The sequence below is a fragment of the Nitrospirillum viridazoti CBAmc genome, from assembly GCF_000730165.1.
Classification (GTDB): Bacteria; Pseudomonadota; Alphaproteobacteria; order Azospirillales; family Azospirillaceae; genus Nitrospirillum; species Nitrospirillum viridazoti.
This window is the reverse complement of sequence record NZ_CP022110.1, coordinates 1052259-1166801: the sequence shown is the minus strand read 5'-3', so window position 1 is coordinate 1166801 and position 114543 is coordinate 1052259. Positions and strand designations below refer to the sequence as shown.

110 protein-coding genes (2 of these 110 running past the window's edge) are annotated in these 114543 nt (G+C 65.4%); 50 read left to right on the top strand and 60 right to left on the bottom strand.

Annotation, left to right across the window (positions count from 1 at the left end; translation table 11 throughout):
• From Y958_RS05430 to Y958_RS05395, 8 genes are all read right to left on the bottom strand, one after another.
• Positions 1-1060: the 5' portion of an electron transfer flavoprotein subunit alpha/FixB family protein gene (locus tag Y958_RS05430; RefSeq protein ID WP_088871202.1), read on the bottom strand. Its footprint begins 44 nt before the window's first position; only the first 1060 of its 1104 coding nucleotides appear in the window; it begins with the start codon at positions 1058-1060; its stop codon lies off the left edge, out of view.
• 25 nt (positions 1061-1085) lie between these two features.
• Entirely contained in the window at positions 1086-1940 is an 855-nt protein-coding gene (locus Y958_RS05425) for an electron transfer flavoprotein subunit beta/FixA family protein (protein ID WP_088871201.1), read from the bottom strand.
• Positions 1941-2101: 161 nt separating this feature from the next.
• Positions 2102-2452: a nitrogenase stabilizing/protective protein NifW gene (gene nifW, locus Y958_RS05420; RefSeq protein ID WP_088871200.1), complete on the bottom strand. Its 351-nt coding sequence runs from the start codon at positions 2450-2452 to the stop codon at positions 2102-2104.
• A complete protein-coding gene (gene cysE / locus Y958_RS05415; RefSeq protein WP_088871199.1) occupies positions 2436-3161 on the bottom strand; it encodes a serine O-acetyltransferase in 726 nt (241 codons plus the stop codon). Before cysE ends, nifW begins: the two co-directional genes overlap by 17 nt.
• A gap of 33 nt (positions 3162-3194) precedes the next feature.
• Positions 3195-4322 (bottom strand): homocitrate synthase, encoded by a 1128-nt coding sequence (gene nifV / locus Y958_RS05410; protein ID WP_088871198.1) that lies wholly within the window; start codon positions 4320-4322, stop codon positions 3195-3197.
• 23 nt (positions 4323-4345) lie between these two features.
• Positions 4346-5527: a cysteine desulfurase NifS gene (gene nifS, locus Y958_RS05405; RefSeq protein WP_088871197.1), complete on the bottom strand. Its 1182-nt coding sequence runs from the start codon at positions 5525-5527 to the stop codon at positions 4346-4348.
• A 21-nt stretch (positions 5528-5548) separates the two neighbouring features.
• Positions 5549-5854: a NifU family protein gene (locus tag Y958_RS05400; protein ID WP_004274332.1), complete on the bottom strand. Its 306-nt coding sequence runs from the start codon at positions 5852-5854 to the stop codon at positions 5549-5551.
• Between the two features lie 11 nt (positions 5855-5865).
• A complete protein-coding gene (locus tag Y958_RS05395; RefSeq protein WP_004274331.1) occupies positions 5866-6186 on the bottom strand; it encodes a HesB/IscA family protein in 321 nt (106 codons plus the stop codon).
• Positions 6187-6466: 280 nt separating this feature from the next.
• Here Y958_RS05395 and Y958_RS05390 point away from each other — a divergent pair, with 280 nt between their 5' ends.
• Complete coding sequence (locus Y958_RS05390) at positions 6467-7069, top strand: hypothetical protein (RefSeq protein WP_088871196.1); 603 nt, start codon at positions 6467-6469, stop codon at positions 7067-7069.
• 255 nt (positions 7070-7324) lie between these two features.
• Entirely contained in the window at positions 7325-7960 is a 636-nt protein-coding gene (locus Y958_RS05385; protein WP_145727799.1) for a hypothetical protein, read from the top strand.
• 33 nt (positions 7961-7993) lie between these two features.
• On the opposite strand, the gene Y958_RS05380 is transcribed toward Y958_RS05385, so the two are convergent.
• The 11 genes from Y958_RS05380 to nifH form a co-directional block, all read right to left on the bottom strand.
• On the bottom strand, positions 7994-8410 hold the full coding sequence (locus Y958_RS05380) for a Rieske (2Fe-2S) protein (RefSeq protein ID WP_088872492.1): 417 nt from the start codon (positions 8408-8410) through the stop codon (positions 7994-7996).
• Between the two features lie 22 nt (positions 8411-8432).
• Positions 8433-9053: a nitrogen fixation protein NifQ gene (locus Y958_RS05375; RefSeq protein ID WP_088871194.1), complete on the bottom strand. Its 621-nt coding sequence runs from the start codon at positions 9051-9053 to the stop codon at positions 8433-8435.
• Between the two features lie 14 nt (positions 9054-9067).
• On the bottom strand, positions 9068-9370 hold the full coding sequence (gene fdxB, locus Y958_RS05370) for a ferredoxin III, nif-specific (RefSeq protein ID WP_004274327.1): 303 nt from the start codon (positions 9368-9370) through the stop codon (positions 9068-9070).
• A gap of 15 nt (positions 9371-9385) precedes the next feature.
• On the bottom strand, positions 9386-9619 hold the full coding sequence (locus tag Y958_RS05365) for a CCE_0567 family metalloprotein (RefSeq protein ID WP_088871193.1): 234 nt from the start codon (positions 9617-9619) through the stop codon (positions 9386-9388).
• Positions 9620-9638: 19 nt separating this feature from the next.
• Complete coding sequence (locus Y958_RS05360; protein ID WP_088871192.1) at positions 9639-10109, bottom strand: NifX-associated nitrogen fixation protein; 471 nt, start codon at positions 10107-10109, stop codon at positions 9639-9641.
• Between the two features lie 5 nt (positions 10110-10114).
• Positions 10115-10510 carry a nitrogen fixation protein NifX gene (nifX, locus tag Y958_RS05355; RefSeq protein WP_088871191.1) on the bottom strand — a complete coding sequence of 132 codons (396 nt, stop codon included), beginning with the start codon at positions 10508-10510 and terminating at the stop codon, positions 10115-10117.
• A complete protein-coding gene (gene nifN / locus Y958_RS05350; RefSeq protein WP_088871190.1) occupies positions 10507-11889 on the bottom strand; it encodes a nitrogenase iron-molybdenum cofactor biosynthesis protein NifN in 1383 nt (460 codons plus the stop codon). Before nifN ends, nifX begins: the two co-directional genes overlap by 4 nt.
• Before the next feature lie 4 nt (positions 11890-11893).
• On the bottom strand, positions 11894-13540 hold the full coding sequence (gene nifE, locus Y958_RS05345) for a nitrogenase iron-molybdenum cofactor biosynthesis protein NifE (protein WP_088871189.1): 1647 nt from the start codon (positions 13538-13540) through the stop codon (positions 11894-11896).
• A gap of 134 nt (positions 13541-13674) precedes the next feature.
• Positions 13675-15234, bottom strand: coding sequence for a nitrogenase molybdenum-iron protein subunit beta (gene nifK, locus Y958_RS05340; protein WP_088871188.1), 1560 nt, complete (start codon positions 15232-15234; stop codon positions 13675-13677).
• Between the two features lie 38 nt (positions 15235-15272).
• Positions 15273-16772 (bottom strand): nitrogenase molybdenum-iron protein alpha chain, encoded by a 1500-nt coding sequence (nifD, locus tag Y958_RS05335; RefSeq protein ID WP_088871187.1) that lies wholly within the window; start codon positions 16770-16772, stop codon positions 15273-15275.
• A 94-nt stretch (positions 16773-16866) separates the two neighbouring features.
• Complete coding sequence (gene nifH, locus Y958_RS05330) at positions 16867-17751, bottom strand: nitrogenase iron protein (RefSeq protein WP_088871186.1); 885 nt, start codon at positions 17749-17751, stop codon at positions 16867-16869.
• Positions 17752-18176: 425 nt separating this feature from the next.
• Between nifH and Y958_RS05325 the strand changes: the two genes are divergently transcribed.
• From Y958_RS05325 to Y958_RS05295, 7 genes are all read left to right on the top strand, one after another.
• Entirely contained in the window at positions 18177-18602 is a 426-nt protein-coding gene (locus Y958_RS05325) for a response regulator (RefSeq protein WP_088871185.1), read from the top strand.
• Positions 18599-19024 (top strand): ArsC/Spx/MgsR family protein, encoded by a 426-nt coding sequence (locus Y958_RS05320; protein WP_088871184.1) that lies wholly within the window; start codon positions 18599-18601, stop codon positions 19022-19024. Before Y958_RS05325 ends, Y958_RS05320 begins: the two co-directional genes overlap by 4 nt.
• Positions 19024-19854 carry a xanthine dehydrogenase gene (locus Y958_RS05315; protein ID WP_088871183.1) on the top strand — a complete coding sequence of 277 codons (831 nt, stop codon included), beginning with the start codon at positions 19024-19026 and terminating at the stop codon, positions 19852-19854. Before Y958_RS05320 ends, Y958_RS05315 begins: the two co-directional genes overlap by 1 nt.
• 434 nt (positions 19855-20288) lie before the next feature.
• Complete coding sequence (locus tag Y958_RS05310) at positions 20289-20498, top strand: cold-shock protein (RefSeq protein ID WP_088871182.1); 210 nt, start codon at positions 20289-20291, stop codon at positions 20496-20498.
• A 214-nt stretch (positions 20499-20712) separates the two neighbouring features.
• Positions 20713-21399 (top strand): PAQR family membrane homeostasis protein TrhA, encoded by a 687-nt coding sequence (gene trhA / locus Y958_RS05305; protein ID WP_088871181.1) that lies wholly within the window; start codon positions 20713-20715, stop codon positions 21397-21399.
• A 154-nt stretch (positions 21400-21553) separates the two neighbouring features.
• Complete coding sequence (locus tag Y958_RS05300) at positions 21554-21841, top strand: hypothetical protein (RefSeq protein WP_088871180.1); 288 nt, start codon at positions 21554-21556, stop codon at positions 21839-21841.
• Between the two features lie 363 nt (positions 21842-22204).
• A complete protein-coding gene (locus Y958_RS05295) occupies positions 22205-22456 on the top strand; it encodes a hypothetical protein (protein WP_088871179.1) in 252 nt (83 codons plus the stop codon).
• Positions 22457-22580: 124 nt separating this feature from the next.
• Here the strand turns inward: Y958_RS05295 and Y958_RS05290 are convergent, their stop codons facing one another.
• Genes Y958_RS05290 through tnpA (Y958_RS05275) form a run of 4 tightly spaced genes read right to left on the bottom strand, consistent with a single transcriptional unit; the run spans position 22581 to position 25653 of the window.
• Positions 22581-23186 (bottom strand): plasmid pRiA4b ORF-3 family protein, encoded by a 606-nt coding sequence (locus Y958_RS05290; RefSeq protein ID WP_088870540.1) that lies wholly within the window; start codon positions 23184-23186, stop codon positions 22581-22583.
• Positions 23183-24829 carry an IS66 family transposase gene (gene tnpC / locus Y958_RS05285; RefSeq protein ID WP_088870541.1) on the bottom strand — a complete coding sequence of 549 codons (1647 nt, stop codon included), beginning with the start codon at positions 24827-24829 and terminating at the stop codon, positions 23183-23185. Before tnpC (Y958_RS05285) ends, Y958_RS05290 begins: the two co-directional genes overlap by 4 nt.
• A 45-nt stretch (positions 24830-24874) precedes the next feature.
• Complete coding sequence (gene tnpB, locus Y958_RS05280) at positions 24875-25222, bottom strand: IS66 family insertion sequence element accessory protein TnpB (RefSeq protein ID WP_088870542.1); 348 nt, start codon at positions 25220-25222, stop codon at positions 24875-24877.
• Positions 25219-25653: an IS66-like element accessory protein TnpA gene (gene tnpA, locus Y958_RS05275; RefSeq protein ID WP_088870543.1), complete on the bottom strand. Its 435-nt coding sequence runs from the start codon at positions 25651-25653 to the stop codon at positions 25219-25221. The genes tnpB (Y958_RS05280) and tnpA (Y958_RS05275) overlap by 4 nt, the downstream gene beginning before the upstream one ends.
• 86 nt (positions 25654-25739) lie before the next feature.
• On the opposite strand from tnpA (Y958_RS05275), the gene Y958_RS31850 reads away from it, so the two are divergent.
• The 3 genes from Y958_RS31850 to Y958_RS05260 are packed head-to-tail and all read left to right on the top strand — an operon-like array spanning position 25740 to position 27009.
• Positions 25740-26147 (top strand): hypothetical protein, encoded by a 408-nt coding sequence (locus Y958_RS31850; protein ID WP_186291274.1) that lies wholly within the window; start codon positions 25740-25742, stop codon positions 26145-26147.
• Positions 26148-26176: 29 nt separating this feature from the next.
• Positions 26177-26419, top strand: coding sequence for a hypothetical protein (locus Y958_RS05265; protein ID WP_088871178.1), 243 nt, complete (start codon positions 26177-26179; stop codon positions 26417-26419).
• On the top strand, positions 26416-27009 hold the full coding sequence (locus Y958_RS05260; protein ID WP_088871177.1) for a lipid-binding SYLF domain-containing protein: 594 nt from the start codon (positions 26416-26418) through the stop codon (positions 27007-27009). Before Y958_RS05265 ends, Y958_RS05260 begins: the two co-directional genes overlap by 4 nt.
• Positions 27010-27051: 42 nt before the next feature.
• Here Y958_RS05260 and Y958_RS05255 read toward each other — a convergent pair whose 3' ends face one another.
• The gene (locus tag Y958_RS05255; protein ID WP_088871176.1) at positions 27052-27894 is read right to left on the bottom strand and encodes a transglutaminase-like domain-containing protein; all 843 of its coding nucleotides are present in this window, start codon (positions 27892-27894) and stop codon (positions 27052-27054) included.
• A 210-nt stretch (positions 27895-28104) separates the two neighbouring features.
• Between Y958_RS05255 and Y958_RS31845 the strand changes: the two genes are divergently transcribed.
• Positions 28105-28242 carry a hypothetical protein gene (locus Y958_RS31845; protein ID WP_186291273.1) on the top strand — a complete coding sequence of 46 codons (138 nt, stop codon included), beginning with the start codon at positions 28105-28107 and terminating at the stop codon, positions 28240-28242.
• A gap of 126 nt (positions 28243-28368) precedes the next feature.
• On the opposite strand, the gene Y958_RS05250 is transcribed toward Y958_RS31845, so the two are convergent.
• Positions 28369-29229: a LysR family transcriptional regulator gene (locus tag Y958_RS05250; RefSeq protein ID WP_088872491.1), complete on the bottom strand. Its 861-nt coding sequence runs from the start codon at positions 29227-29229 to the stop codon at positions 28369-28371.
• A gap of 252 nt (positions 29230-29481) precedes the next feature.
• Between Y958_RS05250 and Y958_RS05245 the strand changes: the two genes are divergently transcribed.
• From Y958_RS05245 to Y958_RS05225, 5 genes are all read left to right on the top strand, one after another.
• Positions 29482-29784 (top strand): EthD family reductase, encoded by a 303-nt coding sequence (locus tag Y958_RS05245; RefSeq protein WP_244909384.1) that lies wholly within the window; start codon positions 29482-29484, stop codon positions 29782-29784.
• A 93-nt stretch (positions 29785-29877) separates the two neighbouring features.
• On the top strand, positions 29878-30075 hold the full coding sequence (locus Y958_RS05240; RefSeq protein WP_244909383.1) for an NAD(P)-binding domain-containing protein: 198 nt from the start codon (positions 29878-29880) through the stop codon (positions 30073-30075).
• A gap of 45 nt (positions 30076-30120) precedes the next feature.
• On the top strand, positions 30121-30945 hold the full coding sequence (locus tag Y958_RS05235; protein ID WP_088871175.1) for an oxidoreductase: 825 nt from the start codon (positions 30121-30123) through the stop codon (positions 30943-30945).
• A gap of 20 nt (positions 30946-30965) precedes the next feature.
• Positions 30966-31844, top strand: a complete 879-nt coding sequence (locus Y958_RS05230) for an alpha/beta fold hydrolase (RefSeq protein WP_244909382.1) — start codon at positions 30966-30968, stop codon at positions 31842-31844.
• Positions 31845-31907: 63 nt separating this feature from the next.
• Complete coding sequence (locus Y958_RS05225; RefSeq protein ID WP_088871173.1) at positions 31908-32438, top strand: VOC family protein; 531 nt, start codon at positions 31908-31910, stop codon at positions 32436-32438.
• Between the two features lie 316 nt (positions 32439-32754).
• Here Y958_RS05225 and Y958_RS05220 read toward each other — a convergent pair whose 3' ends face one another.
• The 3 genes from Y958_RS05220 to Y958_RS05210 are packed head-to-tail and all read right to left on the bottom strand — an operon-like array spanning position 32755 to position 37396.
• Positions 32755-34437: an FAD-dependent oxidoreductase gene (locus Y958_RS05220; RefSeq protein WP_088871172.1), complete on the bottom strand. Its 1683-nt coding sequence runs from the start codon at positions 34435-34437 to the stop codon at positions 32755-32757.
• Complete coding sequence (locus Y958_RS05215) at positions 34434-35081, bottom strand: gluconate 2-dehydrogenase subunit 3 family protein (protein ID WP_088871171.1); 648 nt, start codon at positions 35079-35081, stop codon at positions 34434-34436. The genes Y958_RS05220 and Y958_RS05215 overlap by 4 nt, the downstream gene beginning before the upstream one ends.
• A gap of 26 nt (positions 35082-35107) precedes the next feature.
• On the bottom strand, positions 35108-37396 hold the full coding sequence (locus tag Y958_RS05210; protein WP_088871170.1) for a TonB-dependent receptor: 2289 nt from the start codon (positions 37394-37396) through the stop codon (positions 35108-35110).
• 568 nt (positions 37397-37964) lie between these two features.
• On the opposite strand from Y958_RS05210, the gene Y958_RS05205 reads away from it, so the two are divergent.
• Complete coding sequence (locus tag Y958_RS05205) at positions 37965-38771, top strand: TetR/AcrR family transcriptional regulator (RefSeq protein WP_186291272.1); 807 nt, start codon at positions 37965-37967, stop codon at positions 38769-38771.
• Here Y958_RS05205 and Y958_RS05200 read toward each other — a convergent pair.
• Genes Y958_RS05200 through Y958_RS05190 form a run of 3 tightly spaced genes read right to left on the bottom strand, consistent with a single transcriptional unit; the run spans position 38768 to position 42868 of the window.
• Complete coding sequence (locus tag Y958_RS05200; RefSeq protein WP_088871168.1) at positions 38768-41173, bottom strand: beta-glucosidase family protein; 2406 nt, start codon at positions 41171-41173, stop codon at positions 38768-38770. The genes Y958_RS05205 and Y958_RS05200 overlap by 4 nt on opposite strands.
• Positions 41174-41201: 28 nt before the next feature.
• The gene (locus Y958_RS05195; protein ID WP_088871167.1) at positions 41202-41762 is read right to left on the bottom strand and encodes an NADPH-dependent FMN reductase; all 561 of its coding nucleotides are present in this window, start codon (positions 41760-41762) and stop codon (positions 41202-41204) included.
• A complete protein-coding gene (locus tag Y958_RS05190) occupies positions 41759-42868 on the bottom strand; it encodes an LLM class flavin-dependent oxidoreductase (RefSeq protein WP_004273835.1) in 1110 nt (369 codons plus the stop codon). The genes Y958_RS05195 and Y958_RS05190 overlap by 4 nt, the downstream gene beginning before the upstream one ends.
• A 298-nt stretch (positions 42869-43166) precedes the next feature.
• On the opposite strand from Y958_RS05190, the gene Y958_RS05185 reads away from it, so the two are divergent.
• Genes Y958_RS05185 through Y958_RS05175 form a run of 3 tightly spaced genes read left to right on the top strand, consistent with a single transcriptional unit; the run spans position 43167 to position 46620 of the window.
• On the top strand, positions 43167-44393 hold the full coding sequence (locus Y958_RS05185; protein ID WP_244909381.1) for an MFS transporter: 1227 nt from the start codon (positions 43167-43169) through the stop codon (positions 44391-44393).
• 45 nt (positions 44394-44438) lie between these two features.
• Positions 44439-45206: a hydroxypyruvate isomerase family protein gene (locus Y958_RS05180; RefSeq protein ID WP_088871166.1), complete on the top strand. Its 768-nt coding sequence runs from the start codon at positions 44439-44441 to the stop codon at positions 45204-45206.
• A gap of 22 nt (positions 45207-45228) precedes the next feature.
• Complete coding sequence (locus tag Y958_RS05175; RefSeq protein ID WP_088871165.1) at positions 45229-46620, top strand: MFS transporter; 1392 nt, start codon at positions 45229-45231, stop codon at positions 46618-46620.
• A 68-nt stretch (positions 46621-46688) separates the two neighbouring features.
• Here the strand turns inward: Y958_RS05175 and Y958_RS05170 are convergent, their stop codons facing one another.
• The 6 genes from Y958_RS05170 to Y958_RS05145 form a co-directional block, all read right to left on the bottom strand.
• Entirely contained in the window at positions 46689-47081 is a 393-nt protein-coding gene (locus Y958_RS05170) for a C-glycoside deglycosidase beta subunit domain-containing protein (protein WP_088871164.1), read from the bottom strand.
• A gap of 14 nt (positions 47082-47095) precedes the next feature.
• Positions 47096-48106, bottom strand: a complete 1011-nt coding sequence (locus Y958_RS05165) for a sugar phosphate isomerase/epimerase family protein (RefSeq protein WP_088871163.1) — start codon at positions 48104-48106, stop codon at positions 47096-47098.
• 236 nt (positions 48107-48342) lie between these two features.
• Complete coding sequence (locus Y958_RS05160; RefSeq protein ID WP_088871162.1) at positions 48343-49395, bottom strand: sugar phosphate isomerase/epimerase family protein; 1053 nt, start codon at positions 49393-49395, stop codon at positions 48343-48345.
• 29 nt (positions 49396-49424) lie between these two features.
• Positions 49425-50576 (bottom strand): Gfo/Idh/MocA family protein, encoded by a 1152-nt coding sequence (locus tag Y958_RS05155; protein ID WP_088871161.1) that lies wholly within the window; start codon positions 50574-50576, stop codon positions 49425-49427.
• Positions 50577-50593: 17 nt separating this feature from the next.
• Entirely contained in the window at positions 50594-52027 is a 1434-nt protein-coding gene (locus Y958_RS05150) for an MFS transporter (RefSeq protein WP_186291271.1), read from the bottom strand.
• A 29-nt stretch (positions 52028-52056) separates the two neighbouring features.
• On the bottom strand, positions 52057-52509 hold the full coding sequence (locus Y958_RS05145) for a nuclear transport factor 2 family protein (RefSeq protein WP_186291270.1): 453 nt from the start codon (positions 52507-52509) through the stop codon (positions 52057-52059).
• 319 nt (positions 52510-52828) lie between these two features.
• Here Y958_RS05145 and Y958_RS05140 point away from each other — a divergent pair, with 319 nt between their 5' ends.
• Entirely contained in the window at positions 52829-54415 is a 1587-nt protein-coding gene (locus tag Y958_RS05140) for a carboxylesterase/lipase family protein (RefSeq protein WP_244909380.1), read from the top strand.
• A 118-nt stretch (positions 54416-54533) separates the two neighbouring features.
• On the opposite strand, the gene Y958_RS05135 is transcribed toward Y958_RS05140, so the two are convergent.
• Together Y958_RS05135 and Y958_RS05130 are read right to left on the bottom strand one after the other, a co-directional pair.
• On the bottom strand, positions 54534-55565 hold the full coding sequence (locus Y958_RS05135; protein ID WP_088871157.1) for an adenosine deaminase: 1032 nt from the start codon (positions 55563-55565) through the stop codon (positions 54534-54536).
• A 46-nt stretch (positions 55566-55611) separates the two neighbouring features.
• The gene (locus tag Y958_RS05130) at positions 55612-57852 is read right to left on the bottom strand and encodes a TonB-dependent receptor (RefSeq protein WP_186291269.1); all 2241 of its coding nucleotides are present in this window, start codon (positions 57850-57852) and stop codon (positions 55612-55614) included.
• A 349-nt stretch (positions 57853-58201) separates the two neighbouring features.
• Between Y958_RS05130 and Y958_RS05125 the strand changes: the two genes are divergently transcribed.
• The 11 genes from Y958_RS05125 (at position 58202) to Y958_RS05075 (ending at position 71824) form a co-directional block, all read left to right on the top strand.
• Positions 58202-59209: a LacI family DNA-binding transcriptional regulator gene (locus Y958_RS05125; RefSeq protein WP_088871155.1), complete on the top strand. Its 1008-nt coding sequence runs from the start codon at positions 58202-58204 to the stop codon at positions 59207-59209.
• Between the two features lie 297 nt (positions 59210-59506).
• Positions 59507-61921 carry a TonB-dependent receptor domain-containing protein gene (locus Y958_RS05120; RefSeq protein ID WP_244909417.1) on the top strand — a complete coding sequence of 805 codons (2415 nt, stop codon included), beginning with the start codon at positions 59507-59509 and terminating at the stop codon, positions 61919-61921.
• Between the two features lie 67 nt (positions 61922-61988).
• Positions 61989-63074: an alkaline phosphatase D family protein gene (locus Y958_RS05115; protein WP_088871153.1), complete on the top strand. Its 1086-nt coding sequence runs from the start codon at positions 61989-61991 to the stop codon at positions 63072-63074.
• A 34-nt stretch (positions 63075-63108) separates the two neighbouring features.
• The gene (locus Y958_RS05110) at positions 63109-64044 is read left to right on the top strand and encodes a nucleoside hydrolase (RefSeq protein ID WP_186291268.1); all 936 of its coding nucleotides are present in this window, start codon (positions 63109-63111) and stop codon (positions 64042-64044) included.
• Complete coding sequence (locus Y958_RS05105; protein WP_088871151.1) at positions 64041-65096, top strand: BMP family lipoprotein; 1056 nt, start codon at positions 64041-64043, stop codon at positions 65094-65096. Before Y958_RS05110 ends, Y958_RS05105 begins: the two co-directional genes overlap by 4 nt.
• Entirely contained in the window at positions 65093-66664 is a 1572-nt protein-coding gene (locus Y958_RS05100) for an ABC transporter ATP-binding protein (protein WP_088871150.1), read from the top strand. Before Y958_RS05105 ends, Y958_RS05100 begins: the two co-directional genes overlap by 4 nt.
• Positions 66648-67736, top strand: a complete 1089-nt coding sequence (locus tag Y958_RS05095; RefSeq protein WP_088871149.1) for an ABC transporter permease — start codon at positions 66648-66650, stop codon at positions 67734-67736. Before Y958_RS05100 ends, Y958_RS05095 begins: the two co-directional genes overlap by 17 nt.
• Positions 67733-68734, top strand: a complete 1002-nt coding sequence (locus Y958_RS05090; protein WP_145727976.1) for an ABC transporter permease — start codon at positions 67733-67735, stop codon at positions 68732-68734. The genes Y958_RS05095 and Y958_RS05090 overlap by 4 nt, the downstream gene beginning before the upstream one ends.
• A 14-nt stretch (positions 68735-68748) precedes the next feature.
• The gene (locus Y958_RS05085; protein WP_088872488.1) at positions 68749-69810 is read left to right on the top strand and encodes an ADP-ribosylglycohydrolase family protein; all 1062 of its coding nucleotides are present in this window, start codon (positions 68749-68751) and stop codon (positions 69808-69810) included.
• The gene (locus Y958_RS05080; protein WP_088871148.1) at positions 69807-70853 is read left to right on the top strand and encodes an SIS domain-containing protein; all 1047 of its coding nucleotides are present in this window, start codon (positions 69807-69809) and stop codon (positions 70851-70853) included. The genes Y958_RS05085 and Y958_RS05080 overlap by 4 nt, the downstream gene beginning before the upstream one ends.
• Complete coding sequence (locus Y958_RS05075) at positions 70850-71824, top strand: carbohydrate kinase family protein (RefSeq protein ID WP_088871147.1); 975 nt, start codon at positions 70850-70852, stop codon at positions 71822-71824. Before Y958_RS05080 ends, Y958_RS05075 begins: the two co-directional genes overlap by 4 nt.
• 180 nt (positions 71825-72004) lie before the next feature.
• On the opposite strand, the gene Y958_RS05070 is transcribed toward Y958_RS05075, so the two are convergent.
• From Y958_RS05070 to Y958_RS32725, 3 genes are read right to left on the bottom strand one after another with little or no spacing between them, the layout of a single operon-like run.
• Positions 72005-72523 carry a nuclear transport factor 2 family protein gene (locus Y958_RS05070; RefSeq protein WP_211098535.1) on the bottom strand — a complete coding sequence of 173 codons (519 nt, stop codon included), beginning with the start codon at positions 72521-72523 and terminating at the stop codon, positions 72005-72007.
• 20 nt (positions 72524-72543) lie between these two features.
• Positions 72544-73305, bottom strand: a complete 762-nt coding sequence (gene lra1, locus Y958_RS05065; RefSeq protein ID WP_088871145.1) for an L-rhamnose 1-dehydrogenase Lra1 — start codon at positions 73303-73305, stop codon at positions 72544-72546.
• Positions 73306-73335: 30 nt separating this feature from the next.
• Complete coding sequence (locus Y958_RS32725) at positions 73336-74130, bottom strand: IclR family transcriptional regulator (protein WP_211098534.1); 795 nt, start codon at positions 74128-74130, stop codon at positions 73336-73338.
• A gap of 628 nt (positions 74131-74758) precedes the next feature.
• On the opposite strand from Y958_RS32725, the gene Y958_RS05055 reads away from it, so the two are divergent.
• From Y958_RS05055 to rhaT, 7 genes are all read left to right on the top strand, one after another.
• Positions 74759-77440: a TonB-dependent receptor plug domain-containing protein gene (locus tag Y958_RS05055; RefSeq protein WP_186291267.1), complete on the top strand. Its 2682-nt coding sequence runs from the start codon at positions 74759-74761 to the stop codon at positions 77438-77440.
• Between the two features lie 217 nt (positions 77441-77657).
• Positions 77658-79316, top strand: coding sequence for an alpha-L-rhamnosidase-related protein (locus Y958_RS05050; RefSeq protein WP_244909379.1), 1659 nt, complete (start codon positions 77658-77660; stop codon positions 79314-79316).
• Between the two features lie 45 nt (positions 79317-79361).
• Positions 79362-80546, top strand: a complete 1185-nt coding sequence (gene rhmD / locus Y958_RS05045; protein ID WP_088871142.1) for an L-rhamnonate dehydratase — start codon at positions 79362-79364, stop codon at positions 80544-80546.
• Positions 80547-80568: 22 nt separating this feature from the next.
• A complete protein-coding gene (locus tag Y958_RS05040; RefSeq protein WP_088871141.1) occupies positions 80569-81435 on the top strand; it encodes a 2,4-didehydro-3-deoxy-L-rhamnonate hydrolase in 867 nt (288 codons plus the stop codon).
• Positions 81432-82187, top strand: coding sequence for an SDR family NAD(P)-dependent oxidoreductase (locus tag Y958_RS05035; RefSeq protein WP_244909378.1), 756 nt, complete (start codon positions 81432-81434; stop codon positions 82185-82187). Before Y958_RS05040 ends, Y958_RS05035 begins: the two co-directional genes overlap by 4 nt.
• Before the next feature lie 76 nt (positions 82188-82263).
• On the top strand, positions 82264-83178 hold the full coding sequence (locus Y958_RS05030) for an amidohydrolase family protein (RefSeq protein ID WP_244909377.1): 915 nt from the start codon (positions 82264-82266) through the stop codon (positions 83176-83178).
• Between the two features lie 31 nt (positions 83179-83209).
• Positions 83210-84268, top strand: a complete 1059-nt coding sequence (gene rhaT / locus Y958_RS05025) for an L-rhamnose/proton symporter RhaT (protein WP_040843665.1) — start codon at positions 83210-83212, stop codon at positions 84266-84268.
• A gap of 399 nt (positions 84269-84667) precedes the next feature.
• On the opposite strand, the gene Y958_RS05020 is transcribed toward rhaT, so the two are convergent.
• Positions 84668-85579, bottom strand: a complete 912-nt coding sequence (locus Y958_RS05020; protein ID WP_088871138.1) for a LysR family transcriptional regulator — start codon at positions 85577-85579, stop codon at positions 84668-84670.
• 66 nt (positions 85580-85645) lie between these two features.
• On the opposite strand from Y958_RS05020, the gene Y958_RS05015 reads away from it, so the two are divergent.
• Both Y958_RS05015 and Y958_RS05010 read left to right on the top strand, forming a co-directional pair.
• A complete protein-coding gene (locus tag Y958_RS05015; protein WP_211098533.1) occupies positions 85646-86005 on the top strand; it encodes a YybH family protein in 360 nt (119 codons plus the stop codon).
• The gene (locus tag Y958_RS05010) at positions 86002-86790 is read left to right on the top strand and encodes an SDR family oxidoreductase (protein ID WP_088871137.1); all 789 of its coding nucleotides are present in this window, start codon (positions 86002-86004) and stop codon (positions 86788-86790) included. The genes Y958_RS05015 and Y958_RS05010 overlap by 4 nt, the downstream gene beginning before the upstream one ends.
• 623 nt (positions 86791-87413) lie before the next feature.
• Here Y958_RS05010 and Y958_RS05005 read toward each other — a convergent pair.
• Positions 87414-87737 carry a winged helix-turn-helix transcriptional regulator gene (locus Y958_RS05005; RefSeq protein WP_244909376.1) on the bottom strand — a complete coding sequence of 108 codons (324 nt, stop codon included), beginning with the start codon at positions 87735-87737 and terminating at the stop codon, positions 87414-87416.
• A gap of 140 nt (positions 87738-87877) precedes the next feature.
• Between Y958_RS05005 and Y958_RS05000 the strand changes: the two genes are divergently transcribed.
• From Y958_RS05000 to tnpC (Y958_RS04970), 7 genes are all read left to right on the top strand, one after another.
• Positions 87878-88498 carry an FMN-dependent NADH-azoreductase gene (locus Y958_RS05000; RefSeq protein ID WP_088871135.1) on the top strand — a complete coding sequence of 207 codons (621 nt, stop codon included), beginning with the start codon at positions 87878-87880 and terminating at the stop codon, positions 88496-88498.
• Between the two features lie 85 nt (positions 88499-88583).
• Complete coding sequence (locus Y958_RS04995; protein ID WP_088871134.1) at positions 88584-89228, top strand: NAD(P)-dependent oxidoreductase; 645 nt, start codon at positions 88584-88586, stop codon at positions 89226-89228.
• 64 nt (positions 89229-89292) lie between these two features.
• Positions 89293-90219: an oxidoreductase gene (locus Y958_RS04990; protein ID WP_088871133.1), complete on the top strand. Its 927-nt coding sequence runs from the start codon at positions 89293-89295 to the stop codon at positions 90217-90219.
• An 84-nt stretch (positions 90220-90303) separates the two neighbouring features.
• Positions 90304-90945, top strand: a complete 642-nt coding sequence (locus tag Y958_RS04985; protein WP_088872485.1) for a DsbA family oxidoreductase — start codon at positions 90304-90306, stop codon at positions 90943-90945.
• Positions 90946-91250: 305 nt separating this feature from the next.
• On the top strand, positions 91251-91664 hold the full coding sequence (gene tnpA / locus Y958_RS04980; protein ID WP_186291266.1) for an IS66-like element accessory protein TnpA: 414 nt from the start codon (positions 91251-91253) through the stop codon (positions 91662-91664).
• Positions 91661-92008 (top strand): IS66 family insertion sequence element accessory protein TnpB, encoded by a 348-nt coding sequence (gene tnpB / locus Y958_RS04975; RefSeq protein ID WP_088871131.1) that lies wholly within the window; start codon positions 91661-91663, stop codon positions 92006-92008. Before tnpA (Y958_RS04980) ends, tnpB (Y958_RS04975) begins: the two co-directional genes overlap by 4 nt.
• 86 nt (positions 92009-92094) lie before the next feature.
• Positions 92095-93711: an IS66 family transposase gene (gene tnpC / locus Y958_RS04970; protein WP_425600669.1), complete on the top strand. Its 1617-nt coding sequence runs from the start codon at positions 92095-92097 to the stop codon at positions 93709-93711.
• 439 nt (positions 93712-94150) lie between these two features.
• Here the strand turns inward: tnpC (Y958_RS04970) and Y958_RS04965 are convergent, their stop codons facing one another.
• The 16 genes from Y958_RS04965 to trbJ all read right to left on the bottom strand — a co-directional run.
• Positions 94151-95062, bottom strand: a complete 912-nt coding sequence (locus tag Y958_RS04965) for a nucleotidyl transferase AbiEii/AbiGii toxin family protein (protein WP_088871130.1) — start codon at positions 95060-95062, stop codon at positions 94151-94153.
• On the bottom strand, positions 95052-95612 hold the full coding sequence (locus tag Y958_RS04960; protein WP_211098532.1) for a type IV toxin-antitoxin system AbiEi family antitoxin domain-containing protein: 561 nt from the start codon (positions 95610-95612) through the stop codon (positions 95052-95054). The genes Y958_RS04965 and Y958_RS04960 overlap by 11 nt, the downstream gene beginning before the upstream one ends.
• A gap of 161 nt (positions 95613-95773) precedes the next feature.
• Positions 95774-96709 carry a DUF4365 domain-containing protein gene (locus Y958_RS04955; protein WP_186291265.1) on the bottom strand — a complete coding sequence of 312 codons (936 nt, stop codon included), beginning with the start codon at positions 96707-96709 and terminating at the stop codon, positions 95774-95776.
• Between the two features lie 106 nt (positions 96710-96815).
• Positions 96816-97442, bottom strand: coding sequence for a hypothetical protein (locus tag Y958_RS31225; RefSeq protein ID WP_145727996.1), 627 nt, complete (start codon positions 97440-97442; stop codon positions 96816-96818).
• Positions 97439-99121, bottom strand: coding sequence for an Eco57I restriction-modification methylase domain-containing protein (locus Y958_RS31220; protein WP_211098531.1), 1683 nt, complete (start codon positions 99119-99121; stop codon positions 97439-97441). The genes Y958_RS31225 and Y958_RS31220 overlap by 4 nt, the downstream gene beginning before the upstream one ends.
• Before the next feature lie 18 nt (positions 99122-99139).
• Positions 99140-99991, bottom strand: coding sequence for a phospholipase D-like domain-containing protein (locus Y958_RS04950; protein WP_088871127.1), 852 nt, complete (start codon positions 99989-99991; stop codon positions 99140-99142).
• Positions 99988-102228, bottom strand: coding sequence for a hypothetical protein (locus Y958_RS04945; protein ID WP_186291264.1), 2241 nt, complete (start codon positions 102226-102228; stop codon positions 99988-99990). Before Y958_RS04945 ends, Y958_RS04950 begins: the two co-directional genes overlap by 4 nt.
• A 2-nt stretch (positions 102229-102230) precedes the next feature.
• Entirely contained in the window at positions 102231-106448 is a 4218-nt protein-coding gene (locus tag Y958_RS04940; protein WP_088871126.1) for a DEAD/DEAH box helicase family protein, read from the bottom strand.
• Positions 106441-108696 carry a hypothetical protein gene (locus Y958_RS04935; RefSeq protein ID WP_211098530.1) on the bottom strand — a complete coding sequence of 752 codons (2256 nt, stop codon included), beginning with the start codon at positions 108694-108696 and terminating at the stop codon, positions 106441-106443. Before Y958_RS04935 ends, Y958_RS04940 begins: the two co-directional genes overlap by 8 nt.
• Positions 108697-109428: 732 nt before the next feature.
• Positions 109429-109668: a DUF2274 domain-containing protein gene (locus Y958_RS04930; protein WP_088871124.1), complete on the bottom strand. Its 240-nt coding sequence runs from the start codon at positions 109666-109668 to the stop codon at positions 109429-109431.
• A 1-nt stretch (position 109669) separates the two neighbouring features.
• Positions 109670-110893: a TraB/TrbI/VirB10 family type IV secretion system protein gene (locus Y958_RS04925; protein WP_088871123.1), complete on the bottom strand. Its 1224-nt coding sequence runs from the start codon at positions 110891-110893 to the stop codon at positions 109670-109672.
• Positions 110890-111957 (bottom strand): P-type conjugative transfer protein TrbG, encoded by a 1068-nt coding sequence (gene trbG, locus Y958_RS04920; protein ID WP_088871122.1) that lies wholly within the window; start codon positions 111955-111957, stop codon positions 110890-110892. Before trbG ends, Y958_RS04925 begins: the two co-directional genes overlap by 4 nt.
• Positions 111954-112637, bottom strand: a complete 684-nt coding sequence (gene trbF / locus Y958_RS04915) for a conjugal transfer protein TrbF (protein WP_088871121.1) — start codon at positions 112635-112637, stop codon at positions 111954-111956. The genes trbG and trbF overlap by 4 nt, the downstream gene beginning before the upstream one ends.
• Positions 112637-113962: a P-type conjugative transfer protein TrbL gene (trbL, locus tag Y958_RS04910; RefSeq protein ID WP_088871120.1), complete on the bottom strand. Its 1326-nt coding sequence runs from the start codon at positions 113960-113962 to the stop codon at positions 112637-112639. The genes trbF and trbL overlap by 1 nt, the downstream gene beginning before the upstream one ends.
• 2 nt (positions 113963-113964) lie before the next feature.
• Positions 113965-114234 (bottom strand): putative entry exclusion protein TrbK-alt, encoded by a 270-nt coding sequence (gene trbK-alt, locus Y958_RS04905; protein WP_088871119.1) that lies wholly within the window; start codon positions 114232-114234, stop codon positions 113965-113967.
• A gap of 10 nt (positions 114235-114244) precedes the next feature.
• A protein-coding gene (gene trbJ / locus Y958_RS04900) for a P-type conjugative transfer protein TrbJ (protein WP_088871118.1) crosses the window boundary here: on the bottom strand, positions 114245-114543 show its 3' portion. It continues 460 nt past the right edge of the window; only the last 299 of its 759 coding nucleotides appear in the window; the start codon falls outside the window, past its right edge; the stop codon is at positions 114245-114247.

Genomic DNA, 114543 nt, shown 5'->3' with positions numbered 1-114543 from the left:
GGGTCAGGGCCGGCAGCAGCTCTATCGCGTCGGCGACCACGCCCAGGTGGGCGAAGTCGAAGATGGGCGCGTTGGGGTCGGTGTTGATGGCGACGATGGTGTCCGCCCCCTCCACCCCCACGCGGTGCTGGATGGCGCCGGAGATGCCGGCGGCAATGTACAGCTTGGGCCGGATGGTCTTGCCCGTCTGGCCGATCTGGCGGTCGGCGGTGATCCAGCCCTTTTGCACAAGGGGACGCGACCCGCCGTAATCGCCGCCCAGCACCTCCGCCAGCGCGCGGACCAGCTGGAAATTCTCCGCCGAGCGCAGGCCCAGGCCGCCGGCCACCACGATGTCGGCATAGGCCAGCTGCGCCTTGTCGCTTTCCCGGTCGGCGATGAAGCGCAGCACCTTGGTGACCACGTCCTCTTCCGCGAAGTCCAGCGGGTGCTCGATGATGCGACCCCAGCGCCCCGGCTCCCGCGCCGGCATGGCCATGACGCGCGGGCGCACGGTGGCCATCTGCGGCCGGTAGTTCAGGGTCAGGATGGTGCACAGCAGGGAGCCGCCGAAGGTCGGCCGCGTCGCCGCCAATGAACCCTCGTCATCGATGGCCAGTTCGGTGCAGTCGGCCGTCAGGCCGGTTTGCAGCGTGGTCGCCACCGATCCCGCCAGGTCGCGTCCCAGGTTGGTGGCGCCCAGCAGCAGGATTTCCGGCTGGTGGGCGTTGACCAGGTCGGTCATGGCCCGGGTGTAGGTCTCGTTGCGGTAGTGCGCCAGGATGGGCGCCGTCACGGTGTAGACCAGGTCGGCGCCATGCTCGAACGCGGCCGCAGCCGTCTGGGCCGCCGTCAGGCTGTCGCCCGCCAGCACCACGCCCGCCAGGTCGACGCCGCGCTTGTCCGCCAGCTTGCGCCCCTCCCCTAGGAGCTCCAGCGACACCGGGTGGACGACGCCGTGCTCGCACTCGACCACCACCCAGACGTGGCGGTAAGCCTTGAACCGCTCCGGCAGTTCGCGCTTGGTGCCGGCACGGCCGGCGGCGGGAGGCTTGGGGGCGTTGGAGGGGGCATCGCTCATCGTCTTCTACTCCCTAGGGGGGGTGTCACTGGCCGGCGGCGAACCGCAGCAGATCGTCTTCCAGCGGTGGCTGGGTCCGGAAAATCGCGGCGATGACGTCGACCGCCAGCTCGTCGGCGGACCGGTCGGCGGTCGGCACCTGGCGAACCTTTTCCGCCCGACCCTGGGGCGCGAACACCTTCTTCACGATGGTGGGCGACCCCTTCAGGCCGCAGCGCGCCAGTTCCGTGATGCCGGCGTCGGCGGCACTCCACCGCACAACCTGGGCCCGGGCCGCGCGGTAGGCGTCATCCAGGCTGCCCCGGCGGATCTCGTTCACGCCTTCCAGCATGGTGATCAGCACGGGCAGGCGGGTTTGCAGCACCTGCAGGCCCCCCTCCGCCCGCCGCTCCACCGTGATGGTGCCGGCGGCGGGATCCAGGTCGGCGATGCGGGCGACATAGGTCAGCTGGTTCAGGCCCAGGCGCTTCGCGATGCCGGGCCCCACCTGGGCCGTGTCGCCGTCGATGGTCTGCTTGCCGGTGAAGACGATGGGCGGCTCCCCGAACTCCTGACCGATCTTGTTCAGGGCAGCGGCCAGAGCGAAGCTGGTGGCCAGGGTGTCCGAGCCCGCGAAGGCCCGGTCGGTCAGCAGCACGGCACGGTCGGCACCGAAGGTCAGCGCCTTGCGCAGCGACTCCTCCGCCATGGGCGGTCCCATGGTCAGCACCGTCACCTCGCCCCCCAGCCGGTCGCGCAGGTGCAAGGCCTCCTCCAACGCGAACAAATCATAGGGGTTGATGATGGTGGGCACGCCCTGGCGCATGATGGTGTTGGTCACGGGATGGACCCGGATCTGCGCGCTGTCAGGGACCTGCTTCATGCAGACGACGATGTGCATTTCCCTATTCCTTTCCCTCACCCGATCCGGTCACAGTCCTTAATTGGCAAGGGCCATGCCAACTAAGGCGCCCCGCTAAGCCATTGAATTACCTTCACCTAGCCTTCCGCCCGTAAGCGACGCTTTGTCGGATAGGCGACAGGCCCTGTCGGCTCTCGGCCTCACGGCCCCTTGGCGCCGTCCAATGCCGCCAGCGGCACGAAGGGCTTGGGCGCCGGCTGCTTGGGCGCCACCGCGTCGCGGTGCACCTTGAACAGCCGTTCCGCGATGGGGGTGGAAGCGACGAAATCCTGATAGGCCTGTTCCAGGTGGCTACGACAGAGCGTCCGGATTTCGCCCTCATCCAGGCCGGCGAACACGCCCTCCACCTCACTGCCGCGCAGGTACTGGCCCATGCGGCGCAGGATGTGCAAGCGCGCGACGCGGACCACCGCCGCATCGAACGGCACCTCCAGGAACACGAAGAAGTCCTCGGCCGACGACAGCCGCGACAGTTCATCCAACACGCCCATGATCCCTGCCCTTTGCTTCGGGTTCGTACAAAAGCGCCGCCAGCCGGCCCTGCGTGTGGGCCAGGCGCGCCTCAAGAAAGGCGATGCGGTCCAACATCAGGGTCAGCGCATCCCCCACCGGATCGGGGATCAGGTGGTGGTCCAGATCGATACGGCCGGCCGTGCCCCGCCGGGCGCGGGGGTCGCGCACCACCCGGCCGGGAATGCCCACCACCGTCATCCCCGGCGGCACGTCCTCCACCACCACGGAATTGGCGCCGATACGGGCGCCGGTCCCCACGCTGATGGGCCCCAGCACCTTGGCCCCGGCGCCGATCAGCACGCCGGACCCCACGGTGGGATGGCGCTTGCCGGGCGACCAGCTGGTCCCGCCCAGGGTGACGCCGTGATACAGGGTCACGTCGTCCCCGATCTCCGCCGTTTCCCCGATGACCACGCCGGCGCCATGGTCAATGAAGAAGCGCCGGCCGATGCGGGCACCGGGGTGAATGTCGACATTGGTCACCAGCCGCGCGAACCAGGACAGCAACCGGGCAGGAAAGCGCAGGCCGCGCCGCCACAGCCGGTGGGCGATACGGTGGTGGATGACGGCGTGCAGCCCCGGATAGGTCAGCGCGATCTCCATCGTGTGCCGGGCCGCCGGGTCGCGCGCCTTCACGCAGGCGATGTCCTCACCCACCAGCCCCCACAGTCCGCGTTCCCGTGCCATGGCCGCCCCCATCCCGCCGGTCCGTCACCCTGGTCAGTCGCCAGCGGCCTCGTAGAACTTCAGCAGCTCGCCCTCATTGATGGGGCGCTTCCAGGCGACGGCGCAGTTGCGCACCTCATCCAGCACGCGGCGCGCGCGGCCCTCATCCGGGGACAGGCCCAACGATTTCAGGGCGTTGTTGATGGCGGCCATGCCGGAATGCTTGCCCAGCACGATGGAGCGCACGCGGCCGAACCAGGCGGGGTGGATGGCTTCATAGGTTTCCGGGTCACGCAGCAGGCCGGACACGTGGATGCCGGACTCGTGGGCGAAGACGGCCGAGCCGACGATGGACTTGGCCACCGGGATGGGCCGGCCGGCGGCTGCGGCCACCAGTTCGGCCAGGCCCGTCAGCTGGGTAAGGTCCACGCCCGTCCGCCGTTGGGCGATGGGGCCCAAGGCCGCCACCACCTCCTCCAGCGCCGCGTTGCCCGCCCGCTCACCCAGGCCCAGGACGCAGACGCTGGCATGGGTGGCGCCACCGCGCACCGCCGCCAGGGTGTTGGCGGTGGCCAGGCCCAGATCGTCGTGGCCGTGGAATTCCAGTTCCAAATCCGTCTCCGCGCACAGCTGGCGGAAGATCTCATGGGTGCGGAAGGGATCCAGGATGCCCACGGTGTCGGCGAAGCGGAAACGATGGGCGCCCGCCTCCTCCACCGCGGCGACGACGCGCAGCAGGAAGTCCATCTCCGCCCGGCTGGAGTCCTCGCCGCCGACCGCCACGGCCAGGCCCCGGTCCCGCGCGTAGGACACCACGCGGCGGATGCGGGGGATGATGTCCTGCCGGCTGGTCTGCAGCTTCACCCGGATCTGCCGGTCGGACACCGGCACGGACAGGTTCACCCGTGTCAGGCCGGTGCGCAGGGCGGCGTCCACATCGGCCTCAGTCAGGCGGCACCAGGCGATGGCCTCGGCCCGTTCCAGGGACGCCCCCACGGCGGCCATGGCCTCGATCTCCTCGGCGCCCATGGCGGGGATGCCGGCCTCGATCTCATCCACGCCGGCAGCCTCCAGCTTGCGGGCGATGGCCACCTTTTCCGCCGTGGTGAAGGCGACGCCGGGCGCCTGTTCACCATCGCGCAACGTGCTGTCATTGATGACGATGGGCGGTGCCTTGAGCATGCTGCGTCTCCTTGAGCGAAGGGTCAGGCGAAGGTGGGGGCACGGTCCCGCCACAGGGGCGAACTGGACCGCAGGCGGCCGACGATGTCGGGCAGGACATCGAGGACCCGGTCGATGTCGGGAACGGCCGTGTCACGGGAAAGTGAGAAGCGCAAGGCGCCCCGAATGGCGCCGGCCGGCACGCGCATGGCGCGCAGCACATGCGACGGCTCCGTCCCGCCGGACGCGCACGCCGAGCCGGAGGACACGGCAATGCCCGCCCGGTCCAGCATCAGCAGCAGGGCGTCGGCATCGACATAATCAAAGGCGATGCAGGCGGTGTTGGCCAGGCGGTTGCCCCGATCGCCCAGAACGTAGGCCTGGCCGATCCGCGCCTGCACGCCTTGCTCCAGCCGGTCGCGCAGACGGCCGATCCAGCCGCGTTCCGTTTCCAGATAGCGCGCCGCCAGGTCGGCCGCGGCGCCTAAGCCAACGATGCCGGGTACGTTTTCCGTTCCGCCGCGCCGGCCCCGTTCCTGCCGGCCGCCGCGCAGCAGCGGACGGAAGGCGGTGCCCTTGCGCAGGTACAGCGCGCCGATACCCTTGGGACCGTGCAGCTTGTGTCCCGACAGCGACAGCATGTCGATGTCCGTGTCCCGCAGGCTCAGGGGCACCCGGCCTACGGCCTGGACGGCGTCGGTGTGGAACAGAGCGCCGGCAGCGTGGGCCTGACGCGCCAAATCCGTCACCGGAAACAGGGTCCCCGTCTCGTTATTCGCCCACATGACGGAGACCAGGGCCGTGCGGGGCCCCAGCGCCCGTTCGAAATCCTCCATGTCCAGGCGGCCGTCGCCGTCCACCCCGACCGTATGCACCTTGATGCCGCGCGTCTTTTCCAGGTGCGCCGCCAGCGCCAGGACGGCGGGGTGTTCCACCGCCGTGGTCACGATCTCATCCCGGCCGGGCTGGCTGTCCAGGGCCGACAGGATGGCGGTGTTGTTGGCCTCCGTCCCGCCGGAGGTGAAGACGATCTCATGGTCGTGGGCGGCGCCCAGCAGGGCCTGCACCTGGCGCCGCGCCAGCCGGACGCCGTCCGCCGCCGCCGCGCCCACGGCGTGGGCGGAGGACGGGTTGCCGAACCGCTCCGTGAACCAGGGCAACATGGCGGCCACCACGCTGGCGTCGGTGGCGGTCGTCGCATTGTTGTCGAGGTAGACGGGGCGCATGAGATGGTTCCCCCTGCCGGATCAGTGCGGGCCCGGCGCCCGGCCGAGGACGGGTACCAGGCGGACGAAGGTCCCCAGGCGCTCCACCACCCGGGCCTGGATGCCCTCCAGCGTGGCGCTGCTGAGGCGGCACATGACGCAGGCCCCGGTCAGCCGGACGCGCACGATGTCGCCATCCACGTCCAGCAACTCACAATCCCCGCCGTCCCGTTGCAGGCCGGGGCGGATTTCGGCAATGGCGGCGCGGATGACCTGGACGCGGCGGTCCTCCGTCCCATCCGGCACCGCCCGGTCAACCGTCTGTTCTTCAAGCGTGGGGATCAGCATGGCCGGCCTCCTCAACCGAAGGACTTGCCGCAGCCGCAGGCGGACTTGGCGTTGGGGTTGTCGAAGGTGAAGCCCGAGCCTTCCAGCGCCACGACGAAGTCGATGGTGGTGCCGTCCAGCAGCTCATGACTCTTGGTGTCGACGAAGACCTTGACGCCGTCCTGGTCGATGACGGTGTCCTCCGGCCCCGCCTCGCCGGCCAGGCCCATCATGTATTTGTAGCCGGCGCATCCGCCGGCATCGACGCTGATGCGTAGCCCGCCCGTGGGGTTGGCGGCACCGGCGATGGCGCTGCGGACGGCGTTCAGGGCGCTGGGGGTCAAGTTGATCATGGGGCACCTGCAAGGGTTGGTGACCTGTGATCCTCCGCAAGGGGCATGCCACAGCCGAGTTCATTGGAAAATATGGGTTTTCCCGCCGAACCCTGTTGCCTTCGCACCTCAATGTCGGGTTTGCGACAGGGGTGTTTGCTGCAATCGACGGGGCGGAACGCGCCAAAATCCCGCAAATCCAAGGCCGGCGGCCCGGTTGCCCCAACCGGCAAAGCCTTTGCAAAGGGGGGCGCTTGAGGCTCCGCACCCGCGGGCCTCCCACGAACAGGAGCCGCACCCGATGACGACCATCGCGACGACGATCGAGAAAACCGCCCTGGCCCGCCTGGCCCAGGAAGACCGCCTGATGAACGCCGTGCTGAAGGCGCCCACGACCAAGCCCGGCCGCTTCGGCTTTCGCGGCGACATCGCCTTGAAGTTCCAGCCGCACATCGCGGATGAAAAGCGCCCGCCGGAGTACAAGCTGGAACAGGTGCTGACCTACGCGCAGGAGGGAGAGGCGACGATCCCCGTGCTGGCGGGCTACATCCATTCCTTCGCCTACCTCAAGGACGTGTCGGAGGTGCTGTCCGGCCTGCTGCGATCCGGCGGCAAGTACTTCATCTTCTGCAACAACATCGACCTGCTGGCCGGTTACCAGGTCACCCTGAACGGCATCACCTTCATCGTCCTGCCCTGCGATGAATCCACCGTGTGGAAGGAGATGATGGACCTGATGGGCGTCGACAAGAACGACATCAAGAAGCTGGACACCGCCGGCAAGCTGGACGTGCTGCTGGATGTCGCCCGGCGCTTCGACCGAAGCTATCCGGCCATAAGCTATGAGGATGGCGTGGCGCAGATGCTGCCGGTGAAGAACCGCAACGAGAACCGGCCGGTCTGATAACGCCCTTTGGCCCTTCACCCGGGGCCGGCCATCGGGGCCGCGTCGTCCAAAGCGAGTTGCCCCGAGAACCCCATTGGTAGAGTTTTTCAATTATTGATTGTTGATCCGGGTCCTTTCATTTCCTCGCTGCCATGCTAATGATTTACAACTTATAAGCTGCATAACCCACACGGAAGCGGCCAGTGGCGACCAGGCGGTGCATTGGGGGCCTTGGTACTCAGCGGCTGGCATCAAATTCTGGGGAATATTGCCATGGCCGCATTCAAAATTACGCTTTTGCTCGCCGCTGTAATGACCGCGTCTGTTGGACACGCGGCTGTCGGGCAGGCCGCAGGTGAACCTGCCAAACCCGCCCAGTGCACAGTCGATACCGAACAGATGATGCAACTGGAACCCAGGGCGTTCGATCAGGACATGAATGGGGGCTGGCGAACGCTGGCATCCCAAGATGGCTGTAAGAAAGCGGCCGCCGACCTGATCAAGACCTATATCGACCGTAACTGGCAAAAGCTGGACCCGAGCAGCCTACACGCCCTGTATTGGCATGAAGGCCAGATGGAGGCCCTGGTGGGTGATTACCGCGCCGCCAAGCCTTTGATGATGGCTGGAGTCAATCCCGACAAGAGGGGGATGGAGTTGGGTTTCCATGAATACGCCTTGGGAACCATCGCCTTCCTGAACAGGGATTTGGCGGGGCTGAAGGCAGCACGGCGACGTCTCGCCGCCTTGCCCGAACCGGCCTGGTTCGAGGAAGAATTCAAGGACATGGGGCTAAAATGGCCCGCCAACCTGAAGGTGCTGGATGGGCTGATCAGATGTTTCAATTCACCCTATGCCATCGCTTATGGGGACACGTGCCCCAGGGGGAACAAGGCCCCGCAACGCTAAACCACGCATGCTAAGCCGGTTTCACCGCCGATTCTAAACCCCTTCCGCCTCACAGGGTGGCAGGTCACCGTCCAATTCCTCATCCTCCACCAGCGTGACGCCGGTGATGCAGATGTCCCCCTCCTCGAGGGACAGCGCCACCGGTTCAAGTCCGGCGCCCCGGCAGGGGCCGTCCACGCACAGGCCGGTGCCCAGGTCGAACAGGGCGCCGTGCTTGCCGCACATCAGCCGTGTGCCGTCCGGGTCCAGGAACTGGTTGCGTTCCCAGTCCAGGTGCACGCCGTTGTGCGGGCAGCGGTTGACGTAGCCCACCACCTGCCGGCCCCAGCGGATGACGATGATGCCCCAGGGCCGATGCTCCCCCTCGTCATCAACGCGCAACAGCTGAAAGCCCCGGGCCTTGCGGCTGGGGATGTCGTCCAGGCGGCACAGGACATAGGTGGCGGACATGGGCATGCGCCTCGCGCGGCGGTCAGGGAATAGGCGGCGGCCGGCCGGAGCGGAGGTGGGCCATCATGGCCTCGCCATCCTCCGCCCCAAAGCAATGGTCGAAGTCATCGCACTCGGTACAGACGGGGGCGGTGCACAGGGTGAAGCCCTCCGCCCGGCAGATCATGCGGAACAGGAACTTCTTCCATTTCATGTCCTGGCTGTTGCGGCGGGCGAGGCCGCCGAAGTGGCGCTGCATCAACGATGACAGCTCGCCCCGGTTGCGCAGACCCAGATCCTGCCAAAGGTGGTTGGGTCGGCTGCACCGTCGGGCGATCATGGTCGCCAGGTCGCGCTGCAGCGGGGTGCCGCCATCGGCATACATCCACAGCAGGTCACGCACCGCCTGCTCATCCTCCTCCAACGCGGCGGGGCCGTCCGCCAGCGCAGCCATGCCGGCCCAGGCGTCCGGGAACAGGCGCAGGGCCAGATCCTCAAGGGCGATGCCATCCAGGCCGGCGCAGAGCGGCAAAGACCCCCGCCCGGTCGCCGCCTCGGCCCAGGCCAGCGACAGGATGGCGGCGGCGACGTGCAGATCGAAGGGATCGGCCTTCCCCCCGGCCCGGTCCATCAGCCAGCGATAACAGGCGTCGGCGCTGCGCATCGTTTCCCCCCTCCTCACGCCGCGTCCGCCGCCAGGGGCGCATGGGTCTGGCAGTTGGCGGGGCAGACCCGGGCGCAAGCGCGGCAGCCGACGCAGGCACCCGCATCGTCCATGACCATCACCTTCTTCTCGATCTCATCATCGTCATCATCATTGCCGAGATCGACCAGGTCGCCCTCCTCGGTCAGGCCCTTCAGGACCATGACCCCACGGCCGCAGACCTTGAAGCAGCGGCCGCAACCGATGCAGCGCTTGGCATCGATGGCGATCAGGAAATCCGGCTGCCAGGACCGGCCGTCGCGGGTGAGCGAGGACATAGGGGCGAACTCCTTCTAGGGCGCGACGGACAGCTGCGCGGCGGTGGCCCCGGCGGTTTCCAGCGTCTTCAGGTCGGCGCGCTTGCGCTCCAGCGCCGCGAAGGCGTCGTGGGCGCGCTGGGCCACCTCCAGGATGGAGGTCCAGTTGACGGGCAGTTCCTCCGACAGGTCATGCAGGTCCATCTTGGCCTGCATCGCCCGGGCCGACTGCTTCTTGATCTCGTTCTTCAGTGCCTCGACATCGCTCATGGCAATACCTTCCATCCGCTCAATAACGGGCGACGTCGGGAAAGCGCCCGATCATGTCCACGCCCGCCTGGACGTACTTGCCCCCCTCCTCCGCCAGCTTGGCCAGGGTGTCGAAACCGAAGCGATGGACATCGCGCAGTTGCTTGTTCACCACCACCAGACGGCCGCCGATCAGCACCATGCGGCCGAAACCCTCGTGGCTCATCTTCAGCATGGGCGACACCATCACGCCCGTCGCCTGCTCGATGCTGAGCGCCACGGCGTTGAAGAACAGCTCCAGCCGCCAGATGGTCTCCGGATCCGGATCGCCCAGGATGGGCAGCTGCCGCCGCTTCTCCTTGTCGACGATGTAGGGTTCCAGCAAATCCAGGTCGGCCTTGCCCTCCCAGGTGCCGTGGGTGTCCTGGGCGCGCCAGATCACGATCAGCTGGCGGATGAAGGGGCTTTGCGCCGCCACCGTTTCGGGCGGCAGGTCCAGAACGTCGGACATGGGTTTCAATCCTCGAAATCCAGGGTGCGGGGGGCCCCCTTGGCCATGGCCTTGCGCAGCCAGGGCGGCGGCGTGCCGTTCAGCACGGCGCGCAGGCGCTCCAGCAGATCCTCGATGGGTTCCGGCTGGGTGACCTTCATGGGGTGGATGTTGCTGGCGACGACGCGGGCGGCGCCCGAGCCGCCGATGGCGGCGACATAGAGGATGGCGCAGTCCTTGATCGCCTCGATCTTGGGCGCAAGCTTGTCCTCGTTGCCGTCCTCCTGCAAATCACCGGCGAACTCCACCGCTTGCAGCAGGCGATAGCCGTCGGGATCCAGTTCGTAGATGGCGATGTTGCGGGCCCAGCCGAAATGGGCGTCGACCCGCTTCATGTCCTGCGTGGCGAAAGCGACCTTCATGCGGCTTCCCCTTTCGATTGAGCGCCGTCCCCATCCACCACCCGCCAGGTGTCGGGGGTGGCCTCGTGATGCTGTTCGGTGTCGGCCATCACCAGGTTGCTGAGGGCGAAGATCAAATCCCGCGCCCCGCAGTAGCCGACGGAAACCAGGTGCCCGGCCCCCAGCCGGTCGAACAGGGGCAGGCCCATGCGGAAGAACGGGATGCCCAGGCGGGCCGCCGCCTGGCGCCCATGGGAATGGGTGATCAGCAGGTCGCACCCCCGCTCCCGCGCCCGCCGTTCCAGATCCTCCAGGTCGCCGATCAGCACCTCGTCCGTCTCCACCCCGGCCAGCACGGGCGAATGGGTGGTGGTGACGGCGGCGGTGATGTGGGCGCCCATGGCATGCAGCATGCCGCCGACATGGGCCAGCAGGTCGGGCTCCGCCCCGATGGCCACCTTGCGGCCGCCAATGTGGAAGTGTCCGTCCAGCATGGCGTCCACCAGCTGTCCGCGCTGCCGCCGGTATTTGACGGGCACCGGCCGGCCGCTGATCTCCGACAGGAACATGATGAAGGCGTCGGTCGCCTCCAGCCCGCACAGGCGGGGGAACAGGCGGAAGGGCACGCCCGTCCTGTCCCGCAAGGCTTCCGCCGCCGGGCGCATCTGCTCACCAATGGCGATGGCCCAGGACGAGGCGCCCAGGCCCGCCACGTCATCCACGCCGATGCCGCCGATGGTGGTGGGGGTGAAGTCTTCTGGAATGTGGCCATCCAGCGACCCCGCCAGGTCGGGCAGGAAGCTCGGCTTCAGCCCGAAATCCTCCAGGATGGTGCGCAACTCATCCAAATCACCCGGCGTCATGTGGCAGCCGGGCAGTATGGTGACCCTGGCCGGGTCGCGCACAGCATCGGCCGGAGGGGCTGCCACCAGTTCCTGCACCATGCGGGTCACGGCCTTGCCCCACCCATCCTGGAACGCGTCCTTGAAATCGGGGGTGGAGACGTAGACCAGCGGCAGGTCCGCCACCTCCGCATGGCGTTCCCGCACCAGGCGGATATAGCCCTCCACATCGTCGCCCTTGGTCTCGGTGACGCCGGTGGAACAGATGCCGATGATCTCCGGCTTGGTGCGCTTGTGAATGTTCAGGATGGCCTGTTCGACATTGTCGTAACCGCCCAGCACGGTGGCGACCTCGCTCATCGCCGTCGTCTGCAAGGGGATGGCCTCCTTGAAGTGGCGGACGAACAGCACCAGCCCGAAGGAGGTGCAGCCCTGCGACCCGTGCAGTAGGGGCATGGCGCCGCGCAGGCCCATAAAGGCCAGGGCGGCGCCGATGGGCTGGCTCATCTTCAGCGGGTTGACCGTGCAGGCCTTCTTGACGTGGGTGACCGTCGCCATGGCCCTACTCCGCCGCCAGGGCCGGCAGGGCGGCCAGCACATCTTCCACCCGGCTGGCGCAGGCGCCACAGCCGGTGCCCGCCGCGGTGTGCCGGCGCACATCGTCAAGCGATGTCAGCCCATGGGCGCGGACCGCGTCCTCGATGGTGCCGAGGTCCACACCCTTGCAGGTGCAGATGGCACCAGCCCGCCGCGCCTGTTCAACCTTCTCCGGATCGGCGGCCTCCGCCGCCAGCTGGGCGTCGGCGCGGGCCTGCCAGGTATTGGCCGGGTCGTCCCAGGGGGCCGGGCGCCGCACCTGCTCCCACACCGGGTTGAACAGGGTGCGCGCGATCTGTTCCATCAGCGTCACCATGCCGACATAGCCCATGTAGGCGTGGTGGCGTTCCTGGTTGATGTCCAGCCAGGGCATGGCGGCCTTCAGCGCCACGAACTGCGACCGGCCGCCCGACAGCATGATGTCCGCCTTGGCGTCCTTCAGCAGGCGGTACATCTCGCGCGGGGTCATGTCCTCGATCATGTGGGCGTCCTGGCCCAGCAGTTCCTTGATGCGCTCCTTGTCCTCCTTGGTGGATTTCTTGACGCTGGTGCCCACCAGCTCCAGCCCCGCCTCCTGCAGGGCCGCGACCACTGACCAGGATTTCACCCCGCCGGTGATCAGCAGCACCTTCTTGCCGGCAAAGCGCGGCTTGAGCGGCGCGATGGCGGCCCAGGCCCGCGCCTCCTCCCGCGCGATCAACGCCTCCGTCCGGTCCAGCAGGTCGGACGGCGCCCCCCGGTCGACCAGCAGCCGGGCGATCTGGCGCAGGCTGTCGCTGGTGTCGCCGATGCCGTAGAACGACCCTTCGAAGAAGGGGATGCCGTAGCGTTCCTCCATCTTGCGGGCCACGTTGATCATGGCCTTGGAGCACACCATCATCGCCGCGCGGGCGCGGTGGGAATAGGCCACCTCGCGATAGCGCCCATCGCCGGAGATGCAGGACAGGATGCGGATGCCCAGCTCATCCAGCAGGGGCTTCACTTGCCACAGCTCGCCCGACAGATTGTATTCACCGATGATGTTGATGTCGTAGGGCGTCGTCTCGTCCGGTTCCTCGGTGCCGATGACGTGGTCCAGCAGGGCCTCGCCCGCCAGCTTGTTGCCCAGGTTCTTGGGTCCGACGAAGCCCGGGGAATTGACGGGGATGACCGGCTTGCCGAACTTCTCCCGCGCCGCCTTGCACACGGCGTTGATGTCGTCGCCGGTCATGGCCGGGATACAGGTCTGGTAGACGAAGACCGCCGGCGGGTCATACTTCTCGATGATCTCGCGGATGGCCTTGAACAGGCGCTTCTCCCCGCCGAAAACGATGTCCGTCTCATTGATGTCGGTGGTGAAGCCGGTGCGCCACAGGGTCGGGCCGGAGGATTTGGCACCCCGGTTGTCCCAGGAATTGCCCTCGCAGGCGATGGGGCCGTGGACTAGGTGGGCCACGTCGGTCAGCGGCTGCAGGGCGATCTTGGCGCCGTCGAAGGCGCACCCACCGGCCGCCCCGCCCGGCTGCAGCTGCTTGGTGCAGCCCTTCTTGCGGTCAGCCGCCGACTTGGTGGCGTTCTTGGCGCAACCGGGCTCGTTGAAGACGTCCTGGATGGTGGCCGACAGCGAACTCATTTCCGTGTTCCTCACCTGAACGGGTCAAGAAGCGCCGCGCCGCCAGCCCCGATGGGAAACCCCAGGGGGGCAAGCGGCGCGGCCAGGATGCGAGCGCCGTTGGGGAAGGCGCCACGGAGAGGCCAAGCCCGCCGTCAGCGGATGATGTCGAAGCTGTAGTCCGTCTTGGACGGGACGTTGGTGTTGAGGTCGATCGTGTCGAAAATCTTGTCCAGGATGGTCACCAGCACGTTCAGCCCGCCCTGATACCCCCACAGCGGGAAGCGGTGATGGTGGTGCCGGTCGAAGATGGGGAAACCGATGCGGATCAGCGGCGTGCCCGTGTCACGCTCCAGGTACTTGCCGTAGGTGTTGCCGATCAGGAAATCCACCGGCTCCGTGAACAGCAGGGACCGCAGGTGCCACAGGTCGCGGCCGGGATGGACGTGGCAGTTCTTCCCGAAGGGGGAGCTGTCGAACAGTTCCTGCACCTTCGCCGCCCAGGCCTTGCTGCCGTTGGTGGCCAGCACGTGCGTCGGTTCCGCCCCCAGTTCCAGCAGGAAGCCAGCCAGGCCCAGGCACAGGTCGGGATCGCCGTAGATGGCGAACTTCTTGCCGTGGATGTGGGCGCTGGAGTCCGCGATGGCGTCGACCAGCCGGCCACGTTCCCGCTCCAGCTCCACCGGGATCTCCGCGCCCGTCAGGCGGGCCAACGCCATCAGGAAGCGGTCGGTGCCGGCGACACCCACCGGGTGGTTGAAGGCGGCGACCTCCTGCCCATGCGCCGCGATGAACGGCAGGGTCTTTTCCGTGCAGTATTCCTGCATGGAAACGGTGGCCTTGGCATGGATGGCGTTGGCCGCCTCCTCCAGGGTGGTGCCGCCGTCGTACATGCGGAATTCGCCGTCCGTGGGGGTGTCCCAGATGTCGCTGGTGTCGCCCAGGATGGTATAGTCGATGCCCATCAGCCCGAAGATGCGCTTGATCTCCCGCAGGTTGCCAACGGTGTAGCCGTCGAAGCCGCCGATGAAGTTGATCTTGCCGTTGGGCACGCGCTCCAGCTTGGGCGCGGTGCCGGCCTTGCCGTCCCAGAAATGGTCCAGGATGCCCTTCATGACGTTGTCGTAGCCGGTGACGTGGCTGCCGACGAAGGCGGGGGTGTGGGCGAAGGGCACGTCATATTCGGCGGGGACGGAGCCCTTCTCCTTCGCCGTCTTGATGAAGGCGTTCAGGTCGTCGCCGATCACCTCCGCCATGCAGGTGGTGGAAACGGCGATCATCTTGGGCTTGTACATGGAATAGGCATTGGCCAAGCCGTCGATCATGTTGTTCAGCCCGCCGAACACCGCCGCGTCCTCGGTCATCGACGACGACACGCAGGAGGACGGCTCCTTGAAATGGCGGGAGAAATGGCTGCGGTAATAGGCGACGCAGCCCTGGGAGCCGTGCACGAAGGGCAGCGTGCTTTCAAAGCCGACGGCGGCGAAGACGGCGCCCAGGGGCTGGCAGGCCTTGGCCGGATTGATGGTCAGCGCCTCGCGGGCGAAGTTCTTTTCCTGGTACTCGGGCGTCTTGGCCCATTCCCGCACCCGCTCCACCTCCGCCGGATCGCGGCGGTTCTCGAACTGCTGGCGCTTGTTGACCAGCATTTCCTGGTATTCCGGGCCACGGAACAGCTCGAAATGGTCGAGCACGTTTTCGGCACTCTGCGTCATGATGGAAACCTTTCCGAAGAACGTCGTACGGGGGCGCCTTATTCGGCGGCCAGCAGGCGGGGTTGCGCCGCGCCCTTCCAGGGGGCCTTGGCCATCTTCCAGACGGGGGCGTTGATGGCCATGTCCATGTCCCGTGCGAAGATGGCGAAGCCGTCATAGCCGTGGTACGGGCCGGAATAGTCCCAGGAATGCATCTGGCGGAAGGGCACGCCCATCTTCTGGAAGACGTACTTTTCCTTGATGCCCGACCCGACCAGGTCGGGCTGGATGCGTTCCACGAACTTCTCGAACTCATAGCCGGTCACGTCGTCGTAGATCAGCGTGCCGTCCTTGACGTAGTGCTGGGCCGTGCGCTGGTAGTCGTCGTTGTGGCCGAACTCATAGCCGGTACCCACCACCTCCATGCCCAGGTCCTCATAGGCGCCGATGACGTGGCGGGGGCGCAGGCCGCCCACGAACAGCATCACCGTCTTGCCTTCCAGGCGCGGGCGGTACTTGGTGATGACGGCGTCCGTCAGCGCCTGGTACTTGGCGATGACGCGCTCGGCTCCCTCCTTGATCTTGTCATCGAAGTAACTGGCGATCTTGCGCAGGGATTCGGCGATCTTGCTGGGGCCGAAGAAATTGTACTCGCACCAGGGAATGCCGTACTTCTCTTCCATGTGCCGCGAGATGTAGTTCATCGAACGGTAGCAGTGCAGGACGTTCAGCTTGGCCTTGGGCGTGTTCTCCAGCTCCGCCAGGGTACCGTCACCCGACCATTGGGCGATGACGCGCAGGCCCATCTCCTCCAGCAGGATGCGGGATGACCAGGCGTCGCCGCCGATGTTGTAATCGCCGATGATGGCCACGTCGTAGGGGCTGGCCTCGAACGCCGCGGGCTTGGCCGCACTCTTGTCGAAAACCCAGTCGCGGATGGCGTCGTTGGCAACGTGGTGGCCCAGGGACTGCGACACGCCACGAAAGCCCTCGCAGCGCACGGGCACGATGGTCTTGCCCTCGTATTCCTTGGACTTGGCCTTCGACACCGCCTCGATGTCGTCACCGATCAGGCCGATGGGGCATTCCGACTGGATGCTGATGCCATTGTTCAGCGGGAACAGTTCCTGGATTTCATCGATGATCTTGGCCAGCTTCTTGTCGCCGCCGAAAACGATGTCCTTTTCCTGGAAGTCGGAGGTGAACTGCATGGTCACGAAGGTGTCGATGCCCGTCGTGCCGATGTAGTAGTTGCGCCGCGCCGCCCAGGAATACTGGCCGCAGCCCACAGGGCCGTGGCTGATGTGGATCATGTCCTTGATCGGGCCCCACACCACGCCCTTGGATCCGGCGTAGGCGCAGCCGCGGATGGTCATGACGCCCGGAATGGACTTCAGGTTGGACTTCACGCCGCAATCGGACTTGCCGGCCTCATGCACGTTCAGGTGCTTGGCGCGCCGTTTCGCGGTCTTCTCCGGGTAAACCTGCAAGACCTCGGCAATCAGTTCCTTGTTGCGTTCCTTGATCTCCGCAACGCTCTGCGTCTCCGACATACTCATTTCGCTGCCCTCATGTTCCCCGGTGAAGAAAGCCCGCTGGCGCGCGCCCGGCCCCCATGCGGAGGGACCGGGCGGCACCGGCGGCCGTCGCCGATCAGGCCAGTTCCAGCTCGGCGGCTGTCCGGCCGACCATGCTTTCGTCCACGGCCTTCATGATCCCGTGCTCCATCAGCATGTCCTCAAGCTCATCCATGGTGATGGGGGTGGGGATGATGCCCTTGCCGGCGTTGTTGTGAATGCGGTTAGCCAGGTTGCGGTAGTGGTTGGCCTGGACGCTGTCCGGCGCGTATTCCAGCACCGTCATGCGGCGCAGTTCCGCGTGCTGCACGATGTTGTCGCGCGGCACAAAGTAGATCAGCTGGGTGCCCAGCTTCTTGGCCAGGTTTTCCGCCAGTTCCAGTTCCTTGTCGGTCTGGCGCTCGTTGCAGATCAGGCCGCCCAGGCGCACGCCGCCGGACACGGCGTACTTCAGGATGCCCTTGGAGATGTTGTTGGCCGCATACATGGCCATCATCTCGCCGGACATGACGATGTAGATTTCCTGCGCCTTGTTCTCGCGAATGGGCATGGCGAAGCCGCCGCACACCACGTCGCCCAGCACGTCGTAGGAAACGTAGTCGATGTCCTCATAGGCGCCGTTCTCCTCCAGGAAATTGATGGAGGTGATGACACCGCGGCCAGCGCAACCCACGCCCGGTTCCGGGCCGCCGGATTCCACGCAGCGGATGTCCTGGTAGCCGACCTTCATGACATCCTCGATCTCCAGATCCTCCACGCTGCCGGCGGCGGCGGCCAGGCTGAGGATGGTGTCCTGGGCCTTGGCGTGCAGGATCAGGCGGGTGGAATCCGCCTTGGGATCGCAGCCGACGATCAGGATGCGGTGGCCCATTTCAGCCAGGGCCGCCAGGGTGTTCTGGGAGGTGGTGGACTTGCCGATGCCACCCTTGCCGTAAAACGCGATCTGTCGCAGTGCCGACATTCAAGGTCTCCTTGAACCGATTGTTGAGCCGATTGCCAATGCCCCGGTTGAGGTCGGGGCGATCCTCGTTCGCAGAAGCTGGCCCGCGGATTTCGGGAAGGAGCACATCGCTCGACAACGCGTAGGCGTGCACTCAGCCCTCACTAGCCGACCGGTATTTCAGCAACCGGTGTGCCAAGTGGAGGATTTATGATAAGATATTGATATTGTTATATTTACATCGGCCGCCTCGCTCCCGACAAAGATGTGCCGAACCCGACAGGCGGTGTGCGGCTGTCGCAAACGGAACAAGGCCGGCGCCGCCCGTCCACCCGGGAAAAGCCCGGCCCCGCTGCTTCCCGGGGCATGAGCGCCAGCGGAACGGAAATTGCTGTGGACACCCCGATGCCCGGGACGGGGCAGCCCATTATTGGAAAGGGCGCGCCATGCAGATTGGTGTCGAGACCGCCAAGGCCGTGGACCAAAGGCGGGTTTTCGTCGTGGACCAGGATGAGATCACCCGCGCCGCCTTGCAGTTCATGCTGCATGACGAGATCGAGGCGCATGAACTGGCGACGCCGGAGGAGGCCTACGCCAAGGGCGTGGACTGGCTGAAACCCGACGTGGTGCTGCTGGGCGCCGCCTTCCTAGCGGAACGGGGCGTGGGCCTGGTGGGCGACCTGCTCCGCACCTTCCCCGGCGTGCGGGTGCTGATCGTCTGCGCCAAGGCGGAGGAGGCGCTGGCGCTGCAGGCTCTGGCGGCCGGCGCCCACGGCGCACTGGTCAAGCCGCTGTCCCTGGCCGACGTGCGCCGCAAGGTGGACACCGTGCTGGGCCGCGCCGGCGGTGCCGCCCTGGTGCAACTGGCATGAGTGCCATTCTCTTCTATGAAAAGCCCGGCTGCCGCACCAACGCCCGCCAGCGCCGCGCGCTTGAGGCGGCGGGGCATACGGTGCTGGTCCGCAACCTGCTGGCCGAGCCCTGGACGGCGGAACGGCTGCGCGGCTTTTTCGGCCACGCGCCCGTCGCCACCTGGTTCAACCCGGCGGCACCCGCCGTGAAGGCGGGAACCGTCGATCCGTCCGCCCTGGACGCGGCAACCGCCCTGAGCCTCATGCTGGCCGATCCGCTGCTGATCCGCCGGCCGCTGGCGGAGGTGGACGGCCAGCGCCATGCCGGGTTCGAAAGCTTGCGCGACCGGTTGGGCCTGACGGTCGACTTGGAGGCCGTCGCCACCGGCTGCTCCCACCCGCACCACCCCTGCCCCACCCCCAAGAGCACTGGAACGCCGTGATGACCCATCGTGCGCCCTACGCCATCATCCTGGGCACCAATGAGATCGCCTCCGCCGTGGCGATCCGGCTTCACCAGCAGGGTTACGGCGTGGTCATGTCCCATGACCCGTCGCCCCCCGTCATCCGCCGCAAGATGGCCTTCCACGACGCGCTGTTCGACGATCCGGTGACCCTGGCGGGCATCGCCGCGGAACGGGTGGACGATGGCATGGCCGCGGCGGCGGCCCTGGCCCGCCGCCAGGGCGTGGTCATCACCGAACTGGGCTTGCTGGACTTGATCGTCATCCGAACGCTGGATCTGCTGGTCGATGCCCGGCTGCAGAAATACAGCACCACCCCCGACCTGCGCCGCCTGGCCAAGGTCACCGTCGGCCTCGGCCCCGGCTTCACCGCCGGCGAGAATTGCGACTTCGCCATCGAGACCAAGCCCGGCAAGCAGGGCGCCCTGGTGCGCGAGGGTGCAACGGAACCCGCGGACGGCATCGTCCGTCCCCTGGGTAACCGGGGGGCGGAACGCTTCGCCTATTCCGCCTTCCCCGGCCGTTGGCACACGGCGATGGAGATCGGCTCCCGCGTCTTCAAGGACTATGTCATCGGCTATCTGGGCGCCGCCGCCGTCCAGGCCCCTTTTGACGGCATCCTGCGCGGCGTGGTGCGGGACGGAACGGAGGTGCCGGCCCGCGTCAAGCTGCTGGAGATCGATCCCCGTGTCCGGGGCGCCGTCTGGGCCGGCGTCGACGACCGCGCCCACGCCATAGCCCAGGCCGTGGGAACGGCGCTGACCATGCACAAGGCCAGGCAGCCGTTCCGCCCAGTACCGGTCCGCTGAGCGTCGTCCCAAGGCGCGCTGCTATGCGGCCGCCGACAACCAAACCTTGGCGGCATGACTCACGACATGGCGATGACCGCCACGCAATTTCCCGTGAACGTCCTTACGCAGCGAATCTGAAAGGTGGCGGCGCAGTAAATCTGAAATATTCCCGCCGGGACGCGCCCTTACCATTCGGGTATCCACCTATGAAGCTCCTGTGGCTGGGCAAAGATCTGCTGTGGAAAATCAGCCGATCTGCTAAAACTCGACAGCGGTTGCGAGAAATCAGGACTTGCAATGCCATCGATTGGCGCCCATGTTAATCAGGTCGATTTTGCTTCTGGGCTATTGACCGGCTGATGCCGGCCGTTTTCCCCGTCGTGATTTTTGATGCCCGTGCCGCACCATCGCGCCAGGCAATTGCGATTGGGACAACCCCGGGAGATCCGCCCATGGCCACTGGCACCGTCAAGTGGTTTAACAGCACCAAGGGCTTCGGCTTTATCCAGCCGGACGACGGTTCCGCCGATGTTTTCGTTCATATTTCTGCCGTGGAGCGCTCCGGCATCGGCAACTTGGCCGAAGGCCAGAAAGTGATCTTCGACGCCGTCAACGACCCCCGTAAGGGCAAGCCCTCCGCTGAAAACCTGCGCGTCGCGTAAGCTTTCCATAAAGGCGTTCAAGAGTGGCGGCAGGTCCCCTTGCCGCCGCTGACAGCACGCCGGCGATGGGCGCTACGAAGTGGTTCCCTGATGCCATTGCAGGGGCTGGGGCTTCTGAACCGGATCCGCAGCACCGCCAGCGGACAGGAACAGAGGGCGTGAAACACAGCTTCAGGAGCCGTGACACGGCCTTGACCGGACAGGAGCGAACGTGATGACCACCGCCGTCTTACGGAAGGGCAGCAACTCCGTCCCGCGCTACACCGGTTGGGAATACAAGGCCGATGCCACCGTGCATGCCGCCGGCGTCACCGCCGCTCTGGTCGGTGGCGTCTGGCTTCTCGCGTCGCGAGCACCATCCGGTCCCATGGCGGACGCCTTGGGTCTGGCCGCCTACGCGGTCGCCATGGCGGCCATGCTGGCCTCTTCCGCCGCTTACAATTTGAACCGGCACCGCCGCCATAGGGAATGGCTGCGGCGGTTGGACCACGCCGGCATCTTCCTCGCCATCGCCGGCACCTATACACCCCTGCTATTGCGTCTTCCGGCCGCGCATGCCATCGCGCGCCCTACGGTCGCCCTGGCCGTGGTCTGGATGATCGCCGCGGCCGGCATCACCTTGAAACTTTCAGCACCCCGCCGGTACGAACGGCTGGGCCTGGCTCTGTATCTGTGCCTCGGCTGGATCGGCCTGCCGCTCATTCCCATCCTATCGGGGCGGCTTCAGCCCGACACGGGCGCGCTGATCGGCCTCGGCGCGTTGATTTACACGGTGGGCGTCGGGGCGTACCTGCTGGAGCGACTGCGGTATCACAACGTGGTCTGGCACCTCATGGTGCTGGTGGCCGCAGGCTGCCATTACCTGGCGATGTTGGTCGAATTCCGCCCCGGCCCCTCGTAGAGCGGATCGCGCAAAAGCCAATTGCCTTGGAGCGCGCATCCGCTCGTTAAACAAATGCCTGGAGCGGAGCGCGTCGCCGGTTAAACGCGTTCCCCTCTCATTTCGCCGCGCGACACAACGGCCAACGGGCGTGCCGCCCCCTTCGGAGATCTGAATGCTTTCGCACAAGTTTAAAGTCGGCCAGAACGCGTTCATGCGGCCAGCCGTGGCCGAAAAACGCCCTGCCAGCACCCCCGTCAGCATCACGCGCCTACTGCCGGTCGAAGGCGGGGAACCGCTGTATCGCATCAGGGTCGACCTGGGTGGCCAGGAAAGGGTGGTCCGCGAAAGTCAGTTGAACGCGGCGGGGACCGTCGGCGCGTCGGAACGGCCACCGGCCGCCATGACGCCAATGCCGATCATTAAGGAAGCACACTCCAAAGCCGGTCGGAAAAAATCCTGAACCTCCCGCGCCATTCCCGATCACTCCGTTCCCCTGAGCCATTGGGTGACACCATGAGCGAGACTGATCCGTCCAAGAATAGCAACGACGCCGTAGCACCCTTATCCGAAGCACCCCAGCCTCCGGCGGTTCGGCACCTGAAGGAGTCCGATTTATCGGAAGAAGCGCGGCGGCGGATTTTCGATTGCCTGGCGGCTCCGCCCTCCCCTTACCGGTCCAACGGCGGCAGACCGCAGCTGCCAGCATGGAAGAAGGCCAAACCTGGCTGACCACCGACGTCTACGAAAATATTCGACGCGCCTAACCGCCGGCCTTTTTCAAGGCCGCCCGCTGTCGGCCGGGCAGCCGACGTAGGAGACGCGCATGGCGGACACCAAGGAAGCTCACGCCCTGGCTGAGAAACTTTATGAAGCCAGCAATACGACGGGCATTCCCTGGAACCGCCGCGGGAGACTGATCCACGACGCCTGGCTGGTCGCCGCGACACGCCAGCTCGCCTTTCCGGGTGGATCCCATGAGCTCCCAATCTCCGCAAAAACGGACACCCCGGCGCAGCCATCGCACGACCTTGTGGCAAGTGTCGCGTTTCCCACCGGGGCCGGAACCAAGCCGTAAGGATGAGCGGGCGCCTTGCAGGGCGCCATCCTCAGCGGCCCGCCCTTTCAACCGACAAACAACGGCGGCTTTTGATACCGCCCCACAAGGATCAACCGTAAGCGTCAGCGGATCGGCGAGCAGTTCAAGGGTTGACGGCCTTCTTCATTCTTGAAGCGCTGGCGATCCGCTTAAGAGTAATGCGGATCTGCTCTTCATCGATATCGTCGGGGTCGTAGGGGCCGCCGTACCAGTCGAGGGCTTCCTTCTTCTTTTTGCTGCCTCTGCCCTTGTCGGGCCCGGCGATGTCATCGAGGAAGTCGTAGTAGCCGGGAACTCCGCCGCAATCCTCGGGCGGGCAGCGCCGCTCGCCACCAAGGAACTGGGGATAGGGCTGGTCCGGCTGAGCGGCCTCGACGCGCTCGATGATGATCTGGTGTTCCCAGTTGTCGCCCATGTCGTAGACGTAGCCGAACGTCTCGACACCGGCATCGAGCAACTTTTGTAGCTTGATCGTGCTGGCGCGCTTGATAGTGCGCCCCCAGTCCATGCCATCGGGATCGGGAAGGCCGTAGGTGGCCCCCTCGACCTCGAACTCCCACAGATGGTAGTCGAGCCAGCCCATGGCGGCCTGGATGATCTTGTGGAGCGCCGCGAGGCTGGTGGTGCCGCGCACGGCAACGCGGCGCCAGACCAGGGGTTCGGTATGGAGCAGTTCGATGCGCAGGATGGCAAGGGTGTCGGCGGTCATGCCGCGAGTTTGTCAGCCCGGCGCATCCAGTTCCAGGGCAGAAGTTCGGCCAGCCGGTTGATCGGATGCCCCTTGGCCATGCGGTCCAGGACATCCGCCAGATAGGCCTCGGGGTCGAGCCCGTTCAGCTTCGCCGTCTCCAGGACGGAGTAGAGGAGTGCCGCCCGGTCGCCGCCCGCCTCGGAGCCCAGGAACAGGAAGTTCTTCCTGGTGATTGCGATGCCGCGCAGGGAGCGTTCGGCGGGGTTGTTGTCGATGGCGATACGGCCATCGGCGACATAGAGGGTGAGCGCCTCCCAGCGGTTCAGCGCATACCCGATCGCCTTGCCCAGCGTGTTCTTGGCCGACAGGCGCCGTTGCTGCGCCTCCAGCCATGGCTTGAGGTCGTCGAGGATGGGAACGGCGAGTTGCCGCCGGGCGTCCCGGCGCTGTTCAGCCGACAGGCCGGTGATCGCGGCCTCGACCTCGTAGAGCCGCCCGATCCGGCGCAAGGCCTCCTCGGCGATGGGTGACCTGGTCTTCTCGTACTGGTCGTAGAGATGCCGCCGCGCATGCGCCCAGCAGGCAGCATGAACGATGCCCGATGGGATGATGCCGGGCTGGACCAGGCTCGATGGCCGGGTCAGTGCCTCATAACCCGTATAGGCGTCCGCCTGGATCACCCCGCTGAACCCGGAGAGATGCTCACGGGGCCGTTCGCCCTTGCGATCCGGGCTGAAACGATAGAACGCCGCTGGCGCACGCTCCCCGCACCAGGGCCGCTCATCGACCAGGTAGGTCCAAAGCCGACCGAGCCGGGTCTGGCCGTTGCCGGGGGCCAGCACCTTGATCGGCGTGTCGTCGGTGTGGATGACTGGCGCCGCCATTACATGGGCACCGATCAGACCGGCCAGGGGGGCCACCCACCAGGCGGCATGGCCGACCCAATCGGCCAAGGTCGCGCGCTCGATCGCGATGCCCTCGCGCGCCAGGATCGCCGACTGCCGGTAGAGCGGCAGCCCGTCCAGGTACTTCGACACCACGACATTGGCCAGCAGGCCGGGCCCGGGGCGGCCCTTCTCCACCGGCAGGTCTGGGGCAGGCGCCTGGAGGATGACCTCGCACGCCCGGCAGGAGAGCTTCGGCCGGATGTGGCGGATCACCTTGAGGCGGGCCGGGATCTTCTCCAGCACCTCGGTCACGTCCTCGCCCAGCTTGGAGAAATGCGTGCCGCCGCAGCCGGGGCAGACGTCACCGGGGGAATGGACGACCTCCTCCCGCGGCAGATGCTCCGGCAAGGGATGGCGCACCGGATGGCGCTGGTCCCGCTGGCGCCGTTCCGGGGCCGCGTTCCCGGCATCCAGCGACGGCGCCGTCCGGGCGGCTTCGCCTTCCTCCAGGTCTTCCAGCATCAGTTCCAGTTGCGCGATCTGCCGGTCGAGCTTCTCCGATGAGCGGCCGAACTGCATCCGGCGGAGCTTGGCCAGTTGGGCCTTGTACTGCTCGATCAGGAGGCGCGCGCCAGTCAGTTCCGCCCGCGCCGTGGCCAGTTCGGCCTCGCGTTCGGCGAGCCGGGCACGGAGCTCGGCGATCTCTGCGGCGGCGGCGGTCATGGGGCGGATTCTACCCGAAAACGCCGCCGTCGGCAGCGTGGTGGACAGCATCCGAGTCACTATGACGCGCCGGGGGCCGCACGGGACCGAGCGCGCTCAGCAGGCCGCGTCCGGCTGCCAGGTTCGCACCGGCGTCCGCCAATCGATCCCTTCCAGCAGCATGGAAACCTGGGCGGCGGTAAGCGCGACCGAGCCCTCCCGGGCCTGTGGCCAGACGAACCGGCCACGCTCCAGCCGCTTGGAGAACAGGCAGAGGCCCTGGCCGTCCCACCATAAAATCTTGATCAGGTCACCCCGCCGCCCCCGGAAGGCGTAAAGCGCGCCGTCGTGGGGATCAAGCCTCAGCATCGTCTGCACCTGAGCGGCCAGGCTGTCGAACCCACGGCGCATGTCGGTCGCGCCGCACGCCAGGTAGAGGCGGACATTGCCCGGAAGGCCGATCACGACAATGCCGCCAAAACCCGGCGCAAGGCCGCCTCACCGACATCGCCGGTGATCCGCAGGCGCACGCCGGTCGGCAGCTCGACCTCGACCACGCCGACGGCAACGGGCGTCTGCTCCGCCACTTCAGGTACGACAGCCGGTGCGGGCAACGCCGCATCGGCAACAACCGAGACCGGCACGAACCCCGTCAGCTCACCCGACCGGAACTGCTTGCGCCACGTCGATAGCTGACCGGTGCTGATACCGTGCATGCGGCACGTCAGGCTCGGCGACGACCCCGGCGCCACGCTCTGCGCCAGAACCCGCAGCTTCTCTTCGGTACTCCAGCGCCGCCGACGCTCCGGCCCGCTCAAAACTTCGCCGTGCAACTCCGAAGCGCTCGTATGAGCACTTCGAAGCGCCTCCTTGCCGATCACCGTCACGTCATCCATGCGTCCACCACTCAAGCCGAGCGGCAAGCATGCCCATCAATAACGCCATGGGAAGGCGGGGCTGCGCTGACGCTTACGATCAACCCATGACCACCACAAATTCTCACCAACCAGGTGGCAGCTCCCGCTTTCGTGGCCCAGCGGCACATCTCTTTGCGGTAGGACAACTCGTCCATCTGAAGTTCAGGTTCGGGCAACCGCTGCGGTTCGCGGATGTCTATCGCGTCACGGAAAAACTTCCGGCACGGGACGATTCACCGCAATACCGTATCCGAAACGACAGCGAGCCCCATGAGCGCATGGTCGCGCAAAGCAGCCTCCTGCTGGCTGGCCTCGCCTTGTCCAAGGAAAAGAGGCGCGGCAATCGCGAAATCCGCAAACCCAAGCAACAGGAGACGCCTCCGCCCGCGCCGGAGAGGGCCGCGGGTAAACCGAATGCGGCACCCAAAGTCCCCGACGCCCCGTCCCGTAAGGGCACATATCGTCCGGCATGACGGGTTCGCAGCGACCGCAGGAAACCGCCATGAAAGCCATCATCGAATTTTACCGCACCCGGCCCCAGGACGACGCCCATGCGGTGGTCGGCCGGGAAGTGGTCGACGTGGTCGACCTTAATGACGCGGTCAAATTGGCTTGGTCCATGGCGCACACCCTCGATATGCCCCAGCACCCCGACTTTCTGGCGATCAGCGACGCGGACGGGAGGACCCTTTATTCCCGCCCCATTCCCCTTCCTCCGACAGCGGAGAATGGATATCCGCAATGAGTGATCGCGACAGCATGGGACGCGCGTCAACCGATCCGTCCCGGCGGCACCTTCTCACCATTTTTCCGATCGTTGCCGCCGCGATGGCATCAACGTGGGCGCCTGCGGCCATCGCGCTCACGAAAGCCGACCTCGACAGGGACGCGGACCTGGCCCTGCGCCGCCTGTGCAAAGCGAGCCCGGCGGCAGACACCCTGTCCCGGAAGGCCCGGTCCGTGCTGATTTTCCCCAGTATGCTGAAGACCGCCAAGCCGGGCGGCCAGATGAGGGGCGAAGGCATCCTGAAACGGGGAACCCTGGTGGAGGGCTACTACGAGTCCGAGGCTTCTTCCCGACAATCGCCGGTCCCCGCCTACGGCTACGTGGTTTTCCTGATGACGGCAAAGGCGGAGACATATGCCTATGACGGCAAGGGCTGGGAATTCGGCATAGGACCGACCCCCGTGGTGGTGAACGAGGATACGGCCCCGAGCCCTTCCGTAGACCCGGCGGACGACGCCTACGCCTTCGTCTTCGACCGGCACGGCGCCACGGTCCGCGTCGGTATCGAGGGGACAAGGATATATAAGACCGGCTGGCAGCCCAACTGAGCGTATCCTGAACCGACCAGGTCGCGTGAAACCTTCCGGAACTCAGGTCGCGTGTGGATCGTGGGACGCCACGACCTCTTCGACCGTCACCTGGAAGCCCGCGAGGGTATGCTGGCCGAAGGTAAGCGACAGCGGCACATCCGCCGCGTCGCGGCCCCGGGCCATCAATATGCGGCCGATGCGGGGATCGTTGTTGCGCGGATCGAAGACATGCCAACGTCCGCCGGACGGGCCCTCCAGAAAGACTTCAATCCAGGCCGCGAAATCCTGGGGAGCATGGGGCTGCGGCAAGCCGATATCGCTGATGTAGCCCGTGCAGTACCGTGCGGGGATGTTGAGGCAGCGGCAGAAGGTCAGTGCCAGGTGCGCATAATCGCGACAGACTCCGTGCTTTTCCTTGAAAACCTCGGCCGCCGTGCGTGTGGCCCGCGAATGCTCATAGCCGAAGGTAATGTGGTCATGCACGTAATCGCAAATGGCCTGTACCCGCGCCCAGCCGGGTGGCGACTGCCCGAACAACGACCAGGCAGTCTCCGATAGAAGATCGGTTTCGCAGTAGCGGCTGCCCAGCAGGAAAACCAGCGTATCCGGAGTGAGATCCGGGATCGCGACTTGGCGGGCATCGATATGGGGGGTTTCCCATTGGCCGCTATCACGGATCACGCCATCAGTCCGGATGACGAAACGGCCGGCCGGCGCCACCAGCCGCGTGCACCAGTTGCCGAAGCCGTCGTGGTATCCAGCCATGGGCACCGGCGGAATCGTCACCACCGTGTCCGGTTGCGCCAAGTCTGCCACCCGCGACGCATGGACATTCAGCATAAGGATTATGGGCGTGGCCTGCGCCAGTTCATAGGTCATCAGACAACCGACGCGAATTTCCATCAATACCTCCGGCCGGACTGCTGATCACCGTTGAAGGGAACGAATTCCCGCTGGTGTCGCCATGAGCATGGGGTGTCCCCCCCTCCCATGCAACGCCTATTCCGGCCCTTTGTTGCAGCGCACCCATCATTGGTGGCGCTATGGCGCGATTTCCCAGCCGGCGTGCCTGCTTCGTCATCTAAAGGGCGGCCGCTCGGGGCCCTGGGCGCGATGAGGACCGGGAACGGATGGTACCAGACCGTCGACCAGGACATCCACGACCTGGAAGCTTATCCCAAGCTGCCCGTGCCGGTGGTCGGCGCCAGCGGGATCAGCATACCGTTCCTCAAGGCCTTCCTTGATCGCTAAGCGCAGCATGCGACCCTGATCGAATTCCAGGCAACCGGCACTGCATGACCGAAGAGCAACCGGCTGAGACCACTACAGCGATCTTGGTGTTTCTCCGGGGACCTTGGGTCATTTCCCGGCCGCACATCATGCGGTCGCGTTCACGAGGTGGTCCAATACCATCGAGATGAACGCGCGGAGACGCTGAAGACGCCGTAGGTCCCGATGGTATCCCATCCAAATGTCTCGCGCTGGCGGCGGCGTCGGCAGTTCCAGTCTGCGGATACCCGGGATCTGATTGCCGACCACGCGCGGCAGGACAGCGATGCCGACGCCTTGCCTGCACATGCGCCCCTGGACGTTGCGGTTGTTCGATCGCAGGACCGGTCTCGCATTGGGGAAACTCTCGATGAGCCACGCGATATCAGGAAAGTGGCCCGTGGATGTGTCATGGGTGATCAGCCGAAAACCAGTCCCATCGCCATATTTGGGATCCGGCGCCTCCTCAGCGATGTAAACGCCGTATTCGAGCCTGAAGAGCCGCCGCTGAACGACATCGGCAGTGTCGAACGGAACGATACGAAAAGCGACGTCGGCCTCCCGCTGGGCGAGGTTGAACAAGCGTGTGCCGGTCAGGATTTCGACGTCCACGTTGGGATAGGCTTTCGAGAAATCCGCCAGGATCGGAGGCAGCACATAGGCCCCGAACCAGTCCGCTGATGAAATGCGCAGACTGCCTTTGAGATTCTGTTCCTGCCCCGCAAGCCGGCGCTCCATGGCCAGCGCGCCTTCTTCCATCTGCTCCGCCAGCGCGATGATCCCATGGCCTTCTTCAGTCAGAACAAGGCCGTCCGCAGTCCGCTGAAAAAGCGTGTGACCGATCGCCTGCTCAAGGGCGCGGAGGCGCCGGCCGACGGTCGGATGGCTTGTCTGAAGAGAACGCGCGGCGCCGCCGAGCGTGCCGGATCGTGCAATGGCGAGGAAGATTCTGACGTCACTCCATTCCATCGCCACCACCCGCACAAAACTGAACGACGAGAGTACATTTATGTCAGTCCAAAGAACAAATCTAAACACCTAGATACTTGTTGTCGTCTGGAGGTGCGTCCCTCCGTGGATTCCCCGCCCCATGAGGGCGGCCGCTTGGGTCGCCCCGGCTGTGGAACCCAAGGGAAGTTCGTCCGGACTGAGCAGAGAGATTTTCCGAAGCGGTAGCAGAACGCGGCGCCCCCGCTGCGATGCTCGCAAATGAGGACTTCGATGATGATCACGATGCTGGTGACCTATGCGGGCGACGAGCAAACGCCGTTCGACCGCGATCATTGGATCAACGCGCACTTCCCGCTCGTGCGGGAAAGCTGGGGGCCTTATGGGCTTGTCAGTGCCGGCGGGTTCTTTCCGCAAGGTGATGGCGCCGGGCTAATCGCGGTTGGCGTCGTCAACTTCCGCGACGAGGCCGCCATGGAAACGGCGCTTAATTCGTCGGAAACCGCCCAGGTCATGGCGGATGTCGACACCGTCACCGCCGTCAAACCGCAGCGCAGCATCGTGAAGCCGCTCTGAGCAGCGCATCGGCCCGGGTCTCGGCCTGACGGCCGCCCGGCAGCCCGCGTCCGACTCTGTGCCGGCTCTCATCTGAGCAACAGGAGACAGACCATGCAGATCGGATTTATCGGACTCGGCGGTATGGGCTCGGCAATGGCCCTGAACCTGGCGAAGGCCGGCCAGGACGTGCGGGCCTGGAACCGGAGCAAGGTCGCCCAGGAAAGCGTTCCCGGAGTAACGCTGGTCAGGCTCGCGGCGGATGCATTCGAGGCTGACGCAGTCTTCACGATGCTGTCCGGCGGTTCATAACGGCGACAGCTTGGCGTCGTCTGAAAACACTTCGGAGAAAATATAATGAAAACCTGGCTCATCACCGGCTGCTCAAGCGGCTTTGGCCAGCGGCTCGCGCTCGCTGCGGCACAGCGGGGCGATCGCGTCATCGCCACGGCCCGCGATGTCAAAACGATCGAAGAAATGGCTGAGCCTTTCGGCGGCCGTATGATCACTTTACCGCTCGACGTGACGGATGCGGCGGCAGCCAAAGCCGCGGTCGCAAAGGCAGTCGAGACATTCGGCGGCTTTGACGTGCTCGTGAACAATGCCGGCTACGGACTGTTCGGCGCCATCGAGGAAGGTTCGCCCGAAGAATATCGGCCGATGTTCGAGGTGAACGTCTTCGGTCTGATCGAAACCACCAGAGCAGCCCTGCCCGTCCTGCGAGGTTCGGGCGGGACGATCGTCAACATGTCGTCCGGCGCAGGTATCGCGGGCGGCGGCGGTGGCGGATATTACAATGCCGCCAAGTTCGCCGTGGAAGGGATTTCCGAAGCGCTCGCCGGCGAACTAAAGCCGTTTGGCATCCGCGTGCTGATCGTCGAGCCTGGGCCTTTTCGCACAGATTTCCTTGGCCGTTCGATCACGATGGCGGCCAACAAGATGCCAGAATACGCCGCGAGCTCGCGCGAGCACTATCGCGAAACCAACAACGGCAATCAAGCGGGCGATCCCGACAAGGCGATCGCGGTGATCCTGCAAGCAGTGGATGCCGATGACGCCCCGCTTCATCTGCCGCTCGGCCCGATCGCACATTCGATCGCTGAGCGAAAGCTCGCTTCCTTCCGCAGCGATATCGACGCCTGGCGCGACATCACGATCGCCACCGATTTCGGCCAGCCCTGAGCACCGGCCGCGGGCCCTGGTTGAACGTCAACATCGACTGGAAAGCGATCATGATCGCAACCTTGAAAGGGTTTTCCCAGCAGCTGGTGCCGGTCAATGGCATCAAGATCAACGCCGTCACGGGGGGCTCAGGCCCGCCTATCCTTCTGCTTCATGGTTGGCCGGAAACATGGTGGGAATGGCACCATGTGATGCCGCTGCTGGCCGAGCATTTCAGCGTGGTGGCCATGGATCTGCGCGGCGCGGGCTTTTCCGACTGCCCGCTCGACGGCTATGACAAGGCGACGATGGCGCGCGACGCGCACGAGGTCATGGTTGCCCTTGGGCATGAACGCTATGCCGTGTGCGGCCATGACATTGGCGGAATGGTGGCGTTGCCGCAGGCCGCCATTTATCGGGAGGCTGTCACCCACCTGGCCGTCCTCGACGTTCCGCTTCCCGGCTGGACCGGATGGGAGGCGACGACCGCAAGGCTCTGGCACTTCAGCTTCCATATGAACCGGGACCTACCCGAACGCCTGATTCATGGCCGTGAATATGACTATGTTTCAACCTTCATGGCAGAGCGGTTCTACGATCACAGCACCTTCAATCCGGTGGACATCGAGATCTACGCCAAGGCGATGGCGCTTCCTGGCCGCACCCGCGGCGGCATGGAGTGGTACCGCACCCTCGCCGCCGATCATGCAACCGCGCTCGAATACAAGAAGCAACCGCTCGAGATCCCGGTGCTTGGCCTGGGTGGGGACCAGCGGTTCGGTGCGCAGATGGTGCCGATGCTCAAGGAGTTCGCCACCCATGTGACGGGCGGGTCGATCGCGCGGTGCAGCCACTATGTCGCGGACGAGCGGCCGGATGACGTCGCCGCCGCCCTGATCGAGTTCCTCAAGGCCAATTGAAACTCGGCGCCCGCGTCGTCGTGGGCCTGGCGATGAATCGAATAAATAGCCAAGGAGACCGTCATGACCGCACCCGTCATTCGCGGCGTCAACCATATCGGCATCACGGTGCCCGACATCGAAGCCGCAAAATCGTTCCTGGTCGAAGCTTTCGGCGGCCAGGTGATCTACCAGTCCTTCGGGCCGCGGGATCCGCCGCGCCAGGGACCGGAATTCGAGCGGGCCGTCGGCGCTTTCCCCGGAACGGTCGTGCGTGCGCAGGCGATGGTCAAGATCGGGACCGGACCCGATATCGAGCTCTTCGAAATGCACGGTCCCGAGCAAGCCCAGCCGATCCGGGCGAGCGATTTCGGCATCACGCACTTCGCTCTCTACACCGATGACATCGACGCATCAGTCGAGCGCTTCGAGAGGGCGGGAGGCACCCCCCTCACCGCGCCGCGCGCCATTCCCTATGCAACCGAAAAAGGTCCTGGAAACAAGGTTTGCTACTGCCGCATGCCGTGGGGCACGACGATGGAATTCATCACCACGCCCGACCGCATGGCCTATCATGAGCAGACGGATCTGCGCAGGTGGCAGGACGAGGACTGAGCAGGGCGCGAAAAGGGATTCGCATCAGTCAAGTCGCGGCGATGCTGATGCAGTCGTTACGGACCGACCGCGCTGCGGTCGGTCCATCAGGGAGAACCTGACCTTCGCCCCTCATTCCTCCCAATGATTAACAGAACCGGCAACAAATTGATTTCATTGATATAAATATTCTCCAACCATTAAAATGCCGCCAGCTATGGCACTCACGGTCCCGGCTCTTGAAAGAAGGCAGCTTTTCCGGCCAGGGCAAAAACTTGCGCCCACCATCTATCGCCGGGCAACGCGGGAACACTGCTCCGCGCGATGCCTACACGCCCTAGATTTTGGCCTCCCGTAACAAGCGCACAGCGGCATCACAGGCCCGGGCTGTCAACGCCATATAGGTGAGCGACGGGTTCTGGCAGGCTGACGAGGCCATGGCGGCGCCGTCGCTGACGAAGACGTTGGGCACATCGTGCAGTTGGTTCCAGCGGTTGGTGACGGAGGTGCGCGGGTTGTCACCCATCATGGCGCCACCCATTTCGTGAATGGCGCTGCCGCCCGCACCGGGCCGGTCCAGCGACAGGACGACCTTGCCCCCCGCCGCCGTCAGCATGGCGCTGGCCTCCCGCCCCGCGTCCGCCAGCGCCTTCCGCTCGTTCTCGCCGTGGCTGAAATCGATCTTCAGCAGCGGCGCGCCCACGGCGTCGGTCTTGCTCAGGTCCAGGGTCAGGCGGTTGGTGGGTCGCGGCAGGCTTTCCGCGAAGGAAACCAGGACCATGCGCCAGCCGCCGGGGCCGCGCATCGCGGCCTTGAAGTCCGCGCCCACACCCGCCTCACGCTTGGCCCGCGTCCAGGTGCTGCGCAAGGCGCCGCCTTGGAAGCTGTAGCCCCGCAGGAAATCACCCTCCTGACGATCCAGGTTGCGGAAGCGCGGGATGACCACCCCCGTGGGCCGGTTGCCATAGGTCGTGCGGTCCTGGAAGCGGTCGAACAGCGCGACGGCACCCACCGTGGTCGCGTGGTCCATGATGTGGGTGCCCAGCAGGCCGCTGGAATTGCCCAACCCGGTGGGGAAGGCGTCGGACCCTGAACGCAACAGCAGGTGGTTGGTGTTGAAGGCGCCGGCGTTAAGGAAAACGATGCGGGCGGTATGCCGCCGCCGTTCCCCCGTCTTCACATTCAGGACCGAGACGCCGGTCGCCCGCCGCGTCCGGGCGTCGTAGTCCACCCGCTCCACCACCGTGTCGGTGATCAGGGTCAGGTTGCCGGTCCTCTGCGCCGCCGGCAGGGTGGAACTCTGGGTGCTGAAATAAGCGCCGTAGGAGCAGCCGCGCGCGCAGATGGAGCGATATTGGCAAGCGGACCGCCCCTCCTTCTCTTGCGTCAGGTTGGCGGTGCGCCCGATGGTCAGGCGCCGGTCGGGCCAGCGCTGCTCGATGATCCCCTTGGCGTAGCGTTCCAGCACGTTCAGGGCCATGGGCGGCTGGTAGACACCATCGGGCAGGGAGGCCACGCCCTCCGCCTGGCCGGACACGCCGATGAAGCGTTCCACATGATCATACCAGGGCGCCAGGTCGGCATAGCGGATGGGCCAATCACTGCCGTGGCCATCCTTCTTATTGGCGCCGAAGTCATAATCGCTCATGCGGTAGGATTGCCGCCCCCAGGTCAGGGAGCGCCCGCCCAGCTGGTAGCCACGCCACCAATTGAACTCCGTGCCCTCGGCCACTGAATAGGGGTTGTCCCTGTCGTTCACGAAATGGTTCTGCGTGAACTCGGTGAAATGCCGGTTCTTGGACTGAACGGCGAAATCGCGGGCGTAGAGCGCCGCGTCGCCCTCCCCCCGGAAGGGCATTTCCCAGGGCGCCAGCGTTTCGGTCACATAGCCGCTGCCGTGCTCAATCATGCGGCCGCGTTCGACCATCAGGACCTTCAGGCCCTTCTCCGTCAGTTCCTTGGCGGCCCAGCCCCCGGTGATGCCGGAACCGACCACGATCGCGTCAAACTCAGTGCTCATCCGAAGTCCACCGCCGTCCAATCGTTAGACCAAGCCCGCGCGTGGGGCCCCACCGGTACATCCGGGTCCCAATGTCCCGGTACCAGTTCGTATTGCAGCTCCTGCGAGGCGCCAGCCTCGGAGGTGTAGTAGCCGGTGACGATCAGCCCTTTCAGCACACGCCAGGGCGACGCGTCGCCACCAGGTGGGCCGCCGGGCGCATAGGCCGCACCGTCCAGGGCCGCCAGCGCCTGCGCCTGGGCAGCGGGTGCCGCCGCCAGAAAGGCGCCCCCCGTCTTCAGGTCCAGCTCGAACGTCAGCCAATCCAGCACGGTGGCGCCCTCCGGAGCCGCGCCGCCGGTGAAACGGGCCGCAGGAACGGGCGCGCCGGCGCCCTCCAGGCCATGAGCAAGCGCCAGGGCGACGAAGGCCGGCACGCCAACCGCCAGCGCGCCGGGCGTGTCGCTGTCCGGTATCGTCAAATCGGCCACCCGATCCAGCAGCGCCTGCTGCGAGGGCGCCAGGGCCTTGGCGGCGGGCGCGTCCGCACCGGTCCTCACCTGGGCCCAGAGGGCGACGGGCGTCAGCGCAGCGCCGGCGGCCGCCATGGCCATCAGGAACTGGCGCCGCCCGGCGCCCCCTGCATCCCGAGTACGATTATCCATGGGCTATCCTCTCAACAGGTCCAGCTTCAGAACTTGGCTTCCGCCTGTATGCCCACCAGCCGGCGCGCGTTGGGATCGATCGCCTGCCACAGCCCGCCCTGGGCGAACGCCGTGGTGGGGTACAGCTGGGTCGGATAAACCTTGTCGCCCAGATTGCGGCCAAACAAGCCCACAGACCAGCCGTCCTCGGACTTCAGGGTCAGCCGGGCGTTGAAGATGGTCTGACCCGGCACGACGTAGACCGGGTCGGCCGACAGATACATGGATTGCTTGGTCCGGATGGTGGCATCCGCCCCCAGGACCAGGCTGTAGGTGTCGGACAGGGTGAACTGCCGCTCGGCCGAGATGGTCATCTTGAACTTGGGCGCGTAGTTCAGCTGCTTGTTGGACATGTCCGACCCGTCGGCGCCGATGAAGCCCTGCGGGTATTCGGCGATATTGACGATACCGGAAACGTTGACGGTCGTATCCGCGAAGGGATGGCCGAAGATTTCCCACTCGAAACCCTTGGTGACGACCTTCGACACGTTGATGTTGGAGCAGTTCAGCCCGCTGATGCCTGAAACGCACGACTGCGTCTGGAAGTCCTTCACGTCGGTATAGAACAGGTCAGCGTCGACGTAGAGCCGGCCGTCGAACATGGTCTTCTTCACCCCCACCTCGAACCCGATGGGGCGTTCCGCCTTGATGGGGTCCAGGGCATGGTCGGTGGTGGTCAGCTGGTCGTTGATCTGCGGCGCCTTGTAACCGGTGGAGACCGTCGCGTAGACCATCATGTCCCGGTCGAAATCGTGCTGTACGCCAGCGCGCCAGGTGGCGGCGTTGGCGTAGCCGGTCGCGGCGAAGGTGTCCGGCACGCCAGCGTTGATGAGGTCCGACTCTTCCTCATGGACGCGGGAATGCGTGAAGCGCAGGCCGCCGATCAGCCGGGTTTCCGGTTCCAGGTACCAGGTCGCGTTGCCAAAGGCGGCATAGTCCTCGCTATCCGCGTGGATACGCTGCGTGCCCTCCGCGGCTGTCAGATCCATGCCCACGGCCGCCGGGTGGATGATCAGCAACCCCGGCTTGGAATTGGCGAAGGCGGTGCGCTGGTAATACAAGCCGCCGACCCATTCCAGGTCGCGGTTGTCCGACGAAGTCAGGCGCAGTTCCTGCGAGAAGAGGGAATGATTGGTCACCTGCGGGGTGGTCGTGGTGCCGGCATAGAGCGCCACCACCGGGAAGCAGTCCGCGAAATTGCAGTTCTGCATGTACTGGCGCGCCACCGACGGCGTGATGCCGATGAGGTCCACAGCGGTGGTGTCGTGCAAACGGCGCCCGGCGGTGATGGAGGTCAGCGTCATGCCGTCGAGGTCGAGGTCGAATTGGCCCGACACGCCGCCGACCTGCGCCCGGTCGTACAGCCCCTGCTCGTTGCACTGGCTGGTGTTGGAGGCGGAGGCCACGATGCCGCACGCGCCCAGCGCCTGGGCCAGCGGCGAGCCGGCGGTGGCCGCCCGATAGATCAGGCCGCCCGGGTCCCTGTCGTCGGTCTTGTTGTAATCGCCGATCAGGTTGAACGTCAGCTTGTCGGACAGCTGGGCCAGATAGCGGGCGCGGAGGCCGTAGTTGCTCTGGTCCTCATCCTTGCCTGTGATCGTGTCGTTGGTCAGGCCGGAGTTGTCATAGAAGTGCGCGGCCAGTCGCAGGGCCGAATTGCTGGTGACCGGCACGTTCAGCGCGGCGCGCACGACATCGCGTGAATAGCCCGAGCCCAGGCCGGTAAGGCCGAATTCCGTGGTCACATAGCCCGACGTTTCGCCCAGGACGGGCGCCTTGGTGGTGATGTTGACCAAGCCGGCCGACACCGAACTGCCGAACAGCGTGCCTTGCGGCCCCTTCAGCACCTCCACCCGTTCGGTGTCGAAAATGTCGGAAACCGGCACATTGCCCAGCACGACGCCGTCCAGCACGATGCTGACGGAGCTGGCGGCCGTGGCGTTACCCACTTGGTTGGTGCCGATGCCGCGGACGAAACCGCCGCCGCCAGGCGCGGCCGCGGGCGCCGTGAATTCCAAGGAGGCGCTGGCCTGTGAGAGATCCTGCACCGACTGCACGCCCCGCCGGGCCAGCTGGTCGGCGCCGATCACCGTCACGGAAATCGGCACCTGCTGCACGCTTTCGCTGCGCTTCTGGGCCGTAACCACGATTTCCATAAGGGAGGTGTCGGCGGCGTTGGCGCTGGTGGATGCCGGTGCGGTCTGCGCCGTGGCGGCCCCAGTCGCCAGGAACAGCGCCGTCGACGCGCGGAGCAGCAATTTGATCGATGGTTTCATGGACACCCTCCCCTGTGATTTCAGGAAGGTGACCGACGGTTTACCGGCCCATCCATTCCTCCCCGCATTTGTTGGAGATAATTAGAACCTGTATTATTGTTCTTGTCTAGGGCCAATACGCCCATGCCCTACGCTAGGCTGCCCACTGGCGCACACGGCGGCGCCGGGCGGGCAAAAGGACGAAAACCCAGGGAAAGTTTTGCAATTAGCGCCATGCCCCCAACCCACTGGTTCAAAGAGCCGCAGGCTTTCCGCCATGCGACGGCCCGCCCCATCGCATGATAAAGGGCTGGAAATCATGCGCCCATGCCGAACTATCGGAATCGCCGTTATATTATGAAACGACTGTTGCGGGCCTTGGCCAGCCCCGTTCGGTGCGCCACGCGACGAAGGCGGGCACGCCAAAGTCGGGCGTGTACCCCACCCACGCGATTGCAGTTCTCCAGCCGATAGCCCAAAATGGTATCAGTGCTATAATTTCGAGCCGCCACGAGCTGTCGATATATTTGGGAAAGCGGAGCTTATGAGTGAACGAAGAGCGGTGAAGCCAGGCCCACAACGAGAGCCCGTGCAAAGTCGCAGCAAGGCCTCGTACGAACGAATGCTAGCGGCGGCGCAAGATCTGCTGAAAATTCACGGCAACGATGAGTTCACCCTCACTGATGTCAGCCGTGTCGGCAAGGTCTCGGTCGGCTCCATCTATTGTCGTTTCGACAGTAAAGACGACTTGATCCGCGCCGTGCAGGATCGTGTTCAAGCGAACATCCAGCAGGAGCAGCAGCAGTTGATCGCCCGGGTGGCCTTGGAGACGGGCAACCTGCATGACCTGGTCGCGGCGCTGACCGCGGGCATGGCGGAGCACCTGCGCCATCACGCGGACATACTCAGGGCCATGATGCTGCGCGCCAACCATGACCCCGTAGTGGCCCAGTTGGGCAAGACGTCCCATCAGGCGGCCATCGCCGACATCAAACTCGCGATTTTAAGATACCGCGAGGATATCGCGCACCCTGATCCCGAACGCGCCGTGCAGGCGGGATTCAATATCATGTACGCAGCCTTGGCCCGCGTCTTGGGGCTGGGCTCGGTGCGGGAAGAGGGGGATATGTGGGAATGGGAGCAACTGAAACGCGACCTCACGCATTCCTTCGCGGCCTATCTCATGACCAAGCCTTATGTCGCCCAGGCGGCGTCCCACGATGGCGGTCGGCCTCACTCCGCGTCCCCCTCCGAACCGCGGGCCGGCATCCCGCGCGGCACCGACGCCGCCGGGCTTGAGGAGGACGCCGACCAGGACAGGCAACCCGACACGACCGCCGCCGCGCCCCAACGCCGGCCGAGGGGCAGGCCCAGCACCAAGGCGAAGGCGGGCTAACGGCCCGCCGCCCGCTCGACGATCAGCCGTAACGGCAGATCCAGGCTGCTCCACCCCAGCAGCACTTCGTGCCGGGCCGGTGCCGTCCGCCAGCCGCCGGCCGATGTGTCCCAGTGGGCGAAGGCGCGCGACGGCAGCGTGAGGCGAACGGGCACCTCCTCCCCCGCCGGCACGGCGATGCTGACGAAGCCGCGCAAGTGGCGGATACCGTCCGGCCCGGCGACATAGGCCTGGAGCACCGCCTTACCCGGACGCGGCCCGATATTGCGCACCCGCGCCGACACCACGGCGGCACCGTCCGCCGCCTCGGTCAGGCAGGGATCGGACACCGCGAAGCGGGTATAGCCGAAACCGGCGCCGAAGGCATGCAAGGGCGCTGTGCCGGCGGCCTGCATCCCCTTGTAGCCAATGAGGTGCCCCTCCCGGTAGGGCACGTCGCCCGACATGTCCGGCTTCAGGCTGAAGGCGGGATAATCCCCGTCCTGACGGGCGATGCTCAAGGGCAAGCGACCGCCAGGCTCGCGGTCCCCAGCCAAGACCTGGGCCAAGGCGGGTCCATACTGTTCGCCGGGATACCAGGTGATCATCAAGCCCTTCACCTTGTCCTGCCATGACAGGTCGAAGGCGTGGGCCACATTGCAGATGGCCACGATGTTGGGATTCACCCCCTGCAGGCGATGGAGCAGATCAACCTGCGCGGCCGGCAGAGACGTACCGGGGCGGTCCTTGCTTTCCACGCCGGCGTCCGCCGTCTCCCCCACCATCAGCAAAACAACATCGGCGGCGGCCGCGGCGGCCAGGGCGCGTTCCAGCATCTCAGCCGGCAGGTCCGGGCCTGCCATGCCATACCACAGGCCTTGAGCCCGGGCCGGGGTGTAGGCCAGTTCGAAGGACAGCAGCACGGGTGTGGCGGCGGCCAGGTCCACCTCCACCGACTGGCTGTCGCCGCCCTTGAGCGTGCCCATGAGATCGGACGGCGCCACCGGACCACCGCCGCTGAACACCTCGCGGCCATCCACCATCAGGCGCAGCGTGCCCGTGCCGCCGATGTGGACGCGGTGCGCGCCCCCCCGCTCCGGCACATACCATCCGCTGGCCCGGATGCGCCCGGCTTGTTTCAGGTGGTCCGTCCCCGGCAGGCCAACGAACCATGTCAGCGAGTTGGTGTCGCGGGTCTCCGCGAACACGGGTTCGCCGTCACCATCGCCGACAAAGAACTCCACGGTCATGCCGCGCGACGCCCCATCGCCCAGGTCCCGGGCGGGCGTAACGCTCAGGGGCGGCAGGCGATATTCCGGCGCCACGCCCTGCTCATAGACCACCTGCATGGCGTCACCGAAGCGCTCACGGATGGCCTGCAGCGGCGTGACGAAATCGGGACGCACCGCGATCTTGGCGAATGTGCCGCCCTGCAGGCAGGGGCTGGCCGCATTGGGACCGATGATGGCCAACCGCCGCACGGCCGCCGGCGCCAGCGGCAACAGCCCGCCCTCGTTCTTCAGCAGCACGAAGCCGGCGGCGGCGGCCTCGGTCAGCACAGCATCCGGGTCGGCCACGGCCGTGCCGACCGGCAACCCGTCGATGGCCCGCACGCCCCCGGCCACGCGCCCCGCCGCATCGGCTAGGCGGTCCGCCGACACCGTGCCCGCCGTCACCGCGGCGGCGAACTTCGTCCCCAGCACCCGGTCGGGACCCGGCATGTCCAGGTCCAATCCCGCCAAGGCGGAGCGCACGGTGTCGCGGCCCCCGAACCAGTCGGAGACGATGAAACCGGGGTAACGCCAATCACCCTTGACGATCTCCGTCAGCAGCTGGCGATGTTCCACGCAATAATGGCCATTCAGGCGGTTGTAGGCCGCCAGGATGCCGACGCAGCCCGCGGTCGCCGCCATCTCGAACGGCAGCAGGTAAACCTCCCGTAGGGCGCGGTCATCGACCACGGCGTTCATGCTGTCCCGATCGGTCTCGCTGTCATTGCACACCAGGTGCTTGGCGACGGATCCCACCCCTTGGCTTTGCAGGCCGCCGATCCAGGCGGCCCCCAGGGCACCGGCGAGATAGGGATCCTCACCGAACAGCTCGAACGCGCGACCGCAGAGGGGACTGCGTTGCAGGTTCAGGTTTGGTGCCAGGACGGCGTCGACGCCCAGGCGCCGCGCCTCGCCACCGACAATGGCGCCCACGCGGGCCACCAGGTCGGGATCGAAACTGGCACCCAGGGCGGTGCCGCATGGGGTGAGAACGGCGACGTCCCGCTCGTCCACCCGGCCCGAGGCGATACCCATGGGGCCATCCGCCATCTTGATGGAACGGATGCCGGGCAGTTCGGCCGTCGACCACATGTCACGACCACTCGTCAACGGGGCGATGGCAAAGGGATCGTCGGGCAAATCGACAGACATTCGGGAATTCCCCCTAAGACGCTGGCGATCAGAGGTCGGCCAGCAGCATGATTTGTTGGGCTTGAACCTGGACCTGTTCCAGGATACCGGCGTCGATCAGACGCCCCTCGGCATCAAAGGGCTTCTGCGCCACGGTGTTCACGGCGATACCCAGCGGGGTGGGCCAGCCCCGCATCGCATGGACGATCCCGCGCAGCGCCGTCAGGGTCACGCCGCCCGCCTGCCAGCCCGCCGCCGTGACCGCCAGCCCGACCGGCAGCCCGTCAAAATAGACGCGGTCGTCGTCGCGCAAATCCTCCAGCAGATCGATGGCGTTCTTCACCAGGCCGGAGACGCCGCCATGATAACCGGGCGACCCGATGACCAAGCCGTTCGCGGCGCGTACCGCGTCCACGAACTCGCGCTGCTCCGCCGTACGCTGGCGGTTTTCGGGTGCGAAATGCGGCAGGACCGCCAGGTCGGCGCCGCCGAACAGCCGGGTTTCGGCCCCCAGGGCGGCGGCGGCCGACAGTACGGCCGCCACCATGCGCTCTCCCGATGACCCCGGACGGGTGGTGCCGCCGAAGCCGACGATCAGCGGCCGGCTCATCTCCCCCCCTCCCTGAGGGCCGGGATGACCTTCCGGGCCATGAGGTCCAGCGTCTGGTTGGCGTAGGCCATGCGCTGTTCCGTCAAGGGGCCGGTCAACATGCCGCAAAGGATGTTGCCGATGCCCAGTTCCTGGTAGGGCCGCAGATGCTCGATCACCGTCTCGGGGCTGCCGTAAAGGCACCAGGTGCCGATCCAGTCTTCCGTCAGGGCGTTGGGGGTCCGGTCCGTCTTCTTGTTGGCTTCCGTCGCCTCGGCCTTGGCGTTGAAAGCCGCCTCGCGGTCAACGGCCTCCTGGTAGACGGTCAGGATGTCCTCCAGTTCCCGGCGGGCCTGCGCGTCGGTTTCCGCCACATGCACACACTGATAGGTGTGCGTCGACCAGGACAGGGCGTCGGCGACCACGTCGGACGGATGGCCGGCCGCCATCAGCATGTCCCGATACGCGGTGAAATATTTGCGGACGTGGACCATGGGCTCCGTCCCGCCGATCCGGGGCGGGGTGAAGGCCGGAATGAAGGCGGGCCAGCCATGGTCCGCCGCGCGCCGCGCGCTGCTTTCCTTCATTGCCACCGGCATCAATTTGGCATGGCCCGCGCTGTAGGCCACCGGCGCGATACGCTGCACCACCTCGCCCTTGTAATGGCCGTTGTCAAAAGTGACCGGCGCGTCATGCGGGGCCTTGGCCCATAAGGTTTCGGCGATGGCCAGGTTCTCCTCCGCCAGGCGGGAGGCTTCCTTGTAGTTCACGCCGAAGCCGATCATCTCTTCCGGCGTCGTGCCACTGCCCACGCCGACCAGTATCCGACCCTGGGTCAGTTGATCCAGGATGTTGATGCGCTCGACGAACCGCACGGGATGGTGCAGCGGCACCGTGGTGACCGAGAAGCCGAAATGCACCCGCTTCAGACGCGACGCTAGGTACGCCGCGAACATGAAGGGATCGGACGCCATGGGCATATAGCCGGTGAAATGGTGGTCCGGCAGGAAGACGGCGTCGAAACCGGCCGCTTCCGCCCGTTCCGCATGATCGATCATGCCCAGCATCACAGCACGGTCTTGCTCCGGCCCCATGGAGCGAGCGTTCAGAAAGGTCGAGAAGCGCACTGTTTCCTCCGTTAGGTCGCCCTGTTCCGGCCCCGGCCCGTTCTATGGCGGTCCAGCCGGCCGCATCACGCCGGACTCGGCAAGCAAATTAGAATTGATATTCTTAATTTGTAACCAGCCAAACCGATTGGCGTCAACCGAAACCCACCAGCGGCGTCAGAAATCGCTTTTCTTCGGGAAAATCTACGGCTCCGCCCCTGGGCCACCGACTCCCGCGTTGACAAAACAGTTCCCCCATCCTCATTATTTTCAAAATAATTATTCTGTTACGGCGCACGACGCCGGAGGGAGGATATTCATGGTGGATCGGGCGATCGACGCTCCGACTCAGGGCGCCCAACGCAAGGCCGGTTTGGGACAGGGGATCATCCTGGTGATCAGCGGATTCCTGCCCATTCTGGCGATCATCTCGCTGGCCCCGGCCGTACCGACCATCCTGGACCATTTCCACGATGTCGCGAACGCATCGCTGCTGGTGCCGGTGCTGGTCTCAGCGCCTGGCTTGGCCATCGCCGTGCTGGCGCCCTTCGCCGGGCTGGCTGTTGACCGGTTCGGCCGGCGGCCACTGCTGGTCTGGTCGACGCTGCTCTATGGCATCGCGGGCGCCCTGCCCTATTTCCTGGACAGCCTGTATTCCGTCATCGCGTCCCGGCTGTTGCTCGGGGTGACGGAGGCAGCGATCCTGACCATCGTCAACACCCTCATCGCCGACTATTACGACCCGGCGGGCCGCCGCAAATGGCTGGTCATCCAAGGCGTGACCGGCTCAGCGCTGGCCCCCGCCGTGATCGCGGCCTCCGGCCTGCTGACCGAACTGCGCTGGAACGGCGTTTTCCTCATCTACCTCATCGCCCTGCCCATTTTCGCGGGCATGTACGCCCTGATCTTCGAGCCTGGGAAATCCACCACGGCAGATTCAAGCGCCGGCGGCCGCACTCCCGCCTTCCCGCTGCAGGCCGTGGCCTTGTATGGCGCGGTCACCCTTCTGGCCTCCACGATTTATTACGTCTTCATCATCCAAGGCGGTTTGGTGTTCCGCGAAGTCGGGATCGACAGCCCCAGCCGGGTGGGCACCTTGATCTCCGTGGCCAGCATCGGCGTTCCCATCGGCACGCTGCTGTTCGGCTATCTCGGCAAACGGACCACGGCACTGCAGTTGGCGGGCGTCTTCGCCTTGCTGGGCGTGGGCCTCACGGGCGTGGGGCTGTCCAGCGACTACAAGATCATGGTGGCCCTTCTGCTGCTGCAGCAAATGGGCGCCGGCCTGACGGTGCCATCCCTGATCGCCTGGGCGCAGGGCGTGCTGCCCTTCGCCCATCGCGGGCGCGGCATGGGCATCTGGGCGTCCTGCTTCTTTCTCGGCCAATTCACCAGCCCCTTCTTCGTCGCCGGCGCCAGGGCGCTGACGAACGGAACGGTACAGGCGGCCTTCGTCACCATGGGCCTCGTAGCCCTGGCCGCCGGCATCGTGGCGCTGACGGCCCTGCTCAAGGCCAAGCCGTCCCCCGCCGACGTCCTTCCCTGAGCCGGCGACGGCCCCAACACCCCTTTTCCATCCAGGAGTTTCCCCATGTACCTCGCAGCGTGCATCGAGTGGCTGTTCGCCGCCGAGCATCCGTCCTTCCCTGATCGCATCCACGCCGCCAAGGCCGCCGGACTGAAGGCGGTGGAATTCCACCTGTGGCGGGACAAGCCGCTGGACGACGTCCGCCGCGCCCTGGATGAGACCGGGGTGCAGTTGGCCAGCATGGTGGTCGAACCACGGCGTAGCCTGGTCGATCCCGCCCAGCATGAGGAATTCCTGGCGGCAGTGCGCGACAGCCTGCAGGCCGCGCAGCGGACCGGGGCGCGGGCCCTGGTGGTGGCGTCCGGCTTCACCCGGCCGGAGGTGTCACGCCAGGAACAGCACGAAGCCGCCGTCGGTGTCCTTAAGCGGGCGGCGGCGTTGGCCGAGCAGGCCGGCATCCCGCTGGTGCTGGAACCGCTCAACACCCGCGTCGAACATCCGGGCATGTTCCTCGACAGCACGGCCGAAGGGCTGGACATGGTGGAGGAGGTTGGCAGCCCCAACCTGCGCCTGCTCTATGACATGTACCACTCCACCGTCATGGAGGAAGACCCGGCCCAGGTTCTGGCCGGACGGTTCCACCTGGTGGGGCATGTCCAGGTGGCCGACGTGCCGGGCCGGCATCAGCCGGGCAGCGGCTCGGTGGATTGGGCGCGCTACATCGGCATCCTGCGGGAGCTGGGATACACCGGCGCCGTGGGCCTGGAATACAAGCCCCAGGGCCCGACCTTGGAAACGCTGGCGACGGCCCGTGCCGCGCTGGGCCTGTAACCTCACAGCGGAGTCTGCGGCGATGTCCACGCGAAATGGGGGTGGCATCGCCCTCCCCACCTCTCCCCACCCATCCACCACCGCCATCGGGGGGGACGCCAGCGCGTCTCCACCCGGCGGCCGTCTTCCCTGGAAGGCCAAGATCAGCTACGGCGCCGGCGACTTCGCCTTCGGCCTCTGCTGGAACATGGTCGGGGCCTTCCTGCTCTATTTCTATACCGATGTGGCGCTGCTGCCGGTGGGCGTGGTCGGCACCCTGTTCCTGCTGTCGCGGCTGCTGGATGCCGGCATCGACCCCGTGGTCGGGGTGCTGGTGGACCGCACACGCAGCCGCTGGGGACGGACCCGCCCCTATTTCCTCTACGGCGCGGTGCCCTTCGGCCTGTTTTCGGTGGCCGTCTTCTACGTGCCGCCCCTTGGGGACACGGGCAAGCTGGTCTGGGCCGGCGCCACCTTCATCATCCTGGGCCTGCTGTTTTCCATCGTGAACATTCCTTACAGCGCCCTGCTGCCCATGATGACGGGCCGCCAGGAGGAACGGGTGCAGGTCAGCAGCCTGCGTTCCGCCGGCACGGCCCTGTCCGTCATCTTCGCCACCGCCGGCACCATGCCCCTGGTGACGGCGCTGGGCGGCGGGGACAAGGCCCAGGGCTTCCTGCTGACGGCCCTGCTGGCGGCCGGCGTCTCGGTGGCGCTGATCCTGAACCTCTTCGCCAACTGCCGCGAAGTCATCCACGACGGGGGCGAGGAGCCGCCGGCCACCTTGTCGGCCATCTCGAATATGGTCCGCAACCGGGCCTGGCTGGTGGTGTTCGTGTTCACCACCCTGAACTTCATCCGCTTCGGCGCCGTGCTGGCGGTGACGGCTTATTTCGCCCTGAATGTCCTGCATCAGCCGTGGATGATCTCCATCCTGCTGCCGGCGATCTCCGGCACGCTGCTGATCGGATCGGCGATCGCGCCGCCCTATCTGCGCCGCTTCGGCATGCGCCAGGGCAACCGCCTGGTGCTGATCCTTGCCACCGGGCTGTACCTGGTCCTCCCCCTGGCGGAGGGCCAGCCCTGGCTGTTCCTGACGATCTATGTCCTGGCCTCGGTCCTCATCAGCGTGACCATGACGGCGATCTTCGCCATGGCGGCCGAAACCGTGGACTATCACGAGGCCCGTTTCGGCGTCCGGCATGAGGGCTTGCTGTCGGCGGGCATCAGCCTGTCGACCAAGATCGGCATGGCCCTGGGCGGCGCCGTCATCGCCTATGGCCTGGCATGGGTCGATTATAATCCGGCCGCCGTCAGCGATGGCGCCGTCCACATGGTGCACGCGCTTTATTACGTGCCCGCGGTCGTGGTGCTGCTCCTGCAAACCCTCTGCATCAGCTTCTATCCCGCGATACCCAAGCGCCCCCAGGCCTGAAAGCGGCATAAGAAAAGGGCGCGGCGATCAGGCCGCCGCGCCCCCAGTACCGGCATGGAAAGGAAGAGTCACGCCGGGATGTCGAGTTCCTTCGCGTCCCGCGTGGTCGGCACGAAGGGCAGGTAGGAGACACGGATACGCTCCGACAGCTGCAGACGGTGCCGGCCGGGCGCCAGGCCGTTGGGGCGCCGCACCGTCACCGCCGCCTTCTCGCCGAAGTTCCAGCGTTCGGTGTATTCCGTCTCCATCTCGTCCAGCGTCCAGGTGCGCCCGCGCACGGTGAAGCGGACATCCTGGCGGGAAACCGGTTCACCATCGATGACGACGCCGATGTCCTCCACCATGGAAAGGCCGATGCCGCGGTAGTAGGGAAGCCGCGCCAGGAAGGTGAACCCCACCACCTGGCCGTCCTCGACCACATTGCCGAAGCCTTCTTCGCAGATCATATACTTGTCGAACATTGCGGCCTCTCCCCTCAGGCGGCGCTGACGGCGGCCTGCGGCTCGCCGATCAGCTTCTTGAACATTTCCTGCTGGCGGCGGACCTGCTCGATGGAATCAACCGGGAAGGCGTCCTGGATCCAGCGGTTGCCTTCGTATTCCGAGCAGATGTAACCCTTGTAACCGCCCTGCTTCAGCACGCGGATGATCTCGTCATACGGGATGGACGGTTCCACCAAATCTTCCGTCATCTCGTAGAACTTGGCGTGGATGTTCCAGATGCGGTCCATGTGGTCCAGCATGCGCTTGGGCTCGAACGCCGCGTTGTGGCGCAGGGTGGTGGCCATGCCGATGGCGGGCCCGACGCCGCCCATCTTCTCCACCTCCAGGATCACATACTCGCTCAGGACGCGATCCTCGTAGGCCTTGCAGATGTAGTCGGCGATGTGCGGGGGCACGCCGTCGCGCATGAACTTCTCCTTCCACACGGGCGGGAAGGCGAACAGGAACATGCCCATGTCCGGCAGGAAGCCGAGATAGTCGGAGCCCGACTTCTCGAACGCCTCGGCATGGCGGATGATCCAGGGATGATCGAAATGCAGCGGCGCATGCACCTCGATCAGGATGCGCACGTTGCGGCTTTCCGCATAGTCGGCGCACGCCACCAGCACCTTGGGGTCGATGGAGACCAGGGCACGGGTGTAGGGACAGCCGAGCCGGGCCGCATGGTCGATATCGACCTTGCAGGAGGCCACCTGCTCCTCGAACGGCATCGGCCGGTCCTTGTATTTCTTATAGTCCAGCATGAAGTCGTGGCAGACCGGCGTCGTGCCGTACTTGGCCATCAGGGCGTGCCAGTTGTCGTAGACCGACGGGTCCAGCGGATTGGGATAGTCGGGAAACGTCTGCTCGCTGATGAGTTCGATGCCCTTGGCGCCCATCTCGGCGGAGACCTTGATCAGGTCCTCCAGCGACTTCTGCCGCAGGAAATATTCTTCCTGGTAACTGTAGAGGCTGACGCCCCGCTTGATGTCGTACGTCGACATGGAAGCTGTCCTTGTCAGATGCGGCCCCGCCGGGAGCCGGTTTGGACGGCGGTCTCAGGCTTGAGCCCGATCTCTTGGATTCCGGAGAGCGAACCCGCGCCTCCCTGCGCGCGTCGCCCGGTAATGGCGGCCGTGTGCGCCGGGAAACCGGCAGGGGCCGCCATGACATTATATCGATATCAATATTATTATTCTTGTTCTTGAAAATCAATCGTCCTGCAAATGATGCGCTCCAGTCACAGCCCAAGCAGCCTGCGGTTCAGCGCCGTGTCGCCCCCGGCATCGGCGAAATCGTCGAACGCCCGCTCCGTCACACGGATGATGTGGTCCTGGATGAACCGGGCCCCTTCGCGGGCGCCATCCTCAGGATGCTTCAAGGCGCATTCCCACTCCAGCACGGCCCAGTTGGGATAGTCGTAGGCCGCCATCTTGGAGAAGACGGCTTTGAAATCCACCTGGCCATCCCCCAGCGACCGGAACCGTCCAGGCCGGTCGATCCAGTTTTGGTAACCGCCATAGACACCTGACCGGCCATTGGGCCGGAACTCCGCATCCTTCACATGGAAGGCGCGAATCCGCTCATGATAGATGTCGATGAAGGCCAGATAGTCCAACTGCTGCAACACGAAGTGGCTGGGATCGAACAGGATGTTGGCGCGGCGGTGCTGACCAACGGCATCCAGGAAGCGTTCGAAGGTGGCGCCATCGTGCAGATCCTCCCCCGGATGCAGCTCGAAGCAGACATCGACGCCAGCGTCGTCGAACGCGTCCAGAATGGGCCGCCAGCGCCGGGCCAGCTCGGCGAACGCCTCCTCCACCAGGCCCGACGGCCGCTGCGGCCAGGGATAGAGGTAGGGCCAGGCCAGCGCACCGGAGAAGGTGGCGTGCCCCGCGAGCCCCAGGTTGGCGCTGGCCCGGGCGGCCAGCCGCATCTGCTCCACCGCCCAGACCTGCCGCGCCGCCGGATCGCCCCGCACGGACGGGTCGGCGAACCCGTCGAACTGCGCGTCATAGGCGGGATGGACGGCGACCAGTTGTCCCTGCAAGTGCGTGGACAGTTCGGTGACCGCCAAGCCGTGGGTGGCAAGCGTGCCCGTGACCTCCTGCGCGTAGTCGCGGCTTTCCGCCGCCAGGCGCAGGTTGAAAAGGCGGGCGTCCCAGCTGGGGATCTGCACCCCCTTAAAGCCCAGGTCCGCAGCCCAGGCGGCGATGTTGGCCAGGCTGTTGAAGGGGGCGGCATCGCCGGCGAATTGCGCCAGGAAGATGCCCGGCCCTTTGATCGTGCGCATGGGTTTTCCTTTCCTGTCAGATCGGGCCTTCAGACGGCCAACTGAACCCAGCCGCCACCGGTGGCGCTGTTGGCGACGGCGGTTTCGATGAAGGCCATGCCCCGCAAGCCGGCGTCCACGCCCGGCAACGCGCCATCCGGGGGCATGCGGCCGGCATGGATGGCGGCGGCGAAATCGCGATACAGGTTGGCGAAGGCCTCGATATAGCCCTCGGGATGGCCGATGGGCAGGCGCGTGGCGGCCCGCGCCGCCGCCCCCAGGGCCCCGCCGCCGGCATGCAGCACCTCGGTCCGGCCGTCCAATCCATTGATGGTCAGGGTATTAGGGGTCTCCTGCGACCAGTCGATCCCGGCTTCGGTGCCGAAGACCCGCAGGCGCAAACCGTTCCGGTCACCCGCGGCGATCTGGGAGGCATGCAGCACCCCGGGCACACCCGCGGGCGTGCCGTCATCGAACCGCAGCAGGATGTTGCAGTCGTCATCCAGGCGCCGGCCCGGCACCAGGGTGGAAAGGTCGGCGCACAGGCGGGCGACCGGCTTGCCGGTGACGAACTCCGCCAGGTTGAACGCATGGACACCGATGTCGCCGATACAGCCGCCGGCGCCGGAGCGGCTGGGGTCGGTACGCCAGCCCGCCTGCTTCAGGCCCGTGGTTTCCAGCGGGGTGGACAGCCAGCCCTGGCTGTATTCCACCACCACCTTGCGCAGGCGGCCGATACGGCCCGCCGCCACCAGCGCCCGGGCCTCGCGAACCAGGGGATAGCCGGTATAGGTATGGGTCAGGGCATAAAGGCCGCGCGCGCCAGCGGCAACATCCGCCAGGTCGCGCATCTCCGCCAGGGAGAGGGCGGCGGGCTTATCGCACATGACATGCAGGCCCGCCCGCAGGGCGTGGGTGCTGGCCGGCCCGTGGACATGGTTGGGGGTGACGATGGCCACCGCGTCGATGCCATCGGCCCGTTCCCGCTCGGCGGCGATCATGGCCGCGTAGCTGGGATAGGCCCGGTCGGGATCGACACCATAGCTGGCGCCCCCCTGGCGCGACCGCTCAGGGTCGCTGCTGAACGCGCCGGCGACCAGGCGGAACCGGCCATCCAACTCCGCCGCCATGCGATGAACGGGCCCGATGAAACTGCCAGGGCCCCCACCGATGAGGCCAAGGCGCAGAACGGGACTTGGCATCCCTTCCTCCCTAAAGGTCATATTTTGCGGAAAATCCGCAGGTCCTTGGGCAGGCGCGTGACCAGCCCCCCCACAACCAGCAGCAAGCCCGCCACCACGGGCAGGGTCGTCAGGAAACTTTGGCGCGCGTGAACGGAATCAAGGTCGGGGGCCAGGGCGAAGTAGAGGCTGCCGATCAGCGCGGCGCCGGTCGCGGCCCCCAACTGCTGAAGGGCCTTCATGGTACCCGATGCCGCCCCGGCATGCGCCACGTCGACATCCGACAAGGTCACAGGCCCCAGCGGGCCACCGGTCAACCCCATGCCCGTACCTGTCACCAGCAACGCGCCGCCAATCACCATCAGGGGCGCTTGCGCCAGGATCAAGGCGAACAGCGCCACCAGGCCGGCCAACATGATCCCCACGCCGATGCCGATGAGACGCAGACCGATGCGCGGCAGCGCCCGCCGGGCGACGACGCCGATCGCCACCGAGGCGCCCACGGCATAGGGCACATGCACCAGGGCCGTCTCCAAGGCTGAACAACCCAAACCGTATTGCAGCGTCAAGGTCAGGATGAACAACAGCCCCGCCGTCACCGCCTGGAAACAGAGGGAGATGCAAACCCCAACGGTGAAACCCCGGTTGGCGAACAGCTCGGGATCCACCAGGGCGGTGCCCGTGACCGACCGCCGCCGAACATGGCGCAGGAACAGCAAGCCCAGAACAGGGGCCGCGGCCAAGGACGCCAGACACCACCAGGGCCAGCCGGCCTCCCTCCCCTGCATCAGCGGCAGGATGACGGCCAGCAAGGTCGCGGCGATCAGCAGCGTGCCCGGCACATCCACGCCGCTGGCCCGAGACGAGCGGCCGGACGGCAGGACGCGCCATGCGCCAATAAGGCCGGCCACGCCCAGCGGGCCATTAATCAGGAAGATCGGGCGCCAGCCGAGCCCGAACAGGTCCGCCTCGATCAACAGGCCCCCCAGGATGGGCCCGAGAACGGCCGCGAGCCCACCCAGCACGCCGAAAATGGCCAGCGCGCCAATGCGCTCCGCCGGTGGGTACATCACCTGGATCAGCGACATCACCTGGGGCAGCATCAAGGCGGCCGCAGCACCCTGCGCCAGCCGCGACAGCACCAGCATAACCGGGCTGGCCGCAGCACCGCATAGCAGTGAGGTGGCGGTGAAACCGGCCACCCCCACCATGAACAGGCGGCGGTAGCCATGGGTATCCCCCAGCCGGCCGCCCGTTATCAGCAGCACGGCGAAGGCGACGGCGTAACCGGCCACCATCCATTGCATGGCCGCCGGCCCGGCCCCGAGATCCCGCTGGATGGAGGGCAAGGCGACGTTGACGATGGTGAGGTCGATCAAGTCCATCATGAACGCGCCGGCAACGATGACCAGGGCCGACTTCCGCCGACCGGGGGACATCGCGGCAGCCTGGTCGATGGCGGATATCGCCACGGGCCGTGGGCCCGCCGAAGCCTCGCCGATCATTTGGCCCCCGCGCTGAACTCCGCCCATTCCTCCACGATCTTGCCGCAGCGCAGCCGATCGTGCTGGGTGATGACGGCGCCCGCCTCCCCGGCCTTGAGCTGGCCATGGAAATGGACCACCCCGACGTCGCCCTCCATGGTCACCGTCTCGATGACGAAGCGCGCGCCCGGCAGGCCTGTCATCTTTTCCCACTGGGCGATGGTGCTGTCGCGGGTAGCGCCGAAGGGTGGGTTGCGCTGGACCATGTCGGCGGCGGCGAAGGTCTCATAGGCGCCGCGGGCATCCTTGCGCACCAGCAGCTGGGTCGCGAAGTCCTGGAACAGTTTCGGGGACTCACCCTGCCTCGCGGCCTGCCCCGGGGGACAACCACCCCCATCCGCCGCCTGTGCCGTCGCCGTGGCGCCCAAGATCCCCATCCCGCAGAGCACGGCGGCCCGGTACCAACGCATGTCGCTCCTCCCCTTTATTGTCCTGGCGGCGCTCAGCAGCGCTTCGCAAGCCATAACATGAATTCAGATTATAATTCTATATGACATGCGCTACAATGGTCCGGCTGGCGACATTCACTCCCATCCCAGCATTCCCCCGCCGCCCCTCCCCAATGGGAGGTGGCGGCTTTTTTCAACCGCTCCTGCTCGCGCTTTCCAAGGGGCCTGAGTCCATGCAAGGGTCGAACTTTTAATAATAAGTATTTTTATTCTCATTGATTGCCGCGAAGGCCGCTTTGTTGTAAGCCATCACCATTATAAAAATCGGGAGGCGCTACTCGTGAGGGCGTTCAAGATGTTGGCGGGCGCGGCCGTCGCCCTGTTCCTGTTGCCGGCCGCCGCGTCGGCGCAGCCGACCGTCCAGCTCAGCTCCGGTGAAATCCGCGGCGCCGAAAAAGGCGCGGTCGACGAATTCCTGGGCATTCCCTACGCCCAGGCCCCGGTGGGCCCGCTGCGTTGGCATGATCCCTTGCCGGTCAAGGCGTGGCAGGGAGTGCGCGACGCCACCCAGGCGTCGCCGGCCTGCTACCAGGGCCCGCCTGGCAAATTCGGCCCCTTCACGTCGGAGTTCCTGATCCAAGGCCCGGTTTCGGAGGACTGCCTCTACCTGAATGTCTGGAAGCCGCGCCAGGCCCACGGCAAACTGCCGGTGTTCGTCTACATCCACGGGGGCGGCTTTGGCAGCGGGTCCGGCACCATCCCGGTTTACGAAGGCGGCGGCCTGGCAGCCAAGGGAGCGGTCGTCGTCACCATAAACTACCGGCTTGGCGTGTTCGGCTTCCTGGCCCACCCCGAACTCACCCAGGAATCGGCCCTGCATAGTTCAGGCAACTACAGCCTGCTCGACATGATCGAAGCGCTGAAATGGGTCCGCGCCAACATTGCCAAGTTCGGCGGCGACCCCGACACACTGACCATCGCCGGCCAGTCCGCCGGCGCCGCCGCGGTCAATGACCTGATCATGTCGCCGCTTGCCAAAGGCCTGTTTCAGCGCGCGGTGGCACAGAGTGGCTCGGCCATGGGCATCCACATGCCGTCGCTGGCCGAAGCGGAGGCGACGGGCGTCACGTTCGCGGAGAAGGTGGGCGCCAAGTCGTTGGCCGAATTGCGCGCCATACCAGCCGACGCGCTGCAGCAGGCCGCCAACGTCCCGCCACCAACCCCTGGCGCCAAGCCCGTAAGGCCGACCATTGTGTTCGCCCCGAACCTGGACGCCGTCATCGTCACCGGGGACCCTGAAGATCCAGCGGCCCCGGTGGCGAGCAGGGTGCCGCTCATGACCGGCTTCAATGCCGATGAGGGCACCCTGTTCGGCAATAGCGAGCTGACCGCCACCGACTTCACCGCCCTGGTTCGGGAGCGCTATGGTCAATCCGCCGACCGCTTGCTGGCGGTGTACCCCCACGCCACCGATGCCGAGGCCCGCGCCTCATACAAGCTGTTGGCGCAAGACCGTTACATGGCCGGCCTGGTCTTGTGGGCCCAGACACGGACGGCCGCCAGCGGGCAGGCCGTCTACATCTACCTTTACGATCATCCGTATCCAGCCACCGGCGATGGCCAGGATTTCGGCGCTTTCCATACCGCCGAGGTGCCTTACGTGATGGGCGCCCTGGACAAGGGCGGCCGTGTCTTCACCGACCGGGACCGCGCCGTTTCGCGCGCGCTCCAAACCCACTGGCTGGCCTTCATGAAGAAGGGCGATCCCACCCTCCCCGGTGACGCATGGCCTAGGGTGGCCACCGGCGCCCCCATGGTTATGGGCTTGGGCGATACCACCGGCCCGCGCCAGGGCGTTTCCAGCGAAGCGCGCTTCGAGGCGTTCAGGGACTACGTCGCCTCCGGTGGCAAGCTTTCGCTTTTTTAGAGGGTTGGTGCCGCAAAAATAGCGGCGGGAAATTCCAAATGGCCCGGCCCATTAAAATTCACCTTGGGGGCCGCATGGGGACATCGGGAGCCGCCGAGCTCAAACCCGGTTACCTCCGTCAATCCCGATAGGGATCAATCTGCCGCAACCTCGCCAGGTGAGGCGCCTGGGCCGCCTCATCCAGGAAAGACCCGGTGATGCTGTTGCGGGCCAGCCGCGCCAGCTGCGCCCGGTCCAGGCCCAGGGCCGCCGCCACGCGCACATAGTTGTCCAGCAGATAGCCGCCGAAATAAGCCGGGTCGTCGGCGTTGACCGTGGCCTTCAGCCCCAGGTCCAGCATGCGCCGCAGGGGATGCGCCTCCAGGCTGGGCACGACGCAGAGCTTGAGGTTGGACAGCGGGCACACCGTCAGCGTCGTGCCCTGGTCAACTAGGCGGCGGGTCAGTGCCTCGTCCTCCAGCGCGCGGTTGCCATGGTCCAGGCGATCCACGCCCAGGATGTCCAGCGCCTGCCAGACATAGTCGGGCGGCCCCTCCTCCCCCGCGTGGGCCACCAACCTCAGCCCCCGCTCCCGCGAGGCCTGGAACACCCTGGCGAACTTCGACGGGGGGTTGCCGACCTCGGATGAATCAAGGCCAACGCCCTTGATGCGGTCCAGATAGGGCTCCGCCGCCTTCAGCGTGGCGAAGGCCGACTCCTCATCCAGGTGGCGCAGATAGCAGAGGATGAGATGGGAGGTGACGCCCAGTTCATCCTTCGCTGCCACCATGCCGGCCAGCAGACCATCGGCCACGACCCGGAAGGGGATGCCCCGGTCGGTATGGGTCTGGGGGTCGAAGAAGATCTCGGCATGTACGCCGCCGTCCGCCGCCAGCCGGCGGAAATAGGCCAGCGCCAGGTCGTGGAAATCCTCCTCCGTGCGCAGCACCTGGGCGCCCTGGTAATAGATATCCAGGAAGTCCTGGAGGTTGGTGAAGGCGTAGGCGGCCCGCACCTCCTCCACCGTGCGGAAGGGCAGCGCCACGCGGTTGCGGCGGGCGAACGCGAACATCTGCTCCGGTTCCAGGCTGCCTTCTATGTGCAGGTGCAGCTCCGCCTTGGGCAGGCCGCGGATGAAATCGGCCAAGGGTGGGGCAAGGGTATCGGTCATGGTCGCTCCTGATCCCCGGGGAACCGCCCCCAGGGATCGCTGGTCTTCAGAAATGGGTGGACAGTTCCAAGCCGTAGGTGCGCGGGTTGGTGAATACGCCGGCGTAGCCGTTGACGTTCACGGCGCTGGTCAGGACGGAGGCGTCGGTGATGTTGCGCACCCAGGCCGCGACCTGCGTGCGGCCGAAGCGATAGCCCGCCCGGGCCCCGCCCTCCCAATACCCCTGCCCCCGGAATTGCGGCTGGACGAAGCTGGTCAGCTGAAAATTCTCATCGCCGCGATAGGTCCAGTCGGTACCCAGGAACAGCTCCCGCCCGCCGCCCAGCGGATAGGTGTAGTCGGCCGTCAACGAGGCGGTCCATCGCGGGGCGAAGGGAAAGGGCTGGCCGGCGATGTCCAGGGGGTGGCCGGGATTGCGGGGGTCGTCCACCTCCGTCGGGCCCTGGATCTCAGTCTTCACAAAGCCGAGATTGGCGCCCAGCAGCAGGCCGTCCGTCACCTGCAGCTTGCTCTCCAGCTCAAAGCCGGTGCCGACACCGCCCTTGGCGTTGATCAGGCGGATGATTTCCTGCCCCGCCCCCAGGGTGCTGTAGGCCACCAGTTGCTGGTTGCGGTAGACGTAGTGGAAGACCGACAGGTCGGTACGCAAGCGCCGGCCGAAGAAGTCGCCCTTCACCCCAGCCTCGTACGAGGTCACCGTTTCGGGATCGGCCTTCTGCAACGGGTCGAACATGGCCTGCCCCGTGATCACGCCGGCGTGGTACCCCTCCGCCACGCGGGCGTAGAGGTTGATCTGGTCATCCAGGCGGTAGGCCACGCTGCCATCGTAGGTGAATTTGCCCCAGCGGCCGTCGGTGCTGGAAAACCGGGGCAGGAACCAGGGGCCGGGGCCCCGACCCGCCACCTTGTAAAACGGATCGGTGGCGAAGTTGGGGAAGGCCGCGAGGTCGGTGGGCTTGGGCGTGAAGGAGGATGAGTCCTGCCAGAAGTCCACCGCGTCGACAGTGTAGCGCAGGCCGGCCGTCAGGGTCAGGCGCTCGGTGGGGGAATAGTTGGCCTGGCCGAAGGCCGCACCGCTGTGGCTGCGCTGGCGCGCCCGCTGATAGGCGCCGAAGCCAGGCATGCCATCCGCCGTCTGGAAGCTGTTGTTGGCGGTGGTGTTCCAGTAGTTCAAATCCTCGGAGAAATAGTAGAGGCCACCCTGCCAGCCAAAGGGCCCGCCGGGGTTGGAGGCGAGACGCAGCTCCTGCGTCACCTGGGTCAGCCCGTCGACGTCGGACGCGTTGACCAGCGCAGGCCGGGGGGAACCATCCACGTCGCCGACACTGAACATGCTGCCGGTCAGCCAGGCGGTGATGGAGGTCAGGGTGACGTCGTCGAATTCATAGGCGGCGTTCAGGGTGACACCGCGCGTGGTCACCTTCTGCCGGTTGTTGTTATCGCTCTCCTCCGCGATGTCATACTTGTCGAAGGGCAGGATGCCGACGGTCGCATCGGTGCCGGCGCCGTGGAACAGCGTGGAGGTGCCGTCCAGTGAGCGGCCGAAGGCCTGGACCAGGGCGGTGAAGCGCTCGCCGGGCTTCCACTGCACCTGCACCCGGCCCGCCAAATCGTCATAGCCGTCCAGCTTGTTCCCCGTGACCACATTGCGCACCCACGGGTCGCGGTGCTGATACAGGACGGACGCCCGGGCCGTGAGGCCGTCGCCCAGGCTGCCACCCACCGCCGATTCCGCGGTGTAGCTGCTGAAATTGCCATAGGTGACGTCGGCATAACCCTCGGTCGCGTCCGTGGGCTTGCGGGACACCAGATGCACGGCGCCCGCCGTGGTGTTCTTGCCCCACAGCGTGCCCTGGGGACCGCGCAGCACCTCGACCCGTTCCAGGTCGAAAGCGGGCATGCCCTTCAGTACCGGGTTCTCCAGCACCACGTCGTCATAGTACAGCGCCACCGGCTGCGAGGCGTTCAGGGTGAAGTCCTCGTTGCCCAGCCCCCGGATGTAGAAGCGTGGATAGACGCGGCCAAAGGTGGACTCGGCGTTCAAGTTGGCCACGCGCCCGGACAGCACGCGGATATCATCACCCGACACCGCCAGGCCGCGCATGTCGTCGCCGTTCATGACGCTGACGGACAGCGGCACCTGCTGCAGATCCTCCGTCCGTTTCTGCGCCGTGACCACGATCTCCTCCAAGGCGGGCGGGCCGTCCGCCGTCTCTGCCGCCCGCGCGACCGCCGGCCCTTCCCCCGCCGCCAACGCCACCAGCGCCGCCGCCGTCGTCACCCTCATGAGTCTCATCATTTTAACTCCCATCGTTCATGCCCTGTCCGCTGCCGCCACGCCATCACCCTGGCGGTGCAGTCCATTTTAATTAAACGTTTCATTTTTTAGGCACAAAAAGGCGCACTCAACGGCTCAGCGCCGCCGAACTGATCCCCTGTATTTCCCATGCTCGCCTGGAGTTTTTCGCTCGTCAAGGTGAGATTATGCTTTTTTAAACGATTCATAATTGTCCAGCACTTGACGAGTTGTCCTCGCCCTCATCAACTGGCCCCAGCCATGCCCCTTCCCATTTCCACCGGGATTCGGCTGAAATACGCCACAAACGTTTAACCAGCCCGTCACCCCAGAGACCTCGATGACCAAAGATGAAAACAGCGGCAAACGCCCCACCCTGAAGGACGTGGCGCTGGCGGCGGGCGTGTCGGTGGCCACGGCGTCGTACGCCCTGAACGACGTCGGTTCCGTGGGCGGTGACACGCGCCGCCATGTGCTGGAGGTCGCGGCGCGCCTGGGCTATCGCCCCAACCTGAGCGCCAAGGCCATGCGCACAGGCAAGACCAGCGCCATCGGCCTGATCCTGCCCGACCTCACCAACCCGTTCTTTCCGGCCCTGGCGCAGAATGTCGTCCACGCGGCGCGCGAAAGCGCCTACAGCGTCTTCGTCACCGACACGCAAGGTTCGCACGAGGCCGAGCGCGCCGCCGCCCAGGCCCTGATCCAGCGCGGGGTGGACGGCCTGATCTGGTTTCCCATCAATGACGAGGACACGCTGGCCGACCTGACCGGCAGCCTGCCCGTGCTTGTGCTGGACCGCGACAATCCCCGCCACGACCTGATCCAGATCGACGTCGATTCCGGGGGGCGCATGGCGGCCGAGCGGCTGATCCGGGCGGGGCACCAGCGCATCGGCGTCATTTCCGGCCCGACCGACGTGCGCAGTTCCCGCCAACGGTCCGAAAGCAGCGCCGAGGTGCTGCGCCGGCACGACGCCCTGGCCTGGCACCTGCACAACGCCTATTCCTTCGATTTGGAGCCGGCGGTGGCCGCCGCCGTGGCGGACGGGTCAGCCACCGCGCTGTGCGTGGGCGCCGACCTGATCGCGCTGGGCGCCATCAACACCCTGCGCCAGCGGGGCCTGCGCGTGCCGGAGGATGTTTCCATCATCGGGTTCGACAACATTCCCTACGGCGCGCTGGCCTTCCCCGGCCTCTCCACCATCAACATCCCGGTGGAGGAGATGGGAATCGAGGCGGTGAACACGCTGCTGCGGCGCATCGCCAAGCCAACGGAATCCCGGCGCCGCCTGGTGTTCGACGTGACCTACGTCGAACGCGGCACCGTGGCGCCCCCACCCGCCGCCTGACCCCTGCCGCCCATCCCTTCCCGTTGGCGCATCGGGTGGAAGCCCTCTTCGTGACATTTAAGTGAAACGTATAAGTTGACATTGCGCACGTGCCGCGCTTTAAATATGAAACGTTTCATCACGGACCCACAACGGATCGAGGCACTGCGGCGGGGCCGCAGGGATCACGCAGGGGCCGAAACCAAGAAGGGGTATTGGGGCATGAAGCGGATGATGGGGCGCCGGACGGCGAAGCGGGGAAATGGACTGACCAGGGCGGCCTTGGCGGGCGCCTCGCTCTGGATACTGGCCGGAGTGATGCCTGGAACGGCCGGGGCGGTGGATGTGGCTGGGGCTGACGACGCCCTGGATGAGATCGTCATCACCGCCCACAAGCTGGGCATCGGCGAAACGCGGGCCAACAGCATCGTCGACGCAGAGGCCATCAAGGAACTGCCGCCCGGCCTGGATCCCCTGAAGATGATCAACCGGGTGCCCGGCGTGCTGGTGGGGTCCAGCGACGCCATGACCGGCAGCTTTTCCATGCGCCTCAGTATGCGCGGGCTGAACAAGGAGCAGATCGGCGTTTCCGTCGACGGCATCCCCAACGGCTCCACCCTGTCCAACGGCGGCACCATGCCGTCACGCCTGGTCGATGGCGGCAACCTGGAACGCATCTCCGTTTCCCAATCGGCGGGTGAAATCGGCACACCGTCCAACCAGGCCCTGGGCGGCTACATCGATTTCCAGAGCCGCGACCCCGCCGCCACCGCCGGCGGCGCGGCGGAGTTGTCGGGCGGCGATGTCGGCTACCGCCGCGCCTTCGCCCGCCTGGACACGGGCGAGATCGCACGCGGCCTGACGGCCTATGTCAGCTATTCGCATGAGCAGCTGAACACCTGGCCCGGCGCCCAATCGGGCGAGAGCAAGCGCGACCATGTCGATTTCAAGATGGTGAAGGAGTTCGACAACGGCGCCAAGGTGAAGGCCAGCTTCAGCTACAACAACCTGTCGGATAACGATTACGACGCCGTGGCCCTGCGCGCCGTCAGCGCGCCCTTCTACAAGGCGAACTTCGAGACCAATCCCAACACCGACGGCCTGACCGACGCCTGGACCGGCGACCCCAATATCGACCAGAACAACCGCAAGACACGCGGCATCGACAGCCGCGAATACTTCAGCCACATCGATATTTCGACACCCCTGACGGACACCATCTCCTTCTCCGTCAAGCCCTACTACCATCATGAGGAGGGGGCGGGCTGGTTCTATGTGCCCTACGTCCAGCTACCGGCCAACGGCCAGCTGTACAGCGCGGTGGCACCCGGCGGCAAGGCCACCGGCACGGTGCAGGAATGCTATGCCAACCAGTACGCCCACACCGCCAGCGGCGCCCTGATCCCGGTGGCGGCCGTCACCTACCCCGGCGGCACCAGCGCCGCGTCCTTGAAGGCCGCCGGCTGCCCGGCCGCCGCCAAATACCAGATGAACCCCGCCAGCCAATGGGGCGCCCGCGAAGCCTCCCGCCGCAAAGGCGGCTATGAGATGGATCGCGAGGGCGGCCTGAGCGAGCTGAAGGGCACCATCGGCGATAACCAGGAACTGCGCGCCGGCATCTGGGTGGAGCATATCGACCGCGCCAAGACCCGCAATTGGTACAAGGTCACCGATCCCAAGATCAGCGACGACTACAGCGACAGCGGCCTGTACTCCATCACCCAGGATCGCCACTACGCGTCCGACACGCACATGTATTACGGCCAGTACAAGCTGCGCTTCCTGGACAGCAAGGCGGAGGTGTCGGCCGGCCTGACCTACCAGGATTTCGATGAGACCTACCGCTCGCCCGTGGAGTTCGCCGGCACGCGGGAACTGAGCGTTCATTCCGACGTGCTGCCCAAGGTGGGCCTTCTGTACCACCTGACCGACAGCCTGGAACTGTTCGCCAGCGGGTCGCAGAATTTCAGCGCCCTGCCCGACAGCGTGTTCGAGGGCACCGCCGCCATCGACAGCAAGAAGGGCATCCAGCCTGAGACCTCCACCAACTACGACGTGGGCGCCCGCTGGGCCCTGGGCAATTTCGGCGTCTCCGTCCAGGGCTACTGGATCGATTACGACAATCGCATCTCCATCCAGAACGGCAACCCGGACGGCGACATCTTCAGCCGCGACGCCACCACCACCTTCCTGAACCAGGGCGGCATCACCTCACGCGGTGTGGAACTGACCGCCACCGCCCAGTTCGGCAGCGTCGACCTCTACGGCAACTACGCCTTCAACGACGCCTTCTACAAGGTCGCGACCCCGGCGGAGGGCATTGCCAAGGGCGATCCGGTGCTGGGCCAGCCGCGTCACAGCCTGTATGGCGAGGTGGGTTGGCGCCCCATCGACCCGCTGCGCCTGATGGTCAACGCCCGCTATGTCGGGCGGCAGGCCGGGACCTACGGCGCGGTGCAGAACACGGTGGTGGCCGGCGGCCCGGCCTATTACCCCCGGGAATACATGCCAGCCTATACCCTGGTGGGCCTGTCGGCGACCTATCGCCTGGATGACAGCTGGACGGGCCCGCTTCACGACACCGAGATCGCGGTGAACATCGACAACCTGTTCGACCAGCACTACCTGGCCGGCATCGGCATGGAACTGACCACCAGCAATCCGCTGACGTCCGGCCGCTATTTCCTGGGTAGCCCCCGCACCTTCGTCGTGACGCTGCGTACCAAGTACTGAGCCTGACACGTAAAGCCTGACCCGGCCCCGCCGTCACCGGCGGGGCCCTTCACCCCCAGGGGGCCCGATGTTCAACCGCCGTTCCCTGCTGGCCGCCACGGGCGCCACGCTGCTGACCCGCCTGGGACGGGCCGCCCCGGCGCCGCGTGTGGCCGGGGAACGCCTGACGCGCATCGCCTTCGGCTGCTGCGATCATCCGGAAATGGCGCAGGACATCTGGCCGGCCATCGCCGCGACCGACCCCGACCTGTTCCTGTTCCTGGGCGACACCGTCTATGCCGACGACGCCGTGACGGCCAAGGCGGGGATCATCCCGGCCCTGGCCGAGATGTACCAGCGGCTTGACGCCTCCCCCGAATTCCGGGCCTTCCGCGCCCAGGTGCCCATCGAGGCAACCTGGGACGACCACGATTATGGCGTCCATGACGGCGGCGCCGATTTTCCCGGGAAGGAGGCCACCCGCGCGCTGTTCCTGGACTTCTTCCAGGTGCCCGCGAACGACCCAAGGCGGACGCGCCCCGATGGCGTCTACCATGCGCTGGAACTGGGCCCGCCGGAGCGGCGCGTGCAGATCCTGTTGCTGGACCTGCGCTACAACCGCAGCCCCTTGCTGCGCCACGACGAGCCGGAACGCACGGCCAAGAGCGGCTTCGGCCCCTATCTGCCCAACCTGGATCCGGCGGCCACCATGCTGGGGCCCGCGCAATGGCGCTGGCTGGAGGCGCAGCTGCGGCGACCGGCCCAGGTTCGCCTGATCGGGTCCAGCGTCCCCTATGCCGCCGGCCACCGGGGCTATGAGGCCTGGACCAACTTTCCCCTGGAGCGCCAGCGCCTGGCCGACCTGATCGCAGGCACCGGCGCCGGCGGCGTCCTGTTCCTGAGCGGCGAGGTCCATTACGGCGAGATCAGCGTCCTGACGCGGGGCACGCCCTATCCCCTCTATGACGTCACCAGCAGCGGCCTGACCCACTTCTGGCCCCTGCCCGGCCCCAACCTCAACCGCCTGCCCGTCGGCACCGTGGCCCAGCGCAATTTCGGCATGATCCACATCCTGTGGGAGGCGCCGGAACCCCAGGTGGTGATGGAGGTGCGGACGGCCAATGGCGGCCTCGGCATCCAGCACGCGGTGGCCTTGGACAGCCTGCACTCCTGAAACACGCTTTTGCTATTTCCCAAGAAAGACGTTCATGACTGCGGTTCTGATTGACTGTGATCCCGGCATCGACGATGCCCTGGCCCTGGCCTTGGCGGTCGCCTCCCCCGAACTGGACGTGCGCGCGGTGACCTGCGTGGCCGGCAACCGGCCGGTGGCCGTCACCGCCGCCAACGCCCGACGCCTGCTGGACCTGTTCGGTCGGCCGGACATTCCCGTCCACGCCGGGGCCGCCCGGCCGTTGCTGTATCCCCAGGCCCGGACCAACCTGGTGCATGGCGAGGATGGGCTGGGCGGGGTGAGCCTGGGCGGCGATGCGCGGCCGGTAGCGGCCCCGGGGGTGGACCCGGGGGTGGCCCTGGAAGCGGCGGACCATGCGGCCGACGTCCTGGCCCACCTGCTGCTCTCGCCGCTGGGGGCGGACATGGTGATTGTGGCCATGGGACCGCTGACCAACCTGGCCCTGGTGGAGATACGGCATCCCGGCCTGCTGGCGCGGGCCCGCTCCATCCATATCATGGGCGGGGCCGCCCATTGCCCCGGCAATGTCACCCCGGCGGCGGAGTTCAATTTCTGGGCGGACCCGGCGGCCGCCCATGTGGTCATGACCGCAGGCGCCAGGCTGGAGGTCTTCCCGCTGGACGTGACCAGCCAGGCAGCGATGACCCCCGCCTGGCTGGCGTCCTTAGCCACCCAACCCAAGCGATCCGCCCAGGCCCTGGCCGCCATGCTGGCGGTGTACGGCGAACAGGACCCCCTACTGCACGACGCCTGTCCTGTGGCGGCCCTGCTGCGGCCCCAGCTGTTCAGCGGACAGGCCGGCCGGCTGGAGGTGGACTGGCGTCCGGGCCCCGACGAGGGGCGCAGCCACCTTCACCAGGAGGGCGAGGTCAACGCCGCGCTGTACACCGGGCTGGATACGGATGGCCTGCTGTCCCTGATGGCCGAGCGCCTGGCCCTGCTGCCATGAGAGCACCGGCGCTCGCCCTGATGCTGATGGTGATGGCGGGGTTGGCGCCAGCCGGCGCGCGGGCGGCGGAGGGCGGGTCGCCGCGCGTGGCCTTCTTCGTCAACGGGGCGCTGGGCGACAAGTCCTTCTTCGATTCCGCGGCCCGGGGCCTGCGCCAGGCGGAGGCCGACCTACACCTGGCCACCCGCACCATCGAGGGCGGCTACGACCCCACACGGTGGGAGAGCGGCCTGGTGGATCTGGCCGACAGCGGCGACTTCCCCATCATCGTGACCGGCACCTACACCATGGGGCCGCTGGTGCAGAAGGTGGCCCCCGACTATCCGGACGTCACCTTCATCCTGTTCGACGGCGTGGTCGACTACGCCCACTGCGCCTGCGGCAACGTCTATTCCATGCGCTTCCGCCAGAACGAGGGCGGCTATCTGGCCGGCGTGCTGGCGGCTGGCCTGGCGCGGGCGGGGACGATACCCGGGGCCGGAGAAATGGTGGGATTGGTGGGCGCCATGCCCATCCCCGTCATCAACGATTTCGCCGCCGGCTACGGGGCCGGGGCGCAGGACGCAGCACCCGGCATCACCGTGCTGCGCCAGTTCGCCAATTCCTTCTCCGACCCCGCGACGGGCAAGGAGATCGCCGAGGCCCAGTATGGCCAGGGAGCCGGCGTCATCTTCCAGGTGGCGGGGGCCACCGGCCAAGGCGTCATCGAGGCGGCCGAGGAAACCGGCCGCTACGTCATCGGCGTGGATTCCGACCAGGCGGCCCTCTACCGCGCGTCCAGCCCCCGCCGCGCCGCCCGCATCCTGACCTCCGTCATGAAGAATGTGGACGCCGCCATCCTGCGCGCCCTGCGGCTGTGGCAACAAGGCCGCCTGCCGCTGGGCCGGACGGAGTCCCTGGGCCTGAAAGAGGGTGCCATCGGCCTGGCGGACAATCCGGAGGCCGCCCTGACGGTGCCGCCCACCGTGCGTGCCGCGGTGGCGGCCGCGCGCCAGCGCATCATCGACGGCACCCTGACCGTGCCCACCGCCTTCGCAGGGGGACAGCCATGACCCCCGCTATCGCCCCACCCTTGTTGGCCATCGCCTTGGAGGATGTGGAGAAGCGCTACCCCAACGGCACCTTGGCCAACAGCGGTGTCAGCTTCACCGTGGCGGCCGGCGAGATCCACGCCCTGGTGGGTGAGAACGGCGCCGGCAAGTCCACGGTGATGAAGATGCTGTACGGGCTGGAGCGGCCGACGGCCGGCATCCTGCGCATTCATGGCCGGCCGGTGGACTTCCGCCACCCCGGCGACGCCATCGCCGCCGGGGTCGGCCTGGTCGCGCAGCACCTGAATCTGGTGCCGTCGCTGACGGTGGCGGAAAACGTGGTGCTGGGGCATGAGCCGCGCCGGGCTGGCGGCCGGCTGGACCGGGCGGCGGCGGCGGCCCGCGTCCGGGCGCTGGTGGAGCAATCCGGGCTGGCCGTGGACCCGGCGGCAACGGTGGCCAGCCTGCCGGTCGGCGTGCGCCAGCGGGTGGAAATCCTGAAGGTGCTGCACCGGGGCGCGCGCACCCTGTTGCTGGATGAGCCCACGGCCGTCCTGACCCCGCCGGAGACGGCAACCCTGTTCGCCACCCTGCGCCAACTGGCCGCCGCCGGTCGCACCATCCTGGTCATCACCCACAAGCTGGATGAGGTGAAGGCCCTGGCCGGCGGCGTGACCGTCCTGTGCCAGGGCCGCGTCACCGGCAGCGCCCGCATGGCGGAGTTGGATGAGGGCGCGCTGTCCCACCTGATGGTGGGCGGGGACCTGCCACCCCCGCCGCCCCGGCGCACAGCCCGCACCCGCCCAGCCCCGCGTGTCGTCGCCCGTGGCCTGGGCTATGTCGACGATGACGGGGCCATCCGGCTGCGCGACGTCGGCTTCGACGTGGCACCCGGCGAGATCCTGGGCATCGCCGGGGTGGAGGGCAACGGCCAGGACGTGCTGGCGCGCCTGCTGTCCGGCGCCGCCATCCCCGGCGCCGGCGACGCCCGCCTGGATGGCCGGGTCTTCACCGGCCTATCCCCCCGCGCCGTCCGCGCCCAGGGCGTGGCGGTGGTGACGGAGGACCGGCTGCATGACGGCGCCGCCCCGACACTCAGCATCCTCGACAATCTGCTGGCCACCCGCTACGCCCACCCACCCCTGTCGCAACGGGGCCTGATCGATCGCGGGACCGCGCGACGCTGGGCGCAGGCGGTGATCGACGGGTTCGGCGTGCGCGCGGCCGGGCCGCACCAGCCCATGGGCGCGCTGTCCGGCGGCAACATGCAGAAGCTGATCCTGGCGCGTGAGATCGCCGACGCCCCCGCCTTCCTGGTCGCCAGCCAGCCGACCCGGGGCGTGGATATCGCCGCCGCATCCGCCTTGCATTCCCGCCTGGCCGCGTTGCGGGATCAGGGTGCCGCCATCCTGCTGATTTCGGCTGACCTGGATGAACTGCTGGCCCTGTCGGACCGCATCGCCGTGCTGTACCGGGGGCGGATTGTCGCCCGGTTCGCGGCCGGGGCCGTCGACGCCCAGACCCTGGGCCTGCATATGACGGGGCTGGGGCCCTCGGTGGACGGGGGCGACCATGACGCCGTCGCGTGAAGGGGCCCGCATCGCCCTGGCCGTGGGTGCCGCCCTGGCCCTGGGCTTCGCCGTCATGGCCTGTGTCAGCGACCACCCCTGGGCCGCCTTCCGCGCGCTGCTGACCGGCCCCCTGCCCTCGATCGAGCGCGCCGCCGATGGCCGCATGGTGGTGCATCGGCTGGTGCGCTTCGGCGCCTGGCTGCAGGACGCCACCACCCTGACCCTGGTGGGGCTGGCCATCGCCATCCCCTTCCGCGCGCGGCAGTTCTCCTTGGGGGCTGACGGCCAGCTGTTCATGGGCGCGCTGGCGGCCGCGGCCGTCAGCCTGGGTCTGGGGGATACGCCGACCGCCCTGCCGCTCGCCTTCCTGGCGGCGGCGGCGGCCGGCGCAGGCTGGGGCCTGGTGGCAGGGCTGTTGAAAACCCGGTTCGAGGCCAATGAGATCGTGACCACCCTGATGCTAAACGTGGTGGCGGTGCAGGTTTACCGCCTGGTGGTGGGCCGGGTACTGAATGACCCCACTGCCGGCTTCATCACCACGCCCCCGCTGCCCGAGGCCGCGACCCTGGCGCCGTTGATCGCCCGCACCACCGTGACGGCCATGGTGCTGGTGGCGCCGGCGGCGGTGGCGGCGGCCCTGTTCCTGCTGCGGCGGACGACCCTGGGGTATGAGATCGACCTGGCCGGCGCCAACCCCTGGTTCGCGGTCCGTGCCGGGGTGCCAGTGGCCCGGGCCACGGCGCTGGCGTTCGCGCTGAGTGGCGCGTTCGCCGGATTGGCAGGTTTCCACGTGTCGAACGCCCTGCTGAAGCGTCTGCCCGTCGACCTCACCCCCGGTATCGGGCTGGAGGGCATCGTGGTGGCGCTGCTGGCGCGCGGGCGGGTGGGCGCCCTGCCCCTGGCAGCCCTGGGCTACGCCTACCTGCGGGTGGGCGCCCAGGCCATGGAGCGCGCCACCGATGTCCCGCGCGAGGTGGTTCTGGTCATCCAGGCGCTGATCATCCTGTTCGTGGTGTCGGACCGCCTGGCGCCCCTGGCCCTGGGGTTGATGCGCCGCGTCCGCACAAACCTCGGTGGGAGGGCGGCATGAGCCTGGACCTTATCGCGGCCGGCACCGTGGCCGCCGTGGTGGCGGCCGCCACCCTGCGCGCCGCCACCCCCATCATCTTCGCCAGCCTGGGCGGCCTGGTCTCCGAACTGGCCGGCTGCATCAACGTGGCGCTGGAGGGTGTGATGCTGGTGGCCGCCTTCGCCGGCGTCATCACCTCCGCCTATTCCGCCCTGTGGTTCCCGGACGCCCCCCTGTGGCTGCACCCGTGGCTGGGTTGTGCCGCCGGCCTGCTGGCCGGCACGGCGCTGGCGGGCCTGCTGGCCGTGTTCCATCTGGAGTTGGGGGCCGACCTGATCGTCGCCGGCATCGGACTGAACATCCTGGCCCAGGGATTGACGGTGCTGCTGATGGCCCACCTGACGGGCGACAAGGGTTCGACCGCCAGCCTGACCAGCTTCGCCCTGCCCAGTCTGCGCTGGCCTGGCATGGGCGGCGTGCCGGTGCTGGGCGTCCTGCTGAACGGGGACGGGAACGCCGGGCACAACGTGCTGGTCTACGGCGCCCTGGCCGCCACCGGCTGGGTCGCGTGGGCGCTGCGCCACACGGTCTTCGGCCTGCGCCTCAGGGCGGCGGGGGAAAACGCGGAGGCGGCGCTGGCCGCCGGTCTGCCGGTGAGGCGGCTGCGCTATGCCGGCCTGCTGCTGAGTGGCCTGCTGACCAGCGGCGGCGGCGTCTTCCTCGGCATGGGCTACCTGACGCTGTTCCAGGCCGACATGGCGGCGGGGCGGGGATACCTGGCCCTGGCCGCCGTGTTCCTGGGCGGCCGCCGGCCCCTGGGCACGGTGGCGGCGGCGCTGGTCTTCGGGGGCGCCACCGTCATGGCCGCCCGCCTGGGCCTGCTGGCCGTGCCGGCCGAGGTGGTTTTCATGATCCCGCCCCTGGTCACCATCGCCGCCCTGGTCCTGGTCAAGCAGCACCAACGCCTGGCCGCCCGTCGCCGCGCCGCGGCCGGCCGGGCCGCCCTTCTTTCCTCCTGACGGACATGACATCCATGATCACATCCTCCCTGCATAACCGGATCGCCGGTTCGCTGCTGCTGGCCGGCATGGGCGACGCGCTGGGCGCGCCTACCGAGCAATGGTCCATGGCCGAGATACTGGCCGCCCATGGCGGGCTGGTTACCGGTTTCGTGACGCCCACGGCCGACACCTTCGCCGGCGCCAACGCCGGCAAGAGGGCTGAGGTGACGGACGACGCCAGCCAGATGTACTACCTGGCCCGCGCCCTGGTGCGCGGCGGGGGCAGGCTGGACGCGGCCGGCTGGGTCGCCTGCCTGCTGGACTGGGCCGACACCTCGCCCAAGGCCGGCTTCATGGGGCCCAGCACGGTGGGCATCGTGGCGGCCCTGCGTGCCGGCACCGACCCGGCCCTGGTGGGGGTCATCGGCCAGTCGCGGCGCAAGATGACGACCATAGGCACCACCAATGGCGCCGCCATGCGGGTGGCGCCCGCCGGTCTGGTCCATCCTGGCGACCTGGACGCCGCCTGCGCCCAGGCGCTGGTGACCTGCCTGCCCTCGCACGACACCGATGTCGCCATCGCCGCCGCCTGCGCCATCGCCGCCGGCACGGCCCGGGCCCTGGTGACGGACGACATCGCCGACGTCATCATCGCCTGCATCGAGGGGGGACGCCAGGGCGCCACCCTGGCCGCCCGGCATGCCCGCGTGGGCCCCGGCCCCCGCTTTCAGGCGCGCCTGGACCTGGCGTTGGAGATCGCCGCGCGGGCCACGGATGACCTGACCTTTCTTGAGGCCTTGGACGCGCAGGTCGGCGCCTCGGTCCTGGCGGCGGAATCGGTGCCGGCGGCCATCGCCATCCTGGCCCACGCCAAGGGCGACCCGTTGCGCACCATCGCCCTGTCGGCCACCATCGGCAACGACACCGATTCCATCGCCACCATGGCGGGAGCGCTGGCCGGCGCCCTGTGCGGCGCCTCCGCCCTGCCGGCCGGCCTCACCGCCGAATTCAGGGCGGTGAACGCGGTGGACTACGACCTGGATGCCCTGGCGGCCGAGCTGGCCGCCATCGCCCAGCGGCGGCTGGCGGCATGACGGAGGCCGACACCTTGATGCCCCTGCCCGCCACGGCACGGGAGCGGGCGGACACCCCCACCGCCGTGGACAGGGCGCTAACCCGCTTGGCCGCACCAGTGCGGGACCTGGCGGCGGCGCTGACCACCCGGGGGATCGGCCGCCTGCTGGTGGCCGGGTCCGGCGACAGCCTGTCCGTCGGGCTGATGGCCACACCGGCTTTCGCCGCCTATGCCGGCATTCCCTGCCAGGCGGTCCAGGCCTTCGAACTGGCGCGATACGGCCACCCCGACCTGGGAGCCCATACCGCCGTGGCGGTGATCAGTTCCAGCGGGCGTCCGTCGCCGGCCCATGACGCCCTGGCCCGCGCCCGGGAGAGTGGCGCCCTGGTCATCGGCATCTGCGATCGGGAGGGCACGCCCTTCCTGGCCCCGCCGGTTTGGGGCCTGTGCCCCGGTGCCAGCAAGGACGGCATGCCCACGCAATCGACCACCGCCACGCTGGCCGTCCTGATCCTGCTGGCGCTGGAATGGGGCGAGGTGCTGCGGCGGCCGATGGCGGGCCCCCGCCGGGAGGTCGCCGCCCTGCCGGCCACCCTGGAGAGGGTCCTGCGATCCGACACCGCAATCCACGCCCTGGGCGCCACGCTGGCCACCCGGCGCCATCTGCACATCGTCGGCGCCGGCCCCAACACCGGCACCGCCCGCTGCATCGCCGACCTGCTGACGGCGGCGGCGGGGCTGGCGGCCCTACCCCATGCAGTGGAGGAGTTTCATCACGCCCTGCGCCTGCAGGCCCTGACCCCCACAGACCTGGTGCTGGTCCTGGCGCCCCCCGGCGCGCGCGCGGCGGACCACCTGGCTGAGACCGCCGCCGCCGCCCACGCGCGCGGTGCGGCGGCGGCGGTGCTGGGCGGGCCGGACTTCCCCATGCCCGGGATGGATGAGCCCATGACGCCCCTGCCGTTGCTGATGCAGGGTCAGGCGCTGGCGTTGGCCGCCGGTGACGCCGCCGCCCGGGCTGGCCGCTTCCGGATGATCGCCAGCACAGGGACCACCCGATGATCCCGCCCGGCGCCCGCCGCTTTGGCCTGCTGGCCTATGGCGACCCCAATATCGACCTGGTCTTCGCCGTGGACCGCGCGCCGGCGGCGGATGAGAAGGTCCTGGGCCGGCACCTGGGACGCCATGCCGGCGGCACGGCGGCCAATGTGGCCTGCGCCGCCGCCCGCCTGGGCCTGCCCACCGCAGCCTACGGCCGGGTCGGCCGCGATGATGGCGATGGCGACCACCTGGTGGCGGAATTCCAACGCTTCGGCGTCGCCCCGCAGTGGGTGCGGCGGGTGGCGGGGCCTTGTGCCACGGCGCTGATCCTGGTGCAGGGGGATGGGGAGAAGGCGCTGGTCTACGCGCCGCTGCCCGGCTGGCCGCTGGATACGGCCACCCTGGCCCCGGCCCTGGAACAGTCCCGCGTCGTCTACGCCATGCCGTACGACCTGGCGGAGTTCGAGGTCGTGAGCCGGTTGGCCCGCGCCGCCGGCACCCTGGTCGCCATCGATGTGGAGGCGGCGGTGGCCCCGGGCCCGGAACGGCTGGCGGCGCTGCTGCCCCTGAGCGACATCGTGTTCTTCAACGAAGGCGGGTTCCGCGCCGCGACCGGCCAGCCGCCGACGCCGGAGCATGCACGGGCGCTGCTGAACCAGGGGCCAGGGTTGGTGGTGGTGACCTTGGGCGCCCGGGGGGCCATCGCCGTGCGGGGTGAGGAGAGCGTGATCCAGCCCGCGTTCCCGGCACGTCTGGTGGACGCGACCGGAGCCGGCGACTGCTTCAACGCCGCCGTGCTGGCCCGCCTGCTCCACGGCGACAGCCTGGCCGACGCCCTGCGCTTCGCCGCCGCCGCCGCCAGCCTGGCCATCACCGCCATCGGTGCCCGGGCGGGCTTCCCCGACCATGCCGCTGTGGCCTCGGTATTGGATACTGCAGACCCGGAGCCGAACAACACCGGGCGGGTCCATGGCGGCATTTCCACCCCATGACGCCGGCGACACGCAGGCGATATGGTGGCATGGCCGGATCCCGGAGCCCACGCCCCATCGCTGGCCCCATTTGACGACACGAGACCGGGCATTGACACGAGCGTCTTATTTTCTGTCTTTGCTTTGATGGGTCACAAGGAAGCCGCCCTTGCACGTCGACGCCGTATTTGCCAGCGTTGATCACGGGCCGGGGGGCAGGTCCTTGCTGGTGGGATCCCAATGTTCGTCTGCCTTCCCATCCTTGAACCGCCACATGTCGAACCAGGTGGTCGTATAGGTTTTGGAGGGGTCCTTCGGCTCCTTCAGGACACGGCGGAGAACCACCGTCACCAGATCACCCTCCGCCAGCACGGCGACAACGGGGGTAGCCATCTTTTCCGGGACAGGCCGCGGCGTCCGCTTGAGCACCTTGGTGAAGAAGTCCACGACATGGTCGCGGCCGGAGGGAACCATGGGATTATGCTGATGATAGTCGGCCGTGAGCCAACGGTCGGCCTCTTCCCAGTGATTGGCTTCAAGCAAATCCTTCAGGATGTGGTAGGCAGCCTGCTTGTTGCGATTGAGGACTGGGTCCGGGCTGGTGAACAGCGCATCCACGTCCTCGGCAGCCATCACGGCCTCCTGCGCCTCGGCGACCCCGAGGAAGCCGCTTGCGGACAGAACAGTGCCGAGAAGCAGAACGGCCATATTCCGATGCATGAAGAGGTTCCCAAGCTCGATTATTGAAGGTTGACGAAAGCGCCACCGTCCACCAGCAGGGCAGCGCCGGTGACATAACGCGCCATGTCGCTGGCCAGAAAGACGATGGGGCCGGCCAAATCCTCCGGCACGCCCAGGCGGCCCAGCGGAATGCGTGCGGCCATGCGGGCGCGCTTCTCCGGATCGGCCAGGTCGTCCTGGTTGATGGCGGTCTGGATGGTGCCGGGCAGAACGGAATTGCAGCGAATGCCGTGGCGACCGAGCGCAATGGCGCAGGACTGCATCAGCGAATGCACGCCCGCTTTGGTGGGGGTGTAGTGGGTTTGATATTCGCCCCCGACCAGCGCGCTGATGGAACTGACGGCGATGATGGCCCCACCCCGCCCCTGTTCCACCATGCGCTGGGCTGCGGCCTGCACCATGAAATAGGCGCCATGCAGATTGACCCGCATGGTGCGTTCCAAGACATCCACCGGCATGTCCAGAAAGGCGTGGAAGGGGCAGATGCCGGCGTTGCTGACGAAGACGTCGACGCCCCCAAGCGCCGCCACCGCCGCCTGGACGAAGGCGGGAGCCGCCTCCGGATCGGCCACGTCGGAGCGCACGGCGATGGCGCGGCGGCCCAGGGCGGTGATGGCGGCCACCACCTCCGCCGCCTCTCCCTCATCCCCCAGGTAATTGATAGCGACATCGGCACCGGCACGGGCACAGTCGATGGCGGCGGCCCGCCCGATCCCCTGCGACCCGCCGGTGATCAGGACCGTCTTCCCTTGAAGCAGCATGGCTTCTCCTTCTCTGGACGTGAAGCCGCCCTAGGCCTTGGATTTACGCGGCCGGCGCTGGCCCACCCGCTCGCTCCACCCCAATTCGCGGCTGATATCCTGCGCCACGCCCATGACCTGGGCGGTCAGCCCCTCCATGCGGGCGTCGCTCATGTATTGGGCGGCGCTGGAGACGCTGATGGCGGCCACAATCTCGCCACCCGCCCCCCGGATGGGGGCGGCGACGCAGCGGATCTGGTCCTCGTTCTCCTCCAGGTCGAAGGCGTAGCCCTTGCCGGCATAGGCGCGCATGCGCTCCAGCCAGATGGCCAAGCCGACGCTGGAGCCTTGCGCCTCGTAGAATTCGCGCCAGGCGGCCTCGTCATGGTCCAGGATCAAGGCCTTCCCCAAGCCCGTGGAGGCGATGGGGTGGCGTTCCCCCACGCGCGACCCGATCACAACCCGGCGCCGGCCCGGCACCTTGTCCAGGTACAACGCCTGGAAGCCGTCCAGGATGCCCAGGTGGACCGTGTCCTCCGTCGCGGCCGCCAAGCTTTCCAGGTGGGGCCGCGCCAGGCTGGGCAGGTGCATCTGCTGCTGTGCCAGCCAGCCCAGTTCCAGCAGCTTGGGCCCCAGGCTGTAGCCACCGCGCGCCACGAAGGTAAGGTAGCCCCGCTCCACCAGGGCAGAAGCCAGGCGATGGGTGGTGGACTTGGTCAGGCCCAGGCGCTCCGACAACGCCGGCAGGGCGATGCTCCCCTCCGCCACCACGTCGATGACGTCCAGCCCACGGAACAGGGTTTGGCTGCCGGACGGCGCTCCCTTGATCTCATCATCGGGGTCCATGTCGCTGGATTTCCTAGGTTGTGCCATATTCACGGTTCCAGTATCGCATAATGGAATTTCTTTCAAGGCCTGGCCCGAACGATGGACAGGCTGGCCGCCAATTCCAGATTCATCCCGGAATCTGAAGCATATCTTCGCCACTCACGGTCGCACGCCCCGCCTAGCATAGGCGGTAAATGTACGCGCAACATCAAAAAACTAGGGGAAGTCGCATCACGGTGGGCCGATGCCAACTATTCACCGTCGGGTCATGGCGTCCCTGCCCTCGGCCCGCCATCAGACCGACGGGCATTAATTTCATATTATGTCAGTACGCTGCATAATATGGTTTGACTCCCCCTGCCGAGGGCGATAGCATTCCGGCACATAATGAATAAGACAGGGACAGAACGCTTAAGCGCCTCAAGAACTTGGGGCTTTCGGCGCGTGCCGGTCACGCGCACCGCAACTCACATCACCACTATGCGGGTGGCAGCCCAACCGGCCTTCCCCATCGGGATCGCCGGCGATGGGGACCGCTTGTCCAGCCCGCGACACGAACGACAACGAAAATACAAAGGGAGACGCTCAAATGGGACACCGCTGTCACCTACCATGCCGACCGGCCGCCACACCACTGGCCGCGCCCTTGGCCAAGCCCTTGGCCGCGGCGCTGGCCCTGCTGCTGGGCACCGCCAGCGTCCCGGCCCTGGCCCAGGTGGCCCCCGCGACCGCCCAGGGCGGGACGGCGGCCGACACGGGCGAGCCGCTTGAGGAAATCATCGTCACCGGCACCAGCATCCGTGGCATCCAGGCCCCGTCCTCCGCCGTCAGCACGGTGACGCGCGACGACATCGTCGCCACCGGATCGACCACGGCGACGGAACTGCTGCGCTCCCTTCCGCAGGTGGGCAACTTCAATTCCACCGGCAGCAACACCGGCTTCGGCCAAGCCAACTTCGTCGACCAGCCCGCCATCCACGGCGTGGGCGTGGGCAATGGCGGCGGCGGCCTGACCCTGGTGCTGTTCGACGGCCTGCGCCTGCCCGGCGCCGGCATCAACCAGACGGCCCCCGACCCGTCGGCCATCCCCGTCTCCGCCCTGGAACGGGTGGAGGTCATCGCTGACGGCGCCTCCTCCATCTATGGGTCGGACGCGGTGGCCGGCGTCATCAACTTCATCCCCCGCCGCAACTACGACGGGGCCGAGACCCACCTGCAGGCGGGCTTCGGCAATTCCTACGACACGCAGAACTTCAGCCAGCTGTTCGGCAAGACCTGGGATGGCGGCTCCATCCTGCTGGACTATGAGCATTCCGGGAATTCGGAGCTGAAGCCCAGCAGCCGCTCCTACATGTCGGACAACGCCACGTCCAAGGGCTGGGGCGACAACCGGGTGCAGAACTGCCCCGTCGCCAACGTCACGGCCGGCGGCGTCACCTACGGCCTGACGGCCACCGGCGCCCTGAAGGCGGGCCAGCCCAACAAGTGCGAAGGCCGGCTGGATGACGACCTCTACCCCGACCAGCATCGCGACCAGGGCCTGATCTCCATCCGCCAGGCCATCACCGACGGCATCGAGCTGTTCGCCAACGAGATCTATAGCCGGCGCGTCATGACCACGCGCATGAGTTCCACCTCCGCCCAGGCCTCGCCCAACAACAGCGGCTTCTCCGTCACCGTTCCTGGCAGCAGCCCGTACTATGTCGCTGTCCCCGGCCTGGGCGGTGGGAATGAGACGGTCACCTACTACCCCGGCGGCTCCTTCCTGAACCACACCACCACCAGCACCCAGGTGGCCAATGTCGGTGCCGACATCGACCTGACCCACGGCTGGCAGGGCAAGGTGGTGGGCAACTTCGGGTTCGAGCGCGACGACGTGCGCCAGAACGGCCTGAACCAGACCCTGGCCACCGACCTGGCCGCCGCCGGCACCCTGAACCCCACCGGCATCGGTGCCGCCAACAGCCCCGCCGTGACCAGCGCCCTGCGCGACTATCAGACCCGCTACAGTGGCGAGCAGTTCCTGGAAGAAGGGCTGTTCAAGGCGGACGGCCCCCTGTTCGACCTGCCCGGCGGCACCATCAAGGCGGCCGTGGGCGCCGACATCCGGCATGAGCGCTTCGCCGCCAGCAACAGCGTGGGCCCGACCAATCCCGCCAGCTGGCTGACCGCCAGCGAAGCCGCCGTCTCCTCCTTCTCCTCCATCGGGGAACGGGACGTGAAGTCGGTGTTCGGCGAATTGTCGGTGCCCATCGTGGGCGAGGACAACGCCGTGCCCGGCATCCGCGCCGTCAACCTGTCTCTGGCCACCCGCTACGACAGCTACAGCGACGTGGGCGACACCACCAATCCCAAGGTGGGCCTGACCTACACCCCCTTCGACGGCCTGACCCTGCGCGGCAGCTTCGGTTCCAGCTTCCACGCGCCCAGCCTGGCGGACGCCGGCACCGCCATCGACACCCGGGCCATCCGCTTCAGCGACTTCGTCAGCTTCGACCCCAACAAGTATTCGATCATCCTGGCGGGCGGCAACAAGCTGAAGCCGGAAACCGCGGACACCTATTCCGCCGGCTTCGACTACAAGCCCAAGGAACTGCCAGGCCTGAAGGTCAGCTCCAGCTATTTCCGCATCGACTATTACAACGTCATCACCTTCCCCACCTTCAACCCCGTCACCCAGCCGCAGAACCCGGTGTATGACGCCTATCGCGTTTACAATCCGACGCTGGCCCAGGCCCTGGCGCTGACCAACGGCTTCCGCCACGACGGCAACTTCGACCTGTCGGCGCAGCTGCCCACCGCCATCTACGACCTGCGGCGCCAGAACTTCGCCGACGAGTTCATCCAGGGTGTCGACTTCGACATCAGCTATGGCTGGGACGCCGGCCGGGTGGGCGCCTTCACCGCCGGCCTCGCCGGCACCTGGCTGTGGCAGTTCGATCAGAAGGTGAAGGGCGCCACATCCATCAACACCCTGCTGAACACCGACTACGCCATCGACTTCAAGGCCCGCGCCAGCCTGATGTGGACGCTGGACGCCTACACCGCCGGTGTCTTCGTGAACTACACCAACGGCTACAGCAACGCCAGCACGGGCGGCCTGGGGGTCCAGAAGGTGGACAGCTTCACCACCGCCGACCTGCACCTGGCCTGGAACGTCCCCGGCCAAGGCATGATGGGCGGCATCCAGGCGACGCTGGACGTGAACAACGTCTTCGATACCGACCCGCCTTATTACTACAACACCAACGGCATCTCCGGTGTCGACCTGACCGCCGCGTCCCCCCTGGGCCGCGTCATCTCCATCGGCCTGACCAAGAAGTGGTGAGGCCGATCGCCGGGTGGGGCGCCCCCGCCCCGCCCGGCATCTGGTACCCGTACGGTCTTATCTCCGTATTACTCCTTCCTCCCCTGGCAGGTGTCGCGGCCGATGGTGCGAACGATCCTCCGCGGCACCTGCACTTTTCCTTTCCACCCGGGGCCGGGCATTGCCACCCTCTGGATCCCATAGAATCAAAAGCCTGCTAGGGAGCGCGCGCCGAACCATGAATCGCCGGGAAATGCTGTTGGTGGTGGGGGGCGCCGCCGTGGCGGCCGCCGCCTCTTCCGTGGTGGCGCCCAAGGCCGCCCAGGCCCAACCTAAGGAGTTCGAGCCCGCCGTAGCCGGCGAGCCCAACGCCGCCTGGGGTGCCAAGGCCGACGCGCTGACGCCGGCGCTGACCGAGACGGCCCAGCCGCCGCTGGCCGTGGTGCGCGCCGTCGCCGATCCTGCCGCCCCCTTGCGCTGGCGCATGGAGCCGGAGGGCGACAGCCTGGCCGGCCGCACCTTCAAGAAGGGCGATAGCTTCATCCTGGACTTCGGCGGGCACCGCACCGGCCACCTGGCCTTCCGCCTGGAAACCGTTGGGCGCGAGCCCGATGCCCCCGCCCGTCTGCGCCTGACCTTCGGCGAGGTGCCCAGCGACGTGGCAGAGCCGCTGTATCCCTACAACGGCATGTTGAGCAGCGCCTGGCTACCCGATGAAATCGTCAACATTGACTATTTGCCCCAGGCCGTGCAGTTGCCCCGCCGTTACGCCTTCCGCTATGTGAAGGTGGAGGTCATCGACACTTCCTCCGGCTTCAGCATCCGGTTCGAGGATGTGAAGGCGATCGGCCTGACCTCCGCCAAGGCGGCACCGGCGCCGCTGCCGCCCAAATATTCCGACCTGGCGCGCCGCATCGACGCCGTGGCCCTGGCCACCCTGCGCGACTGCATGCAGACGACGTTCGAGGATGGCCCCCGCCGCGACCAGCGCCTGTGGGTGGGCGACCTGCGGCTGCAGGCCCTGGCCAATTACGCCACCTTCAAGCAGAACGATTTGGTGAAGCGCTGCCTCTACCTGTTCGCGGCCTACCGCCGGCAGGACGGGCTGGTCGCGGCCTGCGTTTATGAGAAGCCCAAGGCGCGCTACGGCGGCATTCACATCGTCGACTACGCCGCCCTGTTCAACGTCGCCCTGGCCGATTACCTGGAGGCCACGGGCGATGAGGCGACGGCGCGGGAGCTGTGGCCCGTTGCCAAGCGCCAGCTGGAGATCATCGGCCAGCGCATCAACACCGACGGCCGCTATGTCGACCCCGGCAACGTCTGGATCTTCATCGACTGGGCGCCTGACCTGCATAAGGACGCAGCCGTCCAGGGCCTGCTGGTCTTCGCCCACAAGCGCACGCTGGATCTGGCGCGCAAACTGGGCGTACAGGCGGAGGTGGCGGACTACCCCGCCCTGATCGAGCGCATGACCAAAGCCGCCCGCGGCTATTGGGACGCATCGGCCAAGGCCTTCGTCAGCGGGCCTAACCGCCAGGTGTCCTGGGCCTCGCAGGCCTGGATGGCCATCGGCGGCGTGATGCCGGCCAGGGACTGCGCCACCGCGCTGAAGACCGCGTTCAGCCGCGCCGACGCGGTCAAGCCGGTGACCCCCTACCTCTACCATTACATGGTGGAGGCCATGCTGGACAGCGGTCTGGACAAGGAGGCCAAGGCCCTCGTGGAAAGCTATTGGGGTGGCATGGTCAAGGCAGGCGCCGACACCTTCTGGGAGGTCTATGACCCGGCCAAGCCGCTGAGCTCCCCCTACGGCGACATCCACATCAACAGCTACTGCCACGCCTGGAGCTGCACGCCCACCTACTTCTACCGCGCCCGCGGCATGGTGGCCTAAGCCCCATCCCGACGTCCTTCGATCATGCCTAGGAGCAGCGTTCACATGACCCTCCCCACCATCAAACAGGTGCGTGCCTATGTGGTGCGCGGCGGCGGTGCGGACTATCACGACCAGGGCGACGGCCACTGGATCGACGACCATATCGCAACACCCATGGCCAAGTACCCGGAATACCGGCAGAGCCGGCAGAGCTTCGGCATCAATGTGCTGGGTACCCTGGTGGTGGAGATCGAGGCCAGCGATGGCACCGTCGGCTTCGCCGTCACCACGGGCGGCGAGCCCGCCGCCTATATCGTGGAAAAGCACCTGGCCCGCTTCCTGGAGGGCCGCAGCCCCACCGACTACGAGAAGATCTGGGACCAGATGTACTTCGGGACCCAGTATTACGGCCGCAAGGGTCTGGTGGTGAACGCCATCTCCGGCGTCGACCTGGCCCTGTGGGACCTCTTGGGCAAGCTGCGGCAGGAGCCTGTCTACCACCTGCTGGGTGGGGCCGTGCGCGATGAGCTCAGCTTCTACGCCACCGGCGCGCGGCCGGACTTGGCCAAGGGCATGGGTTTCATCGGTGGCAAGATGCCCCTGCACCACGGCCCGGCCGAGGGCGAGGAGGGCCTGAAGAAGAATATCCAGGAACTGGCCACCATGCGCGAGCGCTGCGGCGATGATTTCTGGCTGATGTTCGATTGCTGGATGGCGCTGGACCTGAACTACGCCACCCGCCTGGCCCACAAGGCCAAGGAATATGGCCTGAAGTGGATCGAGGAGGCGCTGAGCCCCGACGATTACTGGGGCTATGCCGCCCTGAAGAAGGCCGCCCCCGCCGGCATGCTGGTGACCACCGGCGAGCATGAGGCCACCCGCTGGGGCTTCCGCATGCTGATGGAGATGGAGTGCTGCGACATCATCCAGCCCGACGTGGGCTGGTGCGGCGGCGTTACCGAGCTGCTGAAGATCTCCGCCATGGCCGACAGCCGGGGTGTGATGGTCATCCCCCATGGCTCCAGCGTCTACAGCTACCACTTCGTCATCACCCGGCATAACAGCCCGTTCGCCGAGTTCCTGATGATGGCGCCGAAGGCCGACCAGGTTCAGCCCATGTTCCACCCCCAGCTGCTGGGTGAGCCGGTGCCGGAGAACGGCCGCCTCAAGGCCACGGCCCTGGACAAGCCCGGTTTCGGTGTGGAGCTCAACCCCGCCGTCACCCTGCACCGCCCCTATACGCATTGAACATATTGCAAGGTCATATCCCATGAAACTCTTGCGCTACGGCCCTCAGGGCCAGGAGCGGCCCGGCCTGCTGGACGCGGACGGCCGCATCCGCGACCTGTCCGGTGCCATCGCCGACATCACGCCCGAGGCCCTGTCCCCCGCCGGGCTCGACCGGCTGCGCGCCCTCGACCCCACCACCCTGCCCTTGGTCGACGGCGATCCCCGCCTGGGTGTCCCCCTGGCCCGGGTGGGCAAGTTCCTGGCCATCGGCCTGAACTATGCCGACCACGCCAAGGAAGCCAACCTGCCCATTCCCAGCGAACCCATCCTGTTCACCAAGGCCACCAGCTGCCTGAACGGGCCGGACGACGATGTCATGCTGCCCCAGGACAGCGCCAAGTCGGATTGGGAGGTGGAATTGGGCGTGGTCTTCGGCCGCACCGCCCGCTATGTGCCCCAGGACCAGGCGCTGGACTATGTCGCCGGCTATGTCCTGGTCAACGACGTCTCGGAACGCTTCAACCAGAAGGAACGCGGCAGCCAGTGGGACAAGGGCAAGGGCCACGACACCTTCGGCCCCGTGGGCCCCTGGCTGGTCACCGCCGATGAGGTGGGCGATCCGCAGGACCTGGACATGTGGCTGGACCTCAACGGCCGGCGCATGCAGACCGGCAACACCCGCACCATGATCTTCGGCGTGGCCGAACTGATCGCCTATGTCAGCCGCTTCATCACCCTGGAGCCGGGCGACATCCTGACCACCGGCACGCCCCCGGGCGTGGGGGAGGGCCAGAAGCCCGACATGGTGTTCCTGAAGGCCGGGGATGTCATGACCCTGGGCATCGCCAAGCTGGGGACGCAGCGGCAGAAGGTGGTGGCATGGTTCAACCGGGAGGATCAGGCGTGACGACAGTGTTTCAAGGCCGCTTCGACGGCCGCACGGCCATTATCACCGGTGGCGCCTCCGGCCTGGGCAAGGAGACCGCCCGCCGCCTGGTGGCGGAGGGGGCCAAGGTCGCCCTGTGGGACGTGCAGGAAGACCGGCTGGCGGCAGCAGCGGCCGACGTGGGCGCCATCCACACCGTGGCCCTCGACGTGACCGACGCCACGGCGGTGGAAGCCGCCGCCAAGGCCAGCCACCAGGCTCTGGGCGGCCGGGTGGACATCCTGGTGGCCTCGGCCGGCATCACCGGCGCCACCGTGCCGGTGCATGAGTTCCCGCTGGACAACTGGCGCCGCACCATCGACATCAACCTCAACGGCCTGTTCTACTGCTGCCGCGCCGTCGTGCCGCTGATGCTGGCCCAGGGCTATGGCCGCATCGTCAACGTCGCCTCCGTCGCCGGCAAGGAAGGCAACCCCAACGCGTCGGCCTATTCCGCCAGCAAGGCCGGGGTGATCGGCCTGACCAAGTCCCTGGGCAAGGAACTGGCCGGCAAGGGCGTGATGGTCAACAGCATCACCCCCGCCACCTTCGACAGCCCCATCCTGGACCAGCTGCCGCAAAGCCAGGTGGACTATATGCGCTCGAAAATCCCCATGGGCCGCCTGGGCCATGTGGAAGAAAGCGCCGCGATGGTCTGTTTCATGGCGTCGGAAGAATGTTCTTTCACCACCGCGTCGACGTTCGATACCTCCGGGGGCAGAACGACTTATTGAATGTATGAATACCGGCCGGGCCTGCAATGGGTCCGGCCGTTTAAGAATGAACGAATACGGGAGGAACACGCGGACCATGGCTGACGCGCTGATCCTGGTCGACCCCCACATGCACCTGTGGGACCTGGCCCATATCCGCTATCCCTGGCTGACGCCGCCGTTGGGCGACGGCGGGGTCAATGGCGATGTCACACCCATCGCCCATGACCAGGGCGTGGACGACTATCTGGCCGCCGCCGGTGAGTTGCCCGAGGGCTGGACCTTGGGCAAGAGCGTGCACATCGACGCCGGCGCCCACCCAGACGACGCCTTGAAGGAAAGCGCCTGGCTGCAAGGCCTGGCCGACAGGACCGGCTTCCCCCACGGCATCGTCGGCTATGCCGCGCTGGAGGCGCCTGACGCGGAGCGGGTGTTAGCCGCCCACGCCCAATCCCGCAATATACGCGGCATTCGTCAAATTCTGAATTGGCACCCCGACCCGGCCAAGACCTACACGCCGCGCGACCTGCTGCCGGATGCCGCCTGGCAGGCGGGCTTCGGCCTGCTGGCCAAGTATGGCTTGTCCTTCGACCTGCAAATCTATCCCGGGCAAATGGCGGCAGCCGCCGACCTCGCCGCCCGCCATCCCGGTACCACCCTGATCCTGAACCATACCGGCATGCCGGTGGACAAGGACGCGGACGGCCTGGCGCTGTGGCGCGCAGGCATGGCGGCGCTGGCCCGCCACCCTAACGTCCAGGTCAAAATCTCCGGCCTGGGTATGCTGGACCGGGCCTGGACCCCGGACAGCATCCGCCCCTTCATCCTGCACACCATCGAGCTGTTCGGGGTGGAACGCTGCATGGTGGCCAGCAATTTCCCGGTCGACGGCCTGGGCGGCCGCTTCGGCGCCTATTTCCAGGCCTACGACCATATCACCCGCGATTTCTCACGCGACGAGCGCGCCGCTCTGTTCGGCGGCACCGCCACGCGCGTCTATCGCCTGAACTGACAAGAAGAGCATCGGGGAGGAGAGAATACAGATGGGTGCCAATCCCGTATTGGGCGTGTTCTTCCACTGGCTGGGCGGTCTCGCCTCCGCCAGTTTCTATGTGCCCTACCGGGGCGTGCGCAACTGGTCCTGGCCCGTGTTCTGGCTGGTGGGCGGGGTGTTCAGCTGGATCCTGGCCCCCTGGCTGTTCGCGCTGATCAAGACGGAGAATCTGGGGACCGTGCTGGCCGCCACGCCCGCCCGCACCCTGTTCCTGTGCTATCTCTTCGGCGCCCTATGGGGCCTGGGCGGCCTGACCTTCGGCCTCACCCTGCGCTATCTTGGCATGTCCTTGGGCATGGCGGTGGCGCTGGGCCTGACCGCCGCCTTCGGCACCCTGATCCCGCCGCTGGTGAGCGGGGAGCTGATCACCCTGGCCGGGACCAGCCACGGCCTGGTCATCCTGGGCGGTGTCAGCCTGTGCCTGGTGGGCATCGCCATCGTCGGCTGGGCCGGCCGGCTGAAGGAGGGCGATGGGGTGGAACAGCAGGGCGTGGCCGAGTTCGACTTCCGGCGCGGCATCCTGATCGCCCTCTTCTCCGGCATCATGAGCAGCTGCTTCGCCTACGGCCTGGCGGCGGGCGAACCCATCCGCCAGCTGACCCTGGCCCAGGGTACCGATCCGCTGTCCCAAGGCCTGCCGGTGCTGGTGGTGGTGCTGTCCGGCGGCTTCACCAGCAATTTCATCTGGTGCCTTTACCTCATCCTGCGCGACGGCTGCCTGCCGGAGTTCACCGGCCGCCGAGGCCACACCGCGGCGGCCCCGCCTCCCCTGCTGCGCAACTACGCCCTGTGCGCGGTGGCCGGCATCGCCTGGTATCTGCAGTTTTTCTTCTACACCATGGGTGAAAGCCAGATGGGCCGCTTCGGCTTCTCCAGCTGGACCCTGCACATGGCCAGCATCATCATCTTCGCCACCCTATGGGGTTTCATGCTGCAGGAATGGGCCGGCTCCAGCCGCCGCACCCGCGCCGTGTTGGGCGTGGGCATCGCCATGCTGGTGCTGTCCACCTGCGTCATCGGCCTGGGTAACTACCTGGGATCGCTATAACCGAAGCGGCTACTCCCACTCGATTGCTCGGGGCCGAACCAACCATCTGAATTCATTGCAGAAAATATTTTCGGACCAGTTATTACCGGCCCAGGACCCGTCAGAAAGCTACACTATTGATATCACCAAGGAATTTCCGCCGACCTCCGCAGGTCATCTATCGACTACTATCGGCTTTTCCACATCCTTTTCCGGCTCTGACGTCCGAACTCAAGCGCGACCAATAGTACCGTCAGCGTTGGCAGAATCAGTCCGTTTCTGCGACCTTTGCGCTAATGGCAGGAAGCTCAGAACGCCTCGGTATATGGAGCCAATCCAGCCACCTTGAGCTCGTCGCGATCGAGGAGCGAGACAGAAGCCGGTTTCAATTACTCGGTGCGCGCATGGCAGCAGCCATCCTCAAGGCTGTGCGAGCCGTCCGGCGGCGAAGTCGCGTGCGAGGGCGATAAAGGCCTGGAAAGCCGCGGAGGAATTGCGCCGATTAGAATAGTAAAGGCATAGTGGCACCAGCGGCGGCGTCCAGTCTTCGAGGACGCGGACGAGCCGACCTGCCGCGATGTCCTCGCGGACATCGGTGTCCATGAAATAGCCGATCCCCACGCCGTTCGTCACCGCGATCCGGGCCAGAGACGCTTCGTCAAGAGTGATCGGGCCCTCGACGTCGAGCTGTAGCTCTTCGCCCCCCTTCTCGAACCGCCATCGGAACAATGCGCCACTGGGAAGCCGCACGCGAACGCAGGGATAGGTGAGCAATTCCTGCGGCACTTGCGGGATCGCCCTGCTTTGAAAAAAGTCGGGGGATGCGGCAATCGCCATGCGCCGCATCTGACCCAGCGGTATGGCGATCGCGTCGGTGGGCACCAGATCGGCGCTGCGCACCCCCAGATCGAAACCCGCCGCCACGACATCGACAAGGCGTCCCTCGGTGACGAGGTCGATATGAACCTGCGGATAGCGTTGCAGATAGGTCAGGACCAGCGGCGCCATGATCTCGCGCGCCGCCGTCGCGAAGGCATTGATGCGCAAGGTGCCGGACGGCGTCTCCTGCTGGGATCGCGCCGTATTCATCGCTTTCTGAATGTCCTCGAGCGCTGGTTTGATTTGCGCCACGAAGATCCGCCCCGCATAGGTGAGCGAGACGCTGCGCGTCGTGCGATTGAACAGTCGCACCGCAAGTTCCCTCTCGAGCTTGCCCACCGCGTTGCTGATGGCCGTGGTCGACATGCCGAGTTCGAGCGCCGCCGCTCGAAACGAGCCGCACCGCACGATGGCGAGAACCGCCTCCAGCTCTATCAGTGAATGGCGAGTCATTATTCCGATTTCCGTGACACCCTATGCCGGTTTGTCTCGATTATCAGGCGAACAGTCCATCGCTAAATGAGCCTCATCACCGTTGAGGAGATGAGCATGTCAATAGACCTACCCAAGCCGATCGCCGACTATGTCGAAGCAAACGCCCGTCTCGATATCGACGGCATGCTGAAGCCCTTCCTGCGCGATGCCGTATTCATCGATAACGGCAAGCATTTCGAGGGGCATGCCGCGATCCGCCAGTTGTTCGAGGAAGAAGTGATCCCGGTGAAAGCGATCTTCACGCCCGATACTGTTCGGGAAGAAGAAGGCGATGTCATTGTCGAGGGTCCCGCACACGGTGACTTCCCGGGCAGCCCGCTCCGCTTCACCTATCGCTTCACGCTGGTAAACGGCGCCATCAAGACGCTGGAGACGACCGTATGAGCATCAAGGTTGATCCCACCGAGTTCGCCGGCAAGCGCGTGCTCGTCAGCGGTGGCACCAAGGGCCTGGGCCGCGCCACGGTCGAGCGCTTCCTCGCTGGCGGCGCGCGAGTCATTACCGCTGCCCGCTCGATCAAGGGTCCCATCAAGGGCGTTGAATACGTCGAAGCCGACCTAACCACGGTGGAGGGCGGCGAAGCGCTCGCCAAGGCGGCGGTTGAGCGGCTTGGCGGGATCGACATCCTCGCCCATGTCGTCGGCGGTTCGGAAATGCCACCCGGCGGCTTTGTCGCGCTGACAGACGACATCTGGCTCTCGGAACTCAATTTGAACCTGCTGGCGACAGTTCGCCTTGATCGCCTTCTGATCCCGCAGATGATTGAGCGAGGCAGCGGCGCAGTGGTACACGTCACCTCGACCCAGTCGGTGCTGCCTCTCCCCGAGTCCACTACCGCCTACGCCGCCGCCAAGGGGGCGCTGAGAACCTACAGCAAATCCATTTCCAAGGAGCTGGGGCCAAAGGGGGTCCGGGTCAACATCGTCTGTCCCGGATGGATCATGACCGAGGGCGCCGTCGACCTCGTCAAGGGCATGCAGTTTAGCAATGGCGGTACGTTCGAGGAAGCACGGCAGGCTGTCATGGCCTGGATAGGTGGGATCCCGATCGGACGCGGCGCCGAGCCGGCAGAGGTCGCCGACCTTATCGCCTTCTTGGCCTCAGATCGGGCCGCCGCCATCCATGGCTCCGAGTTCGTCATCGACGGCGGGACTGTTCCGACCGTCTGAGATTCTGCCCGAACGTTCGCCCTCCCTCTGTGGAGGGCGATTGTCGGAACGCGGACAAAAGCTATTGATCGCCGCCGAGGCAGGTATATCCCAATCTACGGCATCATTCAGGATATATCGCAACAGCAAAATCGCCGAGCTTACGACGCAGTATCCGACGCTATCCGAACGTACGACCCGTCACTCCCACTCGATTGTTCGGGGTCGAATTAACCGATTGAATTCATTGAAGAAAAATATTTCTTCGCCCAAATACTACCGGCCTAGGACCCGTCAAAAAGCTACACTGCTGATATCGTTAAGGAATTTCCGACGACGTCCGCAAGCCATCTATCGGCTACTATCGGTTCTTCCTGATCCTGTACAGCTCTGACGCCCAAACCCAGATTGCGGCGAAAAGTACCGTCAGCGTTGGCACAACCCGGCGCCTACGCGAACAGGCAAAGTCTGGCTTGCATCGGATCCGACGCCTACCGGAATGACCACCAAGTCGTTGCCTAGCGTATCGTTCGGCATTGCCACTGGCGAGATGCGCCTCCGACGCAGCAAATTGGCCAACAGCTTTCTCGGCCTGGTCCATATCGCCACCGCTCGATACTGGCTCAAATTTGTCCACACACGCCTTAGCTTGCATCATACCGGACGCGAGCGTCCTGGATGTTCTCCTGACTGGCGTATGCCCACGTGACGAGACCCATTACCGGCGCAAGAAGCGTCCGCCCCACCTCCGTCAGCTCATAATCCACGCGCGGCGGAATAGTGGGGAACAATGTCCGCTTCACCAACCCGTCGCGTTCCAGTCCGCGCAAGGTGATCGTCAACATCCGCTGCGAGATGCCGTCGATCCGACGCCGCAGCTCATTGAACCGAACTGGTCCATCTTTGAGCGTTGCGATGATGTACAGGCTCCATTTGTCGCCGACGAGATCAAGGATTTCCCGAACCATCCGACAGTCGTCCCCTTTGCTGGGGGTGGGAAAATCAATGTCACTAAGTGTCATTGGAGTGCCTTCTTGCGAGGGACAGGGCAGTCACCTTAATAGTGTTGGTATCAAGAGTTTACTACCCTGTTCACGTCGGAGCAACCATGTCCAACATCCTCCTCGTTACATCGAGCCCTCGTGGCGCCGAGAGCCTGTCCACCCGTTTCGCGACCGAGATCGCCGAAGGCTTCAAGGTTCGCTTGGGCGGCACCGTTTTGACGCGCGATCTGGCGGCTAACCCGCTCCCGCATATCGGCCAAGCGTACATTCAAGGCCGCGTCGCGGCCCCCGAGGCGCGCACACCCGAGCAGCTCAAGGCGGTCGGCCTTGCGCAGGAGCTCGTCGATGAGGTGAAGGCTGCTGACGTGATCGTCTTGGGTTCAGGCATGATCAATTTCGGTCTGTCGTCGCAGTTGAAGGCCTGGTTCGATCACATCACTTGGCCGCGCGTGACCTTTGGTTATAACGAAGCCGGCAGGCCGCAGGGATTGTTGACCGGCAAGAAGGTCTATGTCGTCACGGCCGCAGGCGGCGTCTTCTCAGAAGGCGACTGGGCCGCCTTTGATTTCCAGACCGGCTATCTGCGCCACCTCCTGGGCTTCATAGGCCTGACCGACATCGAAATCGTCCGCGTGGAGGGAACCGTCTTCGGGCCTGAGGCGGCCAAGGCCGCCATCGCCGCCACCGAAGCTCAGGTTCGTTCGGTCTTGGAAAAGGCCGCCTGAAAGCGGAGCGGCCGGCTGCTCAGGCGACCATGCATGTCAGCAGCTAGAGCAGTCGATCCAAGCCAAAGACCACGAGGAAGATGAGATGAAAATTGCTCTCTTTGGAGGGACCGGACCAACCGGAAGACACATTATCGAAGAGGCGCTCCGACAAGGATATAAGCTGTCCGTCTACACGCGCGACGCCGGAAAACTTTCGGCCTTTGGTAGCAAGATTGAGGTCATCGTCGGTGACCTGAACAATCGCGAAGCGATCAAGGCGTGCGTCGCGGGCTCTGACGCGGTGATCAGCGCCTTGGGCCCCAACAGTCTGAAAGCGCGCGAGAAACGGCCGATCATGCGCGGCGTCGGTACGATCATCTCTGTCATGGAAGAGCTGAACGTTCGTCGCCTCATCCAGATCTCGACGGCCGCCTATCGTGATCCGAAGGATGGTTTCGACCTCAAGTCGCAAGCATTCGTCATGCTGTTCAAGGTCATCGTTCGCAACGCCTATGACGACATCAAGGCGACCGCTGAACTGGTGAGCAACTCACGCCTCGATTGGACGCTGGTTCGGATTCCCAACCTCAAGGATGGGTCCGCAACAGGCCAAGTGGACATTGGCTGGTACGGCAGGACGAAGCTCGGCACGAAGCTGTCGCGCGGGAACCTTGCGAAATTCCTGGTCGATCAGGTCGCAGCCAAGGAGTTCGTGAACGCAGCGCCGGGGATAGCCAATCGTAGCTGAGGGCAAAGGGTATCCGCGATCTGCGGGACAGACCCAGGCGCTCGTCAAACGGAAGGAGAAACCTATGCCATCCGAGGGGTTCACGACGGCTGATGTGCCCGATCAGTCAGGCAAGTGCTTCATCGTTACGGGGGCCAATACCGGCATAGGCTTTGAAGTGGCGAGCGCGCTGGCGGCGCGGCGTGCGCGAGTGCTGCTCGCATGCCGCGACGAGGCGAAGGCGAGAGCCGCGATGAGCCGGATTCGTCAAAAGACTTCGGGAGCTGAGCTCGCGTTCCTACCACTTGACCTGGCGGATTTGGCGAGCGTGCGACGGGCGGCTGAACTGGCCGCCAAGGAGCCGTGTGTCGACGTGCTGATCAACAATGCCGGCGTGCAGGGACCGACGCTCAAGCACACAGCGCAGGGCTTCGAGCAGACGTTCGGCGTCAATCATCTTGGCTGCTTCGCGTTCAGCGCGCTCATGCTGCCGAAACTCATGGAAACGCCCGGATCGCGCATCGTCATCACGAGCAGCGGGCAGCATAAGGGCGCGAAGATCGAATGGGACGACCTTAGCGCTCAGAAGAGCTACAGGTGGCTTCCACGCTATGGCGCCAGCAAGCTCGCGAACCTGCTCTTCGTCTTCGAGTTGGATCGGCGGCTGAGGGCGGCAGGAGCGCCGGTAACGGCGGTGGCCTGCCACCCGGGTCTTGTCGGGACAAACCTCGCCCGCGGCAGCCGGTGGGGCAACATAGTGATGTCGCTGATCGGCTTGCTATTCGCCACGCCCGCCATGGGCGCCTGGGGCGCGCTGCACGCAGCGACCGGACGAGTAAAGCCAGGCGGTTACTACGGGCCGACGGGACTCTCCGGGCTGCGCGGTCCTTCCGGTGAAGGTGTTCCCTCCAAGGACGCGAGGAATCCGCAGCTCGCCAAGCGACTGTGGGATGTGTCCGTCAAAATGACCAGGATCGACCCTGACTTGCCCTCCGTCGATGGCCCGTCCTGACTTATGGATGGAAGGCGCTGCAGTCGACGCGAAATGGCTCAATTAATCCAAGACTGTCGGTTCAACGACCAGAAGAATGAGATAATGCTGCAAATCGATCTTTACATCGAGGTCACCTGCCCCTGGTGCATCATCGGGCATCACCGTCTCGACAAGGTCCTGGCGGAACGCTTCCCCGATCTGGACGTGGACATCCGCCAACATCCGGTCCTTCTGCTTCCCGATGCACCGGCCGAGGGCCTCTACATTCCCGATCTTCTCCTCTCGCGCTATGGCGTGACGGATCCGAAGGCGTCGTTCGCCCGGCCGGAGGCGGAAGCGCGGGCATCTGGCCTTGATCTCGACCTGAGCCGTCAGCCCTGGACCTACAGGACGCAGGCAGCGCACGGGTTGATCCTTGCGGCGCGAGTAAAAGGAACGCAGCATCAGTTCGCGGTCGCGATCACCGATGCCCATTTCCTGAAAGCAAGGAACATCTCAGACGCCGATGTCCTCGCGGACATTGCCGTGGCCTATGGGTTCGAACGCGAAGAAGCTCGTGCGATAGCGCTCGACCGCGAGCAACACAGACGTGTCGAGCAGGAGGCGGCCAAATCGATGGCGGCCGGGGTCAGGTCAGTGCCCCACTTTGTATTTGGCGGACGCATCGCCATCAACGGAGGACGCAGCGAAGACGAGATTGCATCGGCTATCCGTGAGGCTGCTGGTGTCGCCGCGTCCGCCTAGCAGCGACCGGGTCACCATCGCAGCGAAACACTCAGGGTTGCGCTCCAATGCAAAAGCGGCCTGCAACTTCCGCTCCATCGTCGGCCACAGGGCCATGCTTGCTCAAAGTCGTTTACACGCCTAGCCGAGTGGCGGCTGAAGGCCTACGCTCCGGGTGTCATTAGGTTGCGGTCGCGAGGACAAATTGTAAGCGTCGTCTGTGGGCTGCCTTGTTGGATCGGGGGCTGTTGTGCTGAAAGCTATGTGTCGGCGGCGCGTGGGTGTGTGGCCGGCTTGGCATCATGGCAAGCAGTGTGGTTTGCACCGTGGCAGTCCAACGTATCGAGGTCATCACCGGGGCCGGTGGGCGTCGCGCCTATTCGGCGGAGGAGAAGATTCGCCTCGTGGGCGAGGCGCGTGGTGGTCGCGGCGCCGTGGCGGCGGTGGCACGGCGCCATGGGGTGTGCAGCAGCCTGATCTACCGATGGCGCCGGCAGATCCGGAGCGGCGAACTCTCCCCTGAGGCGGCGTCCTTTGTGCCGGTGCATCTGGTTGACGCGGCGCCCCCTGCCGGCGTGGGGTCCCCCGCCGTGCTGCCCTCCCAACCACCGGGGCCGCCCGTTGAGCGGCAGGCCGCCCTGGTCGAGGTGGTGCTCACCAACGGCCGGGTACTGCGTGTCGGCGAGGACATCGCCCCCGCCACGCTCCGTCGGCTGGCCGATGTGCTGGACGGCCGGTGATCACGGTTCCCGCCGGCGTGCGGATTTACCTGGCGATGGGCGCCACCGACATGCGCAAGGGCATGGACGGGTTGGCCATGCTGGCCCAGGAGGTTCTGAAGCAGGACCCGTTCGCCGGCCATCTCTTCGTCTTCCGTGGCCGGCAAGGGCACCTGGTGAAGGTGCTGTACTGGGATGGCCAGGGTTATTGCCTGTTCGCCAAGCGCCTGGAGAAAGGCCGCTTCGTGTGGCCGATCAGCCGCGAGGGAGTGGCGGCTCTCACCCCGGCCCAACTCGGGATGCTTCTTGAAGGCATGGACTGGCGGGCTCCGCAGCGACCCTGGCGTCCGGAGACGGCGGGGTGAGTCCGGGCTGCCACGCTCGCCGGTGATCGGCGCGATGACGGTGATCGGTCCTCCTCGTGGTGGCGCCCTTCCTGTAGAATCGGCCCATGTCGTCCATCGCCGATCCACTGCCCGCTCCATTGCCCAATGAGGTCGAGGCGTTGCGCGCGATCATCGCCGCGCAGGCTGCGGAGTTGGAGGCTGAGCGCCGGCGCCGTGAGGCCAGCGAGACCGAACTGGCGGCCGCCAAGGCGGGCCTGGTGGCCAAGGCGCTGGAGATGGAGAAGCTCAAGATCCAACTGGCCCGTCTGCGGCGGATGCAGTTCGGTTCGTCTTCCGAGAAGATCGCCCGCGAGATCGAGCAGCTTGAGCTGTCGCTGGAGGACCTGGAGGCCACAACCGCCGCCGAAGCGACGATGGCTGGTGCCGAGCTGTTGCCGACGGCACCGCTGGAGGGGGCGCCCGAGGCCCGCGCCAGGGCTGGCCGGCGCAAGCTGCCGGAACACTTGCCGCGTACCGAGATCGTGCATGCGCCGCACGACGCCTGTCCCTCGTGCGGCGGCACCTTGCGCAAGGTGGGCGAGGACGTCACCGAGGTGCTCGACTACATCCCGGCGCGCTTCACCGTGATCCGCCACGTCCGCCCGGCGCTGTCGTGCCAGTGCTGCGAGGGTATGGTGCAGGCGCCGATGCCGTCGCTGCCCATCGAGCGCGGCCTGCCGTCCGCCGGGCTGCTGGCGCATGTGCTGATCGCCAAATACTGCGATCACCTGCCGCTGTACCGGCAATCCGCCATCTACGCCCGCGAGGGGGTGGAACTGGAACGCTCGCTGCTGGCCGACTGGGTGGGCAAGGCGGCAGCCCTGATGGCCCCCTTGGCCAATGCGATTGCCCAGCACGTGCTGGCCGGATCGGTGCTGCACGCCGACGACACGCCGGTTCCCGTGCTTGAGCCCGGGCGAGGCAAGACCAAGACGGGACGGTTGTGGGTCTACCTGCGTGACGAGCGCCCCCATGCCGGACAAGGCCCGCCGGCGGTGCTGTACCGCTACACGCCCGACCGCAAGGGCGAGCATCCGCAACGGGAACTGGCCGGCTTCCGTGGGTACCTGCATGCCGATGGCTATGGCGGGTTCGATGCCCTGTACGACGGCAGCCGGATCGCCGAAGTGGCCTGCATGGCGCATGTGCGCCGCAAGTTCTTCGACGAACACGTCGAAACCGGCTCTCCCTTGGCCGCGGAGGTGCTCAAGCGCATCGGGGTGCTGTTCGACATCGAACGTTCCCTGGTCGGCCTGTCGGCCGAGGAACGCAGCCTGCTTCGCCAAGCCAAGGCTCGGCCAGCCCTGGACGAACTGGCCGCCTTCCTCGATGCCACGCTGCTGCGCATCCCCGGCAAAGGCGACCTGGCCAAGGCCATCCGCTACGCCCGCTCGCGGTGGACGGCGCTGACGCGCTATGTGGACGACGGCCGGCTGGAGCTCTCCAACAACGCCGCCGAACGGGCGATCAGGCCCCTGGCCATCGGAAGACGCAACTGGATGTTCGCCGGTTCCGACGCCGGTGGGGAACGGGCCGCCGCGATCTACACCATCACCCAGACCGCCAAGCTCAACGGCCTCGATCCCCAGGCCTATCTGCACGACGTGCTCGACCGTATCGCCGACCACCCCATCAACCGCATCACCGACCTGCTGCCCTGGAACATCGTCCAAATGCCCTGAGCCGCGCGCGGATCAACTGGAACCGGCCGCAGCCGTCAGACGACGCTTACGACAAATTTGGGGATAACGCTAGTTCGTGAATTGTGAGCTACGAGCTTTCGACAGCTATCGAAACGCCTACCTCGCCGAGACCCCGACGCACTATCCTTGAATATCCAAAAGCACGCCCCGTCACTCCCACTCGATGATTAACCGGAGCGGTAAGTATTTGAATTTTCTATGAGTGTAAAACGGAGAAATCGACGACTACCGTCATATATACCGTCAGATTCATACGCAATTGTTCTTCAACAATAAATGTGGCGCGGTGCGCGGCGTCGATCTGTGCGTTTGCATTATATACGAAGCGCGGGAGAAATAGCTAGATCCGATCACAACAGTTCGCGATTGACTGTGATAGATGGCGAAGCCGCGTGCGCGTTCCGCGTTGCTCTGCAGGCTATGCATTCGATGCCCTCCAGCCTTCGCCAGGCTTCCAACGCTCATCCTTTTCAGCAGGCTCGATCAGGGGAAGCAGAAATCCGGCGAGGTCGGAGACGACGACAGCCAGGTCGGCCGGCGCCGCGGCCATTCGCTCTCGTCCCAGAAAGGCCTGCCACTGGCGCCCCCAAGCCTCCACGTAAGCATCGCTCAGACCGATCGGATTTTCGGTTGGAAGCATGGTCTCGCGCCGTGCAAAGGTCTGACGGACGGCCTCTTCAAGGGATGCGCGGTCAAACTCGAATGTCTGCGCGATCAGCCAGAGGTCGTAGAAATCCTTCAGCCGGCTGTTCGCGATGCCGAGCTGGACGAGCGCCTGGAATTTTTCGGCAACCACTGTCGTCACCGGATAAGCGCGCAGGCGGGGCGCCGGCGCGTCGAGCAGCGGCGGATAGACGATTTCGACGGGTCCCGGAGTTACAGCGTCACCAAAACCGATGTCGACCTGAATCGGAACGCGGGCACCGGCGATCGTCGCGGAGGTGCGTACGCGAATGCCGCCGTATTCAACGTCCTCTCGGATCGGAACAGCCGTGATCGCGACGATATCGAACTCCACGCCATCATCATCGACCGGTTGCCCGCAGATCTCGCGAAAGGCCCCGCCGATCGACTCAGGGCTGTTTTCGCCATAGCCGAGGAAATCGAGATCGCGTGTCGGCCGGAACGGGTCTTCTACCCAGGTCACGAACAGCATCGCTCCCTTCAGAACAAAGCGGTCGCGGTGGGGTGACTGGCTCAGCCGGTAGAGAAGCCGTTCCAGCGCGTAGCGCGTCAGCAAAATCTGGAAGTCCGTGCGTTCGACGCGAGACCGGTCGAGCAGACGAGCCCGGACCGAAGCACCGACATTTTTCCTGGGCTCACGCGCCATCGGCTACCATTGCCTCCACATAGGGTTTCATGGTCGTCCAAACCTTGCCTTTGGTCCCATAAGTCCAGAGCTGGTCGCTTGTGACTTTCCGTTGTCGAAGCCCCTCACGCAGACCTTCCAGAGCGACATCCAGACCGACCTTTGCCCGATAGCGGAAGCAATCGACGATCGTGCGCGCCGGATTTGTGATCGCCACCTCGATGCCATCGATGGCGTGCCGCTCGACACCTTCTGTCAGCGAGGCGCCGGTGAAGCGCACGAAGCGAATGGGTGGATAGTCGATCTTGGGACGCCAGGCGGTACGATCGATGGCCATCCAAACGGCCGACGGCATTTGCAGCGTCAGCTCGTGGAACTGCAGCGCCGAGGTCAGACAGATGATGCCTTTGGGAACGAGCAGCGATGCTTCGGCCAGGACGCGCGCCGCATCGCCCGAGCTATCTGCGAGCTGGTAGATCCCGCGCGCGGGACGAACAACCTCGCCGTCCCGGACAAGACGCGCCAGGGTTTCGGGCGCGATGCCGCGGGCGGCAAAGTCCTTCAGCCGCATTATGGGACACGCCTTCAGCAGCTTGAGCGCTTGGGCGCGTTGCGAGTCCATGGCCGTAGCGATGTGATGTTTCCTTGGCAGTTTTCAAAAACAGCAGAGGTTTTATCACAACACCAAGAAAAGACAATGAGGCACTTATCCCTCTGCGCTCGCAAGCCCTTTCAATGTGGTTTGCCTGTATCTCGACGCCAGAAGCCCCACCAAACTGGATCACGCCGATACCACTCAAATAGCTCCCCTGCAATTTCGCGAACTGAAGGGGCAAACCTGTCATTGTCACGAATAACGGAAAGAATTCGCGGGCTTTCAGAGCTCTGACCAAAGAGCGGCATTAAGCTGTAACCAATGCTAGGCCGATCGAAGTCACCGTCGGGCAACATCGAAAGTAGTTTGGAAATTTCGTCAACGTTAAAGGTCAAAACCTTTGCGATCGCTGGAGCACGAACTTCCTCGGGAATCTCGTTTGAATAATAACCGATATCGTCGTGACCTAGCAGCTTTGCTAGGGCAATGGGAAGGCTGAGTGTCAGTTGTTCAACGGGCTTCGACTTAAATGCCTCGATCAGACATTCCCATGCCGCAGCCTCGCGATAGTAGCGCGCTCGGATGGCGCGAACACCAATGTCATGTGTCTCAATGTCCCCGTCCATGACCCACGTGCATAATCGTTCAAGGGGAACGCTCGGCGGCTCCCCAAGAAGCGTCGGAACCAAAATCGATGCGAAATCTGTCTGGTTAAACTGATTCCAAAGTCCCTTTGCGAACGTAAATGTGGTCCCCTTCTTGGGATTTGCCACTCGAAATTCCCGAGCGGCGGTTTGCAAATCTATCCACCAGGCCGATTTTTCAGCTGGGTCATAGACCACGCCAAGCGTTACAAGGTCATGTTCAGCCCAGAAATAGATGTGAGAGGCTGTCGCAGGCAAACCACAGGTCGTTGGCGAAACATAGCTAACGCCGGACTTGATCTGAAGCGCGACTTCGCGTGGGCGAACCTCACCATTCACAACCAGCATCATGGTGGCGTCATGTCCAAAATCGTGCTGCAGGTTGATTTCTTTCAGCAGGCAGCCCGCTCCCTCCACGACATCGCGCACATAGTTTACCCCGGCACGCTCAGTAACGAGGTTCCCGCGCGTTCTCATTGGACATACCGAACGGTCGTTATTAGCAAACCAGTTTCCTTTTTCGATTTGGGGCGAACTAGCGCCATAAAGCCGCCCACGGTTTTACATGCGCCCACCACTCTTCTGGCGTTAAAATTCGCAAAGGTACTTGTCGTAGCCGATCTCGCTTCTTCACGATCGTTGCCCTGTCACAAGTACAGAAAACATCGCAACCAAATCCAATTGCATTCCCTATTAACTCGCGGTCGGCTTTGTCTGGCAAAGCAGCTACAAAAGGCGCTTCGATTAACTTGCGCCCAAAATCGGCAGCATATCTGTGATCATCGTCATCAAGGTTTTGGTTTACGATCCCGAATGCGTATTCCAAAAGCTCGGCTCGCAGCGAACAGTCTCTCGTGAGTGACAATTCATCGAGTGTCTTCCGCGACCCCAAAATGTCCCAGTCCGCCCGTGCGCCGACATAGAACACGTGCATAAGCGCCTCTATGTCTACCGCCAGCGTAGCGTCTACTTCTTGCGGGATTGGTGAATGGTCAAAAATCACCTCGCAGTATTTCACAAGTACATTTATTACGTTCGTATCTAGGAACACTCGTTTCGGAATTCTCTCAAAGGGAAAGCGCTTACAATCCTCGCTGTGCTCCTCAGCCATACGGTAAAAAACATACCTTCCCGTACTCCGGTCCCAGCTCTCGAGCGTCATAGCGCCACCACCGTCTTTTGCGGTTGGACCTTCTCCTCCGAACCATCATGTGGCCAGCGCTCGCAAGCAGCCGGGCGCGCCTCCAGCTTAATCGTCTCCAGAAGCCTCACCGAGATTGACGCTGAACCGCATACACGATCGAGAGCAGCACTGACCGCAGCCTTGTTCAGCGCCTCCGCCAAGGACTCTGGTGATGCCGCGTCAGGGGCGTCTGGCACAAGTAGGATGACATGATTTTCACCGATGATGCCGCCATTCTTCTTGATAAAAGCTTTGGAGATCGAAGCCGCATTGAGCCTCCGCTTCTGACCTCGCGACGAAGTTCGCTGAACAGCTACGCATTCTGTGCGAACCAGGTAGGGTGCATCTGCCGGAGCATCAGCCCAACCGTAGCCTTTGAAGGCGGCCCCTCTTTCAAAATCGAAGGTACCTTCGGGAGTAATCGACTTAGCCCATATAAGCGGATACCGCCCCTTAGCTGCTTGTTTGTGCATGCGCGTTGGTTGACGGTTAGCCACGAGATAGCCGACAGTCGCCCGGTACCCCCAATCCTTGAGCGTGGAGGAACGTGCTAGCTCCACTCCAGGCAATTGCCAAGGCGCTCCGTCAGTCTCAATGTGTGCAGCATCTTTGGAAATGAAGTTTCCGTCTCGACGGAAGACACCGCTTGCCGCCACACCTGCAGGCGGCTCAATCAACGCTTCCACTCGCCGCCGCAGAACAATGAAGCAAGCGTCTTGGATAGCATCAAGGAAAACATCGCTCCGCTTTTCGACAAGATCCACGACCAGAACCTCGGCAAGCTGCAGGACTCGCCTACGAAAAGATTCGAATTCAGGACCACCCAAAAATGACGCAGGAATTACGTAGCCGATCATGCCGCCTATTGGCACTTCCTCAAGCGCCCGCCTTACAAATAGCGCATAAAGATTGACCCTGCCGGACGCGATTTCGCCAAAGATCGACCTTGATAGACGTCTGTCACAACCACCTAGACGAAGAAACGGCGGATTGCCTACCTCATGATCGATATCGTCGTCCGAAGAAATCCTGGAGTCGAGACTATCGCCAACCTTAACCAACCTTAGATGCGCAACAGACTTCGGAGTAAATCCAAACTCGCACACTAACATTCGCCTTATTAGAGCATTAGCGATTGCAGCGAGATCCGGTTCGATCTCCCGACCAATCAAGTGAACAGGCAGCCGGCGCACAATATCGTCGTCGGTCAGCCCCAACTTCTTCCAAGCCGAAACCTTGATGCGAGCAAGCGGCACAAGGAAAGCCGCCCCGCCAGCAGCGGGATCCCGGAGCCGGTGCCCGACGAGGTCCACGCCACAGGACGCAAGGCGGGAGACTAGGTGATCTACCAGATGTGGTGGAGTGAAATATGCCCCCAGCCTCTTGCGACGATCCGCCGGAATCAACGTTGCGTAAGCGCTAGCGACAGCGTGATCGGCCCAAGCGGCCGGAAGCGCGTCGATGAGCTCAAGAAGATCACCATGCTCGCGCTTGATCAGGCTGAGACACGCCCGCAATGCTTCTGACTGGTTCAGCTTCTTTCTGCGAAATGCGGCAAGAAATCTATCGAACGATGGGATCGCGTCTACCGATTGGAGTGACGCAATAGTATCGATCGATGGCTCAAGTGCGCTGACATTGCTTCGAGTAATAGCCACGATGTTGAGCGCCCCTTCCTAGATATATCGGATTAAGGACGGCGCCCGAAGCGGCACAGCAATGCGCTCAACGCCCCTAACGATACTAGCGACGACACGCGCCGCGCGACCGTCTGTAAGGATTCCGAGCTCCATCGAATGTCGAGAAAATGCGGTCATGTTAGCACTTCCAACATAGGCGAGATCTTGGTCCGCCAGCAGGATCTTTGCGTGAAAAGTCTCGTACCCCCCCTCGACTGGCAACGTGTAGTTCAAAACCTCGACATCCAGCTGACGAAGGTCAGCCCAGTGGTGATCGACGGCAGCACGAGCCGATCCCGCTCTTCGAATGATGAGGCGTCGTCGATGCGCGTGTGTCCGGCGAAATAAATCAAGTGCGATGACTAGCCCTTCGTTGTTCAAGAATGGTGTCATAATTGTAAAACTGTTCGCCGCAGCATCAGCCAACTTTTCAAACGCGTCGTTGGTTGGTAGCAGCGCGGCATATGCCAATCCCGTCGCGGGCAACACCGACCAGATAACACTCGGTGACGGCGGCATCGTCACTACAGCGGTCGCCATGCCCCCATCCGGCATGATTGCCCGCATCGCGGCTGCGCCATCAAGGAATGACGCGAGGCCTGATGGCATCTGTCTCGGTCCCACCAACCAACCGGCTTCCAAGCGGCTCAACCAACCGCGGGTAACAAAATCAGAAGTGACCCGCAGGATCGAGCCAGTTGGCCAATTAGCAAGGCTATAGACATCGACTACGTTGCCTTGTCGGTCCTCCATCGCGCGCGCGAGCGCTGCTGCGGTAGGACAATCCGCACCGAGCCCGAGCACCAGAGAGCGAGCCAAGTCAACACCAATTGCGGCGGTCGCAGTCATGGCCTCTCCACATCCGCGCGTACCGGATGCTCCGCGCGACGTTCCGCAACGGTGTAGTATCCGCTCAATTCCGCCCCCACCACGTCCCAACGGGGTGCTCCGCGTCCGATGAGCACTGACCGCGACAACAGCTCGTTCCGCGTTAGGCAAGCACTTTCCGGGATGAGCACGCAGTCAGGACACGCTCCTCCACGGTGGTTGCACACGCTTTCGGAGCCGCATCGAAGACTGGCCGGATTGACCATGCGGTCGAGGACTTCATTGCCAAATGCTGGGTCCCCGCGGTCGCGCCACATGGACGACAGGTTGCCTAAATCCATGGTCATGCCACGGCGGTAAACCAGAAATGCCAAATCCGGAACAAACAGGTGCTCGCCGAACGAGCCGAGATCGAGGCCCGACATAGAAGCGGAAACTCCAATGAGATGGTGCGCCATCGTGTGCAAGAGCGTGTAGACGAATGGATAAGCCTGGCGCGGCACTGTTCTTTCGCGCCGATATTCATCGAGAAAGCGTGAAAACCGGGAGTTCGGATCGTTCTCGATCGCGGAAAACTCTTCTATAAGGCTTCCACCAAGTCGAACGCCCGGAACCGCGGGCGCGACAGCAACTCCGTTTTCCGCGAGCCATTCCCGCACGGTGTCTTCGTCTAGCCGCACATAGAAGCCTTCGTTCGACTGTAACAAACAAAGGACCGGATGGCAGGCGGCCTCGCCGACTTCCACGCGGTCGAACAATCGCAGCCGCACAGGCATCTCCGCATCACCCGCCTTGTCGCGCTTGACCGTGGGCGAGGACGATGTTCTCGTATAGGCAAATGTATATTCGCAAATTCGGACATCCCGGATCAGGCGCATTTCCGAAATGCCAAGGAGGTCTCTCCGGCGCCGCACTTCCGTTCTCAACCGATCGACTTCGCGTTCAGACAACCCGTCAGGGATTAGGAACGGGTCAAGAATCGTCACATCGACGGAGACTTCCTTGCCGTCATTGAGCTGCCCCCCACGCAGCTTCTCTTGCAATAGCGTTTCATGCTCAACGGCCATACGAATAGGATCGAAGCGCCGTACAAAGCGTTGGCGCTCTCGGCACGCAGTCGCGATCCCAGGTGTTGCTTGCTGGCGGCCTGCGAACACTGAAGCGTTCCAGTCTTCGTCTTGGCGGGTCAACGCCGATCGCGATGCGTCGATCATTTCGCGTGGCGTTGTGCCTCCTGCCTCGAGCATTTCGACCAACGCCCGCATGTGAACGTAATTCTCCCACTCCGCCCCCCGGCCGGCTGCTTGTAATAGCGCGGCCTTTTCCGCGTCAGCTAGATGGGTTGGCGGATAGCCATAGGTGGTGGCAATAAAGCTTTCGAGCTGGTTGATCTGAGTAGCGCCAAGCAGCGAGGCATACATGTCTTGGTCGAAGACCAGAAGTCGGTCGCCATGCGGATAGTAGGCCGCCGACGCGCGATAGGAGACTGGCTCCATGTTGATTTCGGCGATCAGCGCCTGGTTCTGATCAAGGAGCGGACCGAGACTCTCTAACGTTCGCAGATCTCGCTGGAGGATCGGACGCACCGTGTGACAAGCGACGCACTCGAAATGCCATCCTGCGAGGGGGCCTGGAGGTCGTCGCAGATAGAACCGATCGGACTCGCACGAACCACATCGCGCGATGTCTCGCACCTCTCGGTTTACAGAGTCCCAATACCGATAGCTTGGGCTTATCGCCTCGATCTCGCCAGACCAGTGGGTGAGGACAACGTCGATCTGTTGCCAATCGTCGGCGCATCCTCCCGCACCAGTTGGACAGGCCTGACGGAACCGCGCGGCTTCCTCTGCGACCCTGTCCAGCCGACGGGCCTCACGGTGCAGCCCGCAGCGCGTACAGGTAAACGCCAACGGGAACGGCACATACCCAACGAGATCTGGAATTTGAAAGACGAGATCGCCGAGCCGGACGCGGACCGCTTGATCGCTCAGGACGCGATTGTCTACCGCGAGCGAAGGCGGGACAGGATGGCGAAGATTTAGTCCGCGCATGGCACGGTCCGCCCAAGCCTCGAAATATTCTTGGATCTGTTCGCCGATCATGCGCAGTGTAATCGGTCGGAGTTCGGCAGTCCGATTGCCCGATGCAGACAGTGCCATGCAGGCGCCCGAGCCTCCTTCAAACGTAAAGAGGCTATGCGGGGCGTAGCTGGTGGCAAGCTGGCCACGCGAACGCTGCATCGTTGGAGGGTTGGTCATCGTCAGGCTTCTCCGTCCAATTCGCTCGACGCAGTTCGGCGACCGCGTGAGACACCGCGGTTGCGCACCATCGCCATGGCCTCGCCGACCTCCTCCCAGGAAAGCGGCTGGTTGCGTTGCGTCCGTTGCGACGCGCGGATGCGGCCTGCGGCGTCGACATCTCGTAGGCTCGTCATCGGTCGCTGCAGTCCGCTCAGCGGATTGCTCCAAAAATCGTTGAGCCGCCCTGTGAAGTCGCCGCTGGCAATGACCGCTTGAATCCGTGCCGCCGCAGCTCGCACAAGGTCGCTGTAGTAGATCGGATTGGTCGGCGCTCCGGTGGTTGCGCCGATGCCTACCGCCTCAACGACAAATGCGACACAATCGTCGAAAGCCCTCGCGTCTCGGAGAAGTCGTTCGACCTGCTCGACGGTCGTTGGCAGAGTGATCTGCGCTTTGTGCTCCAGCGCCGCGGCAAGAAAACGTTCCTGATGCCGCACCCCCGCGAGCCACATCTGCACAAGCGACGGTATCGTTCGGCTGATGGCGCGATCTGCCCATCGCTCCACCGCTGGAGGCGCAATCATTCGCTCCAGCAGGCGATGAAATGACTCGTGGACTTCGACCACAAATCTATCCCTCCGCGTCTGCGGCGTCGGGATGAGCAATGAAAATCCCACGTGCGTACGCCCAACTCGCGAGGAGGCTTGGATATACTCGGCGATATCGGACGGCATTCCGGCAAACGCCATTGCATTGAAGGACTCGACGTCCACACCGTGCGAGATCGCAGAGGTCGCGACGATGCCTCGCAAAGCGGTGCCGATGTCATCATGCATGGGATCGAAAGGCCGCTCTGCCGCACGGATTACCGACTGGATGCCGCCAATATCGACGCCACCCGAGATCAGCTCCATTGTGAACGAGGACAACGCATATTCCGGTCCCATGGCCGCATGCGCTTCGCGTACTTCCGTCTCCAACGCTGAGAGGATCTGGTCGCCACCCTTCTTGTTCGTCACATATGTGAGCTCAATCCGGTGTAGATCGACCAAGGCCGCCAGCCTGTCGAACCTTCCCTCCCTCGCTGCCGTCCGCACGGCGGCGCGGCGCGTATCAAACCATCTCGCATCCGACACGCATTCTTCGATTTCTGTAGCAGCCCGCGCCTGGCGCGCCGCATCAGAAGACGCCAAGTCCCGTTCCCATCGCGTGACGGTGGCTGCGTGCGCAGCGAGCACCGACAATGTCGTAACCGTGTGTAGACGCCCGTTGGTCATCAAGCTCGCATACACTCGACCCCACGGAGCAGCCGCCTCCCTGCCGCGAGGTGTGCCAAGCGCCGCTTGACGTTCTGTCGCCGCAGCGCCGCCTGGCTGGAAACTTGCTATTCGCGTGTAGAAGCCACCGTGAAGACTTGGTCCGGGATGCGGGAATTGTATGACCCGTCTTTGATAGAGCGCACGGGTATGTTTGGCGGCATCCGCCGCGGTCGCAGTCGCACCAATGACGTGCGGCAGCCGTGGGCGATCAGGAGCACCGGGAACCCGACACACCCGCTGGCCGAGTAGCTGCGACAATCGCGAAAGCCAGGCAAATAAGCCGGTTTCGAAAATACCGCCAAAGGTTCCCAGACTCTCTTCCAGGAGATGCATCTCGTCCTGGACAATTAAGCTCGGGAACGGGTCGAAGAAAACCTCTACTCCATCAGGATATGCTGGGGCCACACGCTGATGGCCCGGCGGTGGGGCAGCGCTGGTGGCCGTCCCGCTGGGCATATGCAGCAAGCCGCCGCCGGCGTTCTCGATCCACCGCGCAAGCCCAAACATTCCCGCGATCCGATCGACTGTCGTGGTGCTCTGGCCAAGAAGCGCCAGCTTGTCGATTGTGCCCAACAGCACAGCGGGCGCGCGCCGATAAATGTCGGTGTCGGCAATCAAGAATGGCAGAGGTTCGAGCCCGTCGGTTCGATGACTCCGGTTCCAATCGCAAGAACCGTGCAGACAGACGATTCCGAGCTGGTGATGCCTTTCCGGAAAGAGGCGCAGGCCCGTTCCTCGGTCTGACCCGCAGAAGGGACAAACCGGGAGCTTGTTCCAAGCGGTCTTGGCCGCGACATACTCGCGGTCGATCCGCTCCTGGCTCGCCATCAACGCGTCTTCGTCTCTCGCGCGCGCGTCGGTCGACACAGGCACACAACGAAGCGCGTCGGCGATTTCGCCAGGACGCTTCTCCGTTGAGTTGGGCGTGTTGGTGCCTCCCACCCAAAAGCCGATCTCGAAAGCACTTCCGTCTATGTGCTCGGCTCGGCGCACCATCTCCGCCCGAGCCAGGAGACGTGCGAGCCTCTGCGCTTGTTGCACCGTCAGCAGCCGCAGCGGGTAGTGCATCATAGCTGTGACGCCGCGGTGCTTCCCTCTCATCCTGTCGAGGAACAACGCAAAGACCAGCGTGCCGAAGAACGCCTCAGTCTTGCCGCCGCCTGTCGCCATGTAGAGCAGGCTCGCCGCATCTTCGTCGAACACAGCATTGAAGTGACCCGCGTACTCGGGCAGTCGCGACGCGAAAGTTGGAACATGTGCCAAGACAAATGCGAGCTGAAAGAGTCTCCAACCGGGTGGCGGCTCGCCCTCGCGCGGCGGCGATGCGGCTGCGAACGTCCTGTTAAGAAGCAACCAAGCGCGATAAGGAACACCCGCGGCGGCGTTTCGGTCATGGCGCCATGCTTCCTGAGCCTCCGCCAATAGAGCCACACCCGCGCTTATTCTGGCCGCTTCGTTTCGCCATGATTGCAGATCGTCCTGGAATCTCGTCTGCTGCGCCGCTTCGTCCTCGGCGGTACCCTCTTCGCCAGCAACGGAAAGCTGTGTCTCGCGTGCGACCAGGTCGATCCAATCTCGCAGCGCCTGCGGCAATGCAGCGAGATCGCTCAACTCAGTCGTCTCTAGCCCCAATTGTCCATAAGACGTGGGAACGGCCGCGACCTCGGTAGCTTGTGCGCGCGGCAGCACATAGCGCGGCATCCATGTCGTTCTCAGTGACCGGGCGCCCTCGTGCATTCCGAGATCAGATACACCGCCGTTCACGCCGATGGCTGGCATCGTCATGAAGCCGGCCAAATGATAGCTGCGCCTCACACGCTCCAAGCGCATCGGGCCGAGCGCGTCATTCGGCAGCTCGACCGTCAGACTGGCATTGAAGAGGCCGCACTCCATCGCTGAGTCGCCCTCACGCAAATTCTCGAGCGCGATGCGAACCGAAAAACTCCCCTGTTCGAGTGGGTCGCGTAGCGGTTGAACAAGAATTTGCACATCAAAATTCGGGACTAGATCGGACGTACTCGGTGTCGCCGCACGAGCAGTTGCGAGAAATCGGTCCCAAGACTCAGGATCCCAGAATGCCTCCGAGGGAGGGTGAAGCTTTCGCCATGCTTCACTTTGGCCCACCGGCGAGGCGATCCAATCCAAATACGCCGCGCGGATCGAAGTCAGCAGCTGCGTCTTGTATCCAGCAGTCAGCCGCTGCCACTCCTCAGGATCACATGGCAGCGGAAACGTGAGTGCCGGCGCGTCCACGCGCAGACGGATCCATTTCTGAGGAATGTCGTATCGCCGCGACAGCCCGTCGGGTATGCGAAGCCGCCCACTAAGCACCTTTGACGGCGGCATTCCCTCTTCGATCGCCGTATCATCGCGTTCGTCTCCGCCCGGAAGACGGGCGGCGGGCGGCACCCCGACGCCCATGGCGATGTATATCTCGCGCGAGATTGCGGCGCGGCGCACAGCGCGCTCTCCTGAGGGTGTCCCGCGGGGAATTTCTGCGGCCGCTCGCCGATTGATCTGATCCTTGGCATGCTGACGTGCGGCATCGTTGAAATCCGCGCGCGGAATCAACCTCCCCTCGCGCGCGAACAGCTCTGCCGCAGTCGGAAGCGCTCGAACGTAGACGGCCAAATTTGGCAGAACGCGCAATACTCCACCGCAGGGCCGCACGCGCAAATCCATTCCGTGTGCCGGTATCTTGATGTCGCTTGACTCGTCATCTCCGTCTTCATTCAGCCGCGGAAGAATGAACCCGCTGGACAGAACACGAGACGGCTTTTCGCCAAGAATGGCGGCTCCATGTACGCCCTCGCCAGAAACAACACGCCTCGTTCGCTCCAACACGGCATCGCAAACCGCTTCTTTCAATTGCTGGCGGTCATCCCATCGCATCCCGTCGAGCGCACGCGGTTCAACCATGGACGTTCTCCCCTCCGCCAGTAGTCACACCTATCTCCGCAACCTCGTCCAGCGCATCGAGCACGAGCTGCCACAAGCCCGGCATCGCCTTCCACGCTGCAGCTCCCGCGGAAGTCCCCTCGGGATCGAGAATGAATTGAACAACGCGCTGATTGAAGAGATACCCTTCGTGCACTCTATAAGATCGCGCCGGAACAATCGCCGCTCGCCAATACATATCGGCAGAATGGGTATCGACGCCGACAGCCTGCATGAACGTGCGAAAACGTGGCCAATCGCGTGCTGCGCGGGGCTGTCTGCTACCATCGGCTTCGCCCGAAGCCTTGTCGGCTGTCAGCCAGCGAACGACGTTCTGAAGTTCGTGAGACCCAATGGCCGGGTCAAAGGTGTGCATAGCAGCAAGCACGTGACGTGCTTTTTCTTGATCCGATGTACCGACCGCAGCCGCCCTAATGGCCGCGATCCTGCTGTGGTAAAGTCCAAGTTGCTTTAGGTTCTCCCTCGATCCTGCGATCGCGCGGCGAATGGGCTCGCGAACCGATGCGTCGAGCACAAGAATGCGGTCACCCCGTTTGATGTCCCGCGCATGCGTGCGTTCGAAAGGTCTTGTTTCACCCGGGGAATACTCAAGGACGTCGCTTGTTGGACGATAAGCAAGACGATGTCCGCGGGCCGTTGTGAAATGCAGTATCTCGCCTTTGTAGGCTTCGCCGGAGCGCGTGAAATCGATCTCGCCCTCAGGAATGGCGGCAGCAACGCGAAACTCGGCCTCGGCAAGATCCAACCTCTCATTCGCACCACCGTGCTGCAGCGCCGCCGACATCGCACAAGCGCGCTCGGCTATCGCTGCAAACCCCGGAATCCGACTGATCGGTGCGATCTCGGCCAAAAGCAACGCTATTCCAGCGGCATCGCCCAGGAGCAAAACCCGTTGCGGAGCGACTGGCGCGGGCAGCAAAGCACGAATAACATCGGGTGTCGTCCCGACGACAACGATGCGGGTGGGCAACTTGGATGTGAGCCGCTCCGTCAGACCACGCACATCGAGAATTTGACAGCGAACGCCCAACGCGCGATCTGAACTTAAGTAGATGTCCGCCGTACGGCGGTCAGGAATGATCAGTGTCGTCGTTATGCTGTTCCAGGCGTTATCCTTAAGAATACTCGCGAGCTTCGCCGAAATCGGCGTTTCCTCATCCCACGCTGTCACGCGCGTCTTGATTTCGCGGATAAGTCGTCTGGCTTCATCACCGAACTCCGGCACTAAATCAGCAGCGGCGGCAAGCGGACCGAGCGCCATGTTTGGCCGAAACAAGGCCCGCACCGACAGGTCGACTTCATCGTCACCATCGTGAAGAATATCGGCAATCTCGCGGGCTTCTCGGACACCGACTGGCAAAGAGGCGGACCTCCGCACGAACGCAAGCGCCCGCGAAACCGCGTCTGCGGCGACTGCTTGGCCAACATTACGAAAATTTCGACCGAGAGCCAGTAGGTCATTGCGTACGGTTGCCAAGGCGGCATCCTTGATATCCGCCTCGAATGCGATGGGAGCAACATCGACCGGAAAGACACTCGCGAGGCCGAAAAGGCCCGGCTCTTGCAAATAGGCTCCGACCTCGAGCGGTGCTCGACGCAAGGGTCGCAGCCCTGCATTGACTGTTCGAAGGGCACGAACTGCCTTGCGCAGCGTAAAAGCGTCGTCCGATAGAACCACGACTGGAGGCCGCCGGCCAGGAACGTGTTCGAGGGACTGCAGGACGGTTATGAATCTCCCCTCCCAGTCGTCCGGAAGCTCGGATCGGCCGGTCCGAGTCACGTCAACGATCAAGGTATCCAGTGATTTCGCGACGAAGCGAGAAAACTTGAGACAACGGAGGAGCGGCTCCAGCTTCGTCGCAGCTGGTAGGCCGAAGATGGCGAATGGTGTCTTGGTCGGATCGCCAACAGCAGCGATATGTCCTTCTATGCCCGCGTTCTTGTCGCCAATGTGTGTGTAATCACGGACACGTCGGAGCACCTGCTCCCCGTCGGCGACATAGGCTGGACCGCGGGGTCCTCCGACTGGCGCAAATACAGAAGTTGATTCCAGCAACGTCGGACTGCGCACAATAACGTTCGAGCGTGTCGCAACGGCTTGCTCGTTCAACGGTACGCCCATTGTAGTCAGATCACGCAGCCGCATTTCCAGAAGACAGAGGGAATCGTGCGCGAGATCTGGTTGTGCCCATGCCGCACCTTTGCGCATTTCATCAGCAGCCCGCGCCGCAGCCTGCGCAACATCTCCTGGATGAACAAGGATCGAGCGGGCCGCCCACGTCGCCCCGCTTCGCCACGGCCAAAAGGCGACGGTGGCATATGCCAGCCGCCCGCTTGTTCGCGCCTCTCGTATAGCAACCGCAGCTGCAGAAAAGCCACCGCCAGGTCTCGCCGGCCAGGCCATGATGGCGCGGTCAGCCCCATCTTCAATCGAATCAAGTATCGCGTCGATTATCGGCCGCCCGCGATCTGAAGGCACCCAATCGGCTGGGGCACTCGTCAATGCAAAGCGGACCGTGGTCGCGCTCGAAATTCCTCGCCTTGAGAGCCGAGCAGATGCCTGAGCAGACTGACGCGTTGCCAGAAGAGCTTGGACCCTTTCGGCTTGGCGGCGTCGGCTTTCGTTAATGCGTTCTATTTGGTCAGTCTGATCCCAGTTCCGACCGCGCCCCCGCTTCTTCGACACTTGCTTGGTTCGCCCCTCGGTCCTCTCGTATATGCCCTCGACGGCTAAGTCTTATACTTCCTTATTGCTAGTTATCGAGCAGCCTCCCGGCAGCCTGTCCCCTTTGGCAACACTACAACCTATGATACTTTTCCTCGGATGAAAGCTCAAGGGATCCAAGGAACTGTATCAGAAAAGCCCCGCCTCCAACGGGAACAGCTCGCTGCATTCTTGCACGCACGCGGCATGCCCGCCTATCGCGATACCTTGATCGCATCACCCCGTGATCGGAGTGCCCCGTGCCCCCCTCCGCGCCTTCGCGAACCCCCGGTCCGTTGCCATGAACCGCTCCAACATGGGCACGATCAGGCGGACGGGATCGGAGGCGGCTTGCCCCGCCTCCCGGCTGAGGATTTCCGCATAAGCGGTCAGGTCGCGATGCAGGCTCGCCGGCAATTCCAGCGTGACCTTCACCGGCTTGTCGTCGGCGATCGGACCGAGTTTCAGCTTTGCCATGTCAGCCTCCGTAGGACTCAAGAACGAGATCGCGGGTGACGATCACGCGGACGGGGAAACCCGGCCGGATGGTCAGCGTCGGGGCGATGTTGAGCTGGCGCTGCACGATCTGTTGGCCGGTCTGGTTGATGCTGTCGGAGGCACCGTTGCGCAGCGCGCGGATGATGTCGCTGTCATTGCTCGACGAGCCGGATTGAGCGCCGACGCTGAGCAGCGTCGACAGCGCCGCGGCCTTGAACAGCTCGCCCCAGTGATAGTCGACGCCGTCTTCGAGTCCGGCATGGCCCTCGGCGTCTGCACCTGGCTGACGCTCCAACACGATCGAGCGGCCATTGGGGAAGATCAGCCGGTTCCATACCAGCAACACGCGGCGCTGACCGAAGCCGACGCCATTGTCGTACTGACCGATGATCCGCGTGCCCTGCGGCACGAGCAGGATGCGCCCGGTCCGGCTGTCATAGACGTTCTCCGTCACCTGGGCGGTGATCTGACCGGGGAGATCGGAGCGGATACCGGTGATGAGTGCCGCCGCGATCACCGCCCCGGCCTGAAGCACATTGGCCGACGCGGGAGCGGCGATACGATCTGGCGAGACCGTGCGCTTGTCGGGTGCCTGGTTCAGGAATGCGAGCTGACGGTCCTGCGCGGAAGGTGTCGCGGGCGGTGGCGCGAGCCCGAGGCTGGCAAGGTCCGCCTGCGGCGAGACCGTAGCTTGCGGCTGCGGCGCAGCGGTGTTGGCTGGCCGCGTCTCGGTCGAAGCAAAGAGACGGGCCGTCCGCGCGGCTTCTAACTCCTGAATGCGGCGCTGCTCTTCCTGGCTGATCCCCGGATTGGGCGTCGCGATCCCCGGTGTCGGCACCGGCTGGCCGGCATTCTGGGCGCTGAGGATCGGCCGGCCGAGGTCGCCCGGCAGCGGCGGGCCGAGCTTTGGGACACCGGCATAGTCCTTCGGCAAGGCGGCAAGGCCGTCAGGCGTCGTCCGGTTGTCGGTCGAATAGAGCTCCTCGTTCGTCTTGCCGCCGTGCCGGGTTTGAAGCGCGTAGATCAACGTGCCGCCGATACCGGTGCCGGCGAGCAGGCCGAGGAGGATCAGCACCTTTCGCGAGAGGCGCGTCACGCGCGGCGGTTCGGGCCGCAGCCGCATCGGCGCGACCGGCTCTCCGGTCAGCGGTCGGGCATCGTCCTCCGCGTCCGGCTTCTGACGATCGGGGTCGATCTCGCTCACGACGCCGGCCTCCCGTCGGTTCGGGAGATGCGAACGCGCTTCTGGTTCTTGTCTGCGCCGAAGCGTAGCTCGGCGGCGGCAAACAGCCGGTCGACGATCATGTAGTTGTCGCGGACGCGATAGTTCACCAGTTCCGAGGTGTCGCCCTCCGGACCGACGACGAAGAGCGGCGGCATCTCGCCCTGGCCGATACCGCGCGGGAACTCTATGAACACCTGCTTGCCGTCGTCGAAGGCGCGGAGCGGCCGCCATGGCGCGCGATCGCCGGTCACCTCGTAGCGGAAGTTGACGCGAGTGAGATCGATGCCAGTCGCCACCGGCTGGACAGCTTGAGCCTCGGCGTTCTGCCGACGCAGCGCGATGAGCTGATCCTGCGGATACTGCCAGGACACCGAGGCCATATAGGTCTTCTCGGTCGAGCGCAGCTCCATGTGGTAGGTGCGCGCATTGGTGTTGATGACGAGATTGGTCATCAGCTCGGGTCGCGTCGGCTTGACGAGAATATGAACCTGCTTGGCGGCGCCAGTCCCGCTCTCGGTGTCGCCGATGATCCAGCGCACCGTGTCGCCGGCGGCGACTGGACCGGCGCCCACCAGCGTTTCGCCGGGCTGCAAGGCGATGTCGGTGATCTGGCCGGGCGCGGTGTAGACTTGATAGAGCGCGCCATCGACGAAGGGATAGACTTGGATGGCGTTGATGAAGCCGTTCCGGACCGGCTGCATCCGCGCGGCGGCGTTGGCCTCATTCACCCGCGCGGCGGGGTCCGGCAGCTCGGGCGTCGCCTTGCCGTCCTTGCCGACTGGCTTCAGTTGACCGGGCAGCGGCAGCGGCTTCGGCAATTCCACCACCCGAACCGGCGCCGGGGGATCGGCGGTCTGAACCGCAGGCATCGCATCGTCATAGGAGATATCCGGCGGCTTCTGCGCCGTGGCGCATCCCGCGAGCACGGACGTGCAAGCCAAGAGAAGCGGCAAGGCGGATCTACCGAAAGCCTGAGAACTGCAGGTGAGGAAAGCCGGACGTTCCGCTTGTCCGGGGGCGGCTTCACGGAAGGTCGGCGTCATTGGGTCAGCTCCTTCGACCAGTTGATCGCGGTGACGTAGATTCCGAGCGGGTTGGCCCGGAGCTTTTCGGCGTCACGCGGCATCTGCACCACAACGGTCAGAATGGCGGTCCAGCGCTCGGTGGAGGCGAGCGAGCCGTCCTGATAGGTCCGCTGAACCCAGGCGACGCGGAAGCTGTCGGGCGACGCGCGGATGACGCTCGAGACGTCGACGGCGATCTGCATCTTGCCGACCTTGGTGAAGGGGTCGTTGGCGCGGGCGTAGTCGTTCAGCGCCAATGCTCCGGCCTGCGTGGTGAAATCGTAGGCCCTGAGCCAGTTCTGACGGACGATGATCGCGTCGGCCGGGATCGAGCGAACCTCTTCGATGAAGCGCGCGAGATGGAAGGCGATCTGCGGATCGGTTGGCCGATAATCGGCGGTTGCCGGCGCGACGGCCTGCGCCTGACCGAGTTTGTCGACCTGCACCACCCACGGCACGACCGAGCCGCTCAGCGATTGCAAGACCAACGCCGCCGAGAACCCCGCCGACAAGGCCAATGATCCGAAGGCCATCAGGCGCCAGTTCTTCGCCTGCACGCGGACCGAGCCGATACGGTCGTCCCAGACCTGCGCGGCGCGCTGATAGGGCGTCTCGGGTTCGGGAGACTTGCCGTAGTGGGTGGAGGGTCGTTTGAACATCAGTGGTCGCTTTCGGAGAGATGGACGGACGAGCCGCCGCCATGGCTGTCACCGGACTTGACTGCGTGGGCGGCGGCCTGAACGCCGTGCGACATCGCTTGCGAACGCTTCATGCGCTTGGCCCAAGCGGGCGCGCCGTCGGTGGTTGCGGATGAGGACGCGGCGGCATCGGAGGCGCCGCCTTCACCGGCGACCGATCGGCCACCCGCCTCGAAGCTCTCCTTCATCGACGTAGCGGCGCGCCGGAATGGACTGGCGATGGCCGAGCCGAGTTTGGAAGCACCGGTGCCGGCGACATTGCCGAGACCCGCTGCGACGCCTGTCGCGCCAGTGCGTCCGGCCGCACCGAGGCTGTAGGCAGACGATGCTCCGCCTGCGAGTGCCGCCCCACCGCGCGCTGCTGCGGCAGCGCCTCCTGCCAATGCCGCGCCACCAGAGGCGACAGCGCCGACCGCCGCAGCACCCGCCATCGCCATGCCGCCGACGGCGAGCCCGGTTCCGATCGCTGCGCCGGCGCCGAGTTGGGGCCCTCCCGAGACGAGGCCGTTGGCGATACCGGGACCGAAGATGCCGAGACCGAGCAGCGACAGCGCCGCCAGCACGATCGCCATGGCGTCGTCGATGGTCGGCGTCGCGCCGTTGAAGCCGGCGGTGAACTCGGAGAAGAGGGTCGAGCCGATGCCGATGATGACGGCGAGCACCATCACCTTGATGCCGGACGAGATCACGTTGCCGAGCACCCGTTCGGCCATGAAGGCGGATTTGCCGAAGAGGCCGAAGGGGATCAGCACGAAACCGGCGAGCGTCGTCAGCTTGAACTCGATCAGGGTGACGAAGAGCTGGACGGCGAGGATGAAGAAGGCGAGCAGGATCAGCGCCCAGGCGAACAGCAGGCAGGCGATCTGAATGAAGTTCTCGAAGAACGACACCCAGCCCATCAGGTCGGAGATGGAGTCGAGCAGTGGCCGTCCGGCATCGAGACCGGTCTGCGCCACCTTGCCGGGACGCATGAGATCGCTGACCGAGAAGCCCGTGCCCGACGCTTTCAGGCCGAGCCCCGCAAAACTTTCGAAGACGATGCGCGCGAGGTTGTTCCAGTTGCCGATGATGTAGGCGAAGACCCCGACGAACAGGGTCTTCTTGATCAGCCGCGCGAAGATGTCGTTGTCGGCACCCCACGACCAGAACAGCGCGGCCAGTGTCACGTCGATGACGATCAACGTCGTGGCGATGAAGGCCACCTCGCTCTGCAACAGGCCGAAGCCGCTGTCGATGTAGCGGGTGAAGACCTCTAGGAAATGGTCGATGACGCCCGAGCCGCCCATGGTCAATGCGCCTCCGGTGACGTGGTGCCGAGGAACCGGTCGCGGTTCTCCGCCCATGCCTTGAGGCAGGTCGCATCGCGGCTGGCGGCCTCGCCCATGTCGCGACAATGCCGGAGCGTGGCGCGCAGCGGCTCGGGATCACCGACGTGAGGACGGCTGAGGGTACGGATCTCGGTCACCTCGTCGGTGCGCATCAGTTCGATCACCGTGGCGGTGATCGCCACCGCGACGAAGGCGACGGCGCCGATGCGTGCGAGGGTCTTGCCGTCCATCGCCGCGCCCTCAGTTGCTGCCGTAGAACATCTTGGCCGAGCCGGGCTGATAGCCCGTGCTCGGCGTCAGGAAGCGGCGGCGCTGTTCACGACCCTGCTCGGCCGCGGCCGCCCGCTCGGCATCGGTGAGCGCCTGCGCCCGGCCGTTCGCCGCAACGACAGCCGTGAGGTCCGCGAGCTGCTGCGCCTGGAGCGCGAGAAGCTGATTGCCGGCCTGCGTCGCCTGGAGCGCGCCGGTCGCCGACTGGCTGGCGCCGACCAGCGTCGACATCTGCGCGCGGTTAGTGTCGATGTTGCCGACGACGCCGG

Coding starts and splice junctions, on each gene's coding strand:
- trbF (WP_088871121.1), bottom strand. CDS start 112,637: ATGTTCAAACGACCCTCCACCCACTACGGCAAGTCTCCCGAACCCGAG.
- Y958_RS05030 (WP_244909377.1), top strand. CDS start 82,264: ATGGCTGACGCGCTGATCCTGGTCGACCCCCACATGCACCTGTGGGAC.
- Y958_RS05130 (WP_186291269.1), bottom strand. CDS start 57,852: ATGAGGGTGACGACGGCGGCGGCGCTGGTGGCGTTGGCGGCGGGGGAA.
- Y958_RS05250 (WP_088872491.1), bottom strand. CDS start 29,229: ATGGAATGGAGTGACGTCAGAATCTTCCTCGCCATTGCACGATCCGGC.
- Y958_RS05105 (WP_088871151.1), top strand. CDS start 64,041: ATGAGAGCACCGGCGCTCGCCCTGATGCTGATGGTGATGGCGGGGTTG.
- trbL (WP_088871120.1), bottom strand. CDS start 113,962: ATGGGCGGCTCGGGCGTCATCGACCATTTCCTAGAGGTCTTCACCCGC.
- rhmD (WP_088871142.1), top strand. CDS start 79,362: ATGACCCTCCCCACCATCAAACAGGTGCGTGCCTATGTGGTGCGCGGC.
- Y958_RS05320 (WP_088871184.1), top strand. CDS start 18,599: ATGAGTGCCATTCTCTTCTATGAAAAGCCCGGCTGCCGCACCAACGCC.
- Y958_RS05200 (WP_088871168.1), bottom strand. CDS start 41,173: ATGTCTGTCGATTTGCCCGACGATCCCTTTGCCATCGCCCCGTTGACG.
- nifX (WP_088871191.1), bottom strand. CDS start 10,510: ATGAAGGTCGCTTTCGCCACGCAGGACATGAAGCGGGTCGACGCCCAT.
- Y958_RS05005 (WP_244909376.1), bottom strand. CDS start 87,737: ATGGTTCGGGAAATCCTTGATCTCGTCGGCGACAAATGGAGCCTGTAC.
- Y958_RS05000 (WP_088871135.1), top strand. CDS start 87,878: ATGTCCAACATCCTCCTCGTTACATCGAGCCCTCGTGGCGCCGAGAGC.
- Y958_RS05170 (WP_088871164.1), bottom strand. CDS start 47,081: ATGTTCGACAAGTATATGATCTGCGAAGAAGGCTTCGGCAATGTGGTC.
- tnpC (WP_425600669.1), top strand. CDS start 92,095: ATGTCGTCCATCGCCGATCCACTGCCCGCTCCATTGCCCAATGAGGTC.
- Y958_RS05290 (WP_088870540.1), bottom strand. CDS start 23,186: ATGACCGCCGACACCCTTGCCATCCTGCGCATCGAACTGCTCCATACC.
- tnpA (WP_088870543.1), bottom strand. CDS start 25,653: ATGGATGACGTGACGGTGATCGGCAAGGAGGCGCTTCGAAGTGCTCAT.
- Y958_RS05210 (WP_088871170.1), bottom strand. CDS start 37,396: ATGAAACCATCGATCAAATTGCTGCTCCGCGCGTCGACGGCGCTGTTC.
- tnpC (WP_088870541.1), bottom strand. CDS start 24,829: ATGCTGTCCACCACGCTGCCGACGGCGGCGTTTTCGGGTAGAATCCGC.
- Y958_RS05110 (WP_186291268.1), top strand. CDS start 63,109: ATGACTGCGGTTCTGATTGACTGTGATCCCGGCATCGACGATGCCCTG.
- Y958_RS05220 (WP_088871172.1), bottom strand. CDS start 34,437: ATGAGCACTGAGTTTGACGCGATCGTGGTCGGTTCCGGCATCACCGGG.
- Y958_RS05385 (WP_145727799.1), top strand. CDS start 7,325: ATGGCCGCATTCAAAATTACGCTTTTGCTCGCCGCTGTAATGACCGCG.
- Y958_RS05075 (WP_088871147.1), top strand. CDS start 70,850: ATGATCCCGCCCGGCGCCCGCCGCTTTGGCCTGCTGGCCTATGGCGAC.
- Y958_RS04990 (WP_088871133.1), top strand. CDS start 89,293: ATGCCATCCGAGGGGTTCACGACGGCTGATGTGCCCGATCAGTCAGGC.
- fdxB (WP_004274327.1), bottom strand. CDS start 9,370: ATGTCCTCGCTCACCCGCGACGGCCGGTCCTGGCAGCCGGATTTCCTG.
- Y958_RS05095 (WP_088871149.1), top strand. CDS start 66,648: ATGACGCCGTCGCGTGAAGGGGCCCGCATCGCCCTGGCCGTGGGTGCC.
- Y958_RS04950 (WP_088871127.1), bottom strand. CDS start 99,991: ATGACTGCGACCGCCGCAATTGGTGTTGACTTGGCTCGCTCTCTGGTG.
- trhA (WP_088871181.1), top strand. CDS start 20,713: ATGACCACCGCCGTCTTACGGAAGGGCAGCAACTCCGTCCCGCGCTAC.
- Y958_RS05380 (WP_088872492.1), bottom strand. CDS start 8,410: ATGTCCGCCACCTATGTCCTGTGCCGCCTGGACGACATCCCCAGCCGC.
- Y958_RS05195 (WP_088871167.1), bottom strand. CDS start 41,762: ATGAGCCGGCCGCTGATCGTCGGCTTCGGCGGCACCACCCGTCCGGGG.
- Y958_RS32725 (WP_211098534.1), bottom strand. CDS start 74,130: ATGGACCCCGATGATGAGATCAAGGGAGCGCCGTCCGGCAGCCAAACC.
- Y958_RS05185 (WP_244909381.1), top strand. CDS start 43,167: ATGGTGGATCGGGCGATCGACGCTCCGACTCAGGGCGCCCAACGCAAG.
- Y958_RS04995 (WP_088871134.1), top strand. CDS start 88,584: ATGAAAATTGCTCTCTTTGGAGGGACCGGACCAACCGGAAGACACATT.
- nifW (WP_088871200.1), bottom strand. CDS start 2,452: ATGGGCGTGTTGGATGAACTGTCGCGGCTGTCGTCGGCCGAGGACTTC.
- Y958_RS05225 (WP_088871173.1), top strand. CDS start 31,908: ATGACCGCACCCGTCATTCGCGGCGTCAACCATATCGGCATCACGGTG.
- Y958_RS05120 (WP_244909417.1), top strand. CDS start 59,507: ATGCCTGGAACGGCCGGGGCGGTGGATGTGGCTGGGGCTGACGACGCC.
- trbK-alt (WP_088871119.1), bottom strand. CDS start 114,234: ATGGACGGCAAGACCCTCGCACGCATCGGCGCCGTCGCCTTCGTCGCG.
- Y958_RS04930 (WP_088871124.1), bottom strand. CDS start 109,668: ATGGCAAAGCTGAAACTCGGTCCGATCGCCGACGACAAGCCGGTGAAG.
- nifS (WP_088871197.1), bottom strand. CDS start 5,527: ATGCGCCCCGTCTACCTCGACAACAATGCGACGACCGCCACCGACGCC.
- nifK (WP_088871188.1), bottom strand. CDS start 15,234: ATGACGCAGAGTGCCGAAAACGTGCTCGACCATTTCGAGCTGTTCCGT.
- trbG (WP_088871122.1), bottom strand. CDS start 111,957: ATGACGCCGACCTTCCGTGAAGCCGCCCCCGGACAAGCGGAACGTCCG.
- Y958_RS05020 (WP_088871138.1), bottom strand. CDS start 85,579: ATGACTCGCCATTCACTGATAGAGCTGGAGGCGGTTCTCGCCATCGTG.
- Y958_RS05135 (WP_088871157.1), bottom strand. CDS start 55,565: ATGACCGATACCCTTGCCCCACCCTTGGCCGATTTCATCCGCGGCCTG.
- Y958_RS05175 (WP_088871165.1), top strand. CDS start 45,229: ATGTCCACGCGAAATGGGGGTGGCATCGCCCTCCCCACCTCTCCCCAC.
- Y958_RS05400 (WP_004274332.1), bottom strand. CDS start 5,854: ATGCTGATCCCCACGCTTGAAGAACAGACGGTTGACCGGGCGGTGCCG.
- Y958_RS05260 (WP_088871177.1), top strand. CDS start 26,416: ATGAGTGATCGCGACAGCATGGGACGCGCGTCAACCGATCCGTCCCGG.
- Y958_RS05145 (WP_186291270.1), bottom strand. CDS start 52,509: ATGCGTTGGTACCGGGCCGCCGTGCTCTGCGGGATGGGGATCTTGGGC.
- Y958_RS05100 (WP_088871150.1), top strand. CDS start 65,093: ATGACCCCCGCTATCGCCCCACCCTTGTTGGCCATCGCCTTGGAGGAT.
- cysE (WP_088871199.1), bottom strand. CDS start 3,161: ATGGCACGGGAACGCGGACTGTGGGGGCTGGTGGGTGAGGACATCGCC.
- Y958_RS05325 (WP_088871185.1), top strand. CDS start 18,177: ATGCAGATTGGTGTCGAGACCGCCAAGGCCGTGGACCAAAGGCGGGTT.
- lra1 (WP_088871145.1), bottom strand. CDS start 73,305: ATGCTGCTTCAAGGGAAGACGGTCCTGATCACCGGCGGGTCGCAGGGG.
- nifD (WP_088871187.1), bottom strand. CDS start 16,772: ATGAGTATGTCGGAGACGCAGAGCGTTGCGGAGATCAAGGAACGCAAC.
- Y958_RS04945 (WP_186291264.1), bottom strand. CDS start 102,228: ATGACCAACCCTCCAACGATGCAGCGTTCGCGTGGCCAGCTTGCCACC.
- Y958_RS31225 (WP_145727996.1), bottom strand. CDS start 97,442: ATGACGCTCGAGAGCTGGGACCGGAGTACGGGAAGGTATGTTTTTTAC.
- Y958_RS05125 (WP_088871155.1), top strand. CDS start 58,202: ATGACCAAAGATGAAAACAGCGGCAAACGCCCCACCCTGAAGGACGTG.
- Y958_RS04985 (WP_088872485.1), top strand. CDS start 90,304: ATGCTGCAAATCGATCTTTACATCGAGGTCACCTGCCCCTGGTGCATC.
- Y958_RS04940 (WP_088871126.1), bottom strand. CDS start 106,448: ATGGTTGAACCGCGTGCGCTCGACGGGATGCGATGGGATGACCGCCAG.
- Y958_RS05360 (WP_088871192.1), bottom strand. CDS start 10,109: ATGTCCGACGTTCTGGACCTGCCGCCCGAAACGGTGGCGGCGCAAAGC.
- Y958_RS05365 (WP_088871193.1), bottom strand. CDS start 9,619: ATGAGCGATGTCGAGGCACTGAAGAACGAGATCAAGAAGCAGTCGGCC.
- Y958_RS05115 (WP_088871153.1), top strand. CDS start 61,989: ATGTTCAACCGCCGTTCCCTGCTGGCCGCCACGGGCGCCACGCTGCTG.
- Y958_RS05015 (WP_211098533.1), top strand. CDS start 85,646: ATGAGCCTCATCACCGTTGAGGAGATGAGCATGTCAATAGACCTACCC.
- Y958_RS05160 (WP_088871162.1), bottom strand. CDS start 49,395: ATGCGCACGATCAAAGGGCCGGGCATCTTCCTGGCGCAATTCGCCGGC.
- Y958_RS05315 (WP_088871183.1), top strand. CDS start 19,024: ATGACCCATCGTGCGCCCTACGCCATCATCCTGGGCACCAATGAGATC.
- Y958_RS05080 (WP_088871148.1), top strand. CDS start 69,807: ATGACGGAGGCCGACACCTTGATGCCCCTGCCCGCCACGGCACGGGAG.
- Y958_RS05295 (WP_088871179.1), top strand. CDS start 22,205: ATGGCGGACACCAAGGAAGCTCACGCCCTGGCTGAGAAACTTTATGAA.
- Y958_RS05255 (WP_088871176.1), bottom strand. CDS start 27,894: ATGGAAATTCGCGTCGGTTGTCTGATGACCTATGAACTGGCGCAGGCC.
- Y958_RS05155 (WP_088871161.1), bottom strand. CDS start 50,576: ATGCCAAGTCCCGTTCTGCGCCTTGGCCTCATCGGTGGGGGCCCTGGC.
- Y958_RS05395 (WP_004274331.1), bottom strand. CDS start 6,186: ATGATCAACTTGACCCCCAGCGCCCTGAACGCCGTCCGCAGCGCCATC.
- Y958_RS05010 (WP_088871137.1), top strand. CDS start 86,002: ATGAGCATCAAGGTTGATCCCACCGAGTTCGCCGGCAAGCGCGTGCTC.
- Y958_RS04960 (WP_211098532.1), bottom strand. CDS start 95,612: ATGCGGCTGAAGGACTTTGCCGCCCGCGGCATCGCGCCCGAAACCCTG.
- Y958_RS05215 (WP_088871171.1), bottom strand. CDS start 35,081: ATGGATAATCGTACTCGGGATGCAGGGGGCGCCGGGCGGCGCCAGTTC.
- nifV (WP_088871198.1), bottom strand. CDS start 4,322: ATGCTCAAGGCACCGCCCATCGTCATCAATGACAGCACGTTGCGCGAT.
- Y958_RS04935 (WP_211098530.1), bottom strand. CDS start 108,696: ATGCGCAAAGGTGCGGCATGGGCACAACCAGATCTCGCGCACGATTCC.
- Y958_RS05310 (WP_088871182.1), top strand. CDS start 20,289: ATGGCCACTGGCACCGTCAAGTGGTTTAACAGCACCAAGGGCTTCGGC.
- nifH (WP_088871186.1), bottom strand. CDS start 17,751: ATGTCGGCACTGCGACAGATCGCGTTTTACGGCAAGGGTGGCATCGGC.
- rhaT (WP_040843665.1), top strand. CDS start 83,210: ATGGGTGCCAATCCCGTATTGGGCGTGTTCTTCCACTGGCTGGGCGGT.
- Y958_RS05070 (WP_211098535.1), bottom strand. CDS start 72,523: ATGCATCGGAATATGGCCGTTCTGCTTCTCGGCACTGTTCTGTCCGCA.
- nifE (WP_088871189.1), bottom strand. CDS start 13,540: ATGAGTTCGCTGTCGGCCACCATCCAGGACGTCTTCAACGAGCCCGGT.
- Y958_RS05085 (WP_088872488.1), top strand. CDS start 68,749: ATGATCACATCCTCCCTGCATAACCGGATCGCCGGTTCGCTGCTGCTG.
- Y958_RS05050 (WP_244909379.1), top strand. CDS start 77,658: ATGAATCGCCGGGAAATGCTGTTGGTGGTGGGGGGCGCCGCCGTGGCG.
- Y958_RS05265 (WP_088871178.1), top strand. CDS start 26,177: ATGAAAGCCATCATCGAATTTTACCGCACCCGGCCCCAGGACGACGCC.
- Y958_RS05180 (WP_088871166.1), top strand. CDS start 44,439: ATGTACCTCGCAGCGTGCATCGAGTGGCTGTTCGCCGCCGAGCATCCG.
- Y958_RS05240 (WP_244909383.1), top strand. CDS start 29,878: ATGCAGATCGGATTTATCGGACTCGGCGGTATGGGCTCGGCAATGGCC.
- Y958_RS05090 (WP_145727976.1), top strand. CDS start 67,733: ATGAGCCTGGACCTTATCGCGGCCGGCACCGTGGCCGCCGTGGTGGCG.
- Y958_RS05300 (WP_088871180.1), top strand. CDS start 21,554: ATGCTTTCGCACAAGTTTAAAGTCGGCCAGAACGCGTTCATGCGGCCA.
- Y958_RS05425 (WP_088871201.1), bottom strand. CDS start 1,940: ATGCACATCGTCGTCTGCATGAAGCAGGTCCCTGACAGCGCGCAGATC.
- Y958_RS05245 (WP_244909384.1), top strand. CDS start 29,482: ATGATGATCACGATGCTGGTGACCTATGCGGGCGACGAGCAAACGCCG.
- Y958_RS31850 (WP_186291274.1), top strand. CDS start 25,740: ATGACCACCACAAATTCTCACCAACCAGGTGGCAGCTCCCGCTTTCGT.
- Y958_RS05390 (WP_088871196.1), top strand. CDS start 6,467: ATGACGACCATCGCGACGACGATCGAGAAAACCGCCCTGGCCCGCCTG.
- nifN (WP_088871190.1), bottom strand. CDS start 11,889: ATGGCGACGGTCACCCACGTCAAGAAGGCCTGCACGGTCAACCCGCTG.
- Y958_RS31845 (WP_186291273.1), top strand. CDS start 28,105: ATGAGGACCGGGAACGGATGGTACCAGACCGTCGACCAGGACATCCAC.
- Y958_RS05040 (WP_088871141.1), top strand. CDS start 80,569: ATGAAACTCTTGCGCTACGGCCCTCAGGGCCAGGAGCGGCCCGGCCTG.
- Y958_RS05375 (WP_088871194.1), bottom strand. CDS start 9,053: ATGCGCAGCGCCGACGCCTGTTATCGCTGGCTGATGGACCGGGCCGGG.
- Y958_RS05235 (WP_088871175.1), top strand. CDS start 30,121: ATGAAAACCTGGCTCATCACCGGCTGCTCAAGCGGCTTTGGCCAGCGG.
- Y958_RS05165 (WP_088871163.1), bottom strand. CDS start 48,106: ATGTCGACGTACGACATCAAGCGGGGCGTCAGCCTCTACAGTTACCAG.
- Y958_RS04965 (WP_088871130.1), bottom strand. CDS start 95,062: ATGGCGCGTGAGCCCAGGAAAAATGTCGGTGCTTCGGTCCGGGCTCGT.